Here is a 115,343-nt window from a genome sequence, read left to right on the forward strand (position 1 = left end):
TTTCCTTTTTCTCTTGCCGGAGTTTTGGGACGCTTTTTTATTTGTGGTAATTTGCGAGGAAGAATATGTTCATCTAAAACACGATTAATAAAATCTACTTTATTATCAGTGCAATAGATATCTTCTTCTCCAAAATGTAATTGAATCTCTTGATCATTACCTGTTTGGTAATAATCGTTGTAACTTAACTCTTTAATTTCTGATAGATTATAGAATCTATCTTTTTCTTTATCGTGATTTCCCTTTTTCTTAGAAATCTCTAAAACGTTATTAAACCGTCTGATGTACTGGTTTAAATCTTCATTTTGAATCTTTCCAAAGAAAGACTTCAGGGACTGATAATTAGTAATAACAATCAGTCGACCAATGACTAACTTATTTTTATAACGTGCGGATAGGTAAGACTTGTTTAAAGGATCTAAGAGTTTTAACCAGTCTGCTGGTAATAAGCTATCAGACCGTGGGTCATCCAAGAGAATAACCTCTTCACCAAAGTACTCATCAAAAATATTCTTAGCACCAGCGCTGTACATTTTCCAATTGAGACCCTCTTCTTTAGCTCTCTTGATAATTTCTTCAATCACCTCAAGTGCTAAAGTGGTTTTTCCTATTCCAGAAGAACCATGCACATAAATAATTGTTGGCTTGAACTCACCATTCTCTAACTCCCTTAAAGTTCGTTTAGAAGCTATCTTGCCATAAGCTCTAAAAGCTTCATCAAGTCTTGTTTGATTATAAGACCAAAGAAAGGTTAATTCTTCGTCCGCAAAGATCTCATCTTCTGTTAGATGACCATTGATAATTTCTTGAAAGACTTTATCCAAACTCTCGTCTGATTTTTCTCTTTTGGCAACGGCATAGCGTTTAGAAAAATCTGCTTTGTTATCCTCAATAAAAGCCTCATAATCAAATGTTCCAAAAGTTTCCACTTCGTTAGAGGCATACTGATGTTTATCAGGACTCTTTGCGTGAATTAAATAGGCTTTGGAATTGACTTTTCCATATTTCCCTTGACCACTTGGTTCAATATATTGAGGTAAGAGACCAAGAGCACTAGCTAATACAGATAAGTCTCTACGACTGGCAAATTCAATATAAGCATGGATATGAGGCTCTACAGGTTTAATTCCATACTTGATATCTTTATCATGAACAATTAAAGCGACCTTTGCTGGAATATCTTCTTCGAGGGTTTTAATGCGACGATGTATTTCTTGGAAGATTTTTGTTTTATGATTTTCCCAATTGGTAAATAATGCTTTTTTATCTTCTTCCCAATCCCAATATTCTGCATGCAATTGTTGCTCAAAGATATAAGTTGTAGTTCTTTTTCGACTCATTTATCTCCTTTCTATAGAAAATTTTTATCATTCTTGGGCAAATTAGTTTAATTTGCCCATTAATTTACCCATCAATTTGCCCAAGATTTTCAAGGATTCTTGTTTTTTCGAAAATCGCTGAAAGCATTGGTATTATTGGGTTACATACCATTCTGTCGACAAGCCCTGAATGGTGCGCCCGTCACAATTAGGCATTGGGCAAATTAAATCCCAGAAAACTCTTTAGAAATCAAACTAAGATTTTCCATTGTCGCTCATGCGGACACGTTTCTCACTCCCTTACGAGCTATGACTTCGTCGTCTCGCTCGTAGTGAGTGAACTCTCCGCACTCACAAGAAAACTCTTAGATTATTTAGCAGGTTCTTTAGCTAATGAAATCCCATCTGCCTTTGCGCTTAATTCGAGTGACACAAATTCTGAATTCTTAGCAGTACGTGTATACATACCAACATTGAGATTAGTGAATGTCACAGTAGCAGAACCTAACTCCGCCAACTTCTCACTTGAAATAAAAGGAACTTCACCGTTTGGATTAGGCACCTTAACAGCAACTTTTTCATAACGTAAGCGAGGTAAGACAATAACATATTTCCAACCAGCATGTTCACGGTCATTTCCTTTGTATTCAAACCATTCTTGAACTTCGACTAATTGGTAATCTTTTTCTTCCCAATTCTTCACTGCGATATCTGCATTCTTTAGGCTCATAATTTTTCTTCTTTCAATTTTTTCCATTTTGAGAGAAAGCTTTTATCTTTTCCCTCTTCTAGTTGATCTAACCGTTCACTAAGAGTGGTTAGACGTTGCGATAAGAAATGATTTTGTTTCCTAAGAGATTGGATTAATAACAAGCTTTTCTTTTGATAAGCTTGGAAGTCTTTTCTCAGGTCAGCAATCATTTCTTTTGAATCTTGTTCGAGCTGGGTATCAAGGTCACCTCAAACCTGTTTGATAGCTTGATCCAAGTTATTAATTTTATTTACTAGCCGATTTACTTCGATAAACTTAGATACTTCCTCATCAGTAAACTCATAAAAGACTTGCGTTGAATAGCGACTAACTTTATGTTTAGCCTTCTTAAAGCTATATCCTGAAAGCTTTTCTATTCGTAAACGCCACTTCTTTATGGTAGATACTGATTTCCCTGTTTGATTTGCGATTAACTTGTAATCAATATGTTTAACCTCCTTGTTTATACATAATCTGATATGGTATACTTAATTAGTATCAGAACGAAACAAAGTTAATGTATCGAATTGATACATTAATATTATAGTATCAATGCGATACATTGCCAAGGATTTTTAAGGAGACTTTATGCTTTTTTCACAAAATTTAAAAAAGAAACGACAAGAAAGTGGATTAAAACAGCAAGAAATTGCAGACATGATGGAAGTGAATCGTGTAACATATACAAATTGGGAAAATGGGAAAAGAGAACCGACTTTAGAAAATGTCGTAAAGCTTGCGAAAATATTAAAAACAACTACGGATAATTTATTAGGACAGACAATATACTCAAAAGTAGACTTATTAAGATTTTTAGATGATTTTGATGTCAGTAATATCAAAGATTTTACGAAAAGTGATGTAGATAAGCTAAAATTTGCAATCATGTTCGAAATTACAAAGAATAAGGTTAATGCACTTAACTTAAAAGATGACCTTATTTTAAAATATAAACTTGATAAAGACGAAAGAGAAATTCTTAATACTATTTTTTAGTGAAGTACAAGATGAAATGAACGACTTATTTAATTTTAAATTGCGATGATTATAGTAATAAATTAAAAAAATAAAATTATGTAAAGGTGAAAAATGGGAATCTACGAAGCTTTAAAAGATGTTCTGAATTTGGCTACTGGTTCAAAAGATTTAATTCTAAAAGATGCAGTAATGAGATTGCAAGATGAGTATATTATTTTAACAGATAAAGACAGAGCATTACGAGATAGAATAATTGAACTTGAAAACGAAAAATTAGAAAATGATCAGTTACTCGTTATACTATAATTCTCTTCAAAACTCGAATATGGAATTTGTAATCCATTAATATCTTTATGTAATTCAAAAAAATTCTCTGATTCGTTGTAGTACAAATTATTTTCTATAAAGAATTCTTTTTGCAAAATTTCGTTATAGCGTTTGTCTCTTTGATAAAGATCAATATATCTCCTAATTGCTGTCCTATACATCCAAGCCTTTATTTTTTCAAATGGAAGAGAAGGTTCAGATTCTATCATTTGCAAAAAGACATCTTGAGTAATATCCTGAGCTTGATTAGGATCTACACCAGATTTAATTAGGTAATGGAGTATTGATAAGTCTTAGAAAATCGTCTTTGAATTCATCAGGTGGGGTTGAGTTTTCTTGAATAATCCAATTTTTGATGATTATCATCGTTTGTTCAATGATTAGTTGGGTTAAAGCATTATTTGATAAATGGAATTTCTCGCTTTGAGGTTGGATATTTTTCATCCCCCATTTGGTATAAGTAGAGACGATGAATTATTCAAACGAAGGGTTAATGGCAGAGGTATATAGACAACTAATCCACTTTCTTCTCTCATAAATGACAGGAAGGATATTATCAGCTACGTAGTCAAAAGGGTTACCATCTGTAGTTATATCATAATTACTATAAACTTGATAGATTTGCTCATCAATTAGGGTATGTACTTAGTTAATAATTTCCTGAAAATTTTTAAAATGTTTTCGATAAATGGCTTGACGAGTGAGAACAGCTTGATGTGCTATTTCTGTTATAGTAAAATTGGTTTTTTCTGGATTATTTATAGCTAATTCAAAAAAAGCATTAATGATTTTTTACGAGTATTTTCTAACATGGTAACTTCTTTCATTAGTAAACTTATTATTATGTAAAATTATATCTAATTTTATTTGAAAAATCACGTAAAAATTTAAAATAAGATAAATATTTAGTTTATACTTTGTGGACTAAAAAATATAACTTTTATTAATTTTTACGATATAATAAGGATACTGTCAATAATTTTGTGTAAACACAAGAGTAGAGTTTTTGAATATTAGTCAAATAAGCTATCAAGTGTGTCAAAACATACTCCGAATCCTTTATGAATACGAGCTCCGAACTTAATGTTATAGTCTTCGAAAATACTTACAAGGCATCGTTCTAAGGCTTCTTCATTTGGAAAAACCACCCTCTTCTTGCTTTGTCGCTTGATTTCTTTATTGAGTGATTCAATCAAGTTTGTAGAGTAAATACTAGACCAAATGTGATGTGGAAATTGATAGAAAGTTAGGAGATTTTCAGTTGTTTCAAGTGATGTCATAACCTTTTTGTAACGAGGTTTCCACTCAGAAACAAATTGTTCCAATAATTTAATAGCCTCCTGTAAATTTGTGGCACGATAAATCTGCTTGAACTGATTTAGAATAGGTGCCCTATCTACTCGTTTGACCTTACTGGAGATATTGCGACCAATGTGAACCAGACACCGTTGCTGTTTAGCCATTGGATAGGCTTGTTGGATGATTTGATCCACACCGTTAAGCCCGTCTGTAACAACTAGAGAAACTTGCTTAAGTCCTTGATTTTGTAGCCTCTTAAGAAGATCTGACCAAGAGACATTATTTTCATTAGGGGCAATCTCATAGCCAAGAACTGATTTATACCCTTCAGGCGTGATACCAAGTGCAATGTGAATACATTCTTTACTGACCGTACCTCGTCGCAAGGGTAAGTAAGTTCCGTCTAGATACAAGACTGAGTAGTTAGTTTGAAAGGAACGCTCATGAAAGGCAGTGACACTTTCTTGAGTCACTTTTGTGATATTTGACACCGTTGCTGGACTGTAGTGGTGACCATACATGCGCTCAATAATGTCACTGATTTCGCGTGTCGTAACGCCAGTTTGATAGAGTTTAATCACCATCTCTTCCAAGTGGTCATCTCGTCTAGCATAAGATGGTAATAAAACTGGTGAAAACTCGCCGTTTCGATCTCTTGGAATGATTAAATTGACTAAGCCATACTTCGTTTCAAACTGTCGAGAGTAGGTCCCATTACGGCTATTACCTGTATTGTAACCTTCTTTTTTATATGGCTCATATCCAAGGAAAGCTGATAGTTCAACCTGCAAGAGATCATTCATAGCTATTTCTAAAGAGGATCGAAAGAATTCATCAATATCTTGTTTTTGCGCTAGGAAGTTAAGTAATTCTGTGGTAAACTGAGTCATGGGAATAAATCTCTTTCTAGTGAAGTGTCGTAACTCTACTATACAGGATTTATTCCTTTTTTGTGTTTACACAAGATATTTTACACTACCATAATAAGTTTGTAAATGGTTTGTATTACCTTAGTAATTAATTATCATATGCTATATAAAAATTAGATAAAATGCTAAATTTCAAGTCCAAGTTAGCCAACGGTTAAAAACTCTTTAGGAGATTTGTAGTCTAATATTTTCTTAGGATAGTTGTTTATCCAATTTTCAATGAATGCGACCTCTCTTTGGGTCGTTTTCTTTGTTCCTTTAGGTAACCATCTTCTGATCAGTCTGTTGTGGTTCTCATTCGTTCCCCTTTCCCAGGAAGCGTAGGGATGTGCGTAGTAGATATCTTCTTTTGGAAAGACAAGAGAAAGTCTGTTGAATTCAGTTCCGTTATCAGCTGTAATAGAGTGAATAGAGTGAGTCTTTACTATACTTTCTAAGGCATGATTGACCGACTGAGCAGACTTATCCGGAATGAGTCTGATAATCTGGTGACGACTACGGCGGTCTGTTAGAGTTAGTAGACATTCATTCTTAGCCCTTGTTAGAATGACCGTATCAATTTCATAATGCCCATTTTCAAGTCTACGATTAATCGCATCAGGTCTTTTCTCAATGGATTGACCAGCAGGTTTGAAACGAGGGCTAGCCTTCTTTGATTTTCCCTTTCTTTTCCTTGGATACAAGATGTGATCAGAATGGATGCCAAGGTGTCCGTTATGAATCCAATAATAGATGGTTGAAACAGGAACAGCTATACCTTTCGACTTCACCATCATTTCAGGTGAAAAGTTCTGCCTCATATAGTGCAGAATCCTCTCTTTCGTATCTTTATCCAAGCCAATAGAACGAATAGAATTTCGTCGTTTATTCTCATAGCTAGCTTGAGCGTAGTCAGCTTGATAAATCATTTCAAATTTACCTTTACGAATTTGTTGTCTAACAAGTCCTCGTTTAACCTCATTATGAATGGTTTGAGGCGCTTTACCTAGCAAGTTAGCGATGGCTCTATTGGACTTTCCTTCTGACTTCCATTTCTCGATGAAGTAACGCTCAGCTATTGTCAAATGTTTTCCTTTTGGTGTATAATGTTCATGCATCTCAAAGTGTCCTATCTTGTGTTTGTGGTGAACTACAAGTATATCTCTTTGAGATGTTTTTTCATACCCTCAGATGGCTAACTTCATTTTAGAACTTTCTATGCAAACTTAGAAAAAGCTTATGTAGATTCAGACATTCGAATTGAAGATTACATTCAAGGTGGACAGGAGCTTGTTACTGACAGTTTTAATATTGATGTAGAAGGTATACATCCGAATTCACTATATGGTGCAGGTGCTTTAGTAGAATTTGCCAATAAGTATCCTGGCTCTAGTATTAGTGTTGATGGTAACCATATTTCAGTTGTTATTGCAAGAGGATATGCTTCAAATAATCATTTTACCATTAATTACAAGACAAAAATAACTAATCCTAACCAAAAGCAATTTGTTAACAATTCAAAAGCTTGGTATAAAGAAAACGGTAAAGATGCGGTTGACGGTGAAGATTTTAATCACGTCGTTGACAATGTTAATGCAAGTTCAGGTATCACAGGTACACTCAAGGGCGAATTAAAAATTGTCAAGAAAATTGAAGGTACGGAGATTCCTATTCCTGATGTAATATTTGAATTAAAAAATACAGAAGGTACAGAAATTAAAGATGGTCAGACCGTCTTACAGTTAAAGACAAATAGTGAGGGTATTGCAAATGTAAAAGGTTTGCCAGTAGGTAACTATACTGTCAAAGAAATTTCTGCCCCAGATTGGATTGATTTTGATTTACTAAATAGTCCAGAAAAACAATTTTCTGTAAGTGCTTCTGATACAGAAGGAACCCTGCTCAGTGTTGAGAATAAGGCAAAAAATATTGAAGTTACAGGTAAGAAAACATGGAATGATGGTGATAACCAAGATGGTCTTCGTCCAACGTCAATTAAGGTTAACCTCTTAGCTAATGGCACAGTTATTAACTCTCAAACCGTAACAGCTGATGACGATTGGAGTTATTCATTTACCGACTTACCTAAATACGCTAATGGTAGTGAAATTGCTTATACAGTTGAAGAAGCTAACACTCCAGACGGTTATACGTCAGTTGTAGATGGCACAACTATTACCAATACTCATATACCAGAAACAACCGAAGTTTCAGGAACAAAGACTTGGAATGATAGCGATGACCAAGATGGCAAACGTCCCGAAACAATCAAAGTTCACCTATTAGCTAACGGTACCGAAGTAGCTTCACAAGAAGTAACAGCTGACAGTAATTGGAGTTATTCATTTACAGAGTTACCTAAATATGCTAAGGGTAGTGAAATTGTTTATACCGTAACTGAAGATGCTGTAGCTGACTACACAACAACTTATGATGGTTACAATATTACTAATAGCTATACACCAGGTAAAACAAGCATCACAGTTACAAAAGTTTGGGATGATAATAATGACCAAGATGGCATCCGTCCAAATGCTATCCAAGTTCAATTGTATGCTAATGGTAAAGTATCTGGTGATGTGATAACTTTGAGTGCAGCTAATAATTGGATATACACATGGACAGGTCTTGCTGAAAAAGCAAATAAGAAAGCTATCACTTATACTGTTGAAGAAGTAACGGCTATTGATGGCTACACTTCAGAAACAACACAAACATCAGCTAATAACTTTACTATTACTAATACGCATACTCCAGAAACAACCGAACTTTCAGGAACTAAGGTATGGGATGATAATGACGACCAAGACGGTCTTCGTCCAACGTCAATTAAGGTTAACCTCTTAGCTAATGGCACAGTTATTAACTCTCAAACCGTAACAGCTGATGACGATTGGAGTTATTCATTTACCGACTTACCTAAATACGCTAATGGTAGTGAAATTGCTTATACAGTTGAAGAAGCTAACACTCCAGACGGTTATACGTCAGTTGTAGATGGCACAACTATTACCAATACTCATATACCAGAAACAACCGAAGTTTCAGGAACAAAGACTTGGAATGATAGCGATGACCAAGATGGCAAACGTCCCGAAACAATCAAAGTTCACCTATTAGCTAACGGTACCGAAGTAGCTTCACAAGAAGTAACAGCTGACAGTAATTGGAGTTATTCATTTACAGAGTTACCTAAATATGCTAAGGGTAGTGAAATTGTTTATACCGTAACTGAAGATGCTGTAGCTGACTACACAACAACTTATGATGGTTACAATATTACTAATAGCTATACACCAGGTAAAACAAGCATCACAGTTACAAAAGTTTGGGATGATAATAATGACCAAGATGGCATCCGTCCAAATGCTATCCAAGTTCAATTGTATGCTAATGGTAAAGTATCTGGTGATGTGATAACTTTGAGTGCAGCTAATAATTGGATATACACATGGACAGGTCTTGCTGAAAAAGCAAACAAGAAAGATATTGCTTACACTGTTAAAGAGTTATCAGATGTTGAGGGTTACACTGCAACAGTTGGTGACATTGACAATGGTAATGTCACCATCACAAATAGTCATACACCAACAACACCAGAAGAACCAACGACACCAAGCAAACCTAATAAGAAATCTGATAAGCAGTCTAAGGATAAGAAATCAGGGTTACTTCCATCAACAGGAGATAGCGATGGTTTTGGCTTGTCTATCTTAGGTGTTACTATTATCGTGACACTTATTGCTGGATTTGTTTATTATAGAAAGCATAATTAATTTTTCTAATTGAGATATAGTTATTATGTTAACAGCTTAACACTTTAATATTAGAGAGAACCAGACGGTTCTCTCTTTGGTAGTGTAAAATATCTTGTGTAAACACAAAAAAGGAATAAATCCTGTATAGTAGAGTTACGACACTTCACTAGAAAGAGATTTATTCCCATGACTCAGTTTACCACAGAATTACTTAACTTCCTAGCGCAAAAACAAGATATTGATGAATTCTTTCGATCCTCTTTAGAAATAGCTATGAATGATCTCTTGCAGGTTGAACTATCAGCTTTCCTTGGATATGAGCCATATAAAAAAGAAGGTTACAATACAGGTAATAGCCGTAATGGGACCTACTCTCGACAGTTTGAAACGAAGTATGGCTTAGTCAATTTAATCATTCCAAGAGATCGAAACGGCGAGTTTTCACCAGTTTTATTACCATCTTATGCTAGACGAGATGACCACTTGGAAGAGATGGTGATTAAACTCTATCAAACTGGCGTTACGACACGCGAAATCAGTGACATTATTGAGCGCATGTATGGTCACCACTACAGTCCAGCAACGGTGTCAAATATCACAAAAGTGACTCAAGAAAGTGTCACTGCCTTTCATGAGCGTTCCTTTCAAACTAACTACTCAGTCTTGTATCTAGACGGAACTTACTTACCCTTGCGACGAGGTACGGTCAGTAAAGAATGTATTCACATTGCACTTGGTATCACGCCTGAAGGGTATAAATCAGTTCTTGGCTATGAGATTGCCCCTAATGAAAATAATGTCTCTTGGTCAGATCTTCTTAAGAGGCTACAAAATCAAGGACTTAAGCAAGTTTCTCTAGTTGTTACAGACGGGCTTAACGGTGTGGATCAAATCATCCAACAAGCCTATCCAATGGCTAAACAGCAACGGTGTCTGGTTCACATTGGTCGCAATATCTCCAGTAAGGTCAAACGAGTAGATAGGGCACCTATTCTAAATCAGTTCAAGCAGATTTATCGTGCCACAAATTTACAGGAGGCTATTAAATTATTGGAACAATTTGTTTCTGAGTGGAAACCTCGTTACAAAAAGGTTATGACATCACTTGAAACAACTGAAAATCTCCTAACTTTCTATCAATTTCCACATCACATTTGGTCTAGTATTTACTCTACAAACTTGATTGAATCACTCAATAAAGAAATCAAGCGACAAAGCAAGAAGAGGGTGGTTTTTCCAAATGAAGAAGCCTTAGAACGATGCCTTGTAAGTATTTTCGAAGACTATAACATTAAGTTCGGAGCTCGTATTCATAAAGGATTCGGAGTATGTTTTGACACACTTGATAGCTTATTTGACTAATATTCAAAAACTCTACTCTTGTGTTTACACAAAATTATTGACAGTATCCTCTCTTTTTTATAAAAATTAAAATTTACATAATGTGAATTTATAATGATTATATCTTTAAAATATTTGTGATAGAATAGAGGTGCTCCTATTAAAGATTATAAGGAAAGGAGATAGCTATGACAGCAATTATTGAAATCAAGCATCTGCAAAAATACTACGGCAAGCACATGGGTGTGGCGGATGTGTCCCTGACTGTCCAGTAGGGTGAAATTTTCGGTTTTATTGGTTCTAATGGCGCAGGGAAATCAACCACCATTCGTTGTTTACTTGGACTGATTCACAAAAGCAAGGGAGACATGTCACCTTTTTGGCAATCGCTACGCCAATTTAACAGAGGCACTTGTACATATCGGCTACATGCCGTCAGAAGCCATGTTTTATCCCAAGATAAAAGTCAAGGATGTCATTGATTTTGCGGCTCGGTCTAGGAAGAAGGATTGTACAGAAGAGGCTGCTTGACTCTGCAAAATATTAGAGGTTCCCGTTGATAAGAAAATCGAGGATTTATCTTTAGGGAATCGCAAGAAAGTCTGTATTGTCTGTGCCATGCAGCATAAACCAGACCTTTTGATTTTGCATGAGCCGACATCTGGACTTAACCCGCTCATGCAAGAACGTTTCTTCGGTCTGGTTAAAGAAGCCTGCACTGCTGGTAGCACTTGTTTTCTATCTTCTCATGTCTTATCAGAAATTAAGAATTACTGTGACCGCGCAGCCATTATCAAAGACGGGAAAATTGTAACCGTCAATACCGTGGCTAATCTGACGCATACCCAAGCCAAGCAGGTTACTATTTGGAAAGACGGTCAGTCAAAAAACTTTGCACATACTGGCTCTAGTCAGGATTTGCTGGAAAGATTGGTTAGTCTAGCACCAGATGATTTTCTTGTTCAAGAGCCTTCCTTGGAAGACCTCTCTTTATGCACTATTATGAGGAGGTGCCACATGACCATTCTTAAGCATGAACTCAAGCAGAATTTTAAGAGCCTCTTGATTTGGACCCTTAGTGTTGCTGTTATCTGTGCGGGCTGCATCTATCTTTATAAGAGTGTGGAAGGTCAATTGGCTGAGACCGCTGAACTCTATGCTAATATGTGGGACATGACCAAGGCAATTGGCATGGACAAGGTCAGTTTAGTGACCTTTGATTGCTACTTTGTGACGGAGATTGTCCTTATGTTTGGACTAGGCGCAGGGATGTTTGCTGGTATGCAGGGAGCCGTGGCTCTTTCAAAGGAAGAAGAAGGTCACACCAGCGAGTTTCTCTTTACCTTGCCTTATGGACGGTCACAAATCCTTACTTGGAAATACTTGGCCGTCCTCTTGAACCTGTTATTGTTCAATATCATCGTTATGGGAGCAGAGGCGCTGGCTATTTGGCAGATTGACTTGGATGTTTCTTGGGCTAACTTTATGATTTACCATGGTTTAGCCTTACTCTTGCAGGTAGAAGTTGCCACCATTTGCTTCCTGATTTCTGCTCTTAGTCGGAAGAAGCAAATCGGAGTTGCCCTCGGTCTGGCTCTTCTCTTTTACGTTATGGACATGATGAGCCGAATTGTGCCAGATATTGGCTTTCTCAAAAATTGGACACCCTACAATTTTGACAGTGGTGCGGATGTCTGGAGTGGCGAGGCTCTGAACAGAACAGGACTTGCAATTGCTTGCCTACTTATCTGTGGAAGTTTGATTGCTAGCTTTGCCATTTACTAAAGAAAAGATTTGAATGGGTAGCTTTGACGGGTTAAAACCTTGTGTAATCAATGGACGTATTTCTAAAACTTTTCTTTTTCATAATCTCAACGGGTAGGTATTAAAATGTTAGTACCTATCTTTTATTGGAAATAAAAAATGGATAAAGAGAGCTTCTATTCATAAAGATGATATATGGTATAGTTTCTAAAAAGTATCTAAAATTTGAAAAAATAGGTAGTTTTGAAAAAACCCGCGTTGTAAAATGAAGTGCAACAAAAAAGACATGTTCGTCTGATATACTAGAATTCCCCAACTCAGTATAGAAAGCAGATGAACATGTCCAACACTCATTCTACCAAAAAATCAACCTATTCTCATCTCTCAGCCTCGGAACGTGGCGAAATGGCTGCTTATCTTAAAATGGGAAAGAAACCGGCTGAAATCGCTCGTCTTCTAGGTCGTCACCGGTCGACAATCAGTCGAGAAATCAAACGTGGTTCGGTGGATCAGGTACAGGATAAGAATGGGAAACGTACCTATTTCAGTGCCTATTTCGCTGATAGCGGACAGCGTGTCTATGAATCCAATCGTCAAAAGTGCTCTTATCTCAAGTTGAATGACTGCTCCGCTAAATTCATTGAGCAATTAGAATATGCCTTGAAAGCTAAAATTCGTCTCCATAGCGTAGATAGTTTCGTTCAGACTTATAAAGCAAATCATCCTGAGGAGGTTTTTCCCTCTACCAAAACCATTTATCGCTATATCAAAGAGGGGCTGTTAGTTATAAAACCAATCGATTTACCTAAGATGGTCAGTATCAGGAAACGTTCTAAGCCAGTCATTAAGACGAATAAGAAAACTTTAGGTCAGTCTATCGAAGAACGTCCTGAGTGTATCAATGACCGTTCTGAATTTGGTCATTGGGAGATTGACTTGGTTCTTGGAAAGAAAACCAAAGGTGAAGCTGTTGTTTTGACTTTGGTAGAGCGCCAGACACGCTATGCACTAGGAGTTAAGCTAGAAGATAAACAGTCCCATACCATTAATAGTGCTGTCAAACAACTTACAAGTCAGTATCCTATTGCATCCATTACAGCTGATAATGGTTCTGAATTTAGTTTACTCTCAGACTTGGAAGCTGTTGATGTTTACTTTGCCCATCCATATTCTTCACATGAGAGAGGTACAAATGAGAACTTCAATGGTCTCCTCAGAGAATATATCCCTAAAGGAAACTCTTTTAATTCACTAACCTCTGAAGAACTTGACAACTATATCACAGCCATCAATGAGCGCCCGAGACGACTTCTTCAATACCAATCTTCAAAATTCCTATTTGGGATAGCCCAAATAGCTTAACCTCTGGATTTCTAGTTATCAATCAACTTGTTGCACTTGACTTGACAACATGCGAGTTTTGAAAAAATATAAATTTTGAAAAGCTTATTAAATCAGTAATTTTGAAATTAAAAAATAAAAATGTCGCACTCAAAATCCAGTGTCCTCACGGACGTGCCGGTTCGACCCCGGCCGCCGGTATACTTATAAAGACAAGGTTTTCAGACCTTGTCTTTTTTTTAAAAAATATTTATTGCAAAAAGTTATTTAAAATTTCATGTTATTATAGCAACACATGATCCAGCTGTTTATAATAAAGTTGATGTTATAATTGATATGAAAGATATAGGGAATAAGATATGAAAAAGAAAATGTGTATTACTTTAATACTAATAACTGGGTTTCTTGCATTTTTCTTATTGGGAAAACAAGTCATAAAAAAAGAAAATCCTAATAAACCTAAAGTAGATTTAACAGTCTATACAATCTCTTCTAGTGATACCCAAAAATGGAATGCAGTAAAAGAATTGGAAACAAAAGAAGCTATATACCCAATCACGGTAAAAGAAGCAGCATCTTCAGAAGAGATATTTTCAAACATAGTTGCAGATGGAGCAGCTATGGGTTTTGGAGTTAGTGAAGAAGAAGTTAAACAATTTAATCATAATTTTGGGAATACTATTGAAGATTCTAAGAATAATAAATTAATTGAAATAGAATATTTTACTTTTTCGAATGCTAATGAGGGATTTATTGTAGCAAATTTTGACTATGGTAAAAAAGAGTTTAATTCTCAAAAAAAGGAAAAGAAAGAGTTGTATAAAAAACTATATGAAGCTTTTAAAAAGTAAATGATGATATCGTCTTTAATTGTTTTATCTCATTCATATGATGTTATCCTTAAATCTTAGAGTCACTATTGTATAATTTAGACAAAGGACAAAAACATGAAAAAACGCTACTCAAAAGAATTTAAAGAAACCCTTATCGCCTTCTATCATTCTGGTCAATCCGTCACCCAGCTGTCTAAAGAATACGACGTGGCCCCTGCAACAATTTATAAATGGATAGACCTCTACTCTAAATCTAATGAAAGCTCCGTCTCTAAAGCTGATTTTCTAGAATTAAAAAGACAACTGGCTAAAGTTAAGGAAGAACGAGACATCTTAAAAAAAGTATTGACCATATTCGCCGAGAAAAAGAAGTGAGTGCTGCGGATATGGCTCAAACCATACAAACTTTAGCACTCAATGTCAGACTAAGCTGTCAACTCCTTGATGTTCCTGAATCAAGTTATTATGAACGGATTAACCGACATCCATCTAAAACTCAATTAAGGAGACAATACCTGTCACTCAAAATTTCTCAACTCTTCAATGCTAACCGAGGAATCTATGGTGCTCCTAAAATTCATCATCTTCTATTTAAACAATGGGAAAAAGTCGGGTTAAAACTGGTACAGAAGCTAATGAAGCAACTTCAACTCAAGTCTGTAGTCATTAAGAAATTTAAGCCTGGATACTCACTAAGTGATCACATCAATCGAAAAAATCTCATACAGACTGAACCTACAAAGAAAAATAAGGTTTGGTCAACCGACATTACTTATATTCCTACTCAACAAGGATGGGCTTATCTCTCAACCATTATGGATCGTTATACTAAAAAAGTCATTGCTTGGGATTTGGGCAAGCGAATGACTGTAGAATTAGTGCAAAGAACTTTAAATAAGGCCATTAAATCACAAGACTATCCAGAAGCTGTTATTCTTCATTCTGACCAAGGAAGCCAGTATACGAGTCTAGAGTATGAAGAGTTGCTTAAGTATTATGGGATGACTCACTCTTTCAGTCGAAGGGGATACCCTTATCATAATGCCAGTCTTGAATCTTGGCATGGACATTTAAAAAGAGAGTGGGTGTATCAATTTAAATATAAGAACTTTGAAGAAGCCTATCAGAGTATTTTCTGGTACATCGAAGCCTTTTATAATTCAAAACGAATCCATCAAAGTTTAGGGTATCTTACACCTAATCAATTTGAAAAGGTAAGTGCTTAAAATAAATAGATTAAAATTCTACGTTTGTTACTCTAAAAACTTGACTTAACCTCAATAAGGTATCCTTCTTGGTACTAAAATTTATGAAGTTAAACACTTTTTTCTTGTAACTTTAAAAACCACAAAAAATCTATCTTTTGTGGTTTTTTGACTGTTAAATTAATATCCTTTTCTTTTAAACACGTTTTTGTATTTTTTGTTATACTATAAGAAAACGTTTACAGGAGATTGCTATGAAATTAAATGATATGATGACCTTGTTAGAGGATATGAAAGTGGGCGTATTTGCAACTATTGATAGCGATGGGAATCCTCATGCTAGACATGCTCATATTACAGCTGCTAATGAAGAGGGAATTTTCTTTATGACTAGTAAAGAGACCCATTTTTACAAACAATTGATGTCTGATGAGCGAATAGCTTTGACGACTATGATGGAAGATGGTTATTTAATTCAGGTGATGCGTATAGAAGGGCTTGCGAGGCCTGTGGAAAATGATTATTTGAAAGAAGTTTTTGTTAATAATTCTTATTATGATTTTATTTACAAGGATTTGGAAGGGGACCATATGCAAATTTTTCAAATATATGATGGTGAAGGATTTTATCACAGTTTAACGCAAGGTCATAAGTATGTTTTCTCAGTGGGTAAGTGTAAAACCCCGTTTGTAAAAGTAGTATAAACGGAAACTACTATTTTCTTGAGATTTTAAAAGGGTCATTGATTGACGGCAAGCTAGAAAAATTGCTATTATGAATGGTAAATAATGACAAGGATAATAGTATGATTGAAAAACGTGAGAAATTGCTGTCTGAGAAACTATGGGCAGAATATAAATATGAAGTATTGAGTAAATGCCCTAGAACTTATTTGCAAATTCGTGAGTATTTAAAAAATGATTTTGTTGAAGTGGCTCAAGTGCAATTCTTGATTTCAAAAGCTCAGGAGCTTGAAGAAAATCCTTTTTATGTTATCAATGCATCAGAGCATATGTGGGGCTATTTCAAAAAAGTTGCTACAAATGATGAGAAGGAAGCGTTTTTTGCTTTACTTGAGGCCTATAAGAAGAAAGAAGTGAATAAGCAGCATATTATTCAGGCCTTTCAGAAACTTTTAGGGAAATACCCTAATGCTTATCTTCAAAACTCATCACTACTTAAGATAAGTAATGATTCACTTTATCAGAATTTAAACTAATAATAGACAACAAAAGACAAGGCTAATAATTGCCTTGTCTTTATCGTTTCTTATCCGTTTTATAGGAGGGTGAAATCAAGGACTTTTCTTCCTTGAATTAAGCCTTTTTCCATTTCATCAAATACTTGTGGAGCGGTATCAACTGGAACAGTTTCAACAATTGGAACAACAAGTCCTTCAGCTCCAAAAGAGAATGCTTCTTCAAGATCTTTACGGGTTCCAACAAGTGAACCTTTGATTCGGATGCCGTCAAGAACTGTTTTAACAATGCTGAGTTCCATAAATTCAGATGGAAGACCTACAGCAACAACTGTACCTGCTGCACGTACGCTGTCAACAGCTTGGTTGAATGCTACCTTAGAAACAGCAGTAACAACAGCGCCATGACAGCCACCAGTTAATTCTTGAATTTTTCCAGGAACATCTTCAACTTCCTTACCATTGATAATAATATCTGCACCAGATTCTTTGGCTAAATTAAGTTTATCGTTATTTATATCAACTGCTACAACATGGGCATTGAATACTTTTTTAGCATATTGAATAGCAAGGTTTCCAAGTCCACCTGCACCATAAATAACAATCCAGTTGCCAGGTCTTACTTCAGATTCTTTAATAGCTTTATAAGTTGTAACGCCGGCGCAAGTAATTGAAGAAGCTTGTGCAGGGTCGAGGTTTTCAGGTACTTTAACAGCGTAATCAGCTGTTACGAGAGCATATTCACTCATTCCACCATCGACACTATAGCCGGCATTTTTAACAGAGCGACATAGAGTTTCACGTCCAGTTGTACAATATTCACAATGGCCACATCCTTCAAAGAACCATGCGATAGATGCACGATCGCCGATAGATAAGGTAGTAACACCTTCGCCAACTTCGACAACAACTCCGATGCCTTCATGACCAAGGATTGTACCTGGGACTTCACCAAAGTCCCCGTGAGCAACGTGCAAGTCAGTGTGACAGACACCACAATATTCAACCTTGACAAGTGCTTCGCCATATCCAGGTTTTGGAATATCGTGATCGACAACTTCAACACCTGTACAAGTGTCATTTACAACAACTGCTTTCATATATTATCCCTCCAGGAAGCCTATATTTTTTTGAAAACGCTTCCTTTTGAGAGTATTTTATAATTTATAAACTATTTTGTCAATATTCTGCGGGATAATTTTCCATGAATTTTTTATATTAATTCATAGTTAAAAAAGGTATCGTCAATTGTCATAAGAGAGAAGTCCTTTGGGAGCTGATCCTTTGCAATGGTTTGGAAGTCCTGATTTTTGTAGAATACTTATGCACTTTCAAAAATAGACCCTATAGGCAATAATAGTCATAATGTCTCCTTTGTGATGGTTCATTATACCATAGTTTGTCTATAAAATTTTATAAAAGACAAAGGGTGCCCGTAAATAGTGCTATAACAGAGCTAATATACAATAATATCGGAGCTTCTATGAATAAACTTGAAATCGTTAAACAAATTGTCAAAGTAATGACAGAGGATTCTTCTACCTTAGAAGATAACAAGGGCGAAAATGCAAGAGAGAGTATAATTTGAGTGATTATCTTCAAACGAAAGGAAATCATTATGACTGTTGATTTGAAACGTTATCGTGAAAATTTAGAACAACCTTGGGGCAAGATTCAATATGAGATTACGTTTGCGTAGTTAGCACATCTTAAGGAACAAGATATTACAGATGTTAGCTCAGTCTTTCATTCAATAATAAATCTGTTAAGTAACCGTTTTTCTACTGATTTTATAAGAAGCCTTGGTTGAACAACCATTCTCACGGATTGGCAGCAATAGGATAATTTTAACAATAACAAGTGTGTTATTTGAAGCGTTTGTAAAAAAGAAAGGGTACTATGCTAATAAATTCAAAAGTTGGTCATCTCTATAGTCGTTACAAATCAGGAGATAGCATTGTTATATTTTTAAGTGGTTATGGTGATTTCCCATCTTATGAAAATTTTTTACCTTTAATCAGTCGATTAGATAGTAATTTTGGTTATCTAACCATTGACTACCCTAATTCAGGGGAAAGTTCTACAAGAAATCAAGTTGGGTTAGGTCTGTCTGACTTAGTAGAGTCTTTTATGACAATAGTAAACTTCTATAACGTTAAGGACTATATTATTTGTGCTCATAGTATGGGTGGGGTAATAGCATCAAGGTTAGTGAATCATCTTAGCGGAAAAAATCGTAAGGGACTCCTTTAAATTGAACCAACGACTTTTTCAGTATTATTTGGTGATTTGACTAAAAATCCTTATCCTGAATTCTTGGCCTTGCAAGAACACATACAAAGCTATGCAGATTCGATGGATTATTTCCGAGAACTTAGTAGCAAATCAATGACTACAGAAGAGTCGCAGATACTTTTAGAAAAACAATACCAATCAGCAAATCGTTTGGTTAAAGAGGATATTAATTTTCACAAAAACTGTTGTATTGAAGCAGAAGATATCTCTAAGATTTCCCTTCCAAATGAACTTCCGATTTATATTGTGACCCAGTCTTTTAGACTTAATGAATATCGCTACTCTGAGTATTTCAATGATAAAACTGAGATAATTAGTATAGGAACGAATCATTATTTGCATTGGACAGAAGCAGAAGAGATTTCTAATCTTCTAAAATTACTTCTAGAGTAGAAGATAGGAATAACAAAAAGAGATTAACTCTATAATATGAGTCACTCTTATTAATGCTAAAGTTTTTGTCTGTTATTATTATTCAAATAAACAAAATATTTAAGGAGTTTTTATGTTTGACATTAAAACAGATAGGCTACACCTAATTCCTAATAATAGAAAATTTCTCCACTCGACACATGCTTATGCTAGTGATTTTGAAGTTACTCAGTTTATGTTACATTTGCCAAATAATAGCCTCGAAGAAACAGAAGAATTTCTTCGAGTATGTGAGGAGAATTGGAAGAACTATCAAGCAGATGAATTTCAACTAGAGTTCGCTATTCTTTATGAAGGCAAACATGTTGGTGGTTTAGGCTTGTCTAAGGATCGTGGAAATCCATGTGTGGAATTAGGCTGGATTTTAGCCAAAGATTATTGGCATAAAGGGATTGCTTATGAAGCAGCTCAGGCGGCAATTGCGTATTTTGCAAAACAGTTTCAGGTAACAAGCTTTATTGCACATTGTGATGCTGACAATAAAGCATCTTTTGGCTTGATGGAAAGATTAGGAATGAAACGCAAATCAAAAAAGACTGGACGCTTTAATAAATCGTCACAGATCGAAACTTCAGAGTTATTATATGAGCTAGATTTAAGTTAAACTTATTGGTCTGATGGCAAGGTGACTTGTTCTTTTAAATAGCCCAATTTCTGCTATAATAATTGTAAGTAAATATAAGATTAATAAATACACACACTTAATAAGACTAGAAGGAGTTTTGGAAGGCATTCTCTTTCAATTGGTGGAGTTATGTAGCATTTAAGATTGTTTAACATATTGTCAGTAACTATTATTTAATACTAAAAGGAATGTGTATTTATGTTTAAACAATCTTATAAAAAAAATATAGGTCTTTTAGGGGCCTCTGAATTTTTTGCTTTCTTTGGGATAACGTCTTTTTGGCTTCTCTTTTTAAGTCAAAATGGTATGAGCCTGCTAGAGATTGGTCTTCTAGAAAGTCTTTTTCATGCGACCAGTTTGCTTTCTGAAGTGCCCTCTGGTATTTTAGCAGACCGCTTTTCTTACAAAAGCAATCTGTATTTAAGTCGCTTAACAGCTATTTTGTCAGCTATCGAAGAGGCTACCCGAACTCTTGGAATGGTTTTGGCAGGCTTTCTCATTCATGGTTTCTTGGATGTGCCCTATTCTTGCTTTTAGCATGGACAGCAAACCCTTCTATTTATATCCTTATTTTCATTCTAAGCGATGGTTTAGTGGCTTTCTTTTTCCCAATTTTTAACAATAATTTGCAAGAAGAAATTGAAACCAGTGTACGTGCAACCATGTTGAGTGTCAGTGCTATGATAGGAAGCTTTGCTATGATTGTTATTTTTCCACTAACGGGCTTCTTGATTGATCATTTCGGGTTTTCCACAACTTTTTTTGCTTTAGGAATAGCTCTGCTTCTTAGCAGTATGGCCCTTCCAAAACTCATTACTTAAAGCTAATAGAGATGTTACAGGACAAAGTCTAAGCACTTTGTCTTTTTTTAATTGGTTTGAAGCGACTGAGAGAATTCATTTTTGTTACAATGTTTCAAAAACATTACAAATATTACTGAAAACTATTGACTTTGTAATATAACTTATTTATAATTAGTCTTGTAAAAAATATTAAAGTTATAAGAGAAAAAAGTGATATTTTTTTGGAAAAAGCCAAAGATTTTTCGAATGTTAAAGTGAAGGCGTTAAGCAGTTAGTTTTGGGAGGAAATATGATTACAAAGGGGTTTGATTATAAAATTGGCATTTCAAAACAAGAACATGATAGTTTTGTCAAAGGTCATGAACAGGTAAATCTTTTGCAAAGCAGTTCTTGGGCTAAAATTAAGTCCGAATGGCACAACGAACGGATTGGAATTTTTCAAGATGGCCTGCAAGTGGCTTCGCTTTCTTTATTGTTAAAACCCTTACCTTTAGGATTTTCGATGATTTATATTCCAAGAGGTCCTGTCATGGATTATCACAATACCGCTTTGGTGAACTATGTAGTTGGGGTATTGAAGGATTATGGTAAAAAACAAAAAAGTCTTTTTATCAAATGTGATCCAGCAATTGTGTTAAAACAATATGCAATTGGTCAAGAGGTCGATGAAATACCTGAAGCAAGACTTGCGATTTCAAATCTTCTTAAAGCAGGTGCTGTTTGGACAGGATTGACCGTTGATATCGCTGATAGTATTCAACCACGTTACCAAGCAAATTGTTACACTAAAGCATCTATTGAACAAACATTTCCAAAGCACACCAGAAGATTGATGGCTGATGCAAGTTCAAGAGGTGTTGAGGTTGGGCGTGCAAATATAACTGATTTACAATCATTTGCTGATTTGGTTTCATTAACAGAGCAACGTAAACAAATTTCACTCCGAAATCAAGCCTACTTTAGAAAAATTATGGAAACCTACGGAGATGATGCCTATCTCCATTTAGCTAAAGTTAATATCCCTAAAAAGTTGGAGCAGTATCAGAATCAATTAAAAGTGGTCGAAGAGGAATTGGAAAAGACTCAAGACCATCAAAAAAAACGCCTTTGCAGATTATCAGACCAACAAAAGTCTTTACAAAAATATATTAGTGAATTTGAACAATTTGCTGTAAAATATCCAGAAGAAGTAGCTATCGCTGGAATAATTTCAATTTCTTATGGTAATGTTATGGAGATGTTGTATGCTGGGATGAATGATGATTTTAAAAAATTCTATCCTCAATACTTACTCTATCCTAAAGTATTCTCAGATGCCTATGATAATGGTATTATTTGGTCCAATATGGGTGGTGTAGAAGGAAGTTTAGATGATGGATTGACACGATTCAAATCCAACTTTAATCCAACTATAGAGGAATTTATTGGAGAATTTAACATTCCAGTTAGTCCATTTTACAAACTTGCTAATGGCCTGTATAAGCTTCGTAAACGATTGCGCAATAGACATTAATGGCTTTAAAATACTATTTTTCAATGCCTAAATTTTGATAAATTGGTAAAATAAGGAAAAAGGGTTTTCTAGGAGGCAATATGGCAGAATATTGGGATATTTATACATCTGACCGATGTAAAACAGGTGAAAAAATGAAACGTGGTTCAGTTTTCCCAGAAGGGGCTTACCATTTGGTTGTTCATGTCTGTATTTTTAATAAGAAAGGCCAAATGCTTATTCAACAACGTCAAAAAGATAAAGAGGGTTGGCCCAATTATTGGGATGTGACTATTGGTGGCAGTGCTTTATATGGAGAGAGTTCGCAAGAGGCTGCTATGAGAGAAGTTGCTGAAGAAATTGGTTTAAACATTGATTTAAAAGGGGTCAGACCTGCCTTCACGATAAACTTTAACCAAGGGTTTGACGATACGTTTTTAGTTCAAATGGATCTTGATTTGGAGAGCCTGGTTTTACAAGAAGAAGAGGTTCAAGCAGTAGCTTGGGCTTGGCAAGATGATATCAAACAAATGATTAACGATGGGCATTTTATACCTTATCACCACAGTAAAATTGATATGTGTTTTGATATGCGTCAACAACTGGGTGCGATAAAGCAGTTTAACTGTTAGAGGAGTTCATATGACTGATAAGATTGATGCTGCTTGGAACTTATTTTTCCAAGGAAAAAACGACGAGGCTGAGGCATTAATTGCAGATAGTTTTCAATTCGAAAAATGTCAGGATTTTAGTTTCCTGAATCTGATGACCTATCTTTACTTAGGTCGTGAGGATTTTGACAGTGCCTTACAAGTCATGAAAAGATATCTTGAATTGGCAGCTCAGCAGTCAGATCTTGAGCAACAACATATAGGTCTTCATCAAACAGCAATGGTTTATCGAGACATGGGGGAGTTTGCCAAAGCTTTGGGTTTTATTCAAAAGGAAAAGGAAATTATTGAGAGTTATTTTTCTGATGATGCCTTGAAAAAGTCGGTTAACAATTATGAGCAAGGGTATTTGCGCTTGAAACTAGGGGATAGTGAGTCGGCATTTCCTTTTATGGTTCAATCTTTAGAGCAGGCTTTAAAGACCGAGGATCTTATTGCTCAAGCATGCTCTTATAGAGGGTTAGGTGAACTTTACTTAGCACAAAAAAACAAGGGCCAAGCAAAAAATCATTTTTTAAAAGCCTTAAGCTTATTTGAAGCGTCAGGCGATAGCCTGGGTGAAAATGACATTCACGGCTTTTTGAAGCAATGTTAATCAAAGAAAGCGTTTTACCTAGCTTTGCAAATGAATTGCTTTAGTATCCAACAAATGAAGATTTCTAGTTTGGGAATTCGCTACTATCAATTAAATAGACAGTATAAAACGAACAAGATGATATTTCTGAATGGCAGAGACGTCTTGTTCGTTTTTATGGTTTTAGAGGAGCTTTTCCCTGTAAGTCTAAATGTATTGGAAATGCTATCAAAAAACAATAAGATTAAGAACTGCATTTGTTTGCAATTTTGAGCAGAAGCACTGTTTGTTTTGAGGGATTTGCTTAAGAAAAGGAAAAAAATTGAAAATAAATGAGGATTTGCAAAAATTTCCGGTTCAATTAGTATTCAAAACCAGAAATTTCCTCTATAATAGTAATGTTAATGTACATTTAGAGAGAAGGTTTATTATGACTATTCCAGTTTTTTTGGAACTAGTTGAAATGAAGGCAAAAACAGCAAGTGTTTTACCCTTTTTGATTGGTCTTTGCTTTAGTTACTATCATTATAAGTCGGTACACCCTATACTGGTTCTTCTTTTTTTTATAGCCATGTTTTTATTTAACATGTTTGTTGATATGTGGGATAACTACAATGATTATCTCAATGCCAAAAATAGTGCTTATCAAAAAGAGACTAACATTATAGGGAGGGAAAATCTAGATTTAAATTTGCTTAAAGTGTTAATGGGTGCTTTTTTTGCCCTAGCAACATTTTTAGGCTTGGTGTTAACTTATTTGGTAGGTTGGCAACTTTTGGTTATGGGACTCTTTTGTTTTGCAGTTGGAATTCTGTATTCTTATGGGCCAAAACCCTTATCTAGTTTACCTTTAGGTGAATTCTTTTCCGGATTTACTATGGGATTTGTGATTACCTTGATTTGCGTCTTTCTGAATGCTTATCAGGTGTTCGCTTGGGATTTTAAATCAATTGGTGCTATTTTCTTAATATCACTGCCCAATACCTTGTGGATTGCAAATCTTATGCTGACCAATAATCTTTGTGATAAAGAAGAAGATGAAAGTAATCATCGTTACACCATCGTACACTATATTGGTGTCAAGGGTGCTCTATGGTTGTTTTCACTGACTAATCTATTAGCAATGTTTGCCATTGTCTTAGGCGTTTCACTAGATTTAGCACCAGCAACAGTAATATTCACATTGCTTTTAATACCATTTATTTATAAGCAAACGCGGATGTTATGGGAAAAACAAGTAAAAAAAGAAACATTTATCTGTGCAGTCCGCATTTTGGCATTGGGGTCATTTACCTTGGTGTTTACATATGCTATTGGATTGCTACTTTAGAGGAGAAATTTTATGCAAGAAGTTTTAGTTTTAGGAGCTGGTTATGCTGGTTTGAAGGCTGTTCGTAATCTTCAAAAGCAAGCTGGGGATTTTCATATTACCTTGGTGGACCGTAATGAATACCATTATGAAGCAACAGAATTACACGAGGTTGCTGCTGGTTCACAACCAAAAGAAAAAATTACTTTTTCGGTTAAAGAAGTGATTAACCCTAAAAAGGTAACTTTCTTACAAGACGAGGTTGTTAAAGTTAACCCTGAAGAAAATACAGTTGAACTTAAAACAGCTGGAAGCGTATCTTATGATTATGTCGTTGTTGCTCTAGGTTTTTGTTCAGAAACCTTTGGCATTAAAGGTGCTAAAGAAAATGCCCTTGAAATGGTAAACATTGATACAGCGGTAAATATCCATAATCACATTTTACAAATGATGGAAAAATACCGTGAAACGAAAGATAAAAATTACCTTCGTTTGCTCGTTTGTGGTGCAGGTTTCACTGGAATTGAACTTGCGGGAGCTTTGGTTGATGAACGTAAACGCTATGCTAAAGTTGCTGGTGTTAGTCCTGATGACATCGAGATTGTTTGTGTGGAAGCAGCAACACGTATCTTACCAATGTTTGACGATAAACTGGCACAACACGGCCTTGATTTAATCCAAAAACTTGGTGTTAAAATGATGCTTGGTTCAATGATTAAAGAAATCAAACCAGGTGAAGTGATTTATGTAACAAGTCCAGAAGAAGATGCAGAACGTCAATCCATTGCTGCTGAAACAATCATTTGGACAACAGGTGTTAGCGGAAGCCCTGTTATGGGGGAATCTGGATTTGCTGAGCGTCGTGGACGTGTTATCATCAATAAAGACTTACGTGATCCTAAGTATGATAATGTTTACATCATTGGAGATGTTTCTGCTTTGATGGATCCATCAACAGACCGTCCTTATGCAACGACTGCTCAAATTGCAACGCGTATGGGAGCACATACGGCAGTCAATTTGGCCCATCAATTAAAAGGTGAAGCAACTGTTGATTTCAACTACACGTCATTAGGAACAGTGGCATCAGTTGGGAATACACATGCTTTTGGCTTAGTTGGAAAAGCAAAAGTTAAGGGTTATCCAGCATCAGTGGTTAAAAAGAGCATTATGAATAAATCACTGGTTGATATGGGTGGTTTAAAAGAGCTTTTAGCTAAAGGACGCTTCGATTTGTATCATTAAGATAAGGAAGAGTCAAAACATTACGAGTGATTTCGTAGGGGTCACTTATTTATCTGCTATTATTATTACAAATCGGAGGGGATTTTATGACTATTGAAACGTTAGCGCGCTTTCAATTTGCAATGACAACAATCTTCCACTTTTTCTTCGTTCCATTTACAATTGGAACATGTTTAGTGGTTGCAATCATGGAAACATGTTATGTTGTTACTGGAAATGAAGACTATAAAAAAATGACAAAATTTTGGGGTAACATCATGCTCCTTAGTTTTGCAGTTGGTGTTGTTACAGGAATTATCCAAGAATTTCAATTTGGAATGAACTGGTCTGATTATTCTCGTTTTGTTGGGGATATTTTTGGCGCACCCTTGGCTATTGAAGCTTTGCTTGCCTTCTTTATGGAATCTACTTTCTTAGGATTGTGGATGTTCACCTGGGATAATAAAAAAATCAGCAAAAAAATGCATGCTGCTTTCATTTGGTTGGTTGTTTTTGGCTCAATGATGTCAGCTATGTGGATTTTGATTGCTAATAGTTTTATGCAAAATCCAGTAGGTTATGAAATTAAAAATGGCCGAGCTCAAATGACGGATTTCTTTGCACTTGTTAAGAATTTCCAATTCCATTATGAATTTGCGCATGTTATTACGGGTGCAATTACCATGGGCGGTATTGTTATTGCAGGTATGGCAGCCTTCATGCTCTTGAAAAAAGAGTCTTTAACAGAATCAACACAACGTATTTATAAAAAATCACTGCGTCTTGGTTTGCTTGTGTCATTGATTGGTTCTATTTCAGTTATGGGAGTTGGTGATTTACAGATGAAATCACTTCTTCATGACCAACCAATGAAATTTGCAGCCATGGAAGGTGACTATGAAGATTCTGGTGATCCCGCTGCTTGGACAGTTGTGGCTTGGGCAAATGAAGCTGACAAAAAACAAGTCTTTGGGATTAAGATTCCTTACATGTTAAGTATCCTTTCTTATGGCAAACCATCTGGTTCTGTTAAAGGGATGAATACTGTTAACAAAGAGTTAATTGAAAAATACGGTAACCGTAATTATTATCCAATGGTAAACCTTTTGTTCTACGGCTTTAGAACGATGGCGGCCTTTGGGACATTGATGTTTGGTGTTTCTGTCTTAGGATTATTCTTAACACGTCAGAAAAATCCACTTCTTTATAAGCACAAGTGGATGCTTTGGATTGTTGCTTTGACAACTTTTGCACCATTCTTTGCTAACACATTTGGTTGGGTTATTACTGAGCAAGGGCGTTACCCTTGGACAGTTTATGGACTCTTCACAATTTCAGACAGTGTGTCACCAAATGTTTCAGTAGCATCACTTCTTGTTTCAAACATCGTTTACTTCCTTCTCTTTAGTGGTTTAGGGGCAATGATGGTGGTCCTAGTTATTCGTGAATTGAAAAAGGGTCCAGAACATGAAGAAGAGCAACTGGGTTTGTTAAAAACGTCGTCATTAGATCCATTTGAAAAGGGGGCTTATTAAAATGAGTGGTTTACAATTTTTTTGGTTCTTTCTAATTGGTCTCCTTTTCTCAGGGTTTTTCTTCCTTGAAGGATTCGACTTTGGTGTTGGTATGGCAGTTCAAACGCTTGCTCACAGTGAAGAAGAAAAAGATCAAATCGTATCAACTATTGGCCCAGTTTGGGATGGCAATGAAGTTTGGTTGCTAACGGCTGGTGGTGCAATGTTTGCATCGTTTCCGTATTGGTATGCTTCTCTTTTTAGTGGTTACTACTTGATTTTATTAACCATTTTGTTTGGTTTAATTATTCGTGGCGTTTCTTTTGAATTCAGACACAATGTGCCAAAAGAACAAAAGAACATTTGGAATTGGGCTTTAACCATTGGTTCAGCTATCGTGCCATTCTTCTTTGGGGTGATGTTTGTTAGTCTTGTTCAAGGAATGCCTTTAGATGCGTCAGCTAATATGACAGCAAGTTTCAGTGATTATTTCAATATTTTCTCAATCGTTGGTGGCGTAGCTATGCTACTTCTTGCCTATTTGCACGGCTTGAACTATATTGCTTTGAAAACGGATGGACCTGTTAGACAACGTGCAAACAACTATGCGCAATTGCTTTACTGGGTTCTTTACCTTGGCTTAGCTGTTTTTGCCTTATTATTGCTTTTGAAAACAGATTTCTTTAGTCTTCATCCGGTCGTGACATCTCTTCTTGTTGTAGTCTTGGTTGCTTTATCAGTCTTTGCTCATGTGTCAGTCTTTAAAGGTGCTGAAATGGCTGCTTTCTTGGCAAGTGGTCTTAGCTTGGTAACAGTGGTTGTTCTCTTATTCCAGGGCTTATTCCCGCGTGTGATGATTAGTTCAATCAGTTCAAAATATGATTTGTTAATTGCTAATGCATCATCAACACCATATACCTTGAAGATTATGTCAATAGTAGCTATTAGCTTGGTTCCATTTGTTTTGGCATACACAGCTTGGGCTTATTACATTTTTAGAAAACGTATTACATTACCAGTTATTGTAACGGGGGAAAAATAATGCTTGATAAGGCGGTTATGCGTCTGTCTGGTATTCATAAAGTATTAGGATTGCTTGCAGGATTAGATTTCCTTCAGGCAATCTTTATTATCGGACAGGCTTATTTTTTAAGTAGTACTATTACAGGTCTTTGGCATGGGCAGGGTCTTAAGGCACAATCAAATGTTCTAATACTCTATATGCTAGCCTATTTGGGTAGACATGCCATTAATTACATTAAAGACAAGCAATTGGATGCTTTTGCAGCCAAACACTCCAAGGCCATACGCAGTCAACTCTTGAGTAAAATATTTAGGCTTGGTCCTACAGTTGTGCAAGAAGAGGGATCTGGGAATGTTATTACTATGGCCCTTGATGGGATTAGTTTGATTGAAAATTATTTGCATCTTGTTTTAAATAAGATGATGAATATGTCAGTGATTCCATTTTTAATTTTGGCCTTTATTTTTTATTTGGATTGGGAGTCGGGCCTCATTTTGTTGCTTGTATTTCCTTTGATTATCATTTTTATGGTGATTTTAGGTTTGGCAGCAAAGGCTAAGGCAGACCGTCAATATGCGTCCTATCAACTCTTATCCAATCATTTTTTGGATTCCTTACGTGGGATTGACACGCTTCGTTTTTTTGGAATTAGTAAAGCTTACGCTAAGAGTATTTATAATAGCAGTGAGTCCTTTCGAAAAGCGACGATGAGTGCTTTGAAAGTTGGGATTTTATCAACCTTTGCTTTAGACTTTTTCACAACGCTATCGATTGCTATTGTTGCAGTTCTCTTGGGTTTACGGCTCATTAATGAAGAAATTTTTCTTTTTCCAGCTTTGACGGTTTTGATTTTAGCGCCGGAATATTTTATCCCAGTTCGTGATTTTTCTAGTGACTATCATGCGACCTTGGACGGAAAGAATGCTTTTCAGGCAATTCAAAAAATTCTTGCTAAAGAAGAATCGGCTGTTACGGAAATGAAGCTTGCTGCTTGGTCAGAACAATCACGAATTACCTTAGATGACATTGCTTTAGATTATGAAAAGACACCATTTTTGGAGATTCCTCAGCTGCATTTTTCGGGTTATCAAAAAATTGGAATTGTTGGAATGAGTGGTTCTGGTAAATCAACCTTGGTCAATCTTTTAAGTGGCTTTTTAGAGCCCTCTAGAGGAAGTTTCACTATTGATGGTCAAAAGACTTCTAATATGAACCAAATGGATTGGCGCAAGCAACTGCTTTACATACCACAATCACCTTACGTTTTTGAGATGACTTTAAGAGATAATATTGCTTTTTATACACCGGATGCTAGTGACCAAGAGATTTTGGAAGCTGTTAAGGTAGTAGGACTTGACGGTCTTTTAGCGGAATTGCCTCAAGGGTTAGAGACCCTTGTTGGAAACGGAGCTCGCCCACTTAGTGGTGGTCAGGCGCAACGTATTGCTCTAGCCCGTGCTTTCTTGGACCAAAATCGTAAAATTCTCTTGCTGGATGAACCAACGGCTCATCTAGATATTGAGACAGAAGTTGAGTTGAAAGAAAGAATGTTGCCTTTAATGGCAAATCGCTTGGTCTTTTTTGCCACACACCGTTTACATTGGTTGAAGGAAATGGATACTATTTTGGTTCTTGAAAATGGTCGCTTGGTAGAAGTAGGCTCTTATGATGAGTTGATGGCTAAAAAAGCTGCGTTATTCCATCTTAAGCACGCTATGGGAGGTTTAAATGACTAAAATTCCTTTATTTGAAGCCTTTAAAAATGATCAATGGGTTAAACCTTTTTTTAAAAAGTACAAAGTTAATCTTGTTTTAGCCCTGACACTTGGTTTTCTAACCTTTTTTGCTGCTAGTGCTTTGATGTTTAACTCAGGTTTTTTAATCAGTAAATCAGCATCTTTACCGACAAATATTCTTCTGGTTTATATTCCAATTGTTTTGACTAGAGCTTTTGGTATTGGCCGTCCGATTTTTAGGTACTTGGAGCGTCTAACCAGCCACAATTGGGTTTTGAAGATGACCTCTAAACTTCGCTTAAAACTCTATCAAACTTTAGAACAAGACGCTATTTTTCTGAAGAGGAATTACCGATTAGGTGACATTATGGGCTTGTTGGCTGAAGACATTAATCATGTGCAAAATCTTTATTTGAGAACGATTTTTCCAACAGTTATTGCCTGGCTACTCTATAGTTTTGTTGTTATTGCTTTAGGCTTTTTCTCTATTTGGTTTGCTTTGGTGATGGCTATTTATTTGGGGGTTCTTGTTTTTCTATTCCCGATGTGGTCTGTCATTATTAATGGAGCCCGCCAGCAACAAGAAAAGGCTCTAAAAAATGACCTCTACACGGAATTAACTGATAATGTATTGGGAGTTTCTGACTGGATTTTTAGCCAACGCGGGCAAGACTACGTTCAGTTGCATGAGGCTTCTGAGGACAAATTGGCTACTATCCAAAAAAGGATGAAAGAGTTCAACCATAAACGGACCTTTCTTTTTGAGATTGCTTTTGGTTTACTATCTGTTTTGGTGCTTATTTGGGCAAGTCAGACTTTTGTGGGACAAAATGGCGGTGCAGCCAATTGGGTCGCAGCCTTTGTCCTTTGCCTCTTTCCTTTAGTAGAGGCTTTTGCGGGCTTGTCGGCTGCTGGTCAAGAAAGCAATTCTTATGCGGACTCACTTCAACGTTTTAAGGCTTTGCCTATAATCAAAAAAGAAATTGAAGAAGGTTTATTGCCTCAAGAATGCTTTGATTTGCAGATTCAAAACCTCTCTTTTAGTTATGGAAATGGGCAAGGAAATGTTTTGGAAGGTCTTGATTTGGAGATTAAGCAGGGGCAAAAACTGGCGATTCTAGGTCGTAGTGGTTCTGGAAAGTCTACTTTTGCTAGTCTTTTACGAGGTGATTTGACACCCAGTCAAGGGCATATTTTACTAGGTGGATACCCAGTTTCTGAATTAAAAGAACACATTTCAGATTACATTTCAGTGATTCAACAAGCGCCTTATCTTTTTAACACTAGCATTTTAAATAACCTACGCTTAGCTAATCAAGAAGCTAGTGTTTCAGAGGTTTGGAAGATTCTGGATAAAGTTGGTCTTAAAGAAATGGTTGAAAGATTGCCTGAAGGGCTTGAAACAATGGTTGATGAAGCAGGGCTACGTTTTTCTGGAGGTGAGCGTCACCGCTTGGCCTTGGCAAGGATTTTATTACAAGACACACCGATAGTTTTACTAGATGAGCCGACAGTTGGTTTGGATCCTATTACAGAAATGAAACTGCTAAAAACCTTTATGCAAGCTTTAGAGGGTAAAACGTTGATTTGGATCACCCACCATTTAAAAGGGATTGAGGCTTGTGACCGTGTTATCTTTATTGAAGACGGTCATTTGGAAATGCAAGGTTCTCCAGAAGAGCTTGCCCAAAACAGTTCACGTTACCGTCAGTTAAAAGCTATTGATGATGGTCAATGACAATACCTTTGGCTAAAATTTCTATGCTCATTTCTTCTTTTGAGAAATGAGTCCTCTAAAAAGGCATAGAATAACGTTATTAAAAACGTTGATTCTATGCCTTTTACTTTATTCTTGAGCGTCGCTCTTTTTGTTACAAGTGACGTTTTAATAAATGTTTGCTTAGTTTTAATAATTGTTTTTGAGCTTTGATTTTTGGAAGTTTTTCAATAGCGAAGAGGGCCTCTTGTGTGTAAGTTTTTGCCATTTCTTTTGCTGCTTCGACGCCCTGATAATGAAGAACAAGTTCAGAAACTTTTTTGACGTCTTGGTCAGTCATGTGATTTTTCTTATCTAAGTATGGCTTGAAAGCTTGGGGGTTTTCTTTAATGGCAAATAGTAATGGTAAGCTGTAAACACCGTTTCTTAAATCCTCAAGAACTGGCTTGTTAAATTGCTCTTTTTCTGCAGTATAGTCTAAAATATCATCTAAAATTTGGAAAGTCATGCCAATATTAAAGCCAATCAATGCTGCTTTGTCTGTGATGTTTTGGTCAGCTCCACCAAAGAATGCTCCTTCTTGACAAGCTAGTTGGAAAAGTTCGGCAGTTTTTCCGGAAATGGCTTTTAAATAATCGTCAATAGACTGTTCTTGGTTAAAGTAGAGTTTCATTTGATCCAACTCGCCAATTAGGATTTTTTTCATGGCCTTGGCGTTGATAGTCATGTAGTCAGTTCCTGCCATTCCCTCTAGAATTAACTCAAAGAAAATGGTAAAGAGGAAATCTCCAGTATAGACAGCGACATCTTTGCCAAAAAGTGTTTGAATACTGGTCTGTCCACGTCTTAAGGGAGAGTCATCAATGATGTCATCGTGAACCAAAGTAGCCATATGAAGAATTTCAAGTGAGGCAGCAATTTTAAAAAGCTTATCTTGATTGTTTGCTTTAGATTGGCCAAACTGGCTAAAGAGCAAGAAAAAAGCAGGCCGCAAATATTTTCCACCAGCGCGTGTCATTTTTTTTATGGCAGCTTCGATTTGAGGGTGGTCTAGTTGGACCCTTTCCTCGATCAGAGAGCTGACCTGATTGAGGTGATTTTCAATTTCAGGATAGTTACTCCAGTACGACATTTAGGCTTCTCCTTGGCTTACTCTATATCTTTCTATTCTACCTCAAATAGCTCGTTATGGCTAGGATATTATTTTCAAGATCTCAGCTAAAGTTGTGAAATGTAAGCGGTTTAGATATTTAATAAAAATAATTTATTTGAATTTTTCATTAATATTGTGTATATTTTAAATGATATAAACAGAAAAAAAGGAGGGGCAAAATGGCATCAATCACAGAAAGAGCGCCAGCTAAGATTAATCTTGGTTTGGATATTATTGGCAAACGTCATGATGGTTACCATGATTTAGACATGGTTATGGTTAGTGTTGATTTGTGTGACTATATTACCGTGTCACCGATGGATGAGGATAGAATCCTGATTCAGTCAGATTGTTCTAAAATGCCTGTGGATAATAAAAATGATGTTTACAAGGCAGCTCTTTTGGTGAAGAAAGCTTACGGCATCACCCAAGGGGTCTCCATTTTCTTACGCAAAAAGATTCCTGTTTGTGCAGGGATGGGAGGAGGCTCTAGTGATGCAGCTGCGACGCTTAGAGCCTTAAACCGCTTATGGAATTTGAATATGAGCTGTCAAGAGATGATTGGTCTTGGTATGGCAATTGGCAGTGATGTTCCCTATTGTATTGAAGCAGGCTGTGCGCGTGTTGGAGGAAAAGGGGAAAAAGTTGAACAACTTGCTGGGCGTTTTTCGTCTTGGGTGGTTTTAGTCAAGCCAGAATTTGGCATTTCGACACGAACGGTTTTTCCTAAACTTGATTTGGAGCGGATTAGCCGAGTAGATATTGATGCACTTGTAACAGCTATTGAAACTAAGAATTACAGCACTTTGCAGACTGTGATGGGGAATTCCTTAGAAGACGTGTCTATTGCCAAGAGGCCTTTTATTCAGAAGATTAAAGATAGGATGCTAGCATCTGGTGCTGATGTGGCTCTGATGACAGGTAGTGGACCGTCTGTTTTTGCTCTTTGTCGGGCGGAAAAGCAGGCTGACCGAGTGGTCAATAGTCTCAAGGGTTTTTGTAAGGAAGTTTATAAAGTCAGGACGTTATAGATGGACAGTAGTTGATTGATAGGCTTGTTTTTGCTATAATTAACTGGTTAAGAAGGCGAGGTTTAGGATGGGGAAATTAGAAGGTAAAATCGATTATTTAGTTAACAAAATTTTGGTTAAGGCTGAAAATCAACACGAGCTCTTATTTGGTGCTTGTCAAAGTGATGTTAAGTTGACCAACACTCAAGAACATATTTTGATGCTCTTGTCACAAGATAAGTTAACGAATACAGATTTGGCTAAGAAGCTTAATATTAGTCAAGCGGCAGTAACAAAAGCTATTAAAAGTTTGATCAAACACGGTATGCTTGCCAGCACAAAAGATGTTGTGGATGCTCGTGTTACCTACTTTGAATTGACAGATTTGGCAAAACCAATTGCTGAAGAACACACGCACCATCATGACAAAACATTGGATGTTTACCGCAGACTATTAGAGAATTTTAGCCCAGAAGAAGCACAAGTGGTTGATAAATTTTTGACTATTTTTGCTAAAGAATTAGAAGGGTAAGTCATTGAGATACATAACAGTCGACAATTTGTCTTTTAATTATGACAGTGACCCTGTTTTAGAAGGCATTAACTATACTTTAGACAGTGGCGAGTTTGTCACCCTAACAGGTGAAAATGGCGCTGCTAAATCAACATTAATCAAGGCAACTTTGGGAATTTTAAAACCAAAAGTAGGGAAAGTGACGATTGCAAAGCAAAACCGAGAGGGCAAAAAGCTAAGAATAGCTTACCTTCCTCAGCAAGTTGCTAGTTTTAATGCCGGTTTTCCATCAACGGTTTATGAGTTTGTTAAGTCAGGTCGCTATCCTAGACGGGGTTGGTTCCGCCGCTTGAATCAGCATGACGAAGAACACATTAAAGCCAGTTTAGAATCTGTTGGCATGTGGGAGAGTCGTCATAAGGCAATTGGTAGTCTGTCAGGAGGGCAAAAACAGCGCATTGTGATTGCACGCATGTTTGCTTCTGACCCTGATATTTTTGTGTTGGACGAGCCGACAACTGGTATGGATTCAGGAACAACAGATACTTTCTACCAATTAATGAACCACAGTGCCCACAAACATGGGAAAGCTGTTTTAATGATTACACATGATCCGGAAGAAGTGAAAGATTATGCTGACCGTAACATTCACTTGGTACGTAATCAGGAACTTCCTTGGCGTTGTTTTAATATTCATGACGACGAGAAAGAGGAGGTTTAATCATGTTAGAGATTTTAACCTATGATTTTATGCAACGAGCTGTTTTGGCAGTCATTGCTATCAGTATTTTTGCACCGATTCTAGGGGTTTTCCTTATTCTCAGACGTCAAAGTTTAATGAGTGATACCTTAAGCCACGTTTCCTTGGCGGGTGTCGCTTTGGGAGTTGTTATTGGTGTTAATCCAACATGGACAACCATTATTGTTGTGGCAATTGCGGCAGTAGTCTTAGAGTACTTGCGAGTGGTTTACAAACATTATATGGAAATTTCAACAGCCATTTTGATGTCGATGGGGCTTGCTATTTCGTTGATTATTATGAGTAAGTCGGCTGGAAAATCAAATATTAGTTTAGAGCAATACCTTTTTGGTTCTATTATCACAATCAGTAAAGAGCAAGTGATTGCCTTGTTTGTGATTGCCTTGTTTATTTTTCTATTAACCTTACTGTTTATTAGACCCATGTATATTTTAACTTTTGATGAAGACACAGCCTTTGTTGATGGTTTGCCGGTAAGGGTCATGTCAGTTCTTTTCAATGTGATTACAGGGATTGCCATTGCTCTTACCATTCCTGCAGCAGGAGCGCTTTTGGTGTCGACCATTATGGTTTTGCCTGCAAGTATTGCCATGCGGATTGGTAAAAATTTCAAATCTGTTATTTTTATTGGCATTTTAATTGGATTTACGGGAATGCTATCTGGTATCTTATTGTCCTATTATTGGGAGACGCCAGCTAGTGCGACCATTACCATGATTTTCATCAGTATTTTCCTTTTAGTAAATCTTTTGAGGTTCATCTTTCAGAAAATCAATTAAATAAAAGCCCTGAAGCTTTAGACTTCGGGGCTTTTGCGATGGTTTTAGTAAGTTAGGACGGCATATTTTTTCTTGCCGCGACGAATGACGGTTAATTGCTCATCAATTTTGTCAGCGTCAGCTAGGACATAGGTTAAGTCTTGCACGCGTTCACCGTTAATATAGATAGCACCGTTTTGAACATCCTCACGCGCTTGGCGTTTTGATGGAGAAATAGCAGCACTTACTAAAATGTCAACGATATTAAGGTTGTCTTCTTCTTTGACGTGATAGTTTGGCACATTGCTGAGGCCTTGTTTAAGTTCACTAGCGGATAATTCTTTGATTTTACCAGCAAATAACTGTTCTGTGATTTTTAAAGCTTGTTTGTAAGCTTCTTCACCGTGGACAAGTGTTACGACCTCGCGCGCTAGTGTTTTTTGAGCTAAGCGTTCATGACGGGCAGCTTCAAAAGCAGTTTCGATGTCAGCGATCTCGTCCAATGATAGGAAGGTGAAGATTTTGAGGAATTTGATAGCGTCATCATCCATAACGTTTAACCAGAATTGGTACATTTCATAAGGTGATGTTTTATCAGCATCCAACCAAACGGCATTGCCTTCTGATTTGCCAAATTTCTTCCCTGTAGAATCAGTGATAAGTGGAACGGTCATGACATGTCCTGCTTTATCAGCTTTACGACGAAGCAACTCAGTCCCTGCGGTCATGTTACCCCATTGGTCAGAACCACCAATTTGAAGTGTCACATTATGTTTGGCATTTAATTCATAGAAATCATAGCCTTGCATGATTTGGTAGGCGAATTCAGTATATGAAATACCAGTTTCGATACGTTTTTTAACAGAGTCTTTACTCATCATGTAGTTAACGGTAAAGTACTTACCAACATCACGAAGGAAGTCAATAAAACTAATTTGTGAGAACCAGTCATAGTTGTTAACCAGTTCAGCCTTATTTTGGCCCTCTTCGAAATCAAGGAAGCGTGACAATTGCCCTTTGATGTTGTCGCTCCATTCAAGGACGGTTTCTTTAGTTTGTAGGCTACGCTCAGCATCCTTAAAGGAGGGGTCACCAATCAATCCTGTGGCTCCGCCAACGAGTGCATAAGGCTTATGACCTGCTAGTTGTAAACGACGTGAGGTTAAGATAGCAACCAAGTGGCCAAGGTGTAAGCTGTCAGCTGTTGGATCATAACCTGTATAATAGGATACTTGCCCTTCTGTTAGTGCTTTGACTAAGGCTTCTTCATCGGTCGTCTGAAAGACCAAGCCACGCGCTTTGAGTTCTTCAAAAATATTCATAGGCTTTCTCCATTTTCGTTATAGTTTCAGAAATCATTATATCAAAAACAACTCCTCCTATGCAAGCTTTATCAAAGTTTGGTATAATAGACAATGAGGTATTTTATCGTGAATCAAAGGAATAAGAAAAAACAAGAACAGGACCTGGATTATAAAGATTTAGGAATTGTCGCACTTAGAACATTAAAACTCATTTCGAATTTTATTTATATCATTATTTTCCTACTTGGGATGATGGGAGTGGGGATGGCTTTTGGCTACCTTGCCAGCCAGATTGATTCTGTGAAAGTGCCTAGTAAAGAGAGTTTGGTTAAGCAGGTGAATGCTATTTCAAGGATTTCTCAACTAAACTACTCAGATAATAGCATTATTGCGCCGATTGACAGTGATTTGTTGCGGACTCCAGTTCCTAAGGAAGCTATATCAGATAACATCAAAAACGCTTTAGTTTCTACTGAAGATGAAAATTTTAGGGAGCATAAAGGCGTTGTGCCTAAGGCTGTTTTTAGAGCGACTTTAGCTTCTATCCTTGGTTTAGGCGAGTCGAGTGGGGGGTCAACCTTGACCCAACAGCTGGTTAAACAGCAAGTGATTGGAGATGCCCCAACCTTTAAACGGAAATCCAAAGAAATCATTTATGCGCTTGCTCTAGAACGCTACCTTTCAAAGGATGATATCTTATCAGACTATTTAAACGTGTCCCCATTTGGACGTAATAATAAGGGGCAAAACATCGCGGGAATTGGCGAAGCAGCGCGTGGTATTTTTGGTGTTGAACCAAAGGATTTAACCATTCCTCAGGCGGCATTTTTGGCAGGCTTGCCACAGAGTCCAATTGTTTACTCGCCGTATCTCTCAACGGGACAATTGAAAACAGACCAAGAGATGGTTTATGGTATTAAACGTCAGCAACATGTTCTCTATAACATGTATCGCGAAGGAATGTTAAGTAAGCAAGATTATGAGTCCTATAAAGCCTACCCGATTAAACAAGATTTTAAACAGCCAGAATCTGTCGCAAGTAATAACCATGATTATCTTTATTACAGTATTTTAGAAAATGCTAAAGCTGCCATGTTTGATTATCTAATCAAACGAGATAAGGTTTCTGAAAGAGATTTGAAAAACGATAAAACTAAAGCAGCTTATGAAGAAAGAGCCATGACGGAGTTGCAACAAGGTGGCTATACCGTAACAAGTACTATTAATAAAACTATTTATCAAGCGATGCAAAGTGCAGCAGCTAATTATGGTGGTTTATTAGATGATGGTACGGGCACTCTTCAGATGGGGAATGTTCTGACGAATAATGCAAATGGAGCGGTTTTAGGCTTCATTGGTGGTCGTGATTACAAGATGAATCAGAACAACCATGCCTTTGATACCCGTCGCTCACCTGGTTCTAGTATCAAACCTATTATTGCTTATGGTCCTGCCATTGACCAAGGCTTGATGGGAAGTGCCAGCATCTTATCAAATTACCCAACGACTTACTCAAGTGGGCAAAAAATCATGCACGTTGATAGTGAAGGGACAGCTATGATGCCACTTCAAGAGGCCTTAAACACTTCTTGGAACATTCCTGCTTACTGGACGCAAAAGTTGTTGCGTGACAATGGTGTTAATGTTGAAGCATACATGTCCAATATGGGCTATCATATCCCAGATTATTCAATCGAAAGTTTACCTCTGGGGGCTGGAATTGATGTTTCTGTGGGACAACAAACCAATGCCTACCAAATGATTGCTAATAACGGAGAATTTCACAAACAATATATGGTGGAAAAAATCACTGCCAGTGATGGAACGGTTGTTTACCAACATCAAGCAAAACCGGTCCGAATTTTCTCACCAGCGACAGCAACTATTCTTCAAGAGCTATTAAGAGGGCCAATTTCATCTGGTTCAACAACCACTTTCAAGAGCCGCTTGTCTGCGATTAATCCTCACCTAGCTTCGGCAGATTGGATTGGTAAGACAGGAACGACGGAAAACTATTCTGATGTTTGGTTAATGCTTGCAACTCCTAAAGTTACTTTGGGAGGATGGGCAGGTCATGATGATAATAGTTCACTAGCAGCGATGACAGGTTATCATAATGAGGCCAATTACATGGCCAATTTAGCTAACGCTATAAATCAGGCTGATGGAGATATTTTTGGTATAGGTCAGCGCTTCAAACTTGATAACAGTGTGATTAAGGCCTCTGTCAATAAAGCAACTGGTTTACAAGCTGGCGTAGTGACTGTGAATGGGCGTAAAATTACCATTGGTGGGGAGAACACGACCAGTCTTTGGGCTAAAAATGGTCCAGGTCAAATGACCTATAAATTTGCTATTGGTGGAACAGACGCAGACTATCAAAAAGCCTGGTCTAGTTTTGGCGGTGGCAAGAAATAACTTGATTTTCACGAAAAAATAGTGTATAATATTGGTAACTATTTGTCGTCTAATCTAGTTGAAATATTGTCCAACTAGACAGAACAGCAGTTAAATCATACTGATACAGTCAGATTTAGCTGCTCTTTTTGTGCCTATTTTTGCTTTAAAGGATACTTTGTTATCTATATTTAAAGATTCTAAAAATTCACATTCTGGACAAATGAAAGTAGACCTATTTGTTAAAAAACAAATCTTAAAAAAGAAAAAGGAGCTAAAAACTTGGCAGGACATGAAGTTCGATACGGAAAACACCGTACACGTCGTAGCTTTTCAAGAATCAAAGAAGTTCTTGATTTACCAAACTTGATTGAAATTCAAACTGACTCATTCCAAGAGTTTCTAGATGCAGGTTTGAAGGAAGTTTTTGAAGACGTACTTCCAATTTCAAACTTTACAGATACTATGGAACTTGAGTTTGTTGGATATGAATTCAAAGAGCCAAAATACACTTTAGAGGAAGCTCGTGTTCACGATGCCTCTTATTCTGCACCTATTTTTGTAACCTTTAGATTGGTAAACAAGGAAACTGGTGAGATTAAAACACAAGAAGTATTCTTTGGTGATTTCCCAATTATGACTGAAATGGGAACCTTTATCATCAATGGTGGTGAACGTATTATCGTTTCACAGTTGGTGCGTTCTCCAGGTGTTTATTTCAATGATAAAGTGGATAAAAACGGAAAAGTTGGCTATGGATCAACTGTTATCCCTAACCGTGGTGCATGGTTAGAGTTAGAAACAGATGCAAAAGACATTGCTTACACTCGTATTGACCGTACTCGTAAAATTCCGTTTACAACACTTGTGCGTGCACTTGGATTTTCAGGTGATGACGAAATCGTTGATATCTTTGGTGAGAGTGAATTAGTTCGTAACACTATTGAGAAAGATATCCATAAAAATCCAAATGATTCACGTACAGACGAAGCCCTTAAAGAAATTTATGAACGCTTAAGACCAGGTGAACCTAAAACAGCTGATAGCTCACGTAGCTTATTGATTGCGCGCTTCTTCGACGCACGTCGTTATGACTTAGCAGCAGTTGGTCGCTATAAAGTGAACAAAAAACTTAACATTAAAACACGTTTGTTGAATCAAGTGATCGCAGAAAATCTTGTCGACGGTGAAACAGGTGAAATTCTTGTTGAAGCTGGAACAGAAATGACGCGTTCAGTCATTGAATCTATTGAAGAGCATCTTGATGGTGATTTGAACAAATTTGTATACACACCAAATGACTATGCCGTTGTGACAGAACCTGTTGTCCTACAAAAATTCAAAGTGGTTTCGCCACTTGATCCAGATAAAGTTGTTACCATTGTTGGTAACTGCCAACCTGATGACAAAGTTCGTGCACTTACACCAGCTGATATCCTTGCAGAAATGTCATATTTCTTGAACCTTGCAGAGGGTCTTGGAAAAGTTGATGACATTGACCACTTGGGTAACCGTCGTATTCGTGCAGTTGGTGAATTGCTTGCTAACCAATTCCGTATTGGTCTTGCTCGTATGGAACGTAATGTTCGCGAACGCATGTCTGTTCAAGACAATGATGTTTTAACACCACAACAAATCATCAATATTCGTCCTGTAACGGCAGCTGTTAAAGAATTCTTTGGTTCTTCTCAATTGTCACAGTTCATGGACCAACATAATCCTCTTTCTGAATTATCACACAAACGTCGTCTTTCAGCCTTAGGACCTGGTGGTTTGACGCGTGACCGTGCCGGCTATGAAGTTCGTGACGTGCATTACACTCACTATGGTCGTATGTGTCCGATTGAGACACCAGAGGGACCAAATATCGGTCTGATCAATAACTTATCTTCATTTGGACATTTGAATAAATATGGCTTTATTCAAACACCTTACCGCAAAGTTGACCGTGAAAGCGGCGTTGTTACAAGTGAAATTGTTTGGTTGACTGCTGATGAAGAAGATGAATTTACAGTTGCACAGGCTAATTCTAAATTAAATGAAGATGGCACTTTTGCTGAAGAAATCGTTATGGGACGTCATCAAGGTAATAACCAAGAGTTCCCAGCTAGTCAAGTTGACTTTGTAGACGTTTCTCCTAAGCAGGTAGTTGCCGTTGCGACAGCATGTATTCCTTTCTTGGAAAACGATGACTCCAACCGTGCCCTCATGGGTGCCAACATGCAACGTCAGGCTGTGCCATTGATTGATCCTAAAGCACCATTTGTTGGTACTGGTATGGAATATCAAGCAGCCCACGATTCTGGTGCTGCAGTGATTGCACAGCACGATGGTAAAGTTGTTTTCTCAGATGCTGAAAAAGTTGAAGTTCGTCGTGAAGATGGTTCACTTGATGTTTACCATGTAACAAAATTCCGTCGTTCAAACTCAGGGACAGCTTATAACCAACGCACACTTGTTAAAGTCGGCGACATTGTTGAAAAAGGTGACTTCATTGCTGATGGCCCATCTATGGAAAACGGTGAAATGGCCCTTGGTCAAAATCCAGTCGTTGCTTATATGACATGGGAAGGTTATAACTTCGAGGATGCTGTTATCATGAGTGAGCGCCTTGTGAAAGAAGATGTTTACACATCTGTTCACTTGGAGGAGTTCGAATCAGAAACACGCGATACAAAACTTGGTGCAGAAGAAATTACACGTGAAGTACCAAACGTTGGTGAAGAAGCCCTTAAAGACCTTGACGAGATGGGAATTATCCGTATCGGTGCTGAGGTTAAAGAAGGTGATATCCTTGTTGGTAAAGTCACACCTAAAGGTGAAAAAGACTTATCAGCAGAAGAACGTCTTTTACATGCTATCTTTGGCGATAAATCACGTGAAGTTCGTGACACTTCTCTTCGTGTGCCTCACGGTGGCGATGGTATTGTACGTGATGTGAAAATCTTTACGCGTGCTAATGGTGATGAATTGCAATCAGGCGTAAATATGCTTGTTCGTGTTTACATCGCTCAAAAACGTAAAATTAAAGTTGGAGATAAAATGGCCGGTCGTCACGGAAACAAGGGGGTTGTTTCACGTATTGTTCCAGTTGAAGACATGCCTTACTTGCCAGATGGTACGCCAGTTGATATCATGTTGAACCCTCTTGGGGTGCCTTCACGTATGAATATCGGACAAGTTATGGAACTCCACCTTGGTATGGCGGCTCGTAACCTCGGAATTCACATTGCAACGCCAGTCTTTGACGGGGCAAGTGCAGAAGACCTTTGGGATACGGTTGCTGAAGCTGGTATGGATTCAGATGCGAAGACTGTCCTTTACGATGGACGTACTGGTGAGCCATTTGACAACCGTGTCTCAGTTGGTGTCATGTACATGATTAAACTTCACCACATGGTTGATGATAAACTTCACGCCCGTTCTGTAGGACCTTACTCACTTGTTACACAACAACCTCTTGGTGGTAAAGCACAATTTGGTGGACAACGTTTTGGTGAGATGGAAGTTTGGGCCCTTGAAGCTTATGGTGCCTCAAATGTTCTTCAAGAAATCCTAACATACAAATCAGATGATGTTACTGGACGTTTGAAAGCATATGAAGCAATCACTAAAGGTAAACCAATTCCAAAACCAGGTGTTCCAGAATCATTCCGCGTTCTTGTTAAAGAATTACAATCACTTGGTCTTGACATGCGTGTTCTTGATGAAGATGACAATGAAGTTGAACTTCGTGACCTTGATGAAGGTGAAGATGATGACGTGATGCACGTTGATGATCTTGAAAAAGCCCGTGAAAAACAAGTTCAAGAAGCAGAAGAAGCTTTACAAACAAAAGAAGACTAAGAAGGTTTAATAACCTATTGAAAGCAATAAATTACTGACCTAGAGCATTATTGCTCTAGGAGGCAGTAATCTGATAAATCGAAGAAAGGTAAAACTAGTGGTTGACGTAAATCGTTTTAAAAGTATGCAAATCACATTAGCCTCACCAAGTAAAGTCCGTTCATGGTCTTATGGTGAAGTTAAAAAACCTGAAACAATCAACTACCGTACACTAAAACCAGAACGTGAAGGACTTTTTGATGAAGTTATCTTTGGTCCAACAAAAGATTGGGAGTGTGCCTGTGGGAAATACAAACGTATCCGTTATAAAGGGATTGTTTGTGACCGTTGTGGTGTTGAAGTAACCCGTGCCAAAGTTCGTCGTGAACGCATGGGACATATTGAGTTGAAAGCACCAGTTTCACATATCTGGTATTTCAAAGGAATTCCATCTCGTATGGGATTGACTCTTGATATGAGTCCTCGAGCTCTTGAAGAAGTTATCTATTTCGCAGCTTATGTTGTGATTGATCCAAAAGAAACACCTTTAGAGCCTAAATCATTATTAACAGAGCGTGAATACCGCGAAAAAATTCAAGAATATGGCTATGGTTCATTTGTCGCTAAGATGGGTGCAGAAGCTATTCAAGATCTCTTGAAACGTGTTGATTTACCAACAGAAATTGCTGAATTGAAAGAAGAACTGAAATCAGCAACTGGTCAAAAACGTATTAAAGCAGTTCGTCGTTTAGATGTTCTAGATGCCTTCAACAAATCAGGCAATAAACCTGAGTGGATGGTATTGAACATTCTTCCAGTTATTCCGCCGGATTTACGTCCGATGGTTCAATTGGATGGTGGACGTTTTGCAGCATCAGATTTGAATGACTTATACCGTCGTGTTATTAACCGTAATAACCGTTTAGCACGTCTTTTAGAGTTAAATGCTCCAGGAATCATCGTTCAAAATGAAAAACGTATGCTTCAAGAAGCGGTTGATGCTTTGATTGACAATGGTCGTCGTGGTCGTCCAATCACAGGTCCTGGTAGTCGTCCATTGAAATCTTTGAGCCATATGCTTAAAGGTAAACAAGGGCGTTTCCGTCAAAACTTGCTTGGTAAGCGTGTTGACTTCTCAGGGCGTTCAGTTATTGCTGTTGGTCCTACTTTGAAAATGTATCAATGTGGTGTGCCACGCGAAATGGCAATCGAGCTCTTCAAACCATTTGTAATGCGTGAAATTGTTGCCCGCGAATTTGCTGGAAACGTTAAAGCAGCAAAACGTATGGTTGAACGTGGCGACGAACGTATTTGGGATATCTTAGAAGAAGTTATCAAAGAGCACCCAGTACTTCTTAACCGCGCACCTACTCTTCACAGACTTGGTATTCAAGCATTTGAACCTGTTCTTATCGATGGTAAAGCCCTTCGTCTTCACCCGCTTGTATGTGAAGCCTACAATGCTGACTTCGATGGAGACCAAATGGCCATCCACGTCCCACTTTCTGAAGAAGCACAAGCTGAGGCTCGTTTGTTGATGCTTGCAGCAGAGCACATCCTTAACCCTAAAGATGGAAAACCAGTTGTTACACCATCTCAGGATATGGTTTTAGGGAATTACTACCTAACAATGGAAGATGCTGGTCGTGAAGGTGAAGGAATGATCTTCAAAGACAAAGATGAAGCTGTTATGGCTTACCAAAATGGCTATGCTCACTTACATAGTCGTGTTGGTATCGCAGTTGATTCGATGCCTAACAAACCTTGGAAAGATAGTCAAAGACACAAAATCATGGTAACTACTGTTGGTAAGATTTTGTTTAATGACATCATGCCAGAAGATCTTCCATATTTGCAAGAACCAAACAATGCTAACTTAACAGAAGGTACTCCAGATAAATACTTCCTTGAACCAGGTCAAGAAATCCAAGACGTTATTGACGGTTTGGAACTCAATGTCCCATTCAAGAAGAAAAATCTAGGAAATATCATCGCTGAAACTTTCAAACGTTTCCGCACAACAGAAACATCAGCTTTCCTTGACCGCTTGAAAGACTTAGGTTACTACCATTCAACACTTGCTGGTTTAACAGTTGGTATTGCTGATATTCCAGTTATTGATAATAAAGCTGAAATTCTTGAAGCTGCTCACCATCGTGTTGAAGAAATAAACAAAGCCTTCCGTCGTGGTTTGATGACTGAAGATGATCGTTATGTTGCTGTTACAACAACATGGCGTGAAGCAAAAGAAGCGCTTGAAAAACGTCTGATTGAAACACAAGATCCTAAAAACCCAATCGTTATGATGATGGACTCAGGTGCCCGTGGTAACATCTCAAACTTCTCACAGCTTGCCGGTATGCGTGGTTTGATGGCTGCTCCTAACGGACGTATCATGGAATTGCCTATCCTTTCAAACTTCCGTGAAGGTTTGACCGTTTTGGAAATGTTCTTCTCAACCCATGGTGCTCGTAAAGGGATGACCGATACAGCCCTTAAGACAGCCGACTCTGGTTACCTTACTCGTCGTTTGGTTGATGTTGCCCAAGATGTTATTATCCGTGAAGATGATTGTGGAACTGACCGAGGTCTTCTCATTAAAGCTATCACAGATGGCAAAGAAGTTACAGAAACACTTGAAGAACGCCTTCAAGGGCGTTATACTCGTAAATCAGTGAAGCATCCTGAAACTGGTGAAGTTCTTATCGGAGCTGATCAATTGATTTCAGAAGATATGGCCCGTAAAATTGTTGATGCAGGCGTTGAAGAAGTAACAATTCGTTCAGTCTTCACATGTGCTACAAAACACGGTGTATGTCGTCACTGTTATGGTATCAACCTTGCAACAGGTGATGCTGTTGAAGTTGGTGAAGCAGTTGGTACAATTGCCGCTCAATCAATCGGTGAGCCTGGTACACAGCTTACAATGCGTACCTTCCATACCGGTGGTGTTGCGTCAAATACCGATATCACTCAAGGTCTTCCTCGTATCCAAGAAATCTTTGAAGCACGTAACCCTAAAGGGGAAGCTGTTATCACTGAGGTTAAAGGTACCGTTGTTGACGTTGAAGAAGATGCTTCAACACGTACTAAGAAAGTATTTGTTGAAGGTAAAACTGGTAAAGGTGAATACATCGTTCCATTTACAGCTCGTATGAAAGTTGAAATTGGCGACGAAGTTAACCGTGGTGAGTCTCTAACTGAAGGGTCAATCCAACCAAAACGTCTTCTTGAAGTCCGTGATACATTGTCAGTTGAGACATACTTACTTGCTGAGGTACAAAAAGTTTACCGTAGCCAAGGGGTAGAAATCGGGGACAAACACGTTGAAGTTATGGTTCGTCAAATGCTCCGTAAAGTTCGCGTTATGGATCCAGGTGATACAGAGCTTCTTCCAGGAACACTTATGGACATTGCAGACTTTACTGATGCCAACAAAGATATTGTTATCTCAGGTGGTAACCCTGCAACATCACGTCCTGTTCTTATGGGGATTACAAAAGCCTCACTTGAAACCAATTCATTCTTGTCAGCTGCATCCTTCCAGGAAACAACTCGTGTCCTTACAGATGCTGCTATCCGTGGTAAGAAAGATCACCTACTTGGTCTTAAAGAAAATGTTATCATCGGTAAAATCATCCCAGCTGGTACTGGTATGGCACGCTACCGTAACATTGAACCACAAGCAATTAATGAAGTTGAAATTATTGAAGAACCAACTGTTGAAGAAACAGTCGTTTCAGAAAATTAATCACAATAAAGCAAACACTTTCAAAGGTGTTTGCTTTTTTTGTTTGCCGACCTCATGAGCAGAATTTTTCCAAAAAGACCTTTAATCAGCTATAATAGGCTAAAGAAGAGGTAAAAAAATGTATCAAGTAATTAAAATGTTCGGAGATTGGGAGCCCTGGTGGTTTATTGAAGGTTGGCAAGACGATATTATTTTAGAAAAAACGTTTGAAAACTGGGAAGAAGCTCTCGCTTATTATCAAAAAGAGTGGTTAATGATGAAGAGTCACTTTGAGAATTTTCATAGTCAAAAAAATTTATTAGCCACCTTTTGGAAAACTGGGGAAACAAGATGGTGTGAGGAATGTGTTGATAATCTCCAACAATTCCATTCAATCTTATTATTAAAAGATTATGACATCGTTTCTCCAGAAGACAATGTTGAATCTTTTGAACAAGCTAACAATTCTCCTACACCACCATACCTCTGCAAGTTAAATCTATAAAAGACTAAGTTTATCTAAAACTTGGTCTTTTTTTTCGAATAATGATATAAGGAGGTCTTAATGATTCAAAGCTTAGGAAAAGAAGTGATTAAAATGGCAGATGACTTGAAGGCTCAGGACATATATATTATTCCAGAGGGCGATGATTACAAGATTCATATGCGTATTGATGGAGAAAGAAGACGCATTGAATCTTTTGATGGCGCACAGATGCCTCAACTCATCAGTCACTTTAAATATCTATCGGGAATGAATGTTGGCGAAAAACGTCGATGCCAACTTGGCGCCTGTGATTACCAATATGGTGCTAAAAATGACATATCGCTTCGACTATCAACAGTTGGAGATTATCGTGGGAAGGAAAGTTTAGTAATCAGGCTTTTACACCACCAAAACAGGTCCTTATCTTTTTGGTTTGATAGGGAAAAGGAATTGGCCGAGCAAGTCACCAGACGAGGACTTTATTTATTTTCAGGCCCCGTTGGTTCCGGTAAAACGAGTTTAATGTATCAACTTCTAGCAAAGGATTCTAAACAAAAGCAAATCATCACTATTGAAGATCCCGTTGAGATTAAGGACACAAGAATGCTACAGTTGCAAGTAAATGACAGTATTGGAACGACATATGATAATTTAATTAAATTATCTTTGCGTCATCGTCCAGATGTTCTCATTATTGGTGAAATTAGAGACACTGAGACAGCTAGAGCAGCCATTAGAGCAAGTTTAACTGGTAGTGTCGTCTTTTCCACCATACATGCTAAAAGCATCAAGGGTGTCTATGAGAGATTAATTGAATTAGGAATCTCTAGAGAAGAAGTGACACAAACACTTCAACTTGTTGTTTATCAACGGCTACTTGGTGGTCGAGGCTTAATTGACTTTACACGAAAGGGGTTTGAAAACTATCAACAAGAGCAGTGGAATAAAGACTTGGATCAACTTTTTGCGGATGGATATCTCACTGAGCAAGAAATCCAAACAGAGAAAATTATCAGCTAAAAAGCAGTATCAATTAATGCAACTCTTTCATAATTTATTTGCAAGTGGTTTTAGCTTATCTGAAATAGTGGCATTTTTAGAAAAAAGTCACTTATTGGAAGCAAAATACCTTGATAGAATAAAAGAAAACCTCATCAGTGGACGAAGTTTAGCAGAAATGACTAGAAGTTTAGGTTATCCTGACAGTATTGTAACGCAAATTAGTTTTGCAGATATTCATGGCAATACCAAGGAAAGCTTGTTTAAAATTATGCATTACCTTGATAAAGTGGCACAAGTCAGGAAAAAAACATTAGAAGTCCTAACTTATCCTCTTATTTTGCTTAGTTTTTTAATAGCCATCATGTTTGGCTTACGCCATTATCTGCTTCCTCAAATAGAGGAGTCTAATGGGCTTACTCAATTTTTGACTTACTTCCCTTTAGTTTTTTTGATTTTCTTAATATTGGGATTGCTACTCACATTTTACTTGAGCATTAGGTGGCGAAAACACTCACAATTAAAACAAGTCAAGCAGTTTAGTCGGATACCTTTTTTAAAAGACTATATTAGCCTATATATAACTGCCTATTTTGCGCGTGAATGGGGAAGTTTAATGGGACAAGGCCTTGAGTTGAGTTCAATACTAACCGTTATGGCAAAAGAACAATCTCCTCTGGTAAAAGAAATCGGCCAAGATATGCAGGCCTATTTTTTAGAGGGTGGTGCTTTGCATGACAAAGTGTTACAATACCCATTTTTTCAAAAGGAATTAAGCTTAATGATTGAATATGGAGATATCAAGGCTAAATTAGGTCAAGAATTAGAAATTTATGCTCAACTAACATGGGAAAGATTCTTTAGCCGCTTATTTCAAGCGACACAATGGATTCAACCTATTATATTCTTATTTGTTGCACTTATTATTGTGTGCATTTACGCGGCAATGCTTTTGCCCATGTATCATTCAATTGGAGGTTCTATATAAATGAAAACAAAATGTAAACAACTAAAAGAAAGCCGTACTAAAGCTTTCACACTTCTAGAAATGTTGATTGTTTTGCTAATTATTAGTGTTCTTATGCTACTGTTTATTCCGAATTTAAGTAAGCAAAAAGATAAGGTTACAGATGCTGGTAATGCTGCAGTGGTTAAAATTGTTGAAAATCAGGCGGAACTATATGAATTAACGGAAGGTGGGAAAGCAAGCCTCGCTCAACTCCAATCAAAAGGTCATATTACAGACAAACAAGCGAAGGCTTATCAGGATTATTATGCCAAAAACAGTGACAAGCATAGACAAGTTAACAACTAGAGCCTTCACGCTAATTGAAGCTTTAATATGTCTATTAATCATAACATCGTCAATCCTCTTACTGTCTCTCCCGATTAGGGGAATTTATAGTAAAGTTGAAGAACAACTCTTTTTCCTTTCCTTTGAGAATTGTTATAGGCATAGCCGAAAAGTAAGTTTACTGAGGCAAAAGGAGCATTATTTTCAAGTTTCAGAAAAGAAAATCAGATTTGAGGAGCAAGAATTAACGATTCCTAACAGTGTTAAGGCATTAGGGAGTCATAAGATAAGATTAAACAAGTTAGGCGGCAATCATTCATTAGCCAAAATAACATTTAAAACAGGGGCACAAGAGATTACTTATCAGCTAAATTTAGGGAGTGGAACATATCGAAAAACGAGTCGTTAGAGCTTATTTGTTACTTGAGGGAGTTATAGCCTTAGCTATTATGGTTATAATTGTCAGTCTTATCTTAACAGGAATAAGACTAAATCAACAATTTTTAGCCAAATCTAGGCATCAAGAAGAGCTTATTGTGACTGCTCTAATGGCAGTGCAGACCAATCGAAGACATTTGAAAATAAATGGATGTGAGGTGGACGTTGTTAGAAGTGAAAAAGGGATTGAAGTTAGTGAAAAGCATCAAAAAGTCTTTAGCCTTAAGAAAAATTAGCCTCAAGGCATTTACGCTTTTAGAGTGTATGTTGGCCTTAGTGATATTGTCAGGTGCCATCTTAGTTTATCAAGGAATGACAAAATCTTTATTTTTTAACATGTCTTATTTGGTTGAAAATGATCAGGACAAGTGGTTGTTGTTTTCACAACAGTTGAGAGCTGAGTTAACAGGAGCTCGGTTTGAGAAGGTCGAAAATAATAAACTTTACGTAGCAAAAGAAGGAAAGCAGATAGCTTTTGGACTTTCAAAACAAGGAGATTTTCGAAAAACAGCAGCAAATGGTCATGGTTATCATCCCATGCTTCTGGATCTTAAAGATGCTAAGATTAGTCATCATAATAAGGAGATTACAGTAAGTATCACTTGGAAAAGTGGGCTAGAAAGAGTCTTTCTTTATGCTTTTTAAAAATCGTGTTAAAGCGGGCATCCTCTTATATGCCCTTCTAATGTCTTCCTTATTTCTTCTCCTTGTGCAAGTTTATTTGGAGCAAGTAAATGCCTTTAAAAGGGAATATATCTTACAAATCGACCATTCAAGGGCCTACATGATGGCTGAGTATATACGACAGTCTTCTTTGGATGGCAGTGGTCAAGTCATTTTTGACAGTGGAACTGTTCACTACCAAACAGTAAAGAATAATCAAAAGTTGACAGTTAAACTGACAAGTGGAGCTAGTTATCAATTAACTTTCCCGATAGAAGAACAAGGCAATAAAACTCAGTTGAATCAAGGAGATCTAAAGCCATAGACTCAAGGAATTAAATGCTGTCTTCCTTTCTATTTTCAAGCATTTTTGATATGATAGAACTATGAATTTTGAAAATATTGAGAAAGCTTTTGAGCTTATTTTAGAAAATAGTCAACTTATTGAAAATGAGTTGAAAACGCACATTTATGATGCCCTTATTGAGCAGAATTCTTTTTATTTGGGAGCTGAAGGTGCTAGTGAGCAGGTCGCTAAAAACAATGAAGTTTTAAGGTCACTCAATTTAAGTAAAGAAGAGTGGCGTCGCGCTTTTCAGTTTATTTTTATCAAGGTTGGTCAAACAGAAAAACTGCAGGCGAATCACCAATTTACACCAGATAGTCTAGGTTTCCTTATTTTATTTTTAATTGAAACCTTGACACAAGAAGACTCTCTTGACATTTTAGAGATTGGCAGTGGGACAGGTAATCTAGCACAAACACTTTTGAATAATAGTGGTAAACAATTAGATTACTTAGGTATTGAAGTGGACGATTTACTCATTGATTTATCAGCTAGTATAGCTGAGATAATGAATTCGACAGCACGTTTTGTTCAAGAAGATGCCGTTAGACCACAAATTTTGAAAGAAAGTCATATTATTATCAGTGATTTACCAGTAGGTTATTATCCTAATGATGAGATTGCTAGTCGTTATCAGGTTGCAAGTCCAGATGGTCATACCTATGCCCATCACTTATTGATGGAACAGGCTTTGAAATATTTAAAACAAGATGGCTTTGCAATTTTCTTAGCACCAGCCAGTCTTTTGCAAAGTCAACAAAGCCATCTCCTTAAAGAGTGGTTAAAAGGTTATGCTCAGTTATCTGCAGTGATTACCTTGCCAGAAACATTCTTTGGAGATCCATCCGTGGCTAAATCACTGATTGTTCTGCAAAAGCAGAGTGACAAAAAAGGAGAAACCTTTGTTTATCCATTGACTGATTTACAGTCTGCAGATAAGGTTCGTCTCTTCATGGAGAACTTCAAAAAATGGAAAGCTGATAATGTCTTTTCATGATATTTTTTGATATAATAGGATAGCATTACAGTAAACGATTACAAGAGAGGTAAAAAATGTCTAAAACAATTGCAATTAATGCAGGTAGTTCAAGTCTTAAATGGCAACTTTATCAAATGCCAGAAGAAACAGTTCTTGCGCAAGGAGTTATCGAGCGTATTGGATTGAAAGATTCTATTTCAACAGTTAAATTTGACGGGAAAAAAGAAGAGCAAATCACTGATATTCCTGACCATACAACTGCTGTTAAAATCTTATTGAATGATTTACTCCATTTCAATATTATGTCATCTTACGATGAAATTACAGGAGTTGGACACCGTATTGTTGCTGGTGGTGAGTACTTTAAAGAATCAGTTGTTGTTGATGAAGATGTGGTGACAAAAGTTGAAGAATTATCAGCCTTAGCACCTTTGCATAATCCTGGCGCAGTAGCTGGAATTCGTGCTTTCCGTGAATTATTACCTGATATTACAAGTGTTTGTGTCTTTGACACATCTTTCCATACAACAATGGCAAAACACACTTACCTTTATCCTATTCCACAAAAATATTACACAGAAAACAAAGTTCGTAAATATGGTGCTCATGGAACAAGTCATAAATATGTAGCTGAAGAAGCTGCGAAGATGCTTGGTCGTCCACTAGAAGAATTAAAATTGATCACAGCTCATATTGGTAATGGCGTATCAATCACAGCTAATTACCATGGAAAATCAATTGATACCTCAATGGGATTCACACCACTTGCTGGTCCAATGATGGGAACACGTTCTGGGGATATTGACCCAGCTATTATTCCTTACTTGATTGCACAAGTACCAGAATTTAAAGATGCGGCAGATGTTGTAAACATGCTGAATAAAGAATCAGGTTTGGGTGGAGTATCAGGAATTTCAAGTGATATGCGTGATATTGAAGCAGGTCTTGAACAAAACAACCCAGATGCTGTTTTAGCATACAACATTTTTGTTGACCGCATTAAGAAATTTGTCGGCCAGTACTTTGCTGTTTTAAATGGAGCAGACGCTTTGGTATTTACAGCAGGTATGGGTGAAAATGGACCTTTGATGCGTCAGGACGTTGTTAATGGCTTGTCATGGTTTGGTATGGAAGTTGACCCTGAGAAAAATGTTTTTGGCTTCCGTGGGGACATCTCAACACCAGAATCAAAAGTTAAAGTCTTGGTTATTTCAACTGATGAAGAACTATGTATCGCGCGTGATGTTGAACGTTTGAAAAACACAAAATAAGACAATACATCAATGCTTAAAAAGGAGAAACAAAAAGTTTCTCTTTTTTTGTTGACAATAAATGTAAAGTGAGCTATACTTTTTTGTGTAAAAAGAACTTTACTAAGAGAGTGGGTGTTTTTTTGGAAAACTGTATTCAAGACTTGCGAAAAGCTCGCAAATTAAGTCAAGCTGAGTTGGCTGATCATATGGGGGTTACCAGACAGACCATTATTTCTTTAGAGAAAGGCCGTTACAATGCATCATTGGAATTAGCTTTTAATTTAGCGACTTATTTTGATTGTTTAATTGAAGATATTTTTCTTTATCGAAAAGATAAGAACTAGGGGTGAGTAAACATGTTAGATTATATTATTACTTTATTGCAGGACAAGCCAAGTTTACAATCATTTAAGAAACGTATCATGTTGTGGAGTTATTTTTCTATTTTTATGGGAATCCTTACAATGATTGTGTTGCTCCGATCAAACTATGAAAGTTACACTAAAGGATTTTTAATAGGAATTGCTATTTCAAGTGTTCCACTTGGCATCTATGGCATTATCATCGCCAATAATTCTGAAAAGTTAAAAACATTGTATATTAAGAATGTAGATGAACGTAATCAAGAAATTTCTAAAATTTCAGCAGTAGTAACAGTGATATTAACGATTTTCATGCTTATTATCTGTATCTGTTTAAATGCTTTTTTAAACATTCAATTTGACTATAGATTATTTCTTGTCTTTTTACTATATTTTGTTATTATTGTTTACGTTGCTGGTCAAAGGCTCGTTAGTCGGTACCTTTAGGAGGATATGATGAAAGAAAAAATAATGCATAAAGTGAAATGGTTTGTTTTAGCCCTTGTGGTTATTGTTGTTGAACAACTTCCAATCTTGCTCGTCAAAAAAGGAAAAGAACCTTGGCAAGTGGCTCTTATTTGTTTTCTTTTTCTGGCTATTACATTAGCAACCTTAATCTTAGCAAAAAAAGCAAAGTTATTGAGTTCAGATGCCTTTTCAAAAGGGGATCAGGTTGTTCTTTGGGTTGGACTTGGCTTTGCAGCAATGATTATCGTTAAGATTTTAGGTTCTATTATCTTGACAATTGAAAAAGGGGGTCACGCCAATACTGCCAACCAAGCTGCCTTGGAACAAGCAAATTTACCGGCAATTCTTCTTGTTATACTCGCAGCAGTTGTGGCGCCAGTTGTTGAAGAAGTTGTCTTTCGCGGGCTTATTTTAGGAAAAGTCTTTGGGGATGGGTCTTACCTTGGACTTATCGTCAGCAGCTTTCTTTTTGGTGGCCTTCATAGTCCAAGTGATATTGGAAGTTGGGTTATCTATGGCGGCATGGGACTGGTCTTAGGTTTTGTTTATATGAAAACTAAAAAGCTAGAGTATAGCATCTTGATTCATTTTGTCAACAATGGCTTAGGTGTTCTCTTCATGCTACTTATGCCTTATCTTAAGTAATCAAAAAAACCTTATAGTTGAACAAGTGTTCAATTATAAGGTTTTTGCTTTTGCGATGGTTTTGTCTATAGCAGAGCTGACAGCATGTGTTAGTCCTTGTTTTTCAAGTTCCATAAGGCCAGCAATAGTTGTGCCTCCAGGACTACAGATTTTATCAATTAAATCATTTGGTTTTTCAGAACCAAGTAGTAGTTGCTGGGCACTAGCTGCTACTGTTTGACTGACAATTTCAAGAGCCATCTCTTTTGGCATGCCATTTTTAAGACCAGCCTTAGTCATGGCTTCGATAAAGAGGTAGATGTAAGCTGGACTTGAGCCTGCCAAGGCTGTGAATGTATCAAAGTCTTTCTCAGCAATAGAAAAGCAACTGCCAAAAGAATCAACCATTTCTTTAGCAGAAACAAAGAGTGCAGGATCGACCAGTTCGTTGTAACTGATAGCTGTCGTGCTTTGCAGAATTTGCGCATTCATGTTTGGCATGATACGAAATAGTGGCAAATGATCGCCAACAATCTGACTGATTCGCTCTAAGTTTAAGCCCGCTGCCATGGACATGACAGGTTGCTTAAATGTTAGTGGCTTAAGTATTGTTTCGAACACCTGTGGTTTAATGCCCAGAATAATAAAATCTGTTTGATCAATCAACTCTTGATGAGAGTTAGCATAGGCCACTTGTAAGTTATCAGCAATCTCTTTGGAACGGCTTAAGCTTGAACCTGAGATGATAATGTCGTGGTCGGTTTGTTTGAGGCCATTAATAATTGCGCTAGCCATTTTACCAACACCAATGAAACCAACTTTCATAATGTTACTCCTAGTGTTTTGTTTTAGTAATGATTGATAAGGTCTACTGTTGAACGATCTAGTTTTTTGACAATGGCTTGAAGGAAAGCTTGTGCTTCTAAGAAATCATCCATTGCATATAAGGTTTGATGTGAGTGAATATAGCGGGCACAAACACCAATAGTTGTTGAAGGAACGCCTTGATTTTTCAAGTGAGCTGCACCAGCATCTGTACCACCTTTGCCACAATAGAATTGGTAGTTGACACCAGCTTCCTCGGCAGTTGTTAGCAGGAAATCACGCATGTCTTTTAGCAGGACATGCCCTGGGTCGTAGAAACGTATGAGAGTGCCGTCGCCAATTTTCCCTTGGTCACCATAGATGTCACCGGCAGGTGAGCAGTCAACAGCAAAGAAGAGCTCGGGATCAAACTTGGTTGTTGAGACATGTGCGCCTCGGAGTCCAACTTCCTCTTGCACATTTGCGCCAGCAATTAACCTATTGTTAAGGTCTTGTCCTTTGAGGTTTTCAAGAAGTTCTGTCACCATGAGTACACCGTAACGGTTGTCCCAAGCTTTTGAGATGATGTTTTCTTGGTTGGCTGTTAGGATTGTTTCGGATTGCGGGACGATAATATCGCCAGGAGCGACACCATAAGCTTGTGCTTGTGCTTTGTCTTTAAAACCTGCGTCAAAGATGATATTTGAAATACTTGGCAGGTTAGATGAGCCATTTGCGCCACGTAGGAAGTGAGGAGGAACAGATCCGGAAATCACAGGGATAGCCTTGCCTTCTCGGGTGTAGAGGGTGAAGCGTTGTGAGCTAACCACTAGCGGGTTCCAGCCACCAATCTCAACAACTGAGAATGTGCCATTGTCTTTGATGTGACTAATCATAAAGCCGACTTCATCCATATGAGCAGCAACTAGAATATTTGGGGCATCAGGTGCTTGACTTTCTTTGATGCCAAAGATACCACCAAGTCCGTCGGTTTCCACCTTATCCACTAAGGGGGTCATTTTAAGGCGCAAGTAGTCCCGTACACTGTGTTCATAGCCAGCAATGCTATCTAACTCGGTGATTTCTTTAATCTTTGAAAATAGATTAGTCATTCTTCATCTCCTCTTGTTTGATCGTTTTCGAAATGGTATCAATTTTACCTTTCTATTCTATCATTTTTGGAGTATTTTAGCTATGATGGACCAAAGCCTCCTCTAGCTTTTTTGCCCTCTTTTATGATAAAATGGACTGTATGAAGACTAGAAAAAGAAAACAACTTTCACACCTACTTGGAGCCTCAGCACTGGCTGTCACAGCTCTCTTATTGAAAGAAAAGTATGATGACAAGAAAAAAGAAAGATGCATCAGAGATTTGCGCCACTTCTTTTCCGAAATGGGAACCATTGATGTGCTTTATTTTGATCATTCAGGAGCTGCTTCTTCTCATCATCAGGGCGGTCTTGTCCTGTCTGATGGCAGATGCTTTAGTTTTACCTATGACAAGGGAGAAATTGTTTATCAGGAGGATATGTTATGATTATTCCAAAGAACTATGATGAATTGGCTCAATTGATTGAGACAAATGCTAAAGTGGTACTCTTTTTTACGGCAGATTGGTGCCCAGATTGTCGCTTTATCTATCCGGTCATGCCGGAGATTGAAGCTGAAAATGACAGTATGACCTTTGTCCAGGTAAACCGTGATGACTTCATGGCTGTCGCTCAAGAATGGAATATTTTTGGAATTCCAAGTTTTGTGGTCATTGAAAATGGGCAAGAACGTGGGCGTTTGGTTAATAAACTGCGCAAAACTAAGGCTGAAATTAATCAGTTTTTAGCTAATTACAAGTAAAGGAAAGAAACAAAAAATGATTTTTGCTTATAATAAAGAACAAGTTGGAGATGTCTTGATGGTGATCCTTCAAGAGACAAAAGATGTCAAACGTCATGTTGAGCGTCGTGGTAAAGTGGCGCGTGTGGTGTCAGAAGAAAATGGCGATACGCTTGCTTGGAACATATTTGAGGCATCAACCTTACTTGATATTACTGAAAATGGACAAGTCTTCCTTACCCAGTCAGATATTGATTGTTTAAATCAAGAGTTGCAAAAAGAAGGCTTTGATGCCACTTTAGAAGCCAGTGAAACACCTGTTTTTTGTGTTGGTCAAATTCTTGAAATGGTTGCTCATCCAGACAGTGACCATCTTAATATTTGCCAAGTACAGATTGCAGATCATAAACAGGTTCAAATCGTGGCAGGTGCGCCAAATGCAACAGTGGGTCTTAAAACAATCGTTGCCCTCCCAGGTGCTATGATGCCAAGCGGTAGCTTGATTTTCCCTGGAAAATTAAGAGGGGAAGATTCTTTTGGGATGATGTGTTCTCCACGCGAATTAGATTTGCCAAATGCTCCACAAAAACGTGGCATTATTGAATTAGATGCATCAGCAGTTGTTGGGGAATCTTTTGATCCAGAAAAACACTGGAAAGCTTAAGAAAAACTGCCTTAGTTATTGGAACTAAGGCAGTTTTTTAGGATTGTAAAATAAAAGCTGTGCAACCCAATTGGTGAACAGGAACCAAGCCGAAAGCTTGGTAAAATGCCAATGTCTTTGGAGAACTTTCTGTTAATAATTGGATGTGATAACATCCTTTATAGGTATCTAAGACCAATTGCAATAAGGCAGAGCCGATTCCTTTTCGATGATGACTTTTTAAGACAATTAAATCCTGTACCACAACGAGTGAGTGACCATCTCCTACCACTCTGATAAGCCCAACTAAATGCCTCTTTTCATAGGCGCCATAGATAGCTAAAGAATGCTCGTAAGCTTTAGCTAAACGATCAGGTTTTCGAGTGTAATTGGTCCAATTGGCATCATGGTAAAGTGCTAGCATTTCGGGGCTTAAGTGATGTGGACATTTTTTTAGCAGTAAATCCAAGAAGAGAACCTCCCATATGTTTTGCTATTATTCTACCATTTTTTTCGAATAATAAAGTAGGAGGATAGAAAATGTATAATAAAGTCGTAATGATTGGCCGCTTGGTTGCAGAACCAGAATTAATAAAAACAGCAAAGGATAAGTCTATTTGTCGTGTTTCACTAGCAGTCAATAGGCGTTACAAAAATGCTGATGGTGAAAAACAGGTGGATTTTGTCCCAATGATACTTTGGGGGAAATTAGCTGAGACACTCGTTTCTTATGGCAGCAAGGGAAGTTTGATGTCGATTGATGGTGAATTGCGTACAAGACGCTATGAAAAAGAGGGCAAATCTCATTTTATGATGGAGATTTTGTGTCAATCTTTTCAGTTATTAGAAAGTCGGGCACAAAGAGCCATGCGGGAAAACAATGCTGACAATGAGTTAGCAGACCTCATTTTAGATGAGGAAGAATTACCTTTTTAAAAAATAAATTTTTTAACCATTGATTGCTTTATAAATGGCCTTAAATCAGTCTTTTTGAGAAAGATTCATTGTCAGAAAATTGCCAAAAAACAAAAAATAAGAGAATTTTCCAAGAAGAAAGGCTTGACACCCTCATTGAAATACATTATAATTTAAAAAAATTAAATCAAAAGGAATTGGAGGTGCTGGCATGATACTGGTAAGCACAGCTCAAAACTTGAATAAGCGTTATTACTTTAGCTTCTTTAGATAGTGTTTGTAGTCATGGCAATCATGGATACAAACACGTTGAACGTTAAGTTTGTATCTATGAGGCTAAGGACTTTTTGAGTTGTTTGTCCACATAGATAGTAAGAATATCTAAGTGGACGCCATACAGCACCTTTTTATTAGTGTAGTGTATTTGTGTAAGACCATTTAGATAGATTCTAAATGGTCTTATTTTTGTGTTTGAAAAGAAAAGAGGAAAAGTGATGAAAAAGAAACGTCTGATGTTAGCAGTATTAACAGCCTTTATGGTGCTACCTTTGGTAGCTTGTCGTAAAGAAGGAGTCGCTGATAACAGCAAGGTCTCTATTGGGATTATGCAATATGCAGAACACCCAGCTCTAGACAGTGCTCGTGAGGGCTTTATGGAAGCCTTAGCAGAAGGAGGCTACAAAGAAGGAAAGAACTTAAAAGTCACTCTCAAAAATGCCCAAGGAGAACAATCTAACCTCCAAACCATGGTAGAACAATTAGCCGGGAAAAATAATCTTAATTTTGCCATTGCAACGCCAGCAGCGCAAGCCCTGTTAAACACGGATCCGGAGACGCCAGCAGTTTTTACAGCAGTCACTGATCCTCTTGCGGCAGGCTTGGCTAATTCTTTCCGTAAACCAGGAAAGAACATGACAGGTTCTATTGATGCAACAGAAGTTTCAGATCAAATTGACCTCCTCATCAAGGTAGTGCCAAAGGCTAAGAGGGTCGGCATTTTTTACAACTCCAGTGAAGTCAACTCTGAAGTGCAAGCTAAGGCAGCGCGTAAAGTCCTTGAGAAAAAAGGAATGAAAGTCGTTGAAAAAACAGTAACAACAAGTAATGATGTGCAACAAGTAATGACCAGTCTAGCTAGTCAAGTTGACGCGGTTTACTTGCCAACAGACAACACCGTAGCCTCAACAGCAACAACCATTGGTCAAGTTCTAAAAGATGCCAAAGTCCCAGCTCTAGGCAGTGATGAAGCTTACCTGCAAGCAACCTTATTAACATCAGGAGTGGATTTCAAGGCTATTGGAAAATCAGCCGGCAAACAGGCCCTAGCCATTCTCAAAGGGGAAAAAGCAAGCGACCTGGCTATTGTGAAACCCCAAAAACCACTTATTGCAATCAATGAAGATATGGCTAAAAGCCTTGGCAGGAATGTAGCTGAGCTAAAAGCCCTCGTGAAATAGACGGAGAAAACAAATGAAAAAAGTAGCCTATGTAATGACCATCGCCCTAACCAGTTTGACACTAATAGCTTGTCGAGCACAGGAAGAATCAAAAGCGCCAAAAGACAATGTCACCGTAGGCATTTTGCAGTACATGGAACATGATTCCTTGAGCGCAGCCCGTAAGGGATTTGAAGAAGAATTAGCAGCAGAAGGGTATAAAGAAGGGAAAAACCTCAAACTAAACTACCAGAATGCCCAAGGAGACCAAGGCAACCTTCAAACCATTTCTGAAAAGTTGGTTAAGGACAGCGACCTGATTTTAGCCATTGCAACACCATCAGCACAGGCCTTGGCCACTGTTTCAACACAGACACCGGTGGTCTTTACAGCTGTTACAGATCCTTTGTCAGCTAAGCTTGTCGAAAGCCTTAAAAAGCCAGGTGGCCTCTTAACAGGAACAAGTGACCAGGCACCTATTGATAAGCAGGTTGCTCTCTTAGGACAGGCATTGCCAAAAGCTAAAGAAATTGGCATTTTGTACACAAGCAGTGAACGCAATTCAGAAGTCCAAGTAAAAGAAGCTGAAAAAGAACTCAAAGCAGCTGGCTATAAAGTCACCAAAAAAGGCATTTCAAGCTCTAACGATGTTCAAGATGCAGCAACAAGCCTTATGCAAACAGCAGATGCTCTTTTTGTCCCAACAGACAATACCATTGCATCAACCATGACCATGCTTGGTCAGCTTTCTCTTGAGCACAAGGTGCCAATCATTGGTGGTTCAACAGATATGGTTGACCAAGGCGGCCTCTTAACTTATGGAACTAATTATAAAGCTTTAGGCAAACAAGTTGGTAAACAAGCTGTGCAAATCTTAAAAGGCAAATCACCAGCAAAAATTCCTGTTGAAAAACCAGCAAATGTTCAAGTACATGTCAACGTCAAACAAGCTAAAGCCTTGGGGATTGACGTATCAGGCTTATCAGAGAAAAAATAAGGAGATCTCATGACACTCATTCTATCAAGCTTATCACAGGGCCTACTTTGGTCAGTTATGGCCATTGGGGTTTACATCACCTTTAGGATATTGGATATAGCTGATTTGACAGCAGAAGGGTCTTACCCTCTTGGCGCAGCCATTTGTGCTACAGGAATTGTATCAGGCGTAAATCCGCTTCTTGCCACGCTAATGGCCTTTGGTGGAGGCTTGCTTGCAGGTTTAATCTCTGGTTTCATCCATACCAAACTTAAAATTCCCGCTCTCTTAACAGGGATTGTCACACTGACTGGACTGTACTCTATTAATTTAAAAGTACTGGGTAAGGCTAACGTGGCTCTCTTAGGGCAAAAGACCTTAGTCACACAACTTTACGACCTAGGCTTCACAAAACTGGCTGCCGTCATTATCTTGGGTGTGCTTGTCACCTTAATTGTGATTCTTTTACTCACTCTCTTAATGAAGACGCAAATTGGTTTAGCTCTGCGATCTACCGGAGATAATATCCCTATGAGTGCTTCTAACGGTATTGACACCGACAAAATGAAGATTTTGGGCTACATGATTTCAAATGGCTTGATTGCGCTTTGTGGGGCGCTTCTTAGTCAAAATAATGGCTATGCTGATTTGAACTCTGGTGTTGGAACAATTGTTATTGGTCTTGCTTCAATCATCATTGCTGAAGTGGTTATCCCTAACCTATCAATTGGTTGGCGCTTGTTATCCATTGTGCTTGGATCCATCATTTACAGACTGATTATCTTAGCAATTTTATCTATTCCAGGGATGGATGCTGACTTGGTTAAACTCTTCTCAGCTATTCTACTTGCGACAGTTCTCTTTGTTCCAGAACTACAGAAAAAGTTAAACATTCACAAGCCCAAATTAGAATAGGAGTTATTATGTCACCATTATTAGCATTACAAGAGATTCATAAAGTTTTTGAAGCAGGAACTGTCAATGAGAACCATGTCCTTAGAGGGCTCTCTTTAGACGTGGAAGAAGGAGACTTCATCTCAATTATCGGAGGAAACGGCGCCGGCAAATCAACCTTGATGAACACACTAGCAGGCACACTAAGCATCGATTCAGGCGACATCTTACTGGAAGGAAAGTCCATTAAAAACCTCTCTGCCAACAAACGAGCTCGTGACATTAGCCGTGTTTTTCAAGATCCCAAAATGGGAACAGCTTCGCGCTTAAGCATTGAAGAAAACATGGCCATTGCTTACCGTCGTGGAAAAAAACGTGGACTTGGCTGGGGCGTTAAAGAAGAGGACCGCAAAGTATTTCAAGAGTCACTGAAAGAATTAGGATTGCATTTAGAGAATCGCCTCAAGGTTGATACTCAGTTCCTATCAGGTGGACAACGGCAAGCTTTGACGCTGCTTATGGCTTCGCTAGAAAAACCAAAGGTCTTGTTGCTTGACGAACACACAGCAGCCTTAGATCCCAAAACCAGTGATATGGTCATGCAATTAACAGATAAAATAGTTAAGAATCACCAGCTGACAACTCTTATGATCACACATAACATGGAAAATGCAATTGCATATGGTAATAGACTTGTGATGTTACACCATGGCAAAATTGTGGTAGATGTTAAAGGCAAAGCAAAAGAAAACCTTACTGTCGCTCAACTCATGGAGCTTTTCCACCAAAACAGTGGTCATGAACTGACAGATGATGCTCTTGTTTTAGGGTAATCAAAAAGCCGACTCTAAGGGTCGACTTTTCAAAACAGACGTCTTTGGCGATCTGTTTTTTTATGATTTGAGACCTAATGCGCGTAATTTGGCATCAACCAGTTCTAAAACCGTTTTTAAATCATCAGGATTTTGAACGAAGTCCAATTGGTCGCCATCAATCTTCATCTTAGGAGAGACATCATAGCTATCATACCAACCTGGGTATTCATCGTGAACTTGGCTGTAGTAAGCCTCTAAGTCAGGATTATCATCCGTCTGTTCAAAGTCACGGCCACGTTTTTGGATACGCTCTAACATCTTGTCAAAAGACACATCAATATAGATGAGCAAGTCAGGGCTTTTCTTAGGCATGCCATCTAGTTCTTCTAACATATTAGCTAAAAGTTCTTTGTAGATATCGAGTTCTGTCTCAGACACATTACCATTTTTGTAGTTAATGGTCAAAAAGAGCTCGTCTTCAAAGATAGAACGGTCAAGGATATTATTGTCGGCTTTATAGGCCTCTTTAATGGACTTAAACCGTTTGTTTAAAAAGAAAATTTGCAATAAAAAGGCATATTTCTTAGGGTCTTGGTAGTAAAGGTCTAACACAGGGTTATTGTCTACAGCTTCGTAGAAAACTTCTGTTCCCAAATGCTCCCCAAGAGCAGCAGCAAGAGAGCTTTTACCAGCTCCAATTGTTCCGGCTAATACAATCAACATGATTCTCCTTCAGACTTCTAACGAACTTGGTCAAAAATAGCTTCAACTTCAGCCAAGGTATCGGCGCGTGAAACAGCACTACGGACTTTAGCAGCACCAGCAGTCCCACGAAGGTAGTGAGGAGCCAAGCCACGGAATTCACGAACAGCAATAGTCTCACCTTTAAGGGCAATCAACCGTCGCAAGTGATCCTCTGCGATGTCTAGTTTCTTAGCAAATGGTAAATCTGGTAATTCTTGGCCAGTTTCAAAGAAGTGGTTAATTTGGGTGAAAAGATAAGGATTGTTCATAGCTGCGCGACCAATCATAACGGCATCAACGCCAACTTCTTCAATCATGTATTTAGCATCTTGAACATTACGCACATCTCCGTTACCAATAAAAGGAATCTTTGTAATGGCATTTGAAACACGGGCCAAAGTTTCATGGTCACAAGTTCCTGTATACATTTGCTCACGAGTACGACCGTGCATGGCTAAGGCAGACACCCCAGCAGCTTCAGCAGCAAGGGCATTTTCAACAGCTAGTGAGCTATCAGCCCAACCCGTGCGCATTTTGACAGTCAGAGGAATGTCAAGTACTGAGGTCACTTCTGAAACAATGTGGTAGATTTTATCAGGATCACGCAACCATTTTGCACCAGCTTCGTTTTTGACCACCTTGTTAACAGGACAGCCCATATTGATGTCAACGATATCTGCTTTGGTGTTTGTTTGAATGAAGTCTGCAGCCCGCTTTAGGCCTTCAGCATCCCCACCAAAAAGCTGGATAGACATTGGGTGCTCTGTTTCGTCAATATGCAACATGTGCAAGGTTTTTTCGTTATTGTAAAGGAGTCCTTTTTCAGAAATCATCTCCATTACAACCAAACCAGCGCCAAATTCCTTAGCGATGGTTCTAAAAGCTGAGTTTGTTACCCCAGCCATAGGAGCTAAAACAGTGCGGTGTGGGATTTCAACAGTCCCAATCATAAAAGATGAATTAAGCTTTGTCATTGATAATCCCTCTCAAATCATTCTCATTAAAGGTATAGGTTGTCTGACAGAATTGGCAGACAATTTCAGCGCCATGGTCTTCTTGAATCATCTCTTCAAGATCACTGGTTGGCAGGGTCATAAGGGCTGATTCAAAACGCTCTTTACTGCAGTCGCATTGGAAACTTAAGGGCTCTTCTGATAGGCGTTTATAAGGCTCATCGCCATAAATAGCTGAAAGAAGAGCTTCAATATGGTCTTCTGACTCCAGCAAACTTGCAATAGAAGGCATTTCTTGCAGGCGTTTTTCATAACGGGCAATTTCTTCCTCAGAAGCACCAGGCAAGACTTGCACCATAAAACCACCAGCCACCTTAACCTGGTCCTTGTCATCTAAAAGAACATTAAGACCAACAGCAGATGGTGTTTGCTCTGATTCCGTTAAATAATAAGCAAAGTCTTCGCCAATCTCTCCTGAAATCAATGGAGTTGTTGAGGTGTAGGGATTACCTGTTCCGTAATCAATGATCGTGACAAAATGGCCATTTCCCATAAAGGGGCCAACAACTACTTCGCCAGTCGCTGTTTTTTTGATATCAACACCAGTATTTTGAATGTAACCTTTGACATGACCTTTAGTGTCAGCCACAGAAATGACATGACCAAAAGAAGAGTCCCCGATGACCTTTACTGTGATTTTGCTGTCACCTTTTTGGTTGGCTGCCATGATTTGGTTGGCAATCAAGGTACGGCCAAGGGCTACGGTAGATGATGATAGGGTCTTGTGTTTTTCTTGAGCAGTCTTAACAGTCTCAGTGCTGTCAAGAACAAAGGCTCTAAAAGAGCCAGATGCTGCTAACGATTTAATAATTTTATCCATAGCTATTATTATAGCATAAAGCTCCGATGCTTGTATTGCCTGTGGTCTGTATTTGTCGAGATCATTTTACGACGCCATAGGGAAACCCTTACAATTAATTTTTCCCAAAATTTACAAAAAGAAATGAAAAAAATGGGAAAAAACAGGAATCAAAATACTATTTTAATTTTTCAACAAATGATAAACTTTAAAAAGTTGTTCATTATATTGTATACAATTTAAATCATCGACTTAGTGAATCTTGCTAGCCTTGATTCTTTTAAGCAAGATGTGTCCTTGAAGTGTTTCAGAATAATGAGGTCAGACTAGAATTAAAAAGAGAGACAACTACAGTAGTTATGGAGAGAGACATGCTAAAACAAAAACACCAATATCAGGAATCGTCACGCCAAACTCGGGTAAAAATGCATAAATCTGGGAAAAATTGGGTGCGCACGGTTGTGTCAAATATAGGCTTATTGCGTTTCTTTAAGGGGCTTGCAACACAAGACATTAAGGTTCAAGCGCTAGAAGATGATATCCAAAAACATTCCCATGCTGTCAGCCTGCTAAGAGGGATAGCAGCCACCGGTGCCATGCTTGGTGGGTCATTGGTCTTAGCAGACCATGTTATGGCTGAAGAAGTCACAGGAGCTACAGAGCAGCCCCTAACCATGACTGATACTGTTACAATGGATACGGTTACTGTCACAGAAACAAGCCCAAGCACTACAGAAACAGTCAAAGACAATCAAGAAAGGAGCTCCTTATCAAGCTCAGAGAGCCAGTCACAATCCCTGTCTAACAGCGAAAGTGCCTCAGCCTCACAAGTAGCCCTAGCCTCAGAAACAGCCACACCATCCCTCCTTCAACCAAGAGCCATGGTTTCAGCAGCAACCCAAGGATCTTTTGAACCAGTTCCACTTGCATTAGCAGCAGAAGCAGAAACAGAAACTCCTAGCGCAATAGCGACAACAGGAAAAGATGTGACTGCTAACATATCAAATCCTATGGTTACTTTTAGCGATTCTAATCTTATTGAGATGGATAAGGGCGGGTATGTTAGTACGAAGTTGAATTTTTCTATTCAGGATATCTCGCCAGGAGATTTTATATCAGTTTCGCTTTCTAACACTTTAGATGGACATGGAATTAGTCTTAATGAAATAGAATTTCCTATTTTAAATGAAAATAATGAATTAATAGCTGTAGGGAAATATGACGATAGTACTCATAACATTAAATATATTTTTACGGATATAGTTCAGCCACATTCAAATATCAAAGCTTCGGCTGAGTTAAGTTTATTTATAGACGATCAGACAATTCCTAATACAACTTCAAATGTTAAAATTTCTTTAACTTTAGGGAATCAGATATTTGAAAAAGTCGTTGATGTTAAATATGAAATACCCTTACAACATGGGAATTATAATGTTGATTCAAGAATTATAAAAGCTAATTTTACCGATTTTTCATTTAAATATGTTACGCAAATAAATCCATTAGGAAAATTGATTTCAACTTCAAATTTTTCTCCGTTAGTAAGTGTAATTCAAAATGCTGATCAGGATAGTCATATAGATTTATCGAAAGTTAATTATAAAATTTATAAATTAATAGGTTCAGATTTACTATCCGAAAGTATGAATGAAGATTATTTGAATACTAATAAGTTTGAAGATGTTACTCAAAATTTTAGAAGCGAATTTAATTCGGAAGCCAATGCAAGAGTTATTTACTGGGACAAATCATATATTCAAGAAAAATTTATTATTGTTGTTGAGGGTTCAGCTGAAAAAGATAGTAAAACTTTAAGTGTATCAACAACAATAGAACCTCTAAACAGTTATTATCAAGAGGGAGTTAAGTATGCTGCAGGAGTTAGATTGTACGGTAGCTCGGGTGAAGGAGTAGTTGATTATAATTCCCAATCGCAAAGTCTATCAAACTCAGAGTCGGCTTCAACTTCAATAAGAGAAAGCCAATCACTTTCAGAGTCAGTTTTAACATCAGCTAGTCAAAGTAGCTCAATGAGTGAGAGCATGTCAACTTCAGAGTCGTTTTCAACCTCACGAAGTGAGAGTGCTTCAGCCAGTGAGTCTATGTCGACTTCAGAATCTGCATCAACGTCGCAAAGTGAAAGTGCTTCAAGCAGTGAGTCCATGTCGACGTCAGAATCGGTCTCAACGTCGCAAAGTGAAAGTGCTTCATTAAGTGAGTCTATGTCAACATCGGAGTCAGTCTCAACGTCGCAAAGTGAAAGTGCTTCAGCTAGTGAGTCCATGTCAACATCGGAGTCAATCTCTGCTTCACAAAGTGAAAGTTCTTCATTAAGTGAGTCCATGTCGATTTCAGAGTCAGTCTCAACCTCACAAAGTGAAAGTGCTTCAAGCAGTGAGTCCATGTCGACGTCAGAATCAGTCTCAACCTCACAAAGTGAAAGTGCTTCAATGAGTGAGAGCATGTCAACTTCCGAGTCAATCTCTACTTCACAAAGTGAAAGTGCTTCAATGAGTGAGTCCATGTCAACTTCTGAATCTACATCAACCTCACAAAGTGAAAGTGCTTCAATGAGTGAGAGCATGTCAATTTCAGAGTCATTTTCAACCTCACAAAGTGAGAGTGCCTCAGCCAGTGAGTCTATGTCGGCTTCAGAATCAGTCTCAACATCGCAAAGTGAAAGTAGTTCATTAAGTGAGTCTATGTCGACCTCAGAATCTGTCTCGACATCCCAAAGTGAAAGTAGCTCAATGAGTGAGAGCATGTCGGCTTCAGAATCAGTCTCAACTTCGCAAAGTGAAAGTGCCTCAGCCAGTGAGTCCCTGTCGGCTTCAGAATCTGTCTCAACCTCACAAAGTGAAAGTGCTTCAAGCAGTGAGTCAGTGTCAACCTCAGAATCAGCCTCTACTTCACAAAGTGAAAGTTCTTCATTAAGTGAGTCCCTGTCGACCTCAGAATCAGTCTCAACCTCGCAAAGTGAAAGTGCCTCAACCAGTGAGTCCCAGTCAAAATCAGAGTCGGTCTCTAGTTCACAAAGTGAAAGTGGTTCATTGACTGAAAGTCAATCAAGTTCAGAATCAACCTCAGTTTCAAATAGTACAAAAGTTTTTAACAGTCATAGTCTATTAAGTTCATCTTCGACTTCATTAAGTGAGTCCATGTCAACCTCAGAGTCAGTCTCTAGTTCACAAAGTGAAAGTGGCTCAGCTAGTGAGTCTCTATCGACCTCAGAATCTGTCTCAATCTCGCAAAGCGAAAGTGCCTCAATGAGTGAAAGTATGTCTACTTCGGAATCTGCATCAACCTCACAAAGTGAAAGTGCTTCAAACAGTGAGTCCCTGTCGACCTCAGAATCTATCTCAACATCGCAAAGCGAAAGTACTTCATTAAGTGAGTCCATGTCGACCTCAGAGTCAGTCTCAACCTCACAAAGTGAAAGTGCTTCAACAAGTGAGAGTATGTCGATGTCAGAATCAGTCTCAACTTCACAAAGTGAAAGTGCCTCAATGAGTGAATCTATGTCGACTTCCGAGTCAATCTCAACTTCACAAAGTGAAAGTGCCTCAATGAGTGAATCTATGTCGACTTCAGAATCAGTCTCAACGTCGCAAAGTGAAAGTGCCTCAACCAGTGAGTCCCTGTCGACGTCAGAATCAGTCTCAACCTCGCAAAGCGAAAGTGCCTCAAGCAGTGAGAGCATGTCAGTTTCTGAGTCAATCTCAACTTCACAAAGTGAAAGTTCTTCACTAAGTGAAAGCACATCACCTTCAGAGTCGACGTCGATGTCATCAAGCAATAGTGATTCGACAAGTCAAAAGCCTATGCATTCTGAAACAGCTAAAAAAGCAGCACTTCCACATACTGGAGACAATGCTTCTCTTGCTAACTTAGTCGGTGTCGGTGCATTGCTGGGTGGAGCTCTCTTGACCAAGAAGAAAAAAGGGAAAGCCTAATTTTTCTTACTATAATGACCACAAAAACATCCTCTTATATGACTATAAGGGGATATTTTGTTAGTGTCATAAAAAATGTTGTGCAATATGCTGTTGATAGTGCTCTTCTTGCAAGCAGAGAATCTTATGTTGGATTCTATTAAGGTGCTCATGCGGGTTCACATAGTCAAAATGCGTGACATAACTTCCCTGTGCTAGCTCCTTTTTTACAAATGGAATCAAGTCCTGATGCGTAATCACAAGATCAGGCGAAGCCTGTTTAATCTTATAGATATCATCTGCCAACGAATAGTAAGTCGAAAAAGAGATCGTCTCAGACGATAAGTAATTATCGAGATATTCCCTGATCAGCTGGTCATTAATAGCATCACTTGTGATTAAGGTGACTTGAAGCGGTGCTAAAGTGTTGCGAAGCCATTGCTCAATATGGCTGCAAAACAAGAAAAAGTAGTGCTGATTCAGTGACGTCCTGTTATGTTGACCTAACCAGTCAGTGACAATAGGCCTAAGAGCAGCCACAACCTTGGGATTGCCCGGATAATGATCTGACGAAAAATAATGGGGTTCAGGAATAAACTGCTGCACATCTAAAATGAAATACCTGGCAAAAAAGATAACAATTTTTAGTAAACGGTCATCATTTTTCGGTGCCAAAGGCAGCAAGTCTGAAACAGCCTGGTAAAGGGAAGCAAAAGCAGGATGGGATTTAAAAATCAGCAAGAGTTGCTCAGTATGCCCATCTGACCATTTTTGAGCAGCAAAAGAATTAGCAGCCGTCAAATGAATCAACAAGAGGTAATCAAAATCCCTTTGTCCAAAACGAATCTTGTAGCGAGGTTCAATAATCTGCTTTGCACAATGGTGAATATCCTCGTAGACAAAGAAGGTTTTTAACTGCTTTAACATTTCTGAAGGTGGGTTTTCAACCCCCTTGTCATGCCGTTTCCAAGAAAGGGCCAACAAAATATCATAAAAGACAAAGGACTCAGATAAGGTTTCAGAAGCCCGTAAGTTGGTTGAGCCTGTAAATAAAAATTCACGGATAACCATCTTGTCTTTAGCTGTCAATTCACAGAGTTTAAGACCAAATTTCGACTGCAAGAAAGCAATGAAAAATCGAATCCGATACTCTTCCCCACAGATGCTTGTTTTAGACAGACCTAGCCCAAACTCTTGCAAAAGAGCAACAATGGTTTCACGGGTCCTATAAGCAGCAGAAGTGGATAAAAACCGTTCCTTGGTAAAGACCCCAAGGGGTTGTTTTGCCTCATCATTTGTCACTAAAAAAGTGAGCATTTGCAAAACTTGTGACTGATTGTAAATAGCATGTAAAAAAACAGTTTTACTGACGGAGCTGAACTGGCAAGTAACCAGACCTTTGTCAATATTAACCCACAGTTTTCCAGTAAACATAGCACTCAAATGGGCCATGTATTTCTTAACCTGTGAAGCAGACAAAGCTGTTTTCAAACTAAGATCAGCTAGAGAAATCACTGGGCTATTAAACAACACCTCCAGCAGATTTTTCTTATCTAAAATTTTTTGCTCTAAATAATGTTCAATCAAAAGAGCTCTCCCCTCTTAAAATTGCCAGTAGCCCTAAAGCCTGCGACTACTGGACAGTTCTCCATTAATCATTTTACAGAAGTGCCACTGATAAAGCAATGGCACAAATAAGATAAAAGCAGTAAAAGAGAGTTTGCTAATGCTGCCACTCGAACAGTTATTGAACAAACTCACTCTTACCCCTTAAAACAAGATAAGTCACGGGCTTTTCAAGCCCATATTCAACCTATCAAGCAATGCCAATTCACAGCAAGTCCCCTCTTACTGGAATTCTTTTTGCAGATTTTCCCGCAGATACTTATTAAGACGTGACAAGGCTAAGCTTGGCACTAACTGGCTGAAATAGTAGACGGAAACATCTGTCATCTCCTCCAAAATGGTGTCTGTCAAGACCAAATCAAAGTTTCTTTCAATATCCAGAGTCTTCAAATCATGCCCCTTAAAGAGAGTAATCTCAAAAAATTGCCCCAAGTAGGCCTGTAAAAACTGCCCCACATTATGAGATCCCCTCTCGACAATCAAAAGACGGTGTTTTTTAATCTGATGACTCAAATGCAAAAAGAGATTGTCCCAAGAAATCAACAGAATATAAGCCAAATGCTCAAAATCCTTATCACTAAAAGGATGGCAATAGGGCTCAAACACCGTTTTCAAGCGTTTTTCAATCTCCTGATACAGCTTAGGGTAATCCGATTTAAAATAATCCAAGTAATCCTGACGGTAGTCATAGATTAAAAAGGCCTGATGCTGATCCCAAGGACCAAGCAAAAGCGCGTTATGAAACATAGCCGCCACTTGCTTTTGATTGGTGATAGCCAGCCCAAATGTTTCTTCCAAATGACCAAGTGCTTCAAGAGCCACAGTCAGTTTATTCTGAGAGGCCTCTTCAATGTCAGTTTCTTCAAACAGCAAGCCCTCCTGTAAATAATCCCCAAAAATCTCAGACAAGGTCTCCGCAGACAGGGTCAAACCAAGAGTATTTTCTAACTCCGCAAAATCCTGCCCCAAAAACCAGTCCAGACTCTTGTCAAAAAAGCGCCCCGTTCGGTAGCCTTTTTGCAGACGAAGAAGGTTAATGGCTGTTAAAATTTTCAGATGATGGTACAGGGAGAAATCCTGCTCAGCCAGTTGCCCAAGAGGTGACTTCTCTAATAATTGGTCAACCAAATCTTCTTCCAAGTAGCCTGAAAAAGGCCAAACGTGTTGGTCATAGGCTTCAGAAAAATAGCGCAGGTAAAACAAACGAATAGAAGTCTCGTCTCCGCTTAAAGCAAGCTCTTTGATGTCAATGACAAAATCATAATGAGCATCTAAATAGGTGTTGGTCTTTTTGAAGAGGCGTTTTAGCGTTGATAAACTGATAAAAAGCTCTTCAGCCAAGACGTCAACCGAATCAAAGTCACTCAGGAAAAGCTCCTCTAACAGGCGTAGGCCATTAGATTCCAAAATAACCGATTGGTAAAGTTTACGGGCACCAAATTGTTCCTCAAATTGAACTTTTAGGTGTGAATAAATATATTGGACATCCTTGATTTCAGGAAATGCTTGTAAGGTAGCGATTTCTGTTTGAAGCGTTAAAAAAGAACAATTGAGCTGTTGACAAATGCTCTTGTAATCACGCAGAGTCTTTTGCTTTTTCAAAAGCATAATAAGTTTTAATTCTCGAACTTGTTGACTAGTAAAAAGTCCAATATTAAATGGCATACTACCTCCTCAGTAGCAATGAAAAAGCCATTTTCATTGCTAGATTATTAAGTTATGTTGAGCTTTAATGTGAATATTTCGAGTGGAATTACTTTAATACATTAACTTAATTACCAAAAGATGTCAAATAATAAAAACTTCATTTTTTTCAGGCCTCTGTATATTTTCAAGGGATTGTGTCTTTTAATTAGGAAGAAAAGCTTCTAATTTGGCGATTTTATTCAATTGTTGAATAAAATCATAAAAGATGATTTTTATTTGATGTGTAAAATTATTTATAATAATCCCTGTGTCTTTATGTGAAATTTCAAGTTAGAATTGCTGTGATATATCATGGCTTCAATAAAAAAACAATGACATATTTGTCATTGACAGAAAATAAAAAAAGAGAAGGAAAAACCCAACTTCTCTCTAAAACAGATAATAAAAACTATTTTTGGACAGTTTAATGCTTATGCTTAAGCCATTAAACCGGTTTTTAAATGGGTGTTGCAAAGACTGGACTTCAAATTAACAGCTATCTCCCCTATAATGAAAGTGACTTTTAATGTGAACGTTTTCGAAAAAGGGTGGAAGAAGGAAAAACCTTTTAAGAGGTCAGTTTAAAGCGGTTTTGGATCTTATGTTTAAGATGCTTATTGAGTTCCGCTAAGGCAATGCTTGGCACCAACTGACTAAAGAAATAAACATCGACCCCGTCAATCTGCTCAAGACTGACATCTGTTAAGACGAGATCGTATTTGCCTTCAATATGTGCTTTTTTGATGTCCATTTCTTGGTGAATGGTAATGTCAAAAAATTGTCCTGCAAAGCCTTGTAAAAATTGCCCCACATTGCAAGAACCCTTTTCAATGACCAAGAGTTTTTGCTTGCTAATGGCATTACTTAGTTGCATGAAAAGGTTATCCCAGTTAATTAAAAGGACATAAAGCATGTGATTGAGGTCTTTGTCTTGCATGTCGACGCCTTTCTTATCATAAGTCGCTTCAATGCTATCACAAAGAGACTGCCATAAATCTGGGTAGTTGCTTTTAAAGTAGTCAAGGAAGGGTTTACGGTAATCATAAATCAAAAAGTTTTCATAAATATCATAGTCCCCAAGAATGGTTGCATTGTGTAAGTGACGGCAAATCTCGTCCTTGTTTGCGATTTCTAGGGGCAATCCCTTTTCAATAGTAAGCATAAGTTGGCTCCAATCATGGAAGTCAACTTTTTGATTGTCCTCATCGGCTAGAGGAATCTTTTGGAAATTAACCATGACATCCTCCAAAAAGAAGGCAGAGAACATTTCAGACAAGGCCAGACAGTTAAGGGGTTCTAGAAAGTCTGTTTCAAACTTGTCATGCAAATCAGTAAAAGCAGACTCATCCTCTAGTTGGTGGCAGAGGTCTTGAGCTAGGGGATAAACGTCATTGACACGGTAGCCTTGCGAGAAGCGCACCAAGTGGACGCCAGCCATGATTTTTAAATGGTGCAACAGCGAGTAGTCAATTGGGGCATCCAGCTGTTTAGCACTGAGGTGAATCAGGTCTTCAAGAGCACTCTCGCTAACCAAGTCGTCAAAAGGCCAATCATGTTTGTCATAGGCTTCTGAAAAGTACTTGAGGTAAAAGAGTCGGATTTGCTTTTCATTGCCCACGATACTGAACTGTTTAATGTCAATCTTACAATCAAAGGTTTGTTTCAAGTAAGTGTTGGTTCGTTTAATCAGACGCTTTAAGGTTGATAGGCTAATAAAGAGGTTACTAGCCAGTGTATCTAAATTGTGGCACTCATTAAAGAAGAAAGATTCCATCAAGCGAAGGGTCGGTGCGTCAAGCAGAACAGACTGGTAGAGTTTTTGTGGGCCGTAAGCTTTATGGTAATCAATGGTCAAATGAGACTCTATATAAGGAAAGGAAGAAATTCCTGGAAAGGTGCTTAAGTGGGCCAACTCAGATTGCAGGGTGATAAAAGAGCAATCCAGTTGACGGCAAATGGTTTTATAATCAAAAGCCTCTTTGTCTTGGCTCAGTAATTTAATGAGATTAAGTTCTCGGAGTTGTTGGGTGGAAAAAAGATCTTTTTTACTTGGCATGCATCTGCCTCCTGCAGGAATTTTTTGGCCTATTAAATAGGAAGAAAGTGTTTAAAATTGCTCATAAAAATGTAACTATTTTAATTATAACTATTATAACATTTAATAAAAGGTTATAAGCTAAAAATACCATTAAAAAACTGGGCTTTATTCTCATTTAAAACTCATATATACTAATTTTATAGATTGACCCAACTTGCCCTCAAAGAGCAGCAAGATTGCAATCATAATATTAGGAAGAAAATAAGGAGAACCCTAAACATGGCTAAACAAATCAAAGCCCGTAAACATGCCTTGCGCAAAATGATCACATCAGCAGTCCTTGCCGGAACAGCAATCACAACCATCGGTGGTGCAATGGGAAGCGTCACAACAGTAAAAGCGGATAGTGATAGATTAACCTTGGAAGAAAAAATGGAAGCGTTAAGAAAGGTAGTTACTAGAGAAGTATTAATAGGTTATGCTAATAATAATCCAAGATTTGGTTTTTGGATGTCGTTACAACAATTAGAAAAAGAAATTGATAAAACCCAACGTTTAACTTGGGAAAATAAAAGAATGGAAGAGACTCTAAAAAGTAAAGTTGAAAGAATTAATGAAGCTGGAGTGCTCTTATCAAAGAAACAAAAAGATTTAAATGAAGCAGAAGCAAAAATTACAGATCTTAATTCAAAACAAACGGATTTAACAAATCAAAAAGAACAAGTAGAAAAAGAATTAAAAGATACTAAAGATAAACTTAAAGATTCGATTGCTAATGCTTCAAGGATTGCTGAGCATGAAGCAATTCGCTCAGCAGGTCTTGAAAATCAAGTGAAATCATTACGTGATGTAACAAAGTCACTTGTTTCAACTATCAATACTTTGACTAAAGAGTCAGCAACAATTAAAGCTAAAATGGCTGAAATTCAAGAAGAGGCTAATAAAAAAATTGCAGCAGTACAAACAGAATTAGAAAATATTGATAGTGAAAATCAAAGCCTATCTACAGCTAACGAGCAATTAAAAGCAGATTTGGAACAAGCTGCACGAGAATTAGATACGCTTCAAAGTTCTTACTATACAGTAGAAAATGAAAAGGCTGAACTTCAAAAACAATTGGCAGAAAAAGATGCTAAGATTGCGGAACTTGAAGCAAACAACACAGAATTAACAGCAACTGTTGCTGATTTGACTAAAGCATTAGAAGCGGCTAAGAAAGAAGCAGAAGAAAAACCTGCTCTTAAAGCTAAAGTTGCAGAATTAGAAAAAGCTCTTGCAGAAGCTAAAGGTTTAGGGACTAAAGTTGCAGAACTTGAAAAAGACCTTGAGAAAGCACAAGCAGAAGCTAAAGACCTTGAAACTAAACTAGCAGAAACAAAAGCTGAATTGGAAAAAGTTCAAGCTGAAAAAGCAGAACTTGAAGCAACTATTGAAAAAATGAAGAAAGAGCATGCTGAAGAGCTTGACAAACTAAATGCTCTTCTTGCTGACAAAGAAAAACTTGTGGAAGCTTTGAACAAAGAAATCGAAGCGCTTAAGAAAGACTTTGACGAAAAATCAAACCATTCTGCACAAGAAAAAGCTAAGTTCCAAGAAGAACTGGAACGCCTCAAAAAAGAATTGGCTGCTAAGATCAACATGCCAATGGGCAACACCAAAGGCATGGCAAACGCTGCTGGAAACGCGCAAACTCCAGCTAACAACGGTCAAAACAACGCTGTTAAGAACCAATTGCCATCAACAGGTGATAAAGCAGGTAACCCATTCTTCACAGCAAGTGCTATCGCGGTTATGGTTGGAGCTGGTACTCTAGCATACGGCCGTAAACGCAAAGAGGAAGAATAAGCTTTCCCTTGCAACCTTTTCATAGACACACCCCCTATAAGTCCACTGGACTTATAGGGGGTTTTGACATTCAAAACTCCTACTGATGTCAGTAGAAGTTGTGGGGGAGCTTAATTGTTAATGTCTTCTTGTGTGGTGCGGCCTTGGTCTAGGAGGGCTTGGACAATTTTTTGGTCCCTGAGTTTGACAGAGTCATTAATGGTTTCAGCTGACTTGATGATAGCGTGTTCTAATTGGCTGCGTTTTTGGCGGCCGCTATCAATGGCTGCGATAATGCCATTGTTTTGGGTCACTAAGCTCTCTGCCAATGCAGTGACTGACTGGATTGAAAGGGTGGTGCCTTGGGCTGATTGTTCCAGTTTTGGAATAGCTTCCTTGCTGGTTTCAGCCAGCATTTGCAGTGCTGCATTGTTGGCATTAACGATAGCATCAGCGGTTACCCCAGACTTAACCGACTGTTGCAACATCCCAAGTTGGGCAATGGCTAATTTCATGGTTGGGATTGTGTTGCGACGGAGCATCCCTAGTTTTTGGCGCATGTCAGAGGACACTTTGACCAGATTCCGCATTTGCGGAGTGGTTGCCCAGGCCACATACATACGGCTCAGGTACTCGGTGTGTTGTTGCTCTAAGGTGTTAATCACTTCTGTTGTACGGGCTAACTGGTTGCTGATTTTTTGGTATTGAGGAGTAGTAGACTCTAGTGTCGAGAGTTCTTCTTGAAGAGCGACTGCCCGTGCTGAGGCTTCTTTTTGGCTGGCTTCGACAAAGGCGATAACCCCAACCAGGTTTTCGATAGACTTGGTATTGTCTTCAATCAAGAGTTCTGCCGAGACAATGTTGCGAGCTAGTGTGTCTTCTTGTTTGACAACGGCAGCAGCCATGCCGTCTATTTTTTGTTCAATGCTTTTAGAATCAAAGTAGAATTCTTGCAGGCTGTCCTTGCTTTGTTTGAAGAGTTTTTGCAAAAGGTTTGGTTTCTTTTCCAAATCAGCAGGGCTAGCATCCTTGTACTTTGCAATAAAGCCATTTAGTTCTCTGTTTGTATTTTTAAGTAGGTCATCCACCTGCGGGATTTCCAATTTTTTTTGCTCACTAAGGATATGGTTAACAGTAGCATTAACCCCCTCAACGGCAGCTTGCCCGAAATCTAAGAGGGCATTTTGGTCGCTCATAAAGTTATCCACAAGGGCAGGAACCTTAGCGGTGATGGCCTCTTGTTGTTCTGTGGATAATTTGTCAAAAAAGGCAACTTGGCCTGTTTGGTTTGTGGGTAAGTCGGTGATGATTTCAGTGGTTTTATCGGTTTTGCTTAAACTGCTGTTGGCAATAGCGTCAATATCAAAATTAAAGTCACTCATAGGGATCTCTCTTTCTATAGCTAGTTTCTAGGGTCCTGCATCATGCGCAGGCTAACTTCAAAGTCTTTTAAGGCACTCTCATTGAGCTTGCGCAGGTTTTCATCCAAGTCTAAATCAAACGTCTTGATAGCTTCAAGCGCCTTGTCCAAGCGTTCTTGAGCATTGTAGTAGTCTTTAGGTGACTCCTTAATCTGCAAATAACCTGTCAAAATATCATAAAACTGCTGCATGCTACTGTTGTGGATGGCTGTTAACTCTTCGGTGTTATCGGCTTCTTCAAGTTTTTTCAGAATCCGTTTATGATCGGTTTGCACATTATGATAGAATGCTTTCAGTTCTGGTGCAATCTTGTCAATCTGCTGCTCAAATACCGCACCGCTGTCCAGCTCTTGCTCGATTTGCAAATGCTCTAATTGCAGTAAGGTTTCCACTTTGACTTCATCAGCTTTGCTATTAATCCGGTCAAAGACCTCTTTAGGCAGATGTTCTTTGAGTTGATAGGACTCTGATTTGATGTTTTGGAGTTTGTCCAAGAGGTGTCTGGCGGTCAACTGAAAGTTTTCGGTGTCCTTGTTTAGGATGTAGTCGCTGAGCTGGCGCTTCTGACGGTCTGCTAGATGAACCGTATCTTTGAGCTGCTGAATCCGTTTTGCCATGTCTTGGTTTTGCAGGTAGCTTTGCCGTTTCCGGACACCCCTAAAGGTGACACCCAAGCCTACCATGGCAAAGAACAAAAAGCCATCTGCTAGTAGTTGACTCAGGTTAATGATGATAATGCCGTAAACTAAAAACCAAAGCCATCTGGGCATTTTAGGGATAAGACGAATAATGGGGTCGAATTTTTGCATTTTTGTTATCTCTTTCTTGCAATCTTTTGGGAGGGGGAATTCCCAGTCTCTACCCATATTTTACCTTAAAAAATGCTTTTCTAAAAGGAATTACCGTGATTTTGAGGGGGGTATGAGATCATTTTTAGGAACTTATGACTTGATGATTGGCAAGGGTGATTTCTTTAATGTTCGGTATTTTCTTTTTGAGTGTGGGGAATCGCTGTCACATTTATTTTTTTCCTGAATATTATTCATATGCATGGCATTATTTATCATTTTTTGCTATAATAGAGTGTAAGACAAACCAGCAGGTGAGATTCCTGCCATGTTTTTCAAGAAAGGTGAAGGCCTCTGCCTCTAGGCAAGCCTGTATCGTATATATGACATCAGTAGTAGTAGTTGGTACCCAATGGGGTGATGAAGGTAAAGGTAAAATCACAGATTTCTTGTCTGCAGATGCAGAAGTGATCGCGCGTTACCAAGGTGGAGACAATGCGGGGCATACCATCGTTATCGATGGTAAAAAGTTCAAGTTGCATTTGATTCCCTCAGGCATTTTCTTCCCTGAGAAAATTTCTGTTATTGGTAATGGAGTGGTTGTTAACCCGAAATCATTGGTTAAGGAATTGGCTTATCTGCACGAAGAAGGTGTAACAACTGATAACCTTAGAATTTCAGACCGTGCCCATGTTATCTTGCCATACCATATCAAGCTTGATCAATTGCAAGAAGAGTCTAAAGGCGATAACAAAATTGGAACTACTATCAAAGGGATTGGCCCAGCCTATATGGATAAGGCAGCACGCGTTGGTATCCGCATCGCCGACCTTTTGGACAAGGAGATTTTCGCTGAGCGTTTGAGAATTAACCTAGCGGAGAAAAACCGTTTATTCGAAAAAATGTATGACAGCACAGCCATCGATTTTGACGCTATCTTTGAAGAGTACTATGCTTACGGTCAAGAAATTAAAAAATACGTCACGGATACTTCAGTAATCCTAAATGACGTGCTTGATTCAGGTAAACGTGTTCTTTTTGAGGGTGCCCAAGGGGTTATGCTTGATATTGACCAAGGGACTTACCCATTTGTAACCTCTTCAAATCCTGTTGCTGGTGGTGTAACCATTGGTTCAGGTGTTGGTCCAAGTAAGATTGACAAGGTTGTTGGGGTATGTAAGGCCTATACTAGCCGTGTTGGTGATGGACCATTCCCAACGGAATTGTTTGATGCTACTGGGGAACGTATTCGTGAGATTGGTCATGAGTACGGCACAACAACAGGTCGTCCGCGCCGTGTCGGTTGGTTTGACTCTGTTGTCATGCGCCATAGCCGTCGTGTGTCAGGGATTACCAACCTATCACTTAACTCTATTGACGTCCTTTCAGGACTTGACACGGTTAAGATTTGTGTGGCTTACGACCTCGATGGTGAGCGTATTGATTACTACCCAGCTAGTCTTGAAACCTTGAACCGTTGTAAACCAATCTATGAAGAGCTTCCAGGGTGGTCAGAAGACATCACAGGAGTTCGTAGTTTAGAAGACCTACCAGAAAATGCCCGCAACTATGTTCGCCGAGTTGGTGAATTAGTAGGTGTACGCATCTCAACTTTCTCAGTAGGCCCAGGCCGCGAACAAACAAATATCCTTGAATCTGTTTGGGATAGCATGTAAGCATAAGTAAAACTGGAGATAAAATCACTTTGTCTCTGGTTTTTCGTTTGATTCATGTCTTGTGGTAAAGCAAATCAAAAAGAGAGGTAGATTAATGGGTCACAAGGTTTTTAACATGTCTTTTCACTCCATTTATAAGGCTCTAACAGCTAAGGTTGAGCGTAAAGGCGCAAGCGCCAAAGATGTGGATGCGCTGATAGCTTGGCTCATGGGGTATTCCTTGGCGGAAATAGCAGAGCTAAAGCAAAGCGAGTTGACCTACGGAGCCTTTTTAGAACAGGCACCCGCCTATAATAGCTATCGCAAAAACATCACTGGAAAAATCTGTGGCCAGCAGATTGAGACCATAACAGATGACAACATGCAAAAATTACGGCAACTAGACAAACTAGTGGACTGGCTAGCCAAAGGCAAAAGTGTCGGCGAAATCAAAGACAAGTATGAAAAGTAAAAAGAGCCGAGAGGCTCTTTTTGGGCTTTAAAAATAACAATGAATCTGATGGTCTAAGAAGACGTCTTGGTAGTCTTTTAACTCTTCTGGGTGGTAGGCTTTGATGTCGGCCATTTGGTAATCTCTGCCTAGGAGTTTGTATTTGTTTTCGCCAAATTGGTGGAATGGTAAGAGTTGGACTTGGGTGATGTCTAGGCTCTTAAAGAGTTGTGAGAAGGCTTTGGCATCTTCTAGGCTGTCATTAAAATCAGGGATAACAGGAATTCTGAGGACCATTTCTTTTTTCTTTTGAAAAGCATGGTGGATGTTTTTGATGATAAGATTATTAGCAACGCCAGTCATTTGACGGTGTTTGATCTGATTGTAGTGTTTTAAATCGGTATAGATGAAGTCAACATATTCTACCAGCTCTGCAAACTGCTGTGTTTTGGTGTAGGCGGTGGTTTCAATTGCAGTATGCAGTCCAACCTCTTTTGCGGCCTTTAGGATGGCTAAGGCAAAATCAAACTGTGCAAAAATTTCACCTCCTGAAAGGGTGATGCCACCTCCGGATTCCTCATAAAAGTCTTGGTCTTTGAGGACTTCTTCGATGATTTGGTCAACGGTCATGATTTGGCCAATGGTCTCGTAGCATTTGCCGTCTGATGTAAGCATTTTCTCAGCTTTCATGCTTTGGGATTCTGGGTTGGCACACCAAGGGCAGCGTAAAGGGCAACCCTTAAGGAAAACGGTCGTACGGATACCAGGGCCATCATGAATGCTAAAGTGTTGAATGTTAAAAACCATGCCAGATACTGTCGTCATAAGCCTAATCCTTTCTTATAGTGCCATCATAACACAGAAACGAAAGTAAATCAATTACGTTCGTAATTTACTTTTTCTTTGCAAACTTTCTATAAACTGATAAAATGGATAAGAGGTGTATAGAATGAATCGTTTAGATAAAATTATTCAGATGGTATCTGAGGCGCAAAGGGTCAATGTTAACCATCTGTCCGAAAAATTGAAAGTTTCGAAAGTAACCATTCGTAAGGATTTAGATAAGCTTGAAAGTAAGGGGCTTTTACGGCGTGAGCATGGCTATGCGGTTTTAAACAGCGGCGATGACCTCAATGTCCGTCTTTCTTACCATTATAGGGTTAAGCGGAAAATAGCAGAGCAGGCAGCTCAATTAATTGGTGATAATGACACTATTATGATTGAATCAGGCTCGACCTGTGCCTTGCTGGCAGAAGTTTTGTGTCAAACCAAACGCAATATCAAAATTATTACAAACTCGTGTTTTATTGCAAATCATGTCCGTCAACATGCCAATTGTCAGGTCATTTTGCTAGGGGGGAACTATCAGCCAAGCTCAGAAGTGACAGTGGGTCCTCTTTTGAAAGAAATGCTCAATCTATTTCATGTGGATCATCTTTTTGTTGGAACCGATGGCTTCGCAGCAGAAACAGGTTTTATGGGCAAAGACATGATGCGCTCAGAGGTTGTTCGTTACATGTCAGGTGTTGCTGATAAAACCATTATATTGACGGATTCAAGCAAGTTCCAAAAAACAAGCCTTGTTAACCAACTCTCCATTGAGAAAGTCTACGGAGTGATAACAGATAAAGACTTAGATCCAAACATCAGCCGATTCTTAACTGAAAAAGGAATCCAATTGACCTTTGTTTGAGTTCTTTGAAGGCTAACACATAACCATATGACAGTGACTTGTGATATGGTTTTCTTTTTGTCAAAAAAGAAAGCACTTACAAAAAATCTTATTTGTGCTACAATAGTTACTAAAGAAAGAAAAACAATTACGAAAGAAACAAAGGTGACTTTATGACAGAATCAAAAGCTTATTTTGGCTCTTTAACAGAACGAATGAACCGTTACCGTGAATCCGTTTTGAACAAGAAGCCTTATATTGATGCAGAACGTGCCCTTTTAGTAACAGAGACTTACCAAAAACACATGGATAAGCCGGCCAATCTCAAACGTGCTTACATGTTGCAGAATATTTTGGAGAAAATGACCATTTACATTGAAGACGACAGTTTGATTGCAGGTAACCAAGCTTCGTCCAACAAGGATGCTCCAATTTTCCCAGAATATACTCTGGATTTTGTGTTGAAAGAACTGGATCTTTTTGAAAAACGTGACGGTGATGTTTTTTACATTACTGAGGAAACCAAGGAAGAGTTGCGCAGTATTGCTCCTTTCTGGGAAAACAATACCTTACGTGCCAGAGCGGGTGTTCTCCTTCCTAAAGAAGTTGCTGTTTATATGGAAACAGGCTTCTTTGGAATGGAAGGCAAGATGAATTCAGGAGATGCCCACTTAGCGGTAAACTACCAAAAACTCTTAGAAGAAGGCTTGATAGGCTTTGAAAAAAGAGCACGCGCAGCTAAGGCAGCCCTTGATTTAACCGTTCCTGAAAACATTGATAAGTACCATTTTTACGATTCTGTCTTTATTGTTATTGCTGCTGTGAAGACTTATGCAGAACGTTATGCAAAATTAGCTCGCCAAATGGCAGAGACTGCAAGTGCAGACCGGCAAAAAGAGTTGTTAGAAATGGCTCGAATCTGTGATAAAGTCCCTTATCAGCCTGCAGAAACTTTTGCAGAAGCGGTGCAATCCGTTTGGTTTATTCAGTGTGTTTTGCAAATTGAATCAAACGGTCACTCTCTATCTTATGGTCGTTTTGATCAGTACATGTACCCTTATGCTCAGGCAGATATAGAAGCAGGGAGGGAAAGTCAGGAATCGATCATTGAGCGCTTGACCAACTTGTGGATTAAAACCCTAACCATCAATAAGGTGCGCAGCCAATCACATACCTTCTCATCAGCAGGCAGTCCTTTATACCAAAATGTCACTATCGCAGGGCAAACCATTGACAAAAAAGACGCCGTGAATCCAATGTCCTACTGGGTATTGACGAGTGTTGCACAAACCAAATTGCCTCAGCCTAATTTGACGGTGCGCTACCATGCTGGTCTTGATAAGCGTTTTATGAATGAGTGTATTGAGGTCATGAAGCTTGGTTTTGGCATGCCTGCCATGAATAATGATGAGGTGATTATTCCTTCCTTTATTAACAAAGGGGTCTTGGAAGAAGATGCCTATAATTATTCAGCAATTGGTTGTGTGGAGACCGCTGTACCTGGGAAGTGGGGCTATCGATGCACTGGCATGAGTTACATTAATTTCCCTAAAATTTTACTGATTACCATGAATGACGGGATTGATCCAAGTTCGGGTAAACGTTTCGCTAAAGGACATGGACACTTTACGGAGATGACCTCATATGAAGAGTTAAAAGCTGCTTGGGATGAAACCTTGCGTGAGATTACCCGCATGAGTGTTATTGTCGAAAATGCCATTGACCTTGGTTTGGAACGAGAAGTGCCAGATATTCTTTGTTCTGCTTTGACTGATGATTGTATCGGTCGTGGTAAGACTCTGAAAGAAGGCGGAGCGGTTTACGATTTTATTTCAGGCTTGCAAGTTGGGATTGCTAATCTTTCTGATTCACTAGCTGCGCTAAAAAAATTAGTTTTCGAAGAGGAACGTCTGACAACACGAGAACTCTGGCATGCCCTTGAAACCGACTTTGCTGGAGAAGAAGGTGAAGCCATTCGTCAAATGCTGATTAATGAAGCACCAAAATATGGCAATGATGATGATTATGCTGACCAACTCGTGGTTGATGCCTATGACACCTATATTGATGAGATTGCTAAGTACCCCAATACCCGTTATGGCCGTGGACCAATTGGTGGCATCCGCTATTCCGGAACATCATCTATTTCAGCCAATGTTGGTCAAGGCAAGGCAACCCTTGCAACACCAGATGGTCGACACGCAGGAACCCCACTTGCCGAAGGGTGTTCACCAGAGCATAGTATGGATAAAAAAGGACCAACTTCAGTATTGAAATCTGTTTCTAAACTAAGAACAGAAGAAATTGTGGGTGGTGTCCTTTTAAACCAGAAAGTCAATCCACAAACCCTATCAAAAGAAGAGGATAAGGTGAAATTAATAGCCTTGCTTAGAACCTTTTTCAACAGGTTACATGGCTATCATATTCAATACAATGTGGTTTCTAGAGAAACCCTAATAGCTGCGCAAGAAAATCCCGAAGATTACCGTGACCTTATTGTCCGTGTGGCAGGTTATTCAGCCTTCTTTAACAGCTTATCTAAAGCAACACAAGATGATATTATTGAAAGAACAGAACATACCTTATAGGAGAAATAATAGCTATGGAATACATGTTAGATACCTTAAACATTGAAGACATCAAAAAATGGAGCAAGATTTTACCACTTGCAGGGGTAACCTCAAATCCATCAATAGCCAAAAAAGAAGGGCCGATTGATTTCTTTAAACGCATTCAAGAAGTCCGTGAGATTATTGGTGACAAGGCTTCGATTCATGTTCAAGTCATTGCCCAAGATTATGAAGGGATACTAAAGGATGCGCGTGCTATCCGCGAGGCTTGTGGAGATAATAGTTATGTTAAAGTACCTGTGACAGCAGACGGTTTAGCAGCAATCAAAAGCCTGAAAGCAGATGGCTACCACATTACAGCAACAGCTATCTATAGTACTTTCCAAGGCTTGCTTGCTATTGAAGCAGGTGCAGATTATTTAGCCCCTTACTATAATCGTATGGAAAATCTGAACATTGATCCAGAGCAGGTGATTGGTCAGTTAGCAGAAGCAATTGATCGTAACTGCAGTGACAGCAAAATCTTAGCAGCAAGCTTTAAAAATGTAGCGCAGGTTAACAAAGCATTTGCCCTTGGGGCGCAAGCCATCACAGCAGGACCAGATGTTTTCCAAGCAGGATTTGCCATGCCATCTATTCAAAAAGCAGTAGATGATTTTGCCAAAGACTGGGAAAGCATCCACAATAAACAAAGTATTTAAAAAATTTACAGATAAGTGCACAGGCCATGGCCGTTTGCGAGACTCTTCTTGTCGTTTTTAGTGAAAATATCTTGTGATATCACTGTTTACGACAGGAGGAGTTTTGTCGTTTTGAGAAAAATAGTCCAATTCTAAAAGCTTTTAACGTGGTTGACGTCTCCTTGGTGATTTTTTGCTATACTTGACTAAAGACCACTGCTACAAAAAAGAAACGCTAAAAGGAATTTTTATGAAACAGAAAAAGATAATGGTTTCCCTAGTTTTAATTATGTTACTTGTAATTGGCGGCTTTGGGTATATGGTATATAAACAAGATGCCGAAAAAGAAAAAATGATTGCAATAGCACATAGTGAAGAGGCTAAAAAAGTCTATGAATCATTCATGAAAAAAAGAGATAAAAATGCATTTACAAAAGATGGCATAATAAAGAGTTATAAAGTGGATGATAAAAGTTTGGATTATAATCCTATGGGTGGGATGTTTGTTAATGTAGTTATAAACAATTCTTCAAATTTGTACATGAGTTTCAATTTAGTAGAAGAAGATAATAAGTTAGACTACGCTAATGTTGTTGTTTCAGGAGTCCTTTTAGATAAGCTTGGAGAACCAAAATAAAGAAAAAATATGTTATCATCTACGCACCTGTTGAAAAAGGAGTCAGAAAGGTTATTATTTCAACATAGGATGAATTATAAGAAGGCCAATATCAATTGAGGCTAGTATTAAAGGATTTATCATTTTTAGAAGTTAAATTTTTAACTAAGAATAAAAATTGTATTATGTGGTGAAATTTTAGTAAACATACGAGAAAAATTTATTTTTTGAAGAGTATGAAGGTGGCAGAATGAATGTTAAAAAGATTATATATATCCTTTTAGGATTGTTGATTGCAGTAGGTATTGTAATAGGAAGACATCAGTTGCAAGCAAAACGTGAATATGATCAGATGGTTGAAATTGTTGAAAGTAAAGAAGTTAAACACCTCATTGAAGATGATTTGAAATATTTTGATAAAAATGCATTATCAAATAAAGGTAGAGTTAAAGAATATAGTATTGATAAAAAATCAATTAAAAAAAATCCCATGGGTGGTATCATGGTTAATATTTATATTAATAACAACAAAAAATATAAGTTATCCTATACATTAGTACATGAATTAACGGGAAAAGGAATTGATATCGGTGGACGTGGAATTTCAAAAGATTTAAATGTTTTACTTAAGGAGAACTAATATGGTATATAGTGACCTTGAGAGAAGATTAATTGCTGGTGAAGAGTATACTGATTATGATGTAGATGCGACAGTAACTATCGGAAAACAAGAAACTTATAAAGAAATCGGTACAGTTCGAGAAGTTGTTACCGATGATTCAGGTCAAAAAGCTTATGTTGTTCAAAGTCCTGATAAAAAGAATTTTCCGCTTTGACTTTGAAAAAGGAGTTAATCATGAAGAAAAAATATTGGATCGTATTGGTAATATTAGTAACGGTTTTAGGGGGAAGTGGCTATATGGTTTTTAAACAACATACTGAAAAAGAAAAAATGCTTGCAATAGCACATAGTGAAAAAGCAAAGAAGGTATATATTGATATGATAAAACATGAAGATAGTAAAGCATTTACCAATAGTGGCATTATCAAGAAGTATAAGGTGGATGACAGTAGATTAGATTATCATCCCATGGGTGGATTAAAAGTACGGATTGTTATAAATGATAATAAAGATCAGGCAATTAATTTTGATTTGATTGAAAACAGTGATGGAACTTATCATTCTGCATATTATACTATCTCACCTAAGTTGGCAGAAAAGCTAGGCTATTAATATGGAAAAATATCAAAGAAAAGATGCTAGTGTTTTCCAAAATCAGGGAAATCATATTGTTTTAGTGAGCTGTTGATAATAGTCCAGTATTTTATAAGTAAATGAGGAAAAATTTATTTTTTGAAGAGTATGAAGGTGGCAGAATGAATGTTAAAAAGATTATATATATCCTTTTAGGATTGTTGATTGCAGTAGGTATTGTAATAGGAGGACATAAATTGCAAGAAAAACGTGAATATGATCAGATGGTAGAAATAGTTGAAAGTAAAGAAGCAAAATTAGTTTTCGAAAAGACAATTTTTAATATAGAACCTAAAGCTTTTAAAGATGGAGCTATTATACAAAAGTATGAAATTAATAAAGATTCAATCAAACAAAATGGTAGTGTAAAATATCTTGTGTAAACACAAAAAAGGAATAAATCCTGTATAGTAGAGTTACGACACTTCACTAGAAAGAGATTTATTCCCATGACTCAGTTTACCACAGAATTACTTAACTTCCTAGCGCAAAAACAAGATATTGATGAATTCTTTCGATCCTCTTTAGAAATAGCTATGAATGATCTCTTGCAGGTTGAACTATCAGCTTTCCTTGGATATGAGCCATATAAAAAAGAAGGTTACAATACAGGTAATAGCCGTAATGGGACCTACTCTCGACAGTTTGAAACGAAGTATGGCTTAGTCAATTTAATCATTCCAAGAGATCGAAACGGCGAGTTTTCACCAGTTTTATTACCATCTTATGCTAGACGAGATGACCACTTGGAAGAGATGGTGATTAAACTCTATCAAACTGGCGTTACGACACGCGAAATCAGTGACATTATTGAGCGCATGTATGGTCACCACTACAGTCCAGCAACGGTGTCAAATATCACAAAAGTGACTCAAGAAAGTGTCACTGCCTTTCATGAGCGTTCCTTTCAAACTAACTACTCAGTCTTGTATCTAGACGGAACTTACTTACCCTTGCGACGAGGTACGGTCAGTAAAGAATGTATTCACATTGCACTTGGTATCACGCCTGAAGGGTATAAATCAGTTCTTGGCTATGAGATTGCCCCTAATGAAAATAATGTCTCTTGGTCAGATCTTCTTAAGAGGCTACAAAATCAAGGACTTAAGCAAGTTTCTCTAGTTGTTACAGACGGGCTTAACGGTGTGGATCAAATCATCCAACAAGCCTATCCAATGGCTAAACAGCAACGGTGTCTGGTTCACATTGGTCGCAATATCTCCAGTAAGGTCAAACGAGTAGATAGGGCACCTATTCTAAATCAGTTCAAGCAGATTTATCGTGCCACAAATTTACAGGAGGCTATTAAATTATTGGAACAATTTGTTTCTGAGTGGAAACCTCGTTACAAAAAGGTTATGACATCACTTGAAACAACTGAAAATCTCCTAACTTTCTATCAATTTCCACATCACATTTGGTCTAGTATTTACTCTACAAACTTGATTGAATCACTCAATAAAGAAATCAAGCGACAAAGTAAGAAGAGGGTGGTTTTTCCAAATGAAGAAGCCTTAGAACGATGCCTTGTAAGTATTTTCGAAGACTATAACATTAAGTTCGGAGCTCGTATTCATAAAGGATTCGGAGTATGTTTTGACACACTTGATAGCTTATTTGACTAATATTCAAAAACTCTACTCTTGTGTTTACACAAAATTATTGACAGTATCAACAAAATCCTATGGGAGGGATTAATGGGTAGTGTAAAATATCTTGTGTAAACACAAAAAAGGAATAAATCCTGTATAGTAGAGTTACGACACTTCACTAGAAAGAGATTTATTCCCATGACTCAGTTTACCACAGAATTACTTAACTTCCTAGCGCAAAAACAAGATATTGATGAATTCTTTCGATCCTCTTTAGAAATAGCTATGAATGATCTCTTGCAGGTTGAACTATCAGCTTTCCTTGGATATGAGCCATATAAAAAAGAAGGTTACAATACAGGTAATAGCCGTAATGGGACCTACTCTCGACAGTTTGAAACGAAGTATGGCTTAGTCAATTTAATCATTCCAAGAGATCGAAACGGCGAGTTTTCACCAGTTTTATTACCATCTTATGCTAGACGAGATGACCACTTGGAAGAGATGGTGATTAAACTCTATCAAACTGGCGTTACGACACGCGAAATCAGTGACATTATTGAGCGCATGTATGGTCACCACTACAGTCCAGCAACGGTGTCAAATATCACAAAAGTGACTCAAGAAAGTGTCACTGCCTTTCATGAGCGTTCCTTTCAAACTAACTACTCAGTCTTGTATCTAGACGGAACTTACTTACCCTTGCGACGAGGTACGGTCAGTAAAGAATGTATTCACATTGCACTTGGTATCACGCCTGAAGGGTATAAATCAGTTCTTGGCTATGAGATTGCCCCTAATGAAAATAATGTCTCTTGGTCAGATCTTCTTAAGAGGCTACAAAATCAAGGACTTAAGCAAGTTTCTCTAGTTGTTACAGACGGGCTTAACGGTGTGGATCAAATCATCCAACAAGCCTATCCAATGGCTAAACAGCAACGGTGTCTGGTTCACATTGGTCGCAATATCTCCAGTAAGGTCAAACGAGTAGATAGGGCACCTATTCTAAATCAGTTCAAGCAGATTTATCGTGCCACAAATTTACAGGAGGCTATTAAATTATTGGAACAATTTGTTTCTGAGTGGAAACCTCGTTACAAAAAGGTTATGACATCACTTGAAACAACTGAAAATCTCCTAACTTTCTATCAATTTCCACATCACATTTGGTCTAGTATTTACTCTACAAACTTTATTGAGTGATTCAATCAAGTTTTGAGGTTAAGTCAAGTTTTTAGAGTAACAAACGTAGAATTTTAATCTATTTATTTTAAGCACTTACCTTTTCAAATTGATTAGGTGTAAGATACCCTAAACTTTGATGGATTCGTTTTGAATTATAAAAGGCTTCGATGTACCAGAAAATACTCTGATAGGCTTCTTCAAAGTTCTTATATTTAAATTGATACACCCACTCTCTTTTTAAATGTCCATGCCAAGATTCAAGACTGGCATTATGATAAGGGTATCCCCTTCGACTGAAAGAGTGAGTCATCCCATAATACTTAAGCAACTCTTCATACTCTAGACTCGTATACTGGCTTCCTTGGTCAGAATGAAGAATAACAGCTTCTGGATAGTCTTGTGATTTAATGGCCTTATTTAAAGTTCTTTGCACTAATTCTACAGTCATTCGCTTGCCCAAATCCCAAGCAATGACTTTTTTAGTATAACGATCCATAATGGTTGAGAGATAAGCCCATCCTTGTTGAGTAGGAATATAAGTAATGTCGGTTGACCAAACCTTATTTTTCTTTGTAGGTTCAGTCTGTATGAGATTTTTTCGATTGATGTGATCACTTAGTGAGTATCCAGGCTTAAATTTCTTAATGACTACAGACTTGAGTTGAAGTTGCTTCATTAGCTTCTGTACCAGTTTTAACCCGACTTTTTCCCCTTGTTTAAATAGAAGATGATGAATTTTAGGAGCACCATAGATTCCTCGGTTAGCATTGAAGAGTTGAGAAATTTTGAGTGACAGGTATTGTCTCCTTAATTGAGTTTTAGATGGATGTCGGTTAATCCGTTCATAATAACTTGATTCAGGAACATCAAGGAGTTGACAGCTTAGTCTGACATTGAGTGCTAAAGTTTGTATGGTTTGAGCCATATCCGCAGCACTCACTTCTTTTTCTCGGCGAATATGGTCAATACTTTTTTTAAGATGTCTCGTTCTTCCTTAACTTTAGCCAGTTGTCTTTTTAATTCTAGAAAATCAGCTTTAGAGACGGAGCTTTCATTAGATTTAGAGTAGAGGTCTATCCATTTATAAATTGTTGCAGGGGCCACGTCGTATTCTTTAGACAGCTGGGTGACGGATTGACCAGAATGATAGAAGGCGATAAGGGTTTCTTTAAATTCTTTTGAGTAGCGTTTTTTCATGTTTTTGTCCTTTGTCTAAATTATACAATAGTGACTCTAAGATTTAAGGATAACATCATTTGTAGAGTAAATACTAGACCAAATGTGATGTGGAAATTGATAGAAAGTTAGGAGATTTTCAGTTGTTTCAAGTGATGTCATAACCTTTTTGTAACGAGGTTTCCACTCAGAAACAAATTGTTCCAATAATTTAATAGCCTCCTGTAAATTTGTGGCACGATAAATCTGCTTGAACTGATTTAGAATAGGTGCCCTATCTACTCGTTTGACCTTACTGGAGATATTGCGACCAATGTGAACCAGACACCGTTGCTGTTTAGCCATTGGATAGGCTTGTTGGATGATTTGATTCACACCGTTAAGCCCGTCTGTAACAACTAGAGAAACTTGCTTAAGTCCTTGATTTTGTAGCCTCTTAAGAAGATCTGACCAAGAGACATTATTTTCATTAGGGGCAATCTCATAGCCAAGAACTGATTTATACCCTTCAGGCGTGATACCAAGTGCAATGTGAATACATTCTTTACTGACCGTACCTCGTCGCAAGGGTAAGTAAGTTCCGTCTAGATACAAGACTGAGTAGTTAGTTTGAAAGGAACGCTCATGAAAGGCAGTGACACTTTCTTGGGTCACTTTTGTGATATTTGACACCGTTGCTGGACTGTAGTGGTGACCATACATGCGCTCAATAATGTCACTGATTTCGCGTGTCGTAACGCCAGTTTGATAGAGTTTAATCACCATCTCTTCCAAGTGGTCATCTCGTCTAGCATAAGATGGTAATAAAACTGGTGAAAACTCGCCGTTTCGATCTCTTGGAATGATTAAATTGACTAAGCCATACTTCGTTTCAAACTGTCGAGAGTAGGTCCCATTACGGCTATTACCTGTATTGTAACCTTCTTTTTTATATGGCTCATATCCAAGGAAAGCTGATAGTTCAACCTGCAAGAGGTCATTCATAGCTATTTCTAAAGAGGATTGAAAGAATTCATCAATATCTTGTTTTTGCGCTAGGAAGTTAAGTAATTCTGTGAATCGGTTACACTAAACTAGACAGAATTTATAAAGTGTTCTACACTAAAGAAAATAGGAGAATATGATGTCTAGAAAAATACGTCGCCACTTCACTGATGACTTTAAGCAACAAATCGTTGACCTTCACCATGCAGGGATGAAACGAAGTGAGCTTATCAAAGAATATGAGTTAACCCCATCAACCTTCGATAAGTGGGTTCGTCAGGCAAAAACAACTGGGTCATTTAAAACGATTGATAATCTGACAGATGAACAGCGTGAACTGATTGAACTCCGAAAACGCAATAAAGAACTCGAAATGCAGCTAGATATCCTAAAGCAAGCGGCAGTGATTATGGCACGAAAAGAGAAGTAATCACTGCTAATAAGGATAAATATAGCATTTCAGCTATGTGTCGTTGGTTGAACATTCCTCGTTCTAGCTATTACTACAAGACTGTTAAACCAGTCTCTGAAGCGGAACTTGAAGAAAATATCAAAGCTATTTTTCTCGAAAGTAAGGCCAGATACGGTGCTAGGAAAATCAAGAAATGTTTGGAAAATGAAGGTATCCAGCGGTCTCGTCGTCGGATTCGTCGCATCATGCACAGACTCAACTTAGTATCTGTTTATCAGAAAGCAGTCTTCAAGCCACATTCAAAAGGTAAGAATGAGGTAGCTATTCCTAATCACTTAGCCAGACAATTTCATCAAGAAAAGCCTCTAAAAGCTTTAGTGACAGACTTAACCTACGTTCGTGTCGGTAATGGCTGGGCTTATGTTTGTTTCATTATGGACCTCTACAACCGTGAAATCATTGGCTTATCGGTTGGTTGGCACAAGACAGCAGAGCTGGTGAAACAAGCGATTCAGAGTATTCCTTACGCTCTGACCAAGGTCAAGATATTCCATTCGGACAGAGGAAAAGAGTTCGACAATGCCTTGATAGATGATGTGCTTACAGCCTTTGATATCAAACGCTCACTTAGTCAAGCAGGTTGTCCTTACGACAATGCCGTAGCTGAGAGCACCTATCGCGCTTTCAAAATAGAATTTGTCCACCAGGAAACTTTCCAGACGCTAGAAGAATTGGCCCTTAAAACCAAGGACTATGTCCACTGGTGGAATCACCACCGCATTCATGGTAGTCTAAACTATCAGACGCCCATGACCAAAAGATTAACGGTCTAATAAAAACACTTTATAAATCTTGTACAGAAAACTGTTGCCTTTTCAAACGAAGGTATCACACTTTCACGTCGTCGGATTCGACGCATTATGAAGCGACTCAATTTGGTTTCTGTTTATCAGAAAGCCACCTTCAAACCACATTCTAGAGGCAAGAATGAAGCCCCTATTCCCAACCACTTAGACAGGCAGTTTAAGCAAGAAAGACCACTACAAGCCTTAGTCACTGACTTAACCTATGTTCGTGTAGGCAATCGTTGGGCTTATGTTTGCCTCATCATTGACCTATACAACCGTGAAATCATCGGCCTGTCTCTTGGTTGGCACAAGACCGCTGAACTCGTTAAGCAAGCCATACAAAGCATCCCTTACGCCCTGACCAAAGTCAAGATGTTCCATTCAGATCGTGGCAAAGAGTTTGATAATCAGTTAATTGATGAAATATTGGAAGCCTTTGGAATCACACGTTCGCTTAGTCAGGCTGGTTGTCCTTATGACAATGCCGTAGCTGAAAGTACGTATCGTGCTTTCAAAATTGAATTTGTTTATCAAGAAACCTTTCAATCGCTGGAAGAACTAGTTCTTAAGACTAAAGACTATGTTCATTGGTGGAATTACCACCGCATTCATGGTAGTCTCAACTACCAAACACCAATGACTAAAAGATTAATTGCCTAGAAAAACACTTTATAAATGTTGTACAGAAAAGTGTTGCCTTTTCAAACTAAAGAACAGAAAAAAACAGTAGATGCCTTAAAATCTAAGATAATTGTATATATTGATCCAAAAGATTTTATCGGTATGGTGGGGCGTGAGGGGAAAACTGGAAGTGAAGATTCTGTAGGAACTGTTTATTACACCGATAGTAATAATATTGGTTTGATAGACCAACATATGACTTATGGCTATGTTCTAGAGAATGGACAAATTAAAATAATTGATACTTATTTATCAGCTGAAGTAAAAGCTACTCGTAAGGTTATGGGAAATTTCTATAAACATAAGAAAAAACTCCAAAAATCAGGGAAAGGTCTTACCACTAATGAGAAAATCTTCCTAGATGCTGAACAGGCTACAGTTATCGCTAGTGGTTTGGTGGCTACTGCTGAAACGGCTTTGGATGAGGTTAAGAGTTCTGCGCAAACAGCTCTTGAAAAGGCAGAGGAGTTATACAATAGCACTAAAGAGATGCCTTTTGGAATTGTGGAATTAAACGATGCCGAACTAGCAGAAGCTTATGCAGCTGGTGGGGTTAGCTATGCTAGTATTGTGACCAAAACAGATACTCACTTTGATAAGAAGGTTACTAAAGCAGAGGCTATTGTGACTGCCTATACCACTTTAAAATCTGATATTCAAAGGGGGATTTCTGAGATGTTGGCAAAAGATAGTGAATTAGCTGGAGACTTTAAAGAATGGGAAAGCTAGAAGACATTTATAAAACCTTGAAACAAAAGGAAGACGCTTTAGAAACACTTGAGAATCGGTTTCATGCCAGAGAGCGTGAACGCAGTGATTCCTATGCCGAACTAGACCATAGACGCTCACAGTTAGAATTAGCGATTCAAGACATTTATGCCTCAGCCAATCATTTTTTGCATCAAGAAGAAAGCATAAATGAGGAATCTTATTCAAGTTTGAATCGATTAGTGGAAATGTTTCAGGTTGAATTAGATGAGGAATACGAACGGGAATTTCGGACCTTGTCTCTTCAAGAAGATGATGAGAGACAGGAGTATCTTAAAGCGCATAATCGTTTAGAAATGAGTATTGAAGATTTGTATCGACAAAAGCAAGAGTTGGAGTAAGTAGGTGATGACATGGATTTAAGTGCAATTGGAGATTTTATAAAAGGAAAAAAAGATCTTGCAGAAGCAAGAAGAATGATGGAAAAAGTAACGGTAACTAATGTCTATGCCCCTCTTAAAAAAGGAGCTAGGAGGACCATTGTCTCAACATCTGATAAGGAAATAACAGAGATAGCCTTGTCAGCTAAGGCTAGTATGACAACAATTTCTTCTCAGATAGATTCTGCTGTTCAAGGACAATTTCGAACAAAGGTTGAGACTGTTCTTGACGAAAAACAAGCAGCATTTGACGAATTATCATATGGTGAGTAACTTTTTTTCTTCTTATAAGATTATTGAGATGTGATAGAAAATATAATCCATATTCATTTTAATCCCGACTTCATATGTTGATGGTAGTTTGTTTAAGAAAGACCAATACGAAATCCCCCTTCTGAAAAAATAGAAGGGGGATTTCGTGTTATGAAACGATACTAACTTTATATTTTGTCTGAGTACATATCTCTTGGCCAGCCTTTAGGAGTGGTGAAGCAAAGCCCTCAATATTAATAGCATTTGGGAAATATTGTGTTTCTAAGCAGAAGCCTTGGCGCTTTTGATAGTGGTGATGGTCTTTTCCCATATCACCATCTAAGAAATTTCCAGAATAAAATTGCACACCAGGTAAGGTTGTGTAGGCCTCGAGCTTAATGCCGGATGTATCACCAACAGCAATGGCAAAAGGTTCTTCCATAGAAGGGGTGTTAAGCACCCAGTTGTGGTCGTAGCCACCAGCGAAATGCAATTGTTGGTCCTTAGACGAAATGTCTTTGCCAATTTCTTTTGGCTTTCTAAAGTCAAAGGCACTGCCATCAACTGGGCGAATTTCTCCGCTTGGAATAGAATGGGAATCAACTATTGGAGTGAAAGCATCAGCAAGTAATTGCAGGCTGTGCTTTTCAATGGAGCCTGATTCATGGCCGTTGAGATTAAAGTAAGAATGATTGGTTACATTAAAGAGAGTGTCCTTATCTGAAACACCTTTATAGGTGATTAAAAGCTCATTGTCTTCAGAAAGCTTAAAGCCAACCGTAATAGCGAGATTACCTGGATAACCTTGATCACCATCAGGACTGTTTAACATAAAGCTGATAGCACTATCAGATTCTTGATAACTAGCAACATCCCATAACCTGATTTGGTAGCCGTTGGGCCCACTGTGGAGGTTGTTTTCTCCTTCGTTTTGTGGGATCTGAAATTGGTTCTCGTTCAGTGTAAATCGTGCCCCGGCAAGACGGTTCGCGCTTCTACCAACAGTAGCACCGAAGTAGGTATTGGTATTTTTGAAGTAGGCTTCAATGGGATCATAGCCTAAAACAATATCGCGCAGCTGCCCCTTTTTATCTTTGGTTAAAAAGCGTGTAATGGTGGCTCCGAGATTTGTCACGTCAACTTGCGTTCCTTTGGTATTAGACAAAGTGAAGACCTTGATTAGTCCTTTAGGTGATTCAACCGTTTTTACTGATAGTGTCATGTTCATCTCCTCAAGTGCTTATTACCCTAATTTTAAAGCGTTTACATAAACTTGTCAATCTTAGGTGAGTGTTTTACTCTTTTTTTACTCACTAAAAAATTGACTAAATGTGCTAACTGGTCTATCATGTTAAAAAAGACAAGTATGACATTCTAGGAGGTTTGAAGAGATGCCCCAAGTAATCTATTTAGCGGACGATGAAAAAAATATTCGTGATTTATTGATTCCTTTTTTGGAGCGTGACGGCTACCAAGTACATAGTTTTGAAACGGGTGATTTACTATTTGCGGCTTATGAAAAGCAAAAACCTGATTTGGTTATCCTTGATATTATGATGCCAGGAACGGATGGGCTAACCATTCTCAGCCAAATTAGACAAGAAGATTCTAATTTGCCCATTATTTTGTTAACTGCCAGAGATTCTGATGCTGATTTTATCACAGGGTTTACTTTAGGAACAGATGATTACTTTACAAAGCCCTTCTCTCCTATTAAGCTAAGTCTTCATGTTCAGGCCTTGCTAAAACGTCAACAAGAAAAGGCCCCAGAACTTGCCTCGTTAGTACATTTTTTAGATATGACCATTGATCATGATAAAAGACAAGTCCGTTTATCTGGCCAAGACATGTCCTTGACAAAAACAGAGTTTGACCTTTTGGCACTTTTGATGGAAAATCCAGAAATGGCACATTCCAGAGAGGCTATTTTAAAGCGTATCTGGGGGTTTGAAGATATTGAGAGCCGTGCAGTTGACGATACCATCAAACGTCTCCGTAAAAAAATGAAAGTTTTAAATGGTCAAGCTTGTATCAAGACAGTCTGGGGCTATGGCTTTAAAATGGGTGATGCGACAGAATGACATCTAAAAAATTAAGCAGTCATTTGCTATGGTTGAACAGTCTAACTTTGCTGATTGGTTTTGGCTTGATTTATTTTTCCTTTAACTATTTTGTCAGAGACTATATTAATCAGGTGACCAAAGATTCTATGCAGTCTAATTTTACGATTTTAGACAGTATGTATGATAATAAGCCAATTCCAGAAGCAAAAAATAAAAATACAGATAGTGTTTTTGTCTGGTCGCATTATGCGATTTATAATCATCACAAGCAAGTGTTATTTGCTAATGATGACAAGAAAACAATTGGAAAAACCCTTTATTCTTATCTAGATGAGCATGACCTTTGGGATAAATCATCGCGTCGATCAGGAGTATTTATCACCTTAGAGGATAAAACTTATTACGTCATGACCAAGGCCTATGAGGGGGATTACCAAGATGGTGCAATTGTCAAGGTAAAGCCGGACAAGGAGAAAGTTTATCAGGTAATCAATTTTTCAGATGTCACTAATACCCAAACACTAATTAATAACATCAATAGGGTTGTGATTGTGATATTGCTGTCTACTTTTATTGTGACACTTTTGATCATGCGTCGTACTTTTTCTGGCATTGCAAAATCTATAAAGACTGTTCAGCACTATATTGAGAGCCTCTGGCGTTCCCAAGAAGGAATGGCTAAGCAAGATAAAATTATCTTTTCAGAATTTACCCCCCTCCTTGAGGAAAGTCAGGCCATGGCCGATAGAATTCACCATGCTGAAGAGAGTCAAGCCCAATTTTTCCAGAACGCGTCACATGAGTTACGAACCCCACTCATGTCTATTCAAGGGTATACAGAAGCCCTTCAAGAAGGTGTCATTGCTGAGGAGCTTGCCCTGCCAATTATCCATCAGGAAAGTCAGAAAATGAAACAGTTGGTTGATGATATCATGCTGATTTCAAGACTGGATGCTAAGGTAGCGTCCAAACAAGAAGAGGTGTCGCTCAAGGAAGTGCTCCATTCAAGTTATGAGCATTTTTGGGGAATAGCCAAGCAGAAAAATTTAGCCCTTCACTTGAAGCAAGAAGAGCAAGACCAACTTGTTCTTGGTGATGATGCTCTCTTAATACGACTTGTGTCAAATATCATTAGCAACAGTTTGCGCTATGCGCACAGTTATATCTGTCTAGAAAGACAGGGGAAAACCATTGTGATTACCAATGATGGTCCGCCAATTTCACAAGATGATTTACCTCATATTTTTGACAGATTTTATAAGGGGACAGGTGGTCAAACAGGTATTGGTTTAGCCATGGTTCAAGAAATCATGAAGCAACACCACGGTCATGTCAGTGTTTGCAGCAATCAGGAAAAAACACAATTTAAACTCATTTTTTAACTGCCACAAAATTGCCACAAAGTTACCCCAAAATTTCGGAGATTAAAGATTTGAGCTGCGTTATACTATCTTCAAGGTAAAAGAATTTATCAAAAAAAAGAAGGTAGGACATCTCATGATGAACACAGATAAAATGAAGAAAATATCAGTAGCAGCTCTCTTATCATTAACAACAATGACAAGTGTTATTGCACCAGTAGTGCTTGCAGAACAACATGCTCATCATCACTCAAAAGATATTGATGTGGCTTCAATCAAAGCAAAAATTGCCAAAGCTGACAAAGAAGCAGAATCTCTCTATAAAGAAATGGACAGTATTCAAGCCCAAGTTGATAGCATTAAAGCAGCAAAAATGGGAGATGCTGACAAACGTATTCCACAAGAAGTGGAGGATTTGGGAAAACAAAATGAAGCTGTTTTAAGCAAATTTTATCAGGCTGTTGGTGACAAAAGCTGGTCCAGTAATCAAGAAGTTAAAGATTTGGTTAAACAGTCAGCCTTCTCTGCTACTGATAAAAAAACTCTTCTTACTTATTTTGAAACAGTAGAAATCTTAGAAGCTAAACTTAATCAAACTTATGATGCTTTTGAACAAGCGACAATGACGCAAAATGACCAATTAAGACAGTTAACAGCAAAAATTGATGCCATTTATGAAAAACACGGAGTTACTAAAGACACCCTAGCTGCTTACTACAATACCATGGAAATCACAGCTGACTAGGAAGCTATTGACGGTAAACAGGACTAAAGTTCCCATAATAGGGAGCTTTTTTAGCTGGAATGCCTTTTAAAAAATGTTTAAACTAAGAAGTGCCTCCCTGTAATTGTTTTTTATGGTGATAAGGTTTTTGATGGTAATGTGAAAATCATTGTATTATAATAAGACTGTAAATTAAAATTGTAAGGGTTTACCTTAGGAGGAATATCTATGAAAAATAGAAAACTAGTATCACTTCTTATGTTAGTCATAAGCGTCCTTTTCTTAGTTGCTTGCCAGTCAAAACAAGCAGTAAAAGAAAAAGTGGCCTACTTTGAAATGACTCAGAATGGCTCAACCGTTGGTTTGACATACTATTATAAGGGTGATAAGGTTACCAGACAATCTGCCAAAACAAAGGCTACTTATACTGCGCTTGGAGTTGATTCAAAAGAAGCGGCTAAAAAAGAATTAAGTTCTATTGCAAAACAATACCAGGGTGTTAAAGGGTTAAAAGAATCTATTGATTATAAAGATGATCATATTCTTGAAACTGTAGAAGTTGACTACGCTAAAGCGGATATGAAACAATTATCAAAAATTCCAGGTATAGCACTTGCCACTGAAGATGGTAAGGTTCCAGATTATGTTAGCTATAAAAAGACTAAAAAAATGTTAGAAGATAAAGGCTTCAAAAAAGTTGACAAATTAAGCATTAACTAAAGATAAAAAGGCAGGTCCATGACGTCTTAAGCTTTTCAGGACTTGCTTTTCATATGAATAGTACGGTAAATCTTAGTATTTTCTCAGACAAAGTATTATAATTGGACATATAGAAAAGAGGTAGCTTATATGGCACAAATTAAATTAACTCCAGAAGAACTTCGCACATCAGCTCAAAAATACACATCAGGATCTCAACAAGTCACAGATGTGCTTAATTTATTGACACAAGAACAAGCTGTTATTTCCGAAAATTGGGAAGGGTCAGCTTTTGATAGCTTTGAAGCACAATTCAGTGAATTGACACCAAAAATTCAACAATTTGCACAACTTTTAGAAGATATCAACCAACAATTATTGAAAGTTGCAGATATTGTGGAACAAACAGATGCTGATATTGCTTCACAAATTAATGGCTAAATCTCAAATGTAAAAAGAAAATAGACAGGAAGGCCTGAGCCGTCCTGTTTTTTGGTGCTAGTTCTTCTATCAAAAAAGAGAGAATAAATGCAGAGGGAGAAGAGCCATCTCTTAGTCTTAGACTTTTTAGTTGACTTTGTCTTGAAGAAACAAGACAGGAGGATTATAATAGAAGAAAAGAAGTGAGGTAGAAGATGATGTCTCTTTACACAGCTGTAGAAAACTGTTTGAACGAGTTAGGAATTGACTTTCAAGTGGTGGCGCATGAGCCTGCTTTAACCACTGAACAGGCGGATGCTTTTATCGAGGGAATTGAAGGCGTCCGTACAAAGACTATGTTTTTGACAAATAAAAAGAAAACTCAGTATTATCTGCTTATCATGGATGATCAAAAACTGTTAGACATGGAGCGTTTCAAAGATTTAGTCGGTGCAAATAGAATTCGAATGGCTTCTGCGGAAAGTTTATATGCGAAAATGCTTTTGCCACCCGGGATAGTGTCACCATTTGGTTTATTGAACAATGAAGACCACGATATCCTTGTTTATTTTGATAAGGCTATTATGGATGAGGAACGAATGAGTTTTCACCCTAACACCAATGACAAAACTATCTTTTTAAAGACGACAGATTTGTTAGCCTTTTTAGAAGCCATTGATTATCAAGTTACCATTATCGACTTATAAGCTATATCTCCTAAAGAATAGTTCAGCTATTCTTTTTTTGCCGTAGCAGAATTCTGAAATTAATCATCAAAGATGCTATAATTTTTTCAGAAATGAGGTATTACTATGGAAAAATATGATTTATTAGTCATTGGTTTTGGTAAAGCTGGTAAAACACTAGCTGGTAAATTTGCAAAACTTGGGAAAAAAGTTGCATTAATTGAAAAAGACAGCTCCATGTATGGTGGCACCTGTATCAATATTGGCTGTATTCCGACAAAAACCTTAATTCAAGCAGCTGAGGAAAATAAAACTTTCCAAGAAGCTATGCAATTAAAAGATGCCGTAACGTCACGGCTTAATCAAAAAAATAAGGCTGTTTTGGAAATGTCGGGGGCGACATTATACAATGGTTCTGCATATTTTAGGTCTAATCATGTTGTTGATGTTAGAAATAATGGCCAAGTGGAAACAATAGAAGCGCAAACCATTATTATCAACACGGGTGCAACATCAAATGCTTTTCCAATTCCAGGTTTGCTAGAGAGTAATCATGTTTATGACAGTACAGGTATTCAAAGATTAGACAAACAACCTGCTCGTCTAGGAATTATTGGTGGTGGAAATATTGGTCTTGAATTTGCAAGCCTTTATGCAAAGTTGGGAACGAAAGTAACCGTTTTTGATACTGCGCCAGCTATTTTAAGCCGCTCAGATGAAACAGTGGCCAAGTTAGCACAAGAATACATGGAAGAAGATGGTATTACCTTTAAGCTGTCTAGTCAGATTCTTAAGGTGGAAAATAAAGGAGAACAAGTCGCTATTAACTTAGAAGATGGTGTTTATGACTGTGACGCTGTCTTGTATGCATTAGGGCGTAAACCAGCAGTTGATCAACTAGGTCTTGAAAATACTGATATTGCTCTGACAGAGCGTGGTGCTATCAAGGTTAATGATTATTTGCAAACGACTGTTCCTACTGTTTATGCTGTTGGTGATGTTCACGGTGGTTTGCAGTTTACTTACACGTCATTAGATGATTCAAGAATTGTATACAATCACTTGACCAAAGGACGTAACTACAGCCTTAAAGACCGCAAAAATGTTCCAACATCGACCTTTATTAACCCACCTTTATCTGAAGTGGGCATGACAGAAAAAATGGCTAAAGAAGAAGGTATTGCTTATAAGAGTAATGAATTATTAGTTTCTGGAATGCCGAGAGGACATGTGGATAACAAGTTGCGTGGCATCTTTAAGGTTATTGTCAGCACAGAAAATGACCAGATTTTAGGGGCAAGCCTCTTTTCACAAGAATCACATGAGCTCATCAACATGATTAAAATGGCAATGGATAATAAAATCCCTTACACTTACTTTAAAGAAAACATTTTTACCCATCCAACAATGGCTGAAAATTTAAATGATGTCTTCAATTTTTAAGCCTATCACTAAATGAAACCAAAACCCCTTCTCTAAATGCATGAATGCAGAGAAGGGGTTTCTTTTAGACTTCATTAAGTTGCCACTTGTTTGCGTCTTCTTTACTTGCAAAATGTGAAGAAACACATGCCTTATCATTTGTCAGAACTGCTTTAGAAATATGATGATAGATGCAATTCCATAACCAATTAGTAAGATATAGGTCCAATATTTATTTCTGATAAAGAAAAACCGGCTATAATTGTTTATCTCTACAGGTTCATTTTTGACATTATAGAGAACTTCAGATTTTTCATTGCGACAAAAAAGTCGTTCAAAAATAAAATTATAAAAGGCAGGTAACCAAAAGGCAAACATGATGACCTGGTTAAATTCTTGATTGACGGTATCGCTATTTGTAGTTGTGACATCGCCATAAATAAGGTTGGTTAATAAAAACCAACTTGCAAAAGCTAAGCCTATTGATAGAAAGACTAAAAATCCAAATCTTCTCCAGATAATCAATTCTTTTCTCCTAATCCTTTCGATAGTATGATGTTGCTAAAAATAGTAGAAGCTTTTTAAAACTTACTCATTTTTATAGGTAAGCTAAGAAGTAAATCTTTGCTTTTTTCAGCTTACTTGCTTGCGTAACGGTTGTTTGCTTCTTTGAGACTTTCTGCTAACCAAGGGACACCATAGAGTTTTTTGGGGATGAGATAGTTTGTTTTTTTGCCATCTAATGCCGTAAGTGTCAGTTTTTGGAAGCCTACCCCTTTAGTTAAAACGACTTCTTGGATGTCTTCGTTAGGGATAAAAAAGTAATTGTTTTCAACAAATTTTAGGTTCCAAGGGTTTCTTTTGAGGAATAAAAATCCATTTTTTTCAATGCTTAAATGATAGTATTTGATAAAAAGTGCACCAATTAAGCCGAATCCCATTAGGGCTTGTGAGCCTTTTTGAACAGGAAGTGCTAGGGCTTCATCTTGGTAACCCAATTGATTTCTTGTTTGATTGATATAGTTTAAGTCATATGCTTTTTTGACCATTTCACATCTCCTTAGTCTTATGAGTAATGCTATTTGAGATTTAGCAATAGTATATTTAGGAACTTGTCCTCCGATAGTTGTTTATTTTTAACGTTAAAATTTCAATTTATTAATGCGAGTTTTAATAAATTTGAGCCCTTAAAATGATTAAAAAGTCAGAATAAATTCTTAAATGATAACTTTTAACTTGTATAACTCGCTATATTTAGTATAATTGATAAGAATTAGATGTCAATGAAATGGCTGAAAGTGCCACAAATTAAGCAATATGTGTCAGGAGTAATCGAATGAAAGAAGTCAAAAATAGCATTGCGATGAAATCAAGACAAGAGTTAATTCAAGCTTTATTAAGATTGATGAAAAATAATAATTATCAGTTAATTACTGTTAGTGAAATTAGTGATGAAGCTCAATTATCACGCAGAACATTCTATCGCATTTATGATTCTAAAAATGATATTTTGGAAGATATTTTCTATCAACTGTCAGAAGACTATAAGGCCTTTTTACAAAAAGAAAAACACTACTCATTTGACTTAATGGTTGGTAAGTATTTTGAGTTTTGGGAAATGCATATGACCCTGTTAACAATTATTTTAGAACAAGGTCTTTTTTACCAACTGATTAAAGAAATTAACCGTCATTTGCCAAGAATTTATGAAGAAATTAAAGGCGAAAAGTGTCAATGCCACGCGAGTTTTGACAAAAGTCTGACGCTTATGGCTTGTTCCGGTGCACTTTGGAATATTCTCAAATTATGGGTATCCTTTGATACCAGGCCAAGACCTATTGAAATGGTCAACTACATAAAAAACACCGTCAGTAGCATTAATAACAGCATACAAAGTAAAGGCAATTAAACACAAATCAATACTTAATGCGAGTACAGTTTTTAGACAAACTAAAAGAGGGAGAGCATGTGATTTTCTCCCTCTTTTAGTTTTTTGTGTTCTGATAAGGACTCGTTGAGTCAGTCTTGCCATTTAATGGGCCTGCGCCATTTGGTAGAGTTTATTTCCTTTGTAGAGTTCATAAATGGTCCATATGAGAATTAGAAGAACTGCCACTATCATACCATAAGCAATAGTATCAGCTATTAGGAGCTGATGATGGTTGGGATGGTCTCCTAGGAATCCCTCGATTTGGTTTGGGAGTCCTTTCATATTGAGGAAGATGAGACTAATGACAGAGAACCAACCCAGTGTTTTAATAAGCCATGAGTTTTTGAAGTCTTCTGTCATATCACTTTTACTGTTTGTGAATATTAATAAGGGCAACATTGAAAATGGCAAGGCGAAGGCTAAAAATACCTGGGAGTTATTCATTAAGTTATTAATAGCAATATGTTCTTCAACAGTGCTCTTTCCGCTTGTTAATAGGACACAAATGATTACAGGAATAACTGAAATGAGCCGTGTGATTAACCGTCGAAACCAGATGGGCACTTTCATATGGATAAACCCTTCCATAATGATTTGCCCTGTCAGCGTTCCTGTTATGGTGGAATTTTGCCCTGAAGCCAATAAGGCTATGGCAAATAAAAAGGATAAAATACCAGAACTTGCCACATGAGCTAGTATAGAGTTGCTCATAAGATTAGGGTTTGATAGGGAGTCAAATAAGCCAAAGAATGAAGGATCCTTGACACTTCCTGTTTTAAAAACAGCAACTCCCATGATTAGGAGCAAAGCATTAACAAAGAAAGCGACGGTTAATTGAATGTTGGAATCTAAGGTAGAAAAACGAATAGCTCTTGCAATATCTTCTTTCTTATTGTGATTAAGTTTTCGGCTTTGCACAATAGAGGAGTGTAAGTAGAGGTTATGTGGCATAACAGTTGCGCCGATGATACCTAAAGCACCTGATAAGGGGGTTTGCCCATTAACAGTATGAGCCGTTGAAAATGCCTCAGAATGAGGGAGTAACCCCTTGGCAATTTCTCCCCATGCGGGATGAGAAAGAGCTACCTGATAGGTAAAAACTAAAAAGATGACTAAAATTAAGGCGACAACTAAAGATTCAATTTTTCGAAAGCCGATTTTGGTCAACAAGAGTAAGAGTAAGACATCAAAGACAGTGATTAAGACGGCAATTCCAAGAGGGATATGAAATAATAAGTAAAGGGCAATAGCTCCGCCAATCACTTCAGCAATATCTGTTGCCATAATGGCAAGTTCGGTTAGAATCCATAGCATGATGCCGAGTTGTTTACTTGTTCGTGCTCGGATGGCTTGTGCAAGGTCCATTTGTGTAACTAGTCCAAGTTTAGCAGACATGTATTGCAGTAACATAGCAATTAAGCTAGACATTAGGATGATTGACATCAATAAATAGTGGAAATTTTGTCCCCCGGTAATAGAGGTTGACCAATTGCCGGGATCCATATAACCAACAGCAACCAATGCACCAGGTCCTGAGTAAGCCAACAATGTTTTGAAAAAGCTTAGGTTCTTAGGCACTTCAATGCTTCCATTAATTTCTTCCAGTGAAGGCCCATTTGCGTAATCTAGTAAACGGTTTGTTTTTTTGGTGTGTGTTTGTAAAGTTGTCACGAAAAAATCCTTTCTATGATTTAAAAAGTGTGTTTAATAATAAAATTAAGATAACTTAATTCTACTCCTATGATTAAAAATTTGCAATACTTTATTTTTTGACAAAATGTCCAATAGCATCTTATGGTAAGTAATATGATAAAATGAAAGAAAATGGTGTGATTCAAATCAAGAAATCCACTAAGAGTTGAGGAGAAAAGAAATGAAACAATTAACAGATCGCCTTGTCTCGCGTCACGGTGCTATTCTAGATGGGCGAGTGGTTATGCCGCCAATGTTAACGTATTCTGGTCAAGAAGGTGGCTTTGCCAGCTCAGAGACACTTGCTTATTATGGGGCGCGTTCTCAAGCAGCAGCTATGGTGATTACAGAATTTCATTACGTCTCTGAAACTGGTGGCCCTTGCTCAAGGCTAGGTTTTCCAGAACAATTAGGGATTCAAGACGATGCCCATATCCCATCTATTGAGGCTATTGCTAGAGCTATCAAAAAAGATGGCAGTAAGGCTATTCTTCAACTTCATCATGGAGGACAACAAGCCAATGGACGAGCAGCAAAAGGGCTGGATGTTCTAGCACCAAGTGCCTTGGATTTTGATTTTTTACCCTATCCAGTGCGTGAGTTGACCAACCAAGAAATTGACGAAATCATCAACGATTTTGGACGAGCAACTAAACGTGCAATTGCCGCTGGTTTTGATGGGGTGGAAATCCATGGCGCTAATCATTATTTGCTACAACAGTTTTTCTCTAAAAACTCTAACAGACGTCAGGATTCTTGGGGTGGAAGTCTTGAAAAGCGCATGGCTTTCCCATTGGCCGTGGTCAAAGAAGTAGCATCTGTAATTGAAGCTTATGCACCAAAAGAATTTATCCTAGGCTACCGCATCTCACCAGAAGAAATACACGGGGAAATGGTGGGTTATACCTATAAAGAATCCATGACCCTCATTGCTGAAGTTGCAACATATGGTTTTGATTATATTAGCTTATCTATCTGGGGAGGCTATGATAGCAAACCGCAAGGAAGTGATCAGTCTTATGGGCAACTCTTTAAAGAAGTGGTCGGCAAAGACACACAAATTTTACTAGTAGGTTCTGTCTTTACAGAAGCAGCAGCAAGTGAGGCTGTTGAAAAACACACCGATTTAATTGGTGTTGGCCGTGGCACTTTAATTGATCCTAAATTTGGTCAAAAAATCAAAGAAGGAAGAGGGCATGACATTGTGTCAGAAATCTCGCCACAACAATTGGAAAATACCTATTGGACTAAGGGGCTTAGACAGGCCTTTTCGCGTGAAGATTCCCTAGGTTTGCCTCCTCTACCTGGACAAAGTAGCATTCAAACCTCCTAAAAAGAATGGGAGTGATGAGTGGTCCTACCAAACACTAGTGTTTAAGAATGATACTATAAGTAAATAAGTGCTAACAAAGACACAAAAAGGGTCAATTAATAGGAATTAGTGACACCATTTGTGTGAAGACCTGTCTTTTGAATTTCCTTGATAGGGAAACTGGGCAGGTCTTTTTACATTGTAGATTAGTTGCATAAGGGGGCTTGCGACTAACAGAACTACTAGATTAATGTGGATATAAGTTGGCTTAAACAAAGAAAGCGCTTACGCTATAATTGATTTATAAAGAATAGGAGATAGGATGAATAAGAGACAAATTGAAATTCTTATTGACTTACTAGAAAGAGATAACTATATCAGTGCGGCAAAATTAGCCAAAAAGCATCAGGTTTCAACAAAAACAATTTATACTGATTTGGATGTTTTAGAAGAAGACCTTTTGCAAAAGCAGCTGAAGCTCATTAAAATTCCTAGGCATGGTCTCATTATTGAGGGGGACCTTATTGTAAAACATCAGCTCCTTGTGACAGTTCGAAACCATCTCAGCACTAGCTTATTGCCTAGTGACTATTCTCAAAGGGAAGGCCATTATTTAAGAAAGTTACTTTTGGAAAATGACAACTGTTCGATTTTAGATTTGGCCATGGATTTCTTTTTAAGTGAAACATCTGTCAGAAGGGATCTTGATAGGCTGGAAAAATTAGTATCAGATCACCATTTGGCATTAATAAAAGAACATGGTTGTGTCTCTATTCAAGGTGATGAAGGTAAAATTAGGTCTTTTTTAAGGTCTTATTTACTGGATCATTATCAGTTGATGCCAGGAGCATTAAGTGCATCTCAAGAATTAAGCACAATGTTTCGTGAATGTGATTTAACTCAATTAGACAAAAAAATTCAAGAATTAAAAGCCTTATTTGCCATATCTATTCCCCAACACCTAGAAATTTATGTGATGCTTGATTTAGTCATTAACAGTTACAGGATTAAAAACAATCACTATCTCAGAGCGGTTGATGTTAGTATTGAGGATGATTTGCATTTTATCGAAGTGTACCCTCTAGCTAGTGAATTGTTAAGTGCTAGTTTAGACTTACCGGTTGACTTATTAAGTGATGATGAAATAAAGCAAATCTGTTTGACCATTCTATCCTTAGGTTATATTCCAATGGCCAGTGACAATCAGGAATTTAAACGCTTGACGACAGATTTGATTGATAAAGTCAGTGAACTTTCAGGGCTTGATTTTTCTCAAGACTCTTACTTGAGAGAGATGATTAATAAACACATGAGGCCGATGATTTATCGCCTGAAGAATAAAATAACAATTGAGAATCAGACAACAGAAGAAATTAAGAAAAGGTATTCAATCTTGTTTAACATTGTCTGGCTAGCATCAAAAATTGTTACGGATAGTTACCATATTGATTTTTTGGATTCAGAGATTGCTTTTTTGACCATTTATTTTCAAATTGCTGTTGAAAAAATTGAGAAACCACTTGAAATTGTTATTGTCTGCCCACACGGTTTAGCCACATCGGAATTAATTTTCAACACACTAAGGCGTCTTATTTCCCCTTATGATCATCTTAAAAAAATCGATTTTTCAGATGTGACAGATGAGCTGGTGCAAGATGTTGATATGATTATCAGCTCAGTTGAATTAAGACAGTTAAGCTGCAATTACATTCTAGTAAGTCCTGTTCCGAGTCAATTTGAAGTTGACAAAATCCAGAATTTTTACCATTCACTGACAGATGGCAATAGGAAGATTTTATCTGTGGTTAAGGATAAACAGTCTATTAATCAATCTATGGTTTGTGATTTAATTCAAAATCACATTTACCTAAACCAAGACTGTAAGACTTATGATCAGGTGATTCAATTTTTAGTCAATCAGGATAGTAGCAGTGAGTTGCAGACGGCTTATATAGACTCGATTTTTCAAAGAGAACATTTAGGAAGTACCAGTGTTTATACCGGAATTGCCTTGCCACATGCCAATCCAAGGACAGTTGGAAAATCAGGTTTGAAATTACTGACCTTAAAGCAGCCGATTGTTTGGGGAGCAAACAAGGTGAAGGTGGTTATGTTGATTTCCATAAAAGAAGGCGAAGAGGAGCTTTATAAGGATGCATTAATTTACCTCTATTCCAAGATTGATGATCAGCATTTTATTGACCAACTAGTAACAGCAACAACGACACAAGAGTTTATGACACGTTTATTTAGGGAGGAATGATGATAGATGACTGACGAATTACTATTTTTACAGGTTTCAGAAATAAAGGAAAAAAATGAGGCCTTAACCTTTTTGAGTCAGCAGTTAACCCAACAAGGTTATGTCACAGAAGGTTTTACAGATGCCATTATTGCAAGGGAAGCTGTTTTTCCGACGGGGCTTCAATTTGAAGATTACGGGGTAGCTATTCCTCACACCGATTCAGATTATGTTAGGGAGACTAAAATTGCAATCATGACCCTAAAAGAGCCAGTGCCTTTTATTCAAATGGCCACTGAAAACCAGACTGTTGAGGTACGGGTTATTATCATGCTTGCTATTAAGGATGCACACACACAATTAGATATGTTGCAAAGGATTATTGGATTTTTACAAGATCCAGAAACGGTTTCGACCTTGCTTTCCTATTCAGCAGAGCAAAAAGAGGACGTCTTACAATTGTTATCACATTTTCATATTATTTAGGAGGTTATTATGTTACATTTTTTGCAGAGATTTATTGATCTAGGAGCAATTGTGGTTTTGCCAATATTAATATTTATTTTTGGCTTATTATTAGGAACCAAACCCAGAAAAGCATTTAATGCTGGAATTACTGTAGGGATAGGGTTTGTAGGTTTAAATTTGGTTATTGAGTTATTATCAGGAAGCCTAGGTAAAGCTGCACAAGCAATGGTTGAACGTTTTGGTTTGCAATTAACAACCCTTGATGTGGGCTGGCCAGCAGCGGCAGCTATCTCCTATGGAACTCTTTTAGGAAGTTTAGCTATTCCACTTGGGATTGCTATTAACTTGCTGTTATTATTTATGGGGTGGACAAAGACCTTGATGGTGGATATGTGGAATTTCTGGCATGCCGCTTTTGTGGCTTCTCTAGTCTACGCAGTGACGCATGATTTTGCCTTGGGCTTGTATGCCATGATTGCTTATCAGGTTATGATTTATTTATTGGCAGATATTATTGCTCCTGCAATTAAGAAGTTCTATGGTTTTCCAAATATTACTTTCCCACATGGAACCTCAGCACCTGGTTTTCTGGTTGCCATTCCCCTAAACTGGCTTTTTGATAGAATTCCTGGTTTTAATAAGATTGAAGCTGATCCAGAAACCATTCAACAGAAATTTGGGATTTTTGGTGAAAGTACTGTCATGGGCTTGCTTATCGGCTTGGTTATTGGTGTTTTAGCTGGTTATGATATTCAAGGGATTTCACAACTTTCTGTTAAAACAGCCGCTGTTATGTTGCTAATGCCACGTATGGTTTCAATTTTAATGGAAGGTTTAGCACCTATCTCAGAAGCAGCAAACAACTTTGTTCAAAAACGCTTTCCAGGTAGAGAAGTTAATATTGGTATGGACTCTGCCTTATCAGTGGGGCATCCAGCTGTTTTGTCAAGCTCCCTTATTTTAGTTCCAATTACAATTTTATTAGCTGTTGTCTTACCTGGGAATAAAACACTTCCGTTTGGGGACTTGGCAACTATTCCATTTGTTGTTTGTTTGATGGCAGCAGTTTTTAGAGGCAATATTATTAGAACCGTGATAGGTGGCTCTCTCTACATGGTATCCATTTTATACATCACTTCTTGGGCAGCACCATTAGTAACAGCTTCTGCTAAAGCAGCTAAATTTAATTTGGATGGACATTCAAGTATTACAGCTATGGCTGAGGGTGGCTTGTGGCCGACAGGACTCTTTATTTTTGCGGCTAATCATCTGCCTTGGTTGCTTATCAGCGTCATTTTATTAGTCTCTTTAGCTGGTTTATTCTATGTTAATAAAGTTGTGTCAAAACAACGTGAGGTATAATCATGAAAAAAATGTTAATCATGTGTGGTTCAGGCATTGCCACATCAACAATTGTGATGGGAAAAGTGAAACAATGGCTAACAGAAAAAGGCTATGACCAAGAGGTGCAACTCTTCCAATCTAAAATTGCGGAAGAAATTAATCATATTGGTGATTATGATATTGTGATATCAACGACGGTTGTTCCAGATGCTGTTAAAGATCACGTTATCATGGGCTTACCGCTGTTAACAGGTATCGGTGTTGATGGCTTATGGGCTGAGGTAACAAAAAAAATAGAGGCTTAATATGAAAGCAACTATGAGAACACTCCTAAGGCAAGCAAAAGAAGGTCACTTTGCTATACCGGCAATGAATTACCTTGATTTTGCCAGTGCAAAAGCCTTTCTAGATGCCAGTCAAGAAAAAAATCTCCCTTTGATTTTGGCATTTGCTGAAAGTCATAGCAAGTGGTTACCCTTAGAAGAGGCTGCGAGGATTGGAACTTACCTTCAAGAATGCTCTAAAACCCCTGTGGTTTTGCATCTTGATCATGGGCAGACTATTGCTTTCATTAAAAAGGCTATTTTACTTGGTTTTAATTCTGTTATGATTGATGCTTCGCTAGACTCTTTTGAGGAAAATGTCAGAAAAACAAAAGAAATTATGGCTTTTGCGCACAAATATGGGGTTGATGTGGAAGCAGAAATTGGTTTTGTAGGAGCCAATGCTAATCTTGAGAATCACAGCGTGGCGGGGTCTGTTTACACAAGTTTAGACGATGCCTGTACTTTTTATCAAGAGACTCAAGTGGATTCCTTAGCAATCTCAATAGGTACAGCTCATGGTCTATATCAGGGGACACCCCATATTGATTTTGCCAGATTAGCAGAGATTTCAAAAGCCTTGCCAATTCCTTTAGTTTTACATGGTGGCTCCTCATCGGGAGATGGTAATTTAAACCGGTGTGCTAAAAATGGTATTTCAAAAATAAATATCTTTTCAGACGTTATTTCAGCTGCCTACAAGGTCAAAGATAATCATGACAGCAAAGATTATCCGACTTTAGTTTTAGGAATGCAAAAGGCGATGAAAGAAGTCTTATTACATTATTATGATATTTTTGAAACCCAGGAGGTGAAAAATGGTGAAAGAGGTCATCAAAGCTAAATTTTTTGTTTTTAATTCTAAATCCTATCTATTTGGAGAGTCTTTAAAAGAATTGGTTCACTGTGCTGATGGTTTGGTTGATGATGACATTAGCATTTTTGTCACAGCTCCCTATGCCGATTTAAAAATGGTTAGTGATGAGAGTCAACATTTGATTGTTACAGCTCAGCATTTAGATGCTATCACTCCAGGTCGTGGAATGGGGAAGGTTTTACCACATTCTCTGGTTAATAGCGGTGTGAAAGCTGTTTTCCTTAACCATGCAGAACACCCAATGACTCTTTTAGAGTTGGTTAAGGCAATCACAATAGCTCAAGAGTTAGAGTTAATCACAATCGTTTGTGCGGACTCAATTGCAGAAGCGCGTGCCATTGCTACTTTAGCACCAGATATTATTCTATGTGAGCCGACTGATTTAATTGGTACAGGAAAGACAAGTGATTCGACTTATGTTGCCAAAACGAATCAAGCGATTCGAGAAATCAATCCAGATATTCGAGTTATGCAAGCCGCTGGCATTTCCAGTCCAGAAGACGTCTTTAATATTATTCGTGCTGGCGCTGATGGCACAGGGTGTACGAGTGGTATTGTAAAGGCGAAAAATCCTAAGGAAATGCTGACCAAAATGGTTCTTGCTGTTAAAGAAG

At 37.9% G+C, this 115,343-nt stretch carries 107 protein-coding genes and 6 pseudogenes (2 of these 113 only partly in view); 87 read left to right on the top strand and 26 right to left on the bottom strand.

Annotation, left to right across the window (positions count from 1 at the left end; translation table 11 throughout):
- On the bottom strand, positions 1-1,340 hold the 5' portion of the coding sequence (locus Q9317_RS00620; RefSeq protein ID WP_003098677.1) for a Rep family protein. It extends 7 nt beyond the left edge of the window; only the first 1,340 of its 1,347 coding nucleotides appear in the window; it begins with the start codon at positions 1,338-1,340; its stop codon lies beyond the left edge, outside the window.
- Positions 1,341-1,689: 349 nt separating this feature from the next.
- Entirely contained in the window at positions 1,690-2,049 is a 360-nt protein-coding gene (locus Q9317_RS00625; RefSeq protein WP_003098679.1) for a hypothetical protein, read from the bottom strand.
- Positions 2,050-2,658: 609 nt separating this feature from the next.
- Between Q9317_RS00625 and Q9317_RS00630 the strand changes: the two genes are divergently transcribed.
- Positions 2,659-3,066, top strand: coding sequence for a helix-turn-helix domain-containing protein (locus Q9317_RS00630; RefSeq protein ID WP_003098684.1), 408 nt, complete (start codon positions 2,659-2,661; stop codon positions 3,064-3,066).
- A gap of 93 nt (positions 3,067-3,159) precedes the next feature.
- The gene (locus Q9317_RS00635) at positions 3,160-3,354 is read left to right on the top strand and encodes a hypothetical protein (protein WP_016355751.1); all 195 of its coding nucleotides are present in this window, start codon (positions 3,160-3,162) and stop codon (positions 3,352-3,354) included.
- On the opposite strand, the pseudogene Q9317_RS00640 reads toward Q9317_RS00635, so the two are convergent.
- From Q9317_RS00640 to Q9317_RS00650, 3 genes and pseudogenes are all read right to left on the bottom strand, one after another.
- Positions 3,351-3,659: pseudogene (locus Q9317_RS00640) on the bottom strand (RNA polymerase sigma factor); the annotation flags it as partial. The gene Q9317_RS00635 and the pseudogene Q9317_RS00640 overlap by 4 nt on opposite strands.
- Positions 3,660-4,388: 729 nt before the next feature.
- The gene (locus Q9317_RS00645; RefSeq protein ID WP_003099060.1) at positions 4,389-5,564 is read right to left on the bottom strand and encodes an IS256 family transposase; all 1,176 of its coding nucleotides are present in this window, start codon (positions 5,562-5,564) and stop codon (positions 4,389-4,391) included.
- Positions 5,565-5,746: 182 nt separating this feature from the next.
- The gene (locus tag Q9317_RS00650) at positions 5,747-6,700 is read right to left on the bottom strand and encodes an IS30 family transposase (RefSeq protein WP_003098714.1); all 954 of its coding nucleotides are present in this window, start codon (positions 6,698-6,700) and stop codon (positions 5,747-5,749) included.
- Positions 6,701-7,219: 519 nt separating this feature from the next.
- Between Q9317_RS00650 and Q9317_RS00655 the strand changes: the two genes are divergently transcribed.
- The 10 genes and pseudogenes from Q9317_RS00655 to Q9317_RS00700 all read left to right on the top strand — a co-directional run bounded on the left by Q9317_RS00655 (position 7,220) and on the right by Q9317_RS00700 (position 17,043).
- Entirely contained in the window at positions 7,220-9,358 is a 2,139-nt protein-coding gene (locus tag Q9317_RS00655) for a Cna B-type domain-containing protein (RefSeq protein WP_375153223.1), read from the top strand.
- A 168-nt stretch (positions 9,359-9,526) separates the two neighbouring features.
- On the top strand, positions 9,527-10,702 hold the full coding sequence (locus tag Q9317_RS00660; RefSeq protein ID WP_003099060.1) for an IS256 family transposase: 1,176 nt from the start codon (positions 9,527-9,529) through the stop codon (positions 10,700-10,702).
- A 260-nt stretch (positions 10,703-10,962) separates the two neighbouring features.
- The gene (locus Q9317_RS10560; RefSeq protein WP_080768722.1) at positions 10,963-11,163 is read left to right on the top strand and encodes an ATP-binding cassette domain-containing protein; all 201 of its coding nucleotides are present in this window, start codon (positions 10,963-10,965) and stop codon (positions 11,161-11,163) included.
- A gap of 535 nt (positions 11,164-11,698) precedes the next feature.
- Positions 11,699-12,466, top strand: coding sequence for an ABC transporter permease subunit (locus tag Q9317_RS00670; RefSeq protein ID WP_037583616.1), 768 nt, complete (start codon positions 11,699-11,701; stop codon positions 12,464-12,466).
- A gap of 318 nt (positions 12,467-12,784) precedes the next feature.
- Positions 12,785-13,807: an IS30 family transposase gene (locus Q9317_RS00675; RefSeq protein WP_003098721.1), complete on the top strand. Its 1,023-nt coding sequence runs from the start codon at positions 12,785-12,787 to the stop codon at positions 13,805-13,807.
- A gap of 255 nt (positions 13,808-14,062) precedes the next feature.
- A pseudogene (locus tag Q9317_RS00680) lies at positions 14,063-14,149 on the top strand (ABC transporter ATP-binding protein); the annotation flags it as partial.
- On the top strand, positions 14,146-14,637 hold the full coding sequence (locus tag Q9317_RS00685) for a hypothetical protein (RefSeq protein WP_003098723.1): 492 nt from the start codon (positions 14,146-14,148) through the stop codon (positions 14,635-14,637). The pseudogene Q9317_RS00680 and the gene Q9317_RS00685, both read left to right, overlap by 4 nt.
- A gap of 96 nt (positions 14,638-14,733) precedes the next feature.
- Positions 14,734-15,845, top strand: a protein-coding gene (locus Q9317_RS00690) for an IS3-like element IS981 family transposase (RefSeq protein WP_305981561.1) whose coding sequence is annotated in 2 segments (ribosomal slippage) — positions 14,734-14,950 and positions 14,950-15,845 — 1,113 coding nt in all. Because the reading frame shifts where the segments join, the coding sequence is not laid out codon by codon here.
- Between the two features lie 233 nt (positions 15,846-16,078).
- Complete coding sequence (locus Q9317_RS00695) at positions 16,079-16,528, top strand: pyridoxamine 5'-phosphate oxidase family protein (protein WP_016355755.1); 450 nt, start codon at positions 16,079-16,081, stop codon at positions 16,526-16,528.
- 101 nt (positions 16,529-16,629) lie between these two features.
- The gene (locus tag Q9317_RS00700) at positions 16,630-17,043 is read left to right on the top strand and encodes a DUF1722 domain-containing protein (protein WP_003098726.1); all 414 of its coding nucleotides are present in this window, start codon (positions 16,630-16,632) and stop codon (positions 17,041-17,043) included.
- A 59-nt stretch (positions 17,044-17,102) separates the two neighbouring features.
- On the opposite strand, the gene adhP is transcribed toward Q9317_RS00700, so the two are convergent.
- Positions 17,103-18,122 carry an alcohol dehydrogenase AdhP gene (adhP, locus tag Q9317_RS00705; protein ID WP_003098727.1) on the bottom strand — a complete coding sequence of 340 codons (1,020 nt, stop codon included), beginning with the start codon at positions 18,120-18,122 and terminating at the stop codon, positions 17,103-17,105.
- Positions 18,123-18,921: 799 nt separating this feature from the next.
- On the opposite strand from adhP, the gene Q9317_RS00710 reads away from it, so the two are divergent.
- The 13 genes and pseudogenes from Q9317_RS00710 (at position 18,922) to cydC (ending at position 32,459) form a co-directional block, all read left to right on the top strand.
- On the top strand, positions 18,922-19,275 hold the full coding sequence (locus tag Q9317_RS00710; RefSeq protein WP_003098729.1) for an alpha/beta fold hydrolase: 354 nt from the start codon (positions 18,922-18,924) through the stop codon (positions 19,273-19,275).
- A 36-nt stretch (positions 19,276-19,311) separates the two neighbouring features.
- Positions 19,312-19,710: a hypothetical protein gene (locus tag Q9317_RS00715; protein ID WP_016355758.1), complete on the top strand. Its 399-nt coding sequence runs from the start codon at positions 19,312-19,314 to the stop codon at positions 19,708-19,710.
- Positions 19,711-19,822: 112 nt separating this feature from the next.
- A complete protein-coding gene (locus Q9317_RS00720; protein WP_003098733.1) occupies positions 19,823-20,353 on the top strand; it encodes a GNAT family N-acetyltransferase in 531 nt (176 codons plus the stop codon).
- A gap of 219 nt (positions 20,354-20,572) precedes the next feature.
- Positions 20,573-21,195, top strand: a pseudogene (locus Q9317_RS00725) (MFS transporter).
- Positions 21,196-21,466: 271 nt separating this feature from the next.
- Complete coding sequence (locus tag Q9317_RS00730) at positions 21,467-22,690, top strand: peptidoglycan bridge formation glycyltransferase FemA/FemB family protein (RefSeq protein ID WP_003098762.1); 1,224 nt, start codon at positions 21,467-21,469, stop codon at positions 22,688-22,690.
- An 80-nt stretch (positions 22,691-22,770) separates the two neighbouring features.
- Positions 22,771-23,301: an NUDIX hydrolase gene (locus Q9317_RS00735; protein WP_003098764.1), complete on the top strand. Its 531-nt coding sequence runs from the start codon at positions 22,771-22,773 to the stop codon at positions 23,299-23,301.
- Positions 23,302-23,311: 10 nt separating this feature from the next.
- Positions 23,312-23,935, top strand: a complete 624-nt coding sequence (locus Q9317_RS00740; RefSeq protein WP_003098766.1) for a tetratricopeptide repeat protein — start codon at positions 23,312-23,314, stop codon at positions 23,933-23,935.
- 409 nt (positions 23,936-24,344) lie between these two features.
- Positions 24,345-25,244: a prenyltransferase gene (locus Q9317_RS00745; RefSeq protein ID WP_016355761.1), complete on the top strand. Its 900-nt coding sequence runs from the start codon at positions 24,345-24,347 to the stop codon at positions 25,242-25,244.
- Positions 25,245-25,256: 12 nt separating this feature from the next.
- Positions 25,257-26,468 carry an NAD(P)/FAD-dependent oxidoreductase gene (locus tag Q9317_RS00750; protein ID WP_003098771.1) on the top strand — a complete coding sequence of 404 codons (1,212 nt, stop codon included), beginning with the start codon at positions 25,257-25,259 and terminating at the stop codon, positions 26,466-26,468.
- Between the two features lie 86 nt (positions 26,469-26,554).
- Positions 26,555-27,982, top strand: a complete 1,428-nt coding sequence (locus Q9317_RS00755; protein ID WP_003098773.1) for a cytochrome ubiquinol oxidase subunit I — start codon at positions 26,555-26,557, stop codon at positions 27,980-27,982.
- 1 nt (position 27,983) lies between these two features.
- Entirely contained in the window at positions 27,984-29,003 is a 1,020-nt protein-coding gene (gene cydB / locus Q9317_RS00760; RefSeq protein WP_003098776.1) for a cytochrome d ubiquinol oxidase subunit II, read from the top strand.
- Positions 29,003-30,721: a thiol reductant ABC exporter subunit CydD gene (gene cydD, locus Q9317_RS00765; RefSeq protein WP_003098777.1), complete on the top strand. Its 1,719-nt coding sequence runs from the start codon at positions 29,003-29,005 to the stop codon at positions 30,719-30,721. The genes cydB and cydD overlap by 1 nt, the downstream gene beginning before the upstream one ends.
- Positions 30,714-32,459, top strand: a complete 1,746-nt coding sequence (cydC, locus tag Q9317_RS00770) for a thiol reductant ABC exporter subunit CydC (protein WP_003098779.1) — start codon at positions 30,714-30,716, stop codon at positions 32,457-32,459. The genes cydD and cydC overlap by 8 nt, the downstream gene beginning before the upstream one ends.
- Before the next feature lie 133 nt (positions 32,460-32,592).
- On the opposite strand, the gene Q9317_RS00775 is transcribed toward cydC, so the two are convergent.
- Positions 32,593-33,570: a polyprenyl synthetase family protein gene (locus Q9317_RS00775; RefSeq protein ID WP_003098781.1), complete on the bottom strand. Its 978-nt coding sequence runs from the start codon at positions 33,568-33,570 to the stop codon at positions 32,593-32,595.
- 200 nt (positions 33,571-33,770) lie between these two features.
- On the opposite strand from Q9317_RS00775, the gene ispE reads away from it, so the two are divergent.
- From ispE to Q9317_RS00795, 4 genes are all read left to right on the top strand, one after another.
- A complete protein-coding gene (gene ispE / locus Q9317_RS00780) occupies positions 33,771-34,622 on the top strand; it encodes a 4-(cytidine 5'-diphospho)-2-C-methyl-D-erythritol kinase (protein WP_003098783.1) in 852 nt (283 codons plus the stop codon).
- A gap of 67 nt (positions 34,623-34,689) precedes the next feature.
- On the top strand, positions 34,690-35,133 hold the full coding sequence (locus Q9317_RS00785) for a zinc-dependent MarR family transcriptional regulator (protein WP_003098785.1): 444 nt from the start codon (positions 34,690-34,692) through the stop codon (positions 35,131-35,133).
- A gap of 4 nt (positions 35,134-35,137) precedes the next feature.
- Entirely contained in the window at positions 35,138-35,836 is a 699-nt protein-coding gene (locus Q9317_RS00790) for a metal ABC transporter ATP-binding protein (RefSeq protein WP_003098787.1), read from the top strand.
- Between the two features lie 2 nt (positions 35,837-35,838).
- On the top strand, positions 35,839-36,654 hold the full coding sequence (locus Q9317_RS00795) for a metal ABC transporter permease (RefSeq protein WP_003098790.1): 816 nt from the start codon (positions 35,839-35,841) through the stop codon (positions 36,652-36,654).
- A 44-nt stretch (positions 36,655-36,698) separates the two neighbouring features.
- On the opposite strand, the gene tyrS is transcribed toward Q9317_RS00795, so the two are convergent.
- Positions 36,699-37,955 carry a tyrosine--tRNA ligase gene (gene tyrS, locus Q9317_RS00800; protein ID WP_003098791.1) on the bottom strand — a complete coding sequence of 419 codons (1,257 nt, stop codon included), beginning with the start codon at positions 37,953-37,955 and terminating at the stop codon, positions 36,699-36,701.
- Between the two features lie 93 nt (positions 37,956-38,048).
- On the opposite strand from tyrS, the gene pbp1b reads away from it, so the two are divergent.
- The 16 genes from pbp1b (at position 38,049) to Q9317_RS00880 (ending at position 55,823) form a co-directional block, all read left to right on the top strand.
- Positions 38,049-40,355, top strand: coding sequence for a penicillin-binding protein PBP1B (gene pbp1b / locus Q9317_RS00805; RefSeq protein WP_031239175.1), 2,307 nt, complete (start codon positions 38,049-38,051; stop codon positions 40,353-40,355).
- Between the two features lie 261 nt (positions 40,356-40,616).
- Positions 40,617-44,180 (top strand): DNA-directed RNA polymerase subunit beta, encoded by a 3,564-nt coding sequence (gene rpoB / locus Q9317_RS00810; protein ID WP_003098795.1) that lies wholly within the window; start codon positions 40,617-40,619, stop codon positions 44,178-44,180.
- 97 nt (positions 44,181-44,277) lie between these two features.
- Positions 44,278-47,910 carry a DNA-directed RNA polymerase subunit beta' gene (gene rpoC / locus Q9317_RS00815; RefSeq protein ID WP_003098797.1) on the top strand — a complete coding sequence of 1,211 codons (3,633 nt, stop codon included), beginning with the start codon at positions 44,278-44,280 and terminating at the stop codon, positions 47,908-47,910.
- Positions 47,911-48,028: 118 nt separating this feature from the next.
- Positions 48,029-48,394, top strand: coding sequence for a DUF1033 family protein (locus Q9317_RS00820; protein ID WP_003098799.1), 366 nt, complete (start codon positions 48,029-48,031; stop codon positions 48,392-48,394).
- 60 nt (positions 48,395-48,454) lie between these two features.
- Positions 48,455-49,396: a competence type IV pilus ATPase ComGA gene (gene comGA, locus Q9317_RS00825; RefSeq protein ID WP_003098801.1), complete on the top strand. Its 942-nt coding sequence runs from the start codon at positions 48,455-48,457 to the stop codon at positions 49,394-49,396.
- Positions 49,347-50,363, top strand: coding sequence for a competence type IV pilus assembly protein ComGB (gene comGB, locus Q9317_RS00830; RefSeq protein ID WP_003098804.1), 1,017 nt, complete (start codon positions 49,347-49,349; stop codon positions 50,361-50,363). The genes comGA and comGB overlap by 50 nt, the downstream gene beginning before the upstream one ends.
- Positions 50,364-50,690, top strand: a complete 327-nt coding sequence (comGC, locus tag Q9317_RS00835; protein WP_003098806.1) for a competence type IV pilus major pilin ComGC — start codon at positions 50,364-50,366, stop codon at positions 50,688-50,690.
- Positions 50,650-51,078 carry a competence type IV pilus minor pilin ComGD gene (gene comGD, locus Q9317_RS00840; RefSeq protein ID WP_003098807.1) on the top strand — a complete coding sequence of 143 codons (429 nt, stop codon included), beginning with the start codon at positions 50,650-50,652 and terminating at the stop codon, positions 51,076-51,078. Before comGC ends, comGD begins: the two co-directional genes overlap by 41 nt.
- Complete coding sequence (gene comGE, locus Q9317_RS00845; protein ID WP_031239176.1) at positions 51,050-51,343, top strand: competence type IV pilus minor pilin ComGE; 294 nt, start codon at positions 51,050-51,052, stop codon at positions 51,341-51,343. The genes comGD and comGE overlap by 29 nt, the downstream gene beginning before the upstream one ends.
- Positions 51,303-51,752: a competence type IV pilus minor pilin ComGF gene (gene comGF / locus Q9317_RS00850; protein ID WP_119773875.1), complete on the top strand. Its 450-nt coding sequence runs from the start codon at positions 51,303-51,305 to the stop codon at positions 51,750-51,752. The genes comGE and comGF overlap by 41 nt, the downstream gene beginning before the upstream one ends.
- Positions 51,742-52,095: a competence type IV pilus minor pilin ComGG gene (gene comGG / locus Q9317_RS00855; RefSeq protein ID WP_003098812.1), complete on the top strand. Its 354-nt coding sequence runs from the start codon at positions 51,742-51,744 to the stop codon at positions 52,093-52,095. The genes comGF and comGG overlap by 11 nt, the downstream gene beginning before the upstream one ends.
- Positions 52,096-52,156: 61 nt before the next feature.
- Positions 52,157-53,113 (top strand): class I SAM-dependent methyltransferase, encoded by a 957-nt coding sequence (locus Q9317_RS00860; RefSeq protein ID WP_003098815.1) that lies wholly within the window; start codon positions 52,157-52,159, stop codon positions 53,111-53,113.
- A gap of 56 nt (positions 53,114-53,169) precedes the next feature.
- The gene (locus Q9317_RS00865) at positions 53,170-54,366 is read left to right on the top strand and encodes an acetate kinase (protein WP_003098816.1); all 1,197 of its coding nucleotides are present in this window, start codon (positions 53,170-53,172) and stop codon (positions 54,364-54,366) included.
- A 122-nt stretch (positions 54,367-54,488) separates the two neighbouring features.
- Entirely contained in the window at positions 54,489-54,692 is a 204-nt protein-coding gene (locus tag Q9317_RS00870) for a helix-turn-helix transcriptional regulator (protein WP_003098819.1), read from the top strand.
- A 12-nt stretch (positions 54,693-54,704) separates the two neighbouring features.
- Positions 54,705-55,157 (top strand): hypothetical protein, encoded by a 453-nt coding sequence (locus tag Q9317_RS00875; protein WP_003098820.1) that lies wholly within the window; start codon positions 54,705-54,707, stop codon positions 55,155-55,157.
- Positions 55,158-55,166: 9 nt separating this feature from the next.
- Complete coding sequence (locus tag Q9317_RS00880) at positions 55,167-55,823, top strand: CPBP family intramembrane glutamic endopeptidase (protein ID WP_003098822.1); 657 nt, start codon at positions 55,167-55,169, stop codon at positions 55,821-55,823.
- Positions 55,824-55,856: 33 nt separating this feature from the next.
- On the opposite strand, the gene proC is transcribed toward Q9317_RS00880, so the two are convergent.
- Positions 55,857-56,627 carry a pyrroline-5-carboxylate reductase gene (proC, locus tag Q9317_RS00885; RefSeq protein ID WP_003098824.1) on the bottom strand — a complete coding sequence of 257 codons (771 nt, stop codon included), beginning with the start codon at positions 56,625-56,627 and terminating at the stop codon, positions 55,857-55,859.
- 23 nt (positions 56,628-56,650) lie between these two features.
- A complete protein-coding gene (gene pepA / locus Q9317_RS00890; RefSeq protein ID WP_003098826.1) occupies positions 56,651-57,718 on the bottom strand; it encodes a glutamyl aminopeptidase in 1,068 nt (355 codons plus the stop codon).
- Positions 57,719-57,858: 140 nt separating this feature from the next.
- Here pepA and Q9317_RS00895 point away from each other — a divergent pair, with 140 nt between their 5' ends.
- The 3 genes from Q9317_RS00895 to ytpR are packed head-to-tail and all read left to right on the top strand — an operon-like array spanning position 57,859 to position 59,100.
- Positions 57,859-58,143 carry a DUF4651 domain-containing protein gene (locus Q9317_RS00895; protein WP_003098828.1) on the top strand — a complete coding sequence of 95 codons (285 nt, stop codon included), beginning with the start codon at positions 57,859-57,861 and terminating at the stop codon, positions 58,141-58,143.
- Positions 58,140-58,457: a thioredoxin family protein gene (locus Q9317_RS00900; protein WP_003098830.1), complete on the top strand. Its 318-nt coding sequence runs from the start codon at positions 58,140-58,142 to the stop codon at positions 58,455-58,457. The genes Q9317_RS00895 and Q9317_RS00900 overlap by 4 nt, the downstream gene beginning before the upstream one ends.
- A 16-nt stretch (positions 58,458-58,473) precedes the next feature.
- The gene (gene ytpR / locus Q9317_RS00905) at positions 58,474-59,100 is read left to right on the top strand and encodes a YtpR family tRNA-binding protein (protein ID WP_003098832.1); all 627 of its coding nucleotides are present in this window, start codon (positions 58,474-58,476) and stop codon (positions 59,098-59,100) included.
- Between the two features lie 37 nt (positions 59,101-59,137).
- Here ytpR and Q9317_RS00910 read toward each other — a convergent pair whose 3' ends face one another.
- A complete protein-coding gene (locus Q9317_RS00910) occupies positions 59,138-59,548 on the bottom strand; it encodes a GNAT family N-acetyltransferase (protein ID WP_003098834.1) in 411 nt (136 codons plus the stop codon).
- Positions 59,549-59,619: 71 nt separating this feature from the next.
- Here Q9317_RS00910 and Q9317_RS00915 point away from each other — a divergent pair, with 71 nt between their 5' ends.
- The 5 genes from Q9317_RS00915 to Q9317_RS00935 all read left to right on the top strand — a co-directional run bounded on the left by Q9317_RS00915 (position 59,620) and on the right by Q9317_RS00935 (position 64,133).
- A complete protein-coding gene (locus tag Q9317_RS00915; RefSeq protein WP_003098836.1) occupies positions 59,620-60,015 on the top strand; it encodes a single-stranded DNA-binding protein in 396 nt (131 codons plus the stop codon).
- Positions 60,016-60,488: 473 nt separating this feature from the next.
- The gene (locus tag Q9317_RS00920) at positions 60,489-61,451 is read left to right on the top strand and encodes an ABC transporter substrate-binding protein (protein WP_003098839.1); all 963 of its coding nucleotides are present in this window, start codon (positions 60,489-60,491) and stop codon (positions 61,449-61,451) included.
- A 13-nt stretch (positions 61,452-61,464) separates the two neighbouring features.
- A complete protein-coding gene (locus Q9317_RS00925; protein WP_003098841.1) occupies positions 61,465-62,427 on the top strand; it encodes an ABC transporter substrate-binding protein in 963 nt (320 codons plus the stop codon).
- A 9-nt stretch (positions 62,428-62,436) separates the two neighbouring features.
- Positions 62,437-63,321: an ABC transporter permease gene (locus Q9317_RS00930; RefSeq protein WP_003098842.1), complete on the top strand. Its 885-nt coding sequence runs from the start codon at positions 62,437-62,439 to the stop codon at positions 63,319-63,321.
- An 8-nt stretch (positions 63,322-63,329) separates the two neighbouring features.
- Positions 63,330-64,133 (top strand): ABC transporter ATP-binding protein, encoded by an 804-nt coding sequence (locus Q9317_RS00935; RefSeq protein ID WP_003098843.1) that lies wholly within the window; start codon positions 63,330-63,332, stop codon positions 64,131-64,133.
- Positions 64,134-64,193: 60 nt separating this feature from the next.
- On the opposite strand, the gene Q9317_RS00940 is transcribed toward Q9317_RS00935, so the two are convergent.
- From Q9317_RS00940 to hslO, 3 genes are read right to left on the bottom strand one after another with little or no spacing between them, the layout of a single operon-like run.
- Complete coding sequence (locus tag Q9317_RS00940; RefSeq protein WP_003098844.1) at positions 64,194-64,838, bottom strand: deoxynucleoside kinase; 645 nt, start codon at positions 64,836-64,838, stop codon at positions 64,194-64,196.
- A 17-nt stretch (positions 64,839-64,855) separates the two neighbouring features.
- Positions 64,856-65,833: a tRNA dihydrouridine synthase DusB gene (dusB, locus tag Q9317_RS00945; RefSeq protein WP_003098845.1), complete on the bottom strand. Its 978-nt coding sequence runs from the start codon at positions 65,831-65,833 to the stop codon at positions 64,856-64,858.
- A complete protein-coding gene (gene hslO / locus Q9317_RS00950) occupies positions 65,820-66,692 on the bottom strand; it encodes an Hsp33 family molecular chaperone HslO (protein ID WP_003098846.1) in 873 nt (290 codons plus the stop codon). Before hslO ends, dusB begins: the two co-directional genes overlap by 14 nt.
- Positions 66,693-67,042: 350 nt before the next feature.
- Here hslO and Q9317_RS00955 point away from each other — a divergent pair, with 350 nt between their 5' ends.
- A complete protein-coding gene (locus Q9317_RS00955; protein WP_003098847.1) occupies positions 67,043-70,627 on the top strand; it encodes an accessory Sec-dependent serine-rich glycoprotein adhesin in 3,585 nt (1,194 codons plus the stop codon).
- A 66-nt stretch (positions 70,628-70,693) separates the two neighbouring features.
- Here Q9317_RS00955 and Q9317_RS00960 read toward each other — a convergent pair whose 3' ends face one another.
- From Q9317_RS00960 to Q9317_RS00970, 3 genes are all read right to left on the bottom strand, one after another.
- A complete protein-coding gene (locus tag Q9317_RS00960; protein WP_003098850.1) occupies positions 70,694-72,193 on the bottom strand; it encodes a helix-turn-helix domain-containing protein in 1,500 nt (499 codons plus the stop codon).
- A 261-nt stretch (positions 72,194-72,454) separates the two neighbouring features.
- Positions 72,455-73,897: an AcpB/EbpR/MafR family transcriptional regulator gene (locus tag Q9317_RS00965; RefSeq protein WP_121791479.1), complete on the bottom strand. Its 1,443-nt coding sequence runs from the start codon at positions 73,895-73,897 to the stop codon at positions 72,455-72,457.
- Between the two features lie 589 nt (positions 73,898-74,486).
- A complete protein-coding gene (locus Q9317_RS00970) occupies positions 74,487-75,974 on the bottom strand; it encodes an AcpB/EbpR/MafR family transcriptional regulator (RefSeq protein WP_016355769.1) in 1,488 nt (495 codons plus the stop codon).
- 261 nt (positions 75,975-76,235) lie between these two features.
- Between Q9317_RS00970 and Q9317_RS00975 the strand changes: the two genes are divergently transcribed.
- Positions 76,236-77,801, top strand: coding sequence for an LPXTG cell wall anchor domain-containing protein (locus Q9317_RS00975; protein WP_003098865.1), 1,566 nt, complete (start codon positions 76,236-76,238; stop codon positions 77,799-77,801).
- Between the two features lie 110 nt (positions 77,802-77,911).
- On the opposite strand, the gene Q9317_RS00980 is transcribed toward Q9317_RS00975, so the two are convergent.
- Both Q9317_RS00980 and Q9317_RS00985 read right to left on the bottom strand, forming a co-directional pair.
- Positions 77,912-79,162 carry a toxic anion resistance protein gene (locus Q9317_RS00980; RefSeq protein WP_305981562.1) on the bottom strand — a complete coding sequence of 417 codons (1,251 nt, stop codon included), beginning with the start codon at positions 79,160-79,162 and terminating at the stop codon, positions 77,912-77,914.
- Positions 79,163-79,182: 20 nt separating this feature from the next.
- Positions 79,183-80,010, bottom strand: coding sequence for a 14-3-3 family protein (locus tag Q9317_RS00985; protein ID WP_016355773.1), 828 nt, complete (start codon positions 80,008-80,010; stop codon positions 79,183-79,185).
- A gap of 362 nt (positions 80,011-80,372) precedes the next feature.
- Here Q9317_RS00985 and Q9317_RS00990 point away from each other — a divergent pair, with 362 nt between their 5' ends.
- On the top strand, positions 80,373-81,665 hold the full coding sequence (locus Q9317_RS00990; protein WP_003098869.1) for an adenylosuccinate synthase: 1,293 nt from the start codon (positions 80,373-80,375) through the stop codon (positions 81,663-81,665).
- A gap of 94 nt (positions 81,666-81,759) precedes the next feature.
- Positions 81,760-82,116 (top strand): DUF2200 family protein, encoded by a 357-nt coding sequence (locus Q9317_RS00995; RefSeq protein ID WP_003098870.1) that lies wholly within the window; start codon positions 81,760-81,762, stop codon positions 82,114-82,116.
- 27 nt (positions 82,117-82,143) lie between these two features.
- On the opposite strand, the gene Q9317_RS01000 is transcribed toward Q9317_RS00995, so the two are convergent.
- Entirely contained in the window at positions 82,144-82,920 is a 777-nt protein-coding gene (locus Q9317_RS01000; protein WP_003098872.1) for a glycyl-radical enzyme activating protein, read from the bottom strand.
- Positions 82,921-83,044: 124 nt separating this feature from the next.
- Between Q9317_RS01000 and Q9317_RS01005 the strand changes: the two genes are divergently transcribed.
- From Q9317_RS01005 to Q9317_RS01050, 10 genes and pseudogenes are all read left to right on the top strand, one after another.
- Entirely contained in the window at positions 83,045-83,788 is a 744-nt protein-coding gene (locus Q9317_RS01005; protein WP_003098873.1) for a DeoR/GlpR family DNA-binding transcription regulator, read from the top strand.
- Positions 83,789-83,940: 152 nt separating this feature from the next.
- Complete coding sequence (locus tag Q9317_RS01010) at positions 83,941-86,355, top strand: glycyl radical protein (RefSeq protein ID WP_016355776.1); 2,415 nt, start codon at positions 83,941-83,943, stop codon at positions 86,353-86,355.
- A gap of 14 nt (positions 86,356-86,369) precedes the next feature.
- Positions 86,370-87,038, top strand: a complete 669-nt coding sequence (locus tag Q9317_RS01015; protein WP_003098876.1) for a fructose-6-phosphate aldolase — start codon at positions 86,370-86,372, stop codon at positions 87,036-87,038.
- Positions 87,039-87,267: 229 nt separating this feature from the next.
- Positions 87,268-87,654, top strand: coding sequence for a DUF1310 family protein (locus Q9317_RS01020; protein ID WP_003098878.1), 387 nt, complete (start codon positions 87,268-87,270; stop codon positions 87,652-87,654).
- Between the two features lie 229 nt (positions 87,655-87,883).
- A complete protein-coding gene (locus Q9317_RS01025) occupies positions 87,884-88,273 on the top strand; it encodes a DUF1310 family protein (RefSeq protein WP_003098879.1) in 390 nt (129 codons plus the stop codon).
- A gap of 1 nt (position 88,274) precedes the next feature.
- Positions 88,275-88,469 carry a hypothetical protein gene (locus Q9317_RS01030; RefSeq protein WP_003098880.1) on the top strand — a complete coding sequence of 65 codons (195 nt, stop codon included), beginning with the start codon at positions 88,275-88,277 and terminating at the stop codon, positions 88,467-88,469.
- A 20-nt stretch (positions 88,470-88,489) separates the two neighbouring features.
- Positions 88,490-88,867, top strand: coding sequence for a DUF1310 family protein (locus Q9317_RS01035; RefSeq protein ID WP_017794754.1), 378 nt, complete (start codon positions 88,490-88,492; stop codon positions 88,865-88,867).
- A 143-nt stretch (positions 88,868-89,010) separates the two neighbouring features.
- Complete coding sequence (locus Q9317_RS01040; protein ID WP_259458740.1) at positions 89,011-89,271, top strand: DUF1310 family protein; 261 nt, start codon at positions 89,011-89,013, stop codon at positions 89,269-89,271.
- 66 nt (positions 89,272-89,337) lie between these two features.
- The gene (locus Q9317_RS01045) at positions 89,338-90,513 is read left to right on the top strand and encodes an IS256 family transposase (RefSeq protein ID WP_003099060.1); all 1,176 of its coding nucleotides are present in this window, start codon (positions 89,338-89,340) and stop codon (positions 90,511-90,513) included.
- 165 nt (positions 90,514-90,678) lie between these two features.
- Positions 90,679-91,680: pseudogene (locus tag Q9317_RS01050) on the top strand (IS256 family transposase); the annotation flags it as partial.
- Positions 91,681-91,750: 70 nt separating this feature from the next.
- Here Q9317_RS01050 and Q9317_RS01055 read toward each other — a convergent pair.
- Positions 91,751-92,862, bottom strand: a protein-coding gene (locus Q9317_RS01055) for an IS3-like element IS981 family transposase (protein WP_089180045.1) whose coding sequence is annotated in 2 segments (ribosomal slippage) — positions 91,751-92,646 and positions 92,646-92,862 — 1,113 coding nt in all. Because the reading frame shifts where the segments join, the coding sequence is not laid out codon by codon here.
- A 57-nt stretch (positions 92,863-92,919) separates the two neighbouring features.
- Positions 92,920-93,897, bottom strand: a pseudogene (locus Q9317_RS01060) (IS256 family transposase); the annotation flags it as partial.
- Positions 93,898-93,964: 67 nt separating this feature from the next.
- Between Q9317_RS01060 and Q9317_RS01065 the strand changes: the two are divergent.
- The 5 genes and pseudogenes from Q9317_RS01065 (at position 93,965) to Q9317_RS01085 (ending at position 97,187) form a co-directional block, all read left to right on the top strand.
- Positions 93,965-95,070, top strand: a protein-coding gene (locus Q9317_RS01065; RefSeq protein WP_089180041.1) for an IS3 family transposase whose coding sequence is annotated in 2 segments (ribosomal slippage) — positions 93,965-94,241 and positions 94,241-95,070 — 1,107 coding nt in all. Because the reading frame shifts where the segments join, the coding sequence is not laid out codon by codon here.
- Positions 95,071-95,103: 33 nt separating this feature from the next.
- Positions 95,104-95,745: pseudogene (locus Q9317_RS01070) on the top strand (IS3 family transposase); the annotation flags it as partial.
- 15 nt (positions 95,746-95,760) lie between these two features.
- Entirely contained in the window at positions 95,761-96,495 is a 735-nt protein-coding gene (locus Q9317_RS01075) for a hypothetical protein (protein WP_235284164.1), read from the top strand.
- Positions 96,483-96,875, top strand: a complete 393-nt coding sequence (locus tag Q9317_RS01080) for a hypothetical protein (RefSeq protein WP_003098889.1) — start codon at positions 96,483-96,485, stop codon at positions 96,873-96,875. The genes Q9317_RS01075 and Q9317_RS01080 overlap by 13 nt, the downstream gene beginning before the upstream one ends.
- Positions 96,876-96,887: 12 nt before the next feature.
- Positions 96,888-97,187 carry a hypothetical protein gene (locus Q9317_RS01085; RefSeq protein ID WP_003098891.1) on the top strand — a complete coding sequence of 100 codons (300 nt, stop codon included), beginning with the start codon at positions 96,888-96,890 and terminating at the stop codon, positions 97,185-97,187.
- A 148-nt stretch (positions 97,188-97,335) separates the two neighbouring features.
- On the opposite strand, the gene Q9317_RS01090 is transcribed toward Q9317_RS01085, so the two are convergent.
- Positions 97,336-98,388: an aldose epimerase family protein gene (locus Q9317_RS01090; RefSeq protein WP_003098892.1), complete on the bottom strand. Its 1,053-nt coding sequence runs from the start codon at positions 98,386-98,388 to the stop codon at positions 97,336-97,338.
- A 169-nt stretch (positions 98,389-98,557) separates the two neighbouring features.
- Here Q9317_RS01090 and Q9317_RS01095 point away from each other — a divergent pair, with 169 nt between their 5' ends.
- The 7 genes from Q9317_RS01095 to Q9317_RS01125 all read left to right on the top strand — a co-directional run bounded on the left by Q9317_RS01095 (position 98,558) and on the right by Q9317_RS01125 (position 104,562).
- The gene (locus Q9317_RS01095) at positions 98,558-99,247 is read left to right on the top strand and encodes a response regulator transcription factor (RefSeq protein ID WP_003098894.1); all 690 of its coding nucleotides are present in this window, start codon (positions 98,558-98,560) and stop codon (positions 99,245-99,247) included.
- A complete protein-coding gene (locus Q9317_RS01100; protein WP_003098897.1) occupies positions 99,244-100,611 on the top strand; it encodes a sensor histidine kinase in 1,368 nt (455 codons plus the stop codon). Before Q9317_RS01095 ends, Q9317_RS01100 begins: the two co-directional genes overlap by 4 nt.
- 115 nt (positions 100,612-100,726) lie before the next feature.
- A complete protein-coding gene (locus Q9317_RS01105) occupies positions 100,727-101,335 on the top strand; it encodes a hypothetical protein (protein ID WP_003098898.1) in 609 nt (202 codons plus the stop codon).
- Between the two features lie 207 nt (positions 101,336-101,542).
- Positions 101,543-102,034 carry a YehR family lipoprotein gene (locus tag Q9317_RS01110; RefSeq protein ID WP_003098900.1) on the top strand — a complete coding sequence of 164 codons (492 nt, stop codon included), beginning with the start codon at positions 101,543-101,545 and terminating at the stop codon, positions 102,032-102,034.
- Between the two features lie 129 nt (positions 102,035-102,163).
- Complete coding sequence (locus tag Q9317_RS01115) at positions 102,164-102,454, top strand: WXG100 family type VII secretion target (RefSeq protein WP_003098902.1); 291 nt, start codon at positions 102,164-102,166, stop codon at positions 102,452-102,454.
- Positions 102,455-102,651: 197 nt separating this feature from the next.
- Entirely contained in the window at positions 102,652-103,140 is a 489-nt protein-coding gene (locus Q9317_RS01120) for a prolyl-tRNA synthetase associated domain-containing protein (RefSeq protein ID WP_003098903.1), read from the top strand.
- 105 nt (positions 103,141-103,245) lie between these two features.
- The gene (locus tag Q9317_RS01125; protein ID WP_003098904.1) at positions 103,246-104,562 is read left to right on the top strand and encodes an FAD-containing oxidoreductase; all 1,317 of its coding nucleotides are present in this window, start codon (positions 103,246-103,248) and stop codon (positions 104,560-104,562) included.
- Between the two features lie 141 nt (positions 104,563-104,703).
- Here Q9317_RS01125 and Q9317_RS01130 read toward each other — a convergent pair whose 3' ends face one another.
- Together Q9317_RS01130 and Q9317_RS01135 are read right to left on the bottom strand one after the other, a co-directional pair.
- Positions 104,704-105,066, bottom strand: coding sequence for a hypothetical protein (locus Q9317_RS01130; RefSeq protein ID WP_003098906.1), 363 nt, complete (start codon positions 105,064-105,066; stop codon positions 104,704-104,706).
- Between the two features lie 113 nt (positions 105,067-105,179).
- The gene (locus tag Q9317_RS01135) at positions 105,180-105,590 is read right to left on the bottom strand and encodes a hypothetical protein (protein WP_003098917.1); all 411 of its coding nucleotides are present in this window, start codon (positions 105,588-105,590) and stop codon (positions 105,180-105,182) included.
- A 287-nt stretch (positions 105,591-105,877) separates the two neighbouring features.
- On the opposite strand from Q9317_RS01135, the gene Q9317_RS01140 reads away from it, so the two are divergent.
- Positions 105,878-106,450, top strand: a complete 573-nt coding sequence (locus Q9317_RS01140) for a TetR/AcrR family transcriptional regulator (protein ID WP_003098920.1) — start codon at positions 105,878-105,880, stop codon at positions 106,448-106,450.
- A 123-nt stretch (positions 106,451-106,573) separates the two neighbouring features.
- Here the strand turns inward: Q9317_RS01140 and Q9317_RS01145 are convergent, their stop codons facing one another.
- Positions 106,574-108,142, bottom strand: a complete 1,569-nt coding sequence (locus Q9317_RS01145; protein WP_017794664.1) for an Nramp family divalent metal transporter — start codon at positions 108,140-108,142, stop codon at positions 106,574-106,576.
- 202 nt (positions 108,143-108,344) lie between these two features.
- Here Q9317_RS01145 and Q9317_RS01150 point away from each other — a divergent pair, with 202 nt between their 5' ends.
- The 7 genes from Q9317_RS01150 to Q9317_RS01180 form a co-directional block, all read left to right on the top strand.
- A complete protein-coding gene (locus Q9317_RS01150; RefSeq protein ID WP_121791480.1) occupies positions 108,345-109,496 on the top strand; it encodes an NADH-dependent flavin oxidoreductase in 1,152 nt (383 codons plus the stop codon).
- A gap of 301 nt (positions 109,497-109,797) precedes the next feature.
- On the top strand, positions 109,798-111,738 hold the full coding sequence (locus tag Q9317_RS01155; RefSeq protein ID WP_003098927.1) for a BglG family transcription antiterminator: 1,941 nt from the start codon (positions 109,798-109,800) through the stop codon (positions 111,736-111,738).
- Between the two features lie 6 nt (positions 111,739-111,744).
- Entirely contained in the window at positions 111,745-112,203 is a 459-nt protein-coding gene (locus tag Q9317_RS01160) for a PTS sugar transporter subunit IIA (protein WP_003098928.1), read from the top strand.
- Between the two features lie 9 nt (positions 112,204-112,212).
- Complete coding sequence (locus Q9317_RS01165) at positions 112,213-113,547, top strand: PTS galactitol transporter subunit IIC (RefSeq protein WP_003098930.1); 1,335 nt, start codon at positions 112,213-112,215, stop codon at positions 113,545-113,547.
- 2 nt (positions 113,548-113,549) lie between these two features.
- On the top strand, positions 113,550-113,834 hold the full coding sequence (locus Q9317_RS01170) for a PTS sugar transporter subunit IIB (RefSeq protein ID WP_003098933.1): 285 nt from the start codon (positions 113,550-113,552) through the stop codon (positions 113,832-113,834).
- Between the two features lies 1 nt (position 113,835).
- The gene (locus Q9317_RS01175) at positions 113,836-114,696 is read left to right on the top strand and encodes a class II fructose-bisphosphate aldolase (RefSeq protein ID WP_003098935.1); all 861 of its coding nucleotides are present in this window, start codon (positions 113,836-113,838) and stop codon (positions 114,694-114,696) included.
- On the top strand, positions 114,674-115,343 hold the 5' portion of the coding sequence (locus tag Q9317_RS01180; RefSeq protein ID WP_370297328.1) for a triose-phosphate isomerase. 23 nt of this gene lie beyond the right edge of the window; the window shows 670 of its 693 coding nt (coding positions 1-670); it begins with the start codon at positions 114,674-114,676; its stop codon lies beyond the right edge, outside the window. The genes Q9317_RS01175 and Q9317_RS01180 overlap by 23 nt, the downstream gene beginning before the upstream one ends.

The sequence above is a fragment of the Streptococcus iniae genome (assembly GCF_030732225.1).
Classification (GTDB): domain Bacteria; phylum Bacillota; class Bacilli; order Lactobacillales; family Streptococcaceae; genus Streptococcus; species Streptococcus iniae.

Coding starts and splice junctions, on each gene's coding strand:
- Q9317_RS00980 (WP_305981562.1), bottom strand. CDS start 79,162: ATGAGTGACTTTAATTTTGATATTGACGCTATTGCCAACAGCAGTTTA.
- Q9317_RS01105 (WP_003098898.1), top strand. CDS start 100,727: ATGATGAACACAGATAAAATGAAGAAAATATCAGTAGCAGCTCTCTTA.
- Q9317_RS01035 (WP_017794754.1), top strand. CDS start 88,490: ATGAAGAAAAAATATTGGATCGTATTGGTAATATTAGTAACGGTTTTA.
- Q9317_RS01120 (WP_003098903.1), top strand. CDS start 102,652: ATGTCTCTTTACACAGCTGTAGAAAACTGTTTGAACGAGTTAGGAATT.
- Q9317_RS00785 (WP_003098785.1), top strand. CDS start 34,690: ATGGGGAAATTAGAAGGTAAAATCGATTATTTAGTTAACAAAATTTTG.
- Q9317_RS01030 (WP_003098880.1), top strand. CDS start 88,275: ATGGTATATAGTGACCTTGAGAGAAGATTAATTGCTGGTGAAGAGTAT.
- Q9317_RS00975 (WP_003098865.1), top strand. CDS start 76,236: ATGGCTAAACAAATCAAAGCCCGTAAACATGCCTTGCGCAAAATGATC.
- pbp1b (WP_031239175.1), top strand. CDS start 38,049: ATGAGGTATTTTATCGTGAATCAAAGGAATAAGAAAAAACAAGAACAG.
- Q9317_RS01090 (WP_003098892.1), bottom strand. CDS start 98,388: ATGACACTATCAGTAAAAACGGTTGAATCACCTAAAGGACTAATCAAG.
- Q9317_RS00900 (WP_003098830.1), top strand. CDS start 58,140: ATGATTATTCCAAAGAACTATGATGAATTGGCTCAATTGATTGAGACA.
- Q9317_RS00670 (WP_037583616.1), top strand. CDS start 11,699: ATGACCATTCTTAAGCATGAACTCAAGCAGAATTTTAAGAGCCTCTTG.
- Q9317_RS00920 (WP_003098839.1), top strand. CDS start 60,489: ATGAAAAAGAAACGTCTGATGTTAGCAGTATTAACAGCCTTTATGGTG.
- Q9317_RS00775 (WP_003098781.1), bottom strand. CDS start 33,570: ATGTCGTACTGGAGTAACTATCCTGAAATTGAAAATCACCTCAATCAG.
- Q9317_RS01155 (WP_003098927.1), top strand. CDS start 109,798: ATGAATAAGAGACAAATTGAAATTCTTATTGACTTACTAGAAAGAGAT.
- Q9317_RS01170 (WP_003098933.1), top strand. CDS start 113,550: ATGAAAAAAATGTTAATCATGTGTGGTTCAGGCATTGCCACATCAACA.
- pepA (WP_003098826.1), bottom strand. CDS start 57,718: ATGACTAATCTATTTTCAAAGATTAAAGAAATCACCGAGTTAGATAGC.
- Q9317_RS00675 (WP_003098721.1), top strand. CDS start 12,785: ATGTCCAACACTCATTCTACCAAAAAATCAACCTATTCTCATCTCTCA.
- Q9317_RS00720 (WP_003098733.1), top strand. CDS start 19,823: ATGTTTGACATTAAAACAGATAGGCTACACCTAATTCCTAATAATAGA.
- Q9317_RS00740 (WP_003098766.1), top strand. CDS start 23,312: ATGACTGATAAGATTGATGCTGCTTGGAACTTATTTTTCCAAGGAAAA.
- Q9317_RS01020 (WP_003098878.1), top strand. CDS start 87,268: ATGAAACAGAAAAAGATAATGGTTTCCCTAGTTTTAATTATGTTACTT.
- Q9317_RS00935 (WP_003098843.1), top strand. CDS start 63,330: ATGTCACCATTATTAGCATTACAAGAGATTCATAAAGTTTTTGAAGCA.
- Q9317_RS00875 (WP_003098820.1), top strand. CDS start 54,705: ATGTTAGATTATATTATTACTTTATTGCAGGACAAGCCAAGTTTACAA.
- Q9317_RS01010 (WP_016355776.1), top strand. CDS start 83,941: ATGACAGAATCAAAAGCTTATTTTGGCTCTTTAACAGAACGAATGAAC.
- Q9317_RS00895 (WP_003098828.1), top strand. CDS start 57,859: ATGAAGACTAGAAAAAGAAAACAACTTTCACACCTACTTGGAGCCTCA.
- Q9317_RS01075 (WP_235284164.1), top strand. CDS start 95,761: ATGTTGTACAGAAAAGTGTTGCCTTTTCAAACTAAAGAACAGAAAAAA.
- comGB (WP_003098804.1), top strand. CDS start 49,347: ATGGATATCTCACTGAGCAAGAAATCCAAACAGAGAAAATTATCAGCT.
- proC (WP_003098824.1), bottom strand. CDS start 56,627: ATGAAAGTTGGTTTCATTGGTGTTGGTAAAATGGCTAGCGCAATTATT.
- Q9317_RS00865 (WP_003098816.1), top strand. CDS start 53,170: ATGTCTAAAACAATTGCAATTAATGCAGGTAGTTCAAGTCTTAAATGG.
- ytpR (WP_003098832.1), top strand. CDS start 58,474: ATGATTTTTGCTTATAATAAAGAACAAGTTGGAGATGTCTTGATGGTG.
- Q9317_RS01165 (WP_003098930.1), top strand. CDS start 112,213: ATGTTACATTTTTTGCAGAGATTTATTGATCTAGGAGCAATTGTGGTT.
- Q9317_RS00730 (WP_003098762.1), top strand. CDS start 21,467: ATGATTACAAAGGGGTTTGATTATAAAATTGGCATTTCAAAACAAGAA.
- Q9317_RS00685 (WP_003098723.1), top strand. CDS start 14,146: ATGAAAAAGAAAATGTGTATTACTTTAATACTAATAACTGGGTTTCTT.
- Q9317_RS01140 (WP_003098920.1), top strand. CDS start 105,878: ATGAAAGAAGTCAAAAATAGCATTGCGATGAAATCAAGACAAGAGTTA.
- Q9317_RS00995 (WP_003098870.1), top strand. CDS start 81,760: ATGGGTCACAAGGTTTTTAACATGTCTTTTCACTCCATTTATAAGGCT.
- Q9317_RS01125 (WP_003098904.1), top strand. CDS start 103,246: ATGGAAAAATATGATTTATTAGTCATTGGTTTTGGTAAAGCTGGTAAA.
- Q9317_RS01115 (WP_003098902.1), top strand. CDS start 102,164: ATGGCACAAATTAAATTAACTCCAGAAGAACTTCGCACATCAGCTCAA.
- Q9317_RS00660 (WP_003099060.1), top strand. CDS start 9,527: ATGACTCAGTTTACCACAGAATTACTTAACTTCCTAGCGCAAAAACAA.
- Q9317_RS00750 (WP_003098771.1), top strand. CDS start 25,257: ATGCAAGAAGTTTTAGTTTTAGGAGCTGGTTATGCTGGTTTGAAGGCT.
- comGG (WP_003098812.1), top strand. CDS start 51,742: ATGCTTTTTAAAAATCGTGTTAAAGCGGGCATCCTCTTATATGCCCTT.
- comGD (WP_003098807.1), top strand. CDS start 50,650: ATGCCAAAAACAGTGACAAGCATAGACAAGTTAACAACTAGAGCCTTC.
- Q9317_RS00630 (WP_003098684.1), top strand. CDS start 2,659: ATGCTTTTTTCACAAAATTTAAAAAAGAAACGACAAGAAAGTGGATTA.
- Q9317_RS00955 (WP_003098847.1), top strand. CDS start 67,043: ATGCTAAAACAAAAACACCAATATCAGGAATCGTCACGCCAAACTCGG.
- Q9317_RS01150 (WP_121791480.1), top strand. CDS start 108,345: ATGAAACAATTAACAGATCGCCTTGTCTCGCGTCACGGTGCTATTCTA.
- Q9317_RS01040 (WP_259458740.1), top strand. CDS start 89,011: ATGAATGTTAAAAAGATTATATATATCCTTTTAGGATTGTTGATTGCA.
- Q9317_RS00990 (WP_003098869.1), top strand. CDS start 80,373: ATGACATCAGTAGTAGTAGTTGGTACCCAATGGGGTGATGAAGGTAAA.
- Q9317_RS00625 (WP_003098679.1), bottom strand. CDS start 2,049: ATGAGCCTAAAGAATGCAGATATCGCAGTGAAGAATTGGGAAGAAAAA.
- Q9317_RS00700 (WP_003098726.1), top strand. CDS start 16,630: ATGATTGAAAAACGTGAGAAATTGCTGTCTGAGAAACTATGGGCAGAA.
- tyrS (WP_003098791.1), bottom strand. CDS start 37,955: ATGAATATTTTTGAAGAACTCAAAGCGCGTGGCTTGGTCTTTCAGACG.
- adhP (WP_003098727.1), bottom strand. CDS start 18,122: ATGAAAGCAGTTGTTGTAAATGACACTTGTACAGGTGTTGAAGTTGTC.
- Q9317_RS01175 (WP_003098935.1), top strand. CDS start 113,836: ATGAAAGCAACTATGAGAACACTCCTAAGGCAAGCAAAAGAAGGTCAC.
- Q9317_RS00755 (WP_003098773.1), top strand. CDS start 26,555: ATGACTATTGAAACGTTAGCGCGCTTTCAATTTGCAATGACAACAATC.
- Q9317_RS00695 (WP_016355755.1), top strand. CDS start 16,079: ATGAAATTAAATGATATGATGACCTTGTTAGAGGATATGAAAGTGGGC.
- Q9317_RS01025 (WP_003098879.1), top strand. CDS start 87,884: ATGAATGTTAAAAAGATTATATATATCCTTTTAGGATTGTTGATTGCA.
- Q9317_RS01015 (WP_003098876.1), top strand. CDS start 86,370: ATGGAATACATGTTAGATACCTTAAACATTGAAGACATCAAAAAATGG.
- Q9317_RS01135 (WP_003098917.1), bottom strand. CDS start 105,590: ATGGTCAAAAAAGCATATGACTTAAACTATATCAATCAAACAAGAAAT.
- Q9317_RS01100 (WP_003098897.1), top strand. CDS start 99,244: ATGACATCTAAAAAATTAAGCAGTCATTTGCTATGGTTGAACAGTCTA.
- Q9317_RS00985 (WP_016355773.1), bottom strand. CDS start 80,010: ATGCAAAAATTCGACCCCATTATTCGTCTTATCCCTAAAATGCCCAGA.
- hslO (WP_003098846.1), bottom strand. CDS start 66,692: ATGGATAAAATTATTAAATCGTTAGCAGCATCTGGCTCTTTTAGAGCC.
- Q9317_RS00970 (WP_016355769.1), bottom strand. CDS start 75,974: ATGCCAAGTAAAAAAGATCTTTTTTCCACCCAACAACTCCGAGAACTT.
- Q9317_RS00635 (WP_016355751.1), top strand. CDS start 3,160: ATGGGAATCTACGAAGCTTTAAAAGATGTTCTGAATTTGGCTACTGGT.
- Q9317_RS01160 (WP_003098928.1), top strand. CDS start 111,745: ATGACTGACGAATTACTATTTTTACAGGTTTCAGAAATAAAGGAAAAA.
- Q9317_RS00915 (WP_003098836.1), top strand. CDS start 59,620: ATGTATAATAAAGTCGTAATGATTGGCCGCTTGGTTGCAGAACCAGAA.
- Q9317_RS00860 (WP_003098815.1), top strand. CDS start 52,157: ATGAATTTTGAAAATATTGAGAAAGCTTTTGAGCTTATTTTAGAAAAT.
- Q9317_RS01095 (WP_003098894.1), top strand. CDS start 98,558: ATGCCCCAAGTAATCTATTTAGCGGACGATGAAAAAAATATTCGTGAT.
- comGA (WP_003098801.1), top strand. CDS start 48,455: ATGATTCAAAGCTTAGGAAAAGAAGTGATTAAAATGGCAGATGACTTG.
- Q9317_RS01045 (WP_003099060.1), top strand. CDS start 89,338: ATGACTCAGTTTACCACAGAATTACTTAACTTCCTAGCGCAAAAACAA.
- Q9317_RS00880 (WP_003098822.1), top strand. CDS start 55,167: ATGAAAGAAAAAATAATGCATAAAGTGAAATGGTTTGTTTTAGCCCTT.
- ispE (WP_003098783.1), top strand. CDS start 33,771: ATGGCATCAATCACAGAAAGAGCGCCAGCTAAGATTAATCTTGGTTTG.
- comGC (WP_003098806.1), top strand. CDS start 50,364: ATGAAAACAAAATGTAAACAACTAAAAGAAAGCCGTACTAAAGCTTTC.
- dusB (WP_003098845.1), bottom strand. CDS start 65,833: ATGACAAAGCTTAATTCATCTTTTATGATTGGGACTGTTGAAATCCCA.
- Q9317_RS01080 (WP_003098889.1), top strand. CDS start 96,483: ATGGGAAAGCTAGAAGACATTTATAAAACCTTGAAACAAAAGGAAGAC.
- cydC (WP_003098779.1), top strand. CDS start 30,714: ATGACTAAAATTCCTTTATTTGAAGCCTTTAAAAATGATCAATGGGTT.
- Q9317_RS01000 (WP_003098872.1), bottom strand. CDS start 82,920: ATGACGACAGTATCTGGCATGGTTTTTAACATTCAACACTTTAGCATT.
- Q9317_RS00645 (WP_003099060.1), bottom strand. CDS start 5,564: ATGACTCAGTTTACCACAGAATTACTTAACTTCCTAGCGCAAAAACAA.
- Q9317_RS00925 (WP_003098841.1), top strand. CDS start 61,465: ATGAAAAAAGTAGCCTATGTAATGACCATCGCCCTAACCAGTTTGACA.
- Q9317_RS00710 (WP_003098729.1), top strand. CDS start 18,922: ATGCTAATAAATTCAAAAGTTGGTCATCTCTATAGTCGTTACAAATCA.
- Q9317_RS00965 (WP_121791479.1), bottom strand. CDS start 73,897: ATGCCATTTAATATTGGACTTTTTACTAGTCAACAAGTTCGAGAATTA.
- Q9317_RS00940 (WP_003098844.1), bottom strand. CDS start 64,838: ATGTTGATTGTATTAGCCGGAACAATTGGAGCTGGTAAAAGCTCTCTT.
- cydD (WP_003098777.1), top strand. CDS start 29,003: ATGCTTGATAAGGCGGTTATGCGTCTGTCTGGTATTCATAAAGTATTA.
- Q9317_RS00795 (WP_003098790.1), top strand. CDS start 35,839: ATGTTAGAGATTTTAACCTATGATTTTATGCAACGAGCTGTTTTGGCA.
- Q9317_RS00650 (WP_003098714.1), bottom strand. CDS start 6,700: ATGCATGAACATTATACACCAAAAGGAAAACATTTGACAATAGCTGAG.
- Q9317_RS01085 (WP_003098891.1), top strand. CDS start 96,888: ATGGATTTAAGTGCAATTGGAGATTTTATAAAAGGAAAAAAAGATCTT.
- Q9317_RS00820 (WP_003098799.1), top strand. CDS start 48,029: ATGTATCAAGTAATTAAAATGTTCGGAGATTGGGAGCCCTGGTGGTTT.
- Q9317_RS01005 (WP_003098873.1), top strand. CDS start 83,045: ATGAATCGTTTAGATAAAATTATTCAGATGGTATCTGAGGCGCAAAGG.
- Q9317_RS00745 (WP_016355761.1), top strand. CDS start 24,345: ATGACTATTCCAGTTTTTTTGGAACTAGTTGAAATGAAGGCAAAAACA.
- cydB (WP_003098776.1), top strand. CDS start 27,984: ATGAGTGGTTTACAATTTTTTTGGTTCTTTCTAATTGGTCTCCTTTTC.
- Q9317_RS00930 (WP_003098842.1), top strand. CDS start 62,437: ATGACACTCATTCTATCAAGCTTATCACAGGGCCTACTTTGGTCAGTT.
- Q9317_RS00735 (WP_003098764.1), top strand. CDS start 22,771: ATGGCAGAATATTGGGATATTTATACATCTGACCGATGTAAAACAGGT.
- Q9317_RS01110 (WP_003098900.1), top strand. CDS start 101,543: ATGAAAAATAGAAAACTAGTATCACTTCTTATGTTAGTCATAAGCGTC.